Annotated in this window: 101 protein-coding genes and 1 pseudogene; 51 read left to right on the top strand and 51 right to left on the bottom strand. The window is 64.4% G+C overall.

Annotated elements, in window-relative coordinates:
• Nucleotides 1-144 precede the first annotated feature (144 nt).
• Complete coding sequence (locus B2P87_RS01460; RefSeq protein ID WP_141891418.1) at nt 145-744, bottom strand: hypothetical protein; 600 nt, start codon at nt 742-744, stop codon at nt 145-147.
• 127 nt (nt 745-871) lie between these two features.
• On the bottom strand, nt 872-3220 hold the full coding sequence (gene parC, locus B2P87_RS01455) for a DNA topoisomerase IV subunit A (protein WP_141891419.1): 2349 nt from the start codon (nt 3218-3220) through the stop codon (nt 872-874).
• Nucleotides 3221-3650: 430 nt separating this feature from the next.
• Between parC and B2P87_RS01450 the strand changes: the two genes are divergently transcribed.
• The 6 genes from B2P87_RS01450 (at nt 3651) to B2P87_RS01425 (ending at nt 7879) form a co-directional block, all read left to right on the top strand.
• Nucleotides 3651-4115: an SH3 domain-containing protein gene (locus tag B2P87_RS01450; protein WP_244940740.1), complete on the top strand. Its 465-nt coding sequence runs from the start codon at nt 3651-3653 to the stop codon at nt 4113-4115.
• A gap of 36 nt (nt 4116-4151) precedes the next feature.
• Entirely contained in the window at nt 4152-4982 is an 831-nt protein-coding gene (locus B2P87_RS01445) for an SDR family NAD(P)-dependent oxidoreductase (RefSeq protein WP_141891421.1), read from the top strand.
• Between the two features lie 73 nt (nt 4983-5055).
• Nucleotides 5056-5259, top strand: coding sequence for a twin transmembrane helix small protein (locus tag B2P87_RS01440; RefSeq protein WP_008553684.1), 204 nt, complete (start codon nt 5056-5058; stop codon nt 5257-5259).
• A gap of 6 nt (nt 5260-5265) precedes the next feature.
• The gene (locus B2P87_RS01435; protein WP_141891422.1) at nt 5266-5838 is read left to right on the top strand and encodes a cob(I)yrinic acid a,c-diamide adenosyltransferase; all 573 of its coding nucleotides are present in this window, start codon (nt 5266-5268) and stop codon (nt 5836-5838) included.
• A gap of 353 nt (nt 5839-6191) precedes the next feature.
• The gene (locus tag B2P87_RS01430; RefSeq protein ID WP_141891423.1) at nt 6192-6950 is read left to right on the top strand and encodes an electron transfer flavoprotein subunit beta/FixA family protein; all 759 of its coding nucleotides are present in this window, start codon (nt 6192-6194) and stop codon (nt 6948-6950) included.
• Nucleotides 6950-7879, top strand: a complete 930-nt coding sequence (locus B2P87_RS01425) for an electron transfer flavoprotein subunit alpha/FixB family protein (protein ID WP_058286522.1) — start codon at nt 6950-6952, stop codon at nt 7877-7879. Before B2P87_RS01430 ends, B2P87_RS01425 begins: the two co-directional genes overlap by 1 nt.
• 72 nt (nt 7880-7951) lie before the next feature.
• On the opposite strand, the gene B2P87_RS01420 is transcribed toward B2P87_RS01425, so the two are convergent.
• Nucleotides 7952-8776, bottom strand: coding sequence for a DUF6473 family protein (locus B2P87_RS01420; RefSeq protein ID WP_141891424.1), 825 nt, complete (start codon nt 8774-8776; stop codon nt 7952-7954).
• 153 nt (nt 8777-8929) lie between these two features.
• On the opposite strand from B2P87_RS01420, the gene B2P87_RS01415 reads away from it, so the two are divergent.
• Nucleotides 8930-9805 carry a 3-hydroxybutyryl-CoA dehydrogenase gene (locus tag B2P87_RS01415; protein ID WP_141891425.1) on the top strand — a complete coding sequence of 292 codons (876 nt, stop codon included), beginning with the start codon at nt 8930-8932 and terminating at the stop codon, nt 9803-9805.
• A 93-nt stretch (nt 9806-9898) separates the two neighbouring features.
• On the opposite strand, the gene B2P87_RS01410 is transcribed toward B2P87_RS01415, so the two are convergent.
• Genes B2P87_RS01410 through B2P87_RS01380 form a run of 7 tightly spaced genes read right to left on the bottom strand, consistent with a single transcriptional unit; the run spans nt 9899 to nt 15290 of the window.
• Entirely contained in the window at nt 9899-10792 is an 894-nt protein-coding gene (locus B2P87_RS01410) for a lysophospholipid acyltransferase family protein (protein WP_141891426.1), read from the bottom strand.
• Between the two features lie 32 nt (nt 10793-10824).
• On the bottom strand, nt 10825-11094 hold the full coding sequence (locus B2P87_RS01405; protein ID WP_027235562.1) for an HPr family phosphocarrier protein: 270 nt from the start codon (nt 11092-11094) through the stop codon (nt 10825-10827).
• Nucleotides 11095-11502, bottom strand: coding sequence for a PTS sugar transporter subunit IIA (locus B2P87_RS01400; RefSeq protein WP_058286518.1), 408 nt, complete (start codon nt 11500-11502; stop codon nt 11095-11097).
• On the bottom strand, nt 11499-12389 hold the full coding sequence (gene rapZ / locus B2P87_RS01395; RefSeq protein WP_141891427.1) for an RNase adapter RapZ: 891 nt from the start codon (nt 12387-12389) through the stop codon (nt 11499-11501). The genes B2P87_RS01400 and rapZ overlap by 4 nt, the downstream gene beginning before the upstream one ends.
• Complete coding sequence (locus tag B2P87_RS01390) at nt 12382-12819, bottom strand: HPr kinase/phosphorylase (RefSeq protein WP_141891428.1); 438 nt, start codon at nt 12817-12819, stop codon at nt 12382-12384. Before B2P87_RS01390 ends, rapZ begins: the two co-directional genes overlap by 8 nt.
• 3 nt (nt 12820-12822) lie before the next feature.
• Entirely contained in the window at nt 12823-14535 is a 1713-nt protein-coding gene (locus B2P87_RS01385) for a sensor histidine kinase (RefSeq protein WP_141891429.1), read from the bottom strand.
• A 50-nt stretch (nt 14536-14585) separates the two neighbouring features.
• Nucleotides 14586-15290 carry a response regulator transcription factor gene (locus B2P87_RS01380; RefSeq protein WP_008555485.1) on the bottom strand — a complete coding sequence of 235 codons (705 nt, stop codon included), beginning with the start codon at nt 15288-15290 and terminating at the stop codon, nt 14586-14588.
• A 344-nt stretch (nt 15291-15634) separates the two neighbouring features.
• On the opposite strand from B2P87_RS01380, the gene B2P87_RS01375 reads away from it, so the two are divergent.
• Both B2P87_RS01375 and B2P87_RS01370 read left to right on the top strand, forming a co-directional pair.
• Nucleotides 15635-17233: a phosphoenolpyruvate carboxykinase gene (locus B2P87_RS01375; protein WP_141891430.1), complete on the top strand. Its 1599-nt coding sequence runs from the start codon at nt 15635-15637 to the stop codon at nt 17231-17233.
• A gap of 229 nt (nt 17234-17462) precedes the next feature.
• Complete coding sequence (locus tag B2P87_RS01370) at nt 17463-18083, top strand: methyl-accepting chemotaxis protein (RefSeq protein ID WP_286851502.1); 621 nt, start codon at nt 17463-17465, stop codon at nt 18081-18083.
• Here the strand turns inward: B2P87_RS01370 and dgt are convergent.
• The 3 genes from dgt to B2P87_RS01355 all read right to left on the bottom strand — a co-directional run bounded on the left by dgt (nt 18080) and on the right by B2P87_RS01355 (nt 21187).
• On the bottom strand, nt 18080-19435 hold the full coding sequence (dgt, locus tag B2P87_RS01365) for a dGTP triphosphohydrolase (RefSeq protein WP_208764496.1): 1356 nt from the start codon (nt 19433-19435) through the stop codon (nt 18080-18082). The genes B2P87_RS01370 and dgt overlap by 4 nt on opposite strands.
• Nucleotides 19436-19499: 64 nt before the next feature.
• A complete protein-coding gene (locus B2P87_RS01360; protein ID WP_141891432.1) occupies nt 19500-20396 on the bottom strand; it encodes a cation diffusion facilitator family transporter in 897 nt (298 codons plus the stop codon).
• Nucleotides 20397-20419: 23 nt separating this feature from the next.
• Nucleotides 20420-21187 (bottom strand): sulfite exporter TauE/SafE family protein, encoded by a 768-nt coding sequence (locus B2P87_RS01355; RefSeq protein ID WP_141891433.1) that lies wholly within the window; start codon nt 21185-21187, stop codon nt 20420-20422.
• A gap of 145 nt (nt 21188-21332) precedes the next feature.
• Between B2P87_RS01355 and B2P87_RS01350 the strand changes: the two genes are divergently transcribed.
• The 3 genes from B2P87_RS01350 (at nt 21333) to B2P87_RS01340 (ending at nt 24531) form a co-directional block, all read left to right on the top strand.
• Nucleotides 21333-23018: an acyl-CoA dehydrogenase family protein gene (locus B2P87_RS01350; protein ID WP_141891434.1), complete on the top strand. Its 1686-nt coding sequence runs from the start codon at nt 21333-21335 to the stop codon at nt 23016-23018.
• Between the two features lie 178 nt (nt 23019-23196).
• A complete protein-coding gene (locus B2P87_RS01345; RefSeq protein ID WP_333869431.1) occupies nt 23197-23811 on the top strand; it encodes an SGNH/GDSL hydrolase family protein in 615 nt (204 codons plus the stop codon).
• Nucleotides 23812-24138: 327 nt separating this feature from the next.
• Nucleotides 24139-24531 (top strand): META domain-containing protein, encoded by a 393-nt coding sequence (locus tag B2P87_RS01340; protein WP_141891435.1) that lies wholly within the window; start codon nt 24139-24141, stop codon nt 24529-24531.
• Here the strand turns inward: B2P87_RS01340 and recO are convergent.
• From recO to era, 3 genes are all read right to left on the bottom strand, one after another.
• Nucleotides 24515-25240 carry a DNA repair protein RecO gene (gene recO / locus B2P87_RS01335; RefSeq protein WP_141891436.1) on the bottom strand — a complete coding sequence of 242 codons (726 nt, stop codon included), beginning with the start codon at nt 25238-25240 and terminating at the stop codon, nt 24515-24517. The two genes, B2P87_RS01340 and recO, sit on opposite strands and share 17 nt — an antisense overlap.
• Nucleotides 25241-25309: 69 nt before the next feature.
• Nucleotides 25310-25639 (bottom strand): DUF1491 family protein, encoded by a 330-nt coding sequence (locus B2P87_RS01330; RefSeq protein ID WP_008557039.1) that lies wholly within the window; start codon nt 25637-25639, stop codon nt 25310-25312.
• A gap of 88 nt (nt 25640-25727) precedes the next feature.
• Nucleotides 25728-26633 (bottom strand): GTPase Era, encoded by a 906-nt coding sequence (gene era, locus B2P87_RS01325; RefSeq protein ID WP_058286506.1) that lies wholly within the window; start codon nt 26631-26633, stop codon nt 25728-25730.
• Between the two features lie 201 nt (nt 26634-26834).
• Here era and B2P87_RS01320 point away from each other — a divergent pair, with 201 nt between their 5' ends.
• Nucleotides 26835-28217 carry a multicopper oxidase family protein gene (locus B2P87_RS01320; RefSeq protein WP_141891437.1) on the top strand — a complete coding sequence of 461 codons (1383 nt, stop codon included), beginning with the start codon at nt 26835-26837 and terminating at the stop codon, nt 28215-28217.
• A 2-nt stretch (nt 28218-28219) separates the two neighbouring features.
• Here the strand turns inward: B2P87_RS01320 and rnc are convergent, their stop codons facing one another.
• The 9 genes from rnc to folK form a co-directional block, all read right to left on the bottom strand.
• A complete protein-coding gene (gene rnc, locus B2P87_RS01315; protein ID WP_141891438.1) occupies nt 28220-28897 on the bottom strand; it encodes a ribonuclease III in 678 nt (225 codons plus the stop codon).
• Nucleotides 28894-29730: a signal peptidase I gene (lepB, locus tag B2P87_RS01310; protein ID WP_058286503.1), complete on the bottom strand. Its 837-nt coding sequence runs from the start codon at nt 29728-29730 to the stop codon at nt 28894-28896. The genes rnc and lepB overlap by 4 nt, the downstream gene beginning before the upstream one ends.
• 58 nt (nt 29731-29788) lie before the next feature.
• On the bottom strand, nt 29789-30220 hold the full coding sequence (acpS, locus tag B2P87_RS01305) for a holo-ACP synthase (RefSeq protein ID WP_141891439.1): 432 nt from the start codon (nt 30218-30220) through the stop codon (nt 29789-29791).
• A complete protein-coding gene (locus B2P87_RS01300; protein WP_141891440.1) occupies nt 30217-30636 on the bottom strand; it encodes an ABZJ_00895 family protein in 420 nt (139 codons plus the stop codon). The genes acpS and B2P87_RS01300 overlap by 4 nt, the downstream gene beginning before the upstream one ends.
• Nucleotides 30637-30643: 7 nt before the next feature.
• Nucleotides 30644-31390, bottom strand: coding sequence for a pyridoxine 5'-phosphate synthase (locus B2P87_RS01295; RefSeq protein WP_141891441.1), 747 nt, complete (start codon nt 31388-31390; stop codon nt 30644-30646).
• Between the two features lie 106 nt (nt 31391-31496).
• The gene (locus tag B2P87_RS01290; protein ID WP_058286499.1) at nt 31497-32138 is read right to left on the bottom strand and encodes a DUF2062 domain-containing protein; all 642 of its coding nucleotides are present in this window, start codon (nt 32136-32138) and stop codon (nt 31497-31499) included.
• A gap of 42 nt (nt 32139-32180) precedes the next feature.
• The gene (locus B2P87_RS01285) at nt 32181-34316 is read right to left on the bottom strand and encodes a RelA/SpoT family protein (protein WP_058286498.1); all 2136 of its coding nucleotides are present in this window, start codon (nt 34314-34316) and stop codon (nt 32181-32183) included.
• Between the two features lie 38 nt (nt 34317-34354).
• Nucleotides 34355-34708 carry a DNA-directed RNA polymerase subunit omega gene (gene rpoZ / locus B2P87_RS01280; protein WP_058286497.1) on the bottom strand — a complete coding sequence of 118 codons (354 nt, stop codon included), beginning with the start codon at nt 34706-34708 and terminating at the stop codon, nt 34355-34357.
• A 94-nt stretch (nt 34709-34802) separates the two neighbouring features.
• The gene (gene folK / locus B2P87_RS01275; RefSeq protein WP_141891442.1) at nt 34803-35372 is read right to left on the bottom strand and encodes a 2-amino-4-hydroxy-6-hydroxymethyldihydropteridine diphosphokinase; all 570 of its coding nucleotides are present in this window, start codon (nt 35370-35372) and stop codon (nt 34803-34805) included.
• Between the two features lie 137 nt (nt 35373-35509).
• Here folK and B2P87_RS01270 point away from each other — a divergent pair, with 137 nt between their 5' ends.
• On the top strand, nt 35510-36079 hold the full coding sequence (locus tag B2P87_RS01270; protein ID WP_008555764.1) for an NYN domain-containing protein: 570 nt from the start codon (nt 35510-35512) through the stop codon (nt 36077-36079).
• 65 nt (nt 36080-36144) lie between these two features.
• Here the strand turns inward: B2P87_RS01270 and B2P87_RS01265 are convergent, their stop codons facing one another.
• Entirely contained in the window at nt 36145-36606 is a 462-nt protein-coding gene (locus B2P87_RS01265) for a c-type cytochrome (RefSeq protein ID WP_141891443.1), read from the bottom strand.
• Between the two features lie 142 nt (nt 36607-36748).
• Between B2P87_RS01265 and ispH the strand changes: the two genes are divergently transcribed.
• From ispH to B2P87_RS01245, 4 genes are all read left to right on the top strand, one after another.
• A complete protein-coding gene (gene ispH / locus B2P87_RS01260) occupies nt 36749-37699 on the top strand; it encodes a 4-hydroxy-3-methylbut-2-enyl diphosphate reductase (RefSeq protein WP_141891444.1) in 951 nt (316 codons plus the stop codon).
• Nucleotides 37700-37919: 220 nt separating this feature from the next.
• Nucleotides 37920-38519 (top strand): class I SAM-dependent DNA methyltransferase, encoded by a 600-nt coding sequence (locus B2P87_RS01255; RefSeq protein ID WP_141891445.1) that lies wholly within the window; start codon nt 37920-37922, stop codon nt 38517-38519.
• On the top strand, nt 38512-38976 hold the full coding sequence (rnhA, locus tag B2P87_RS01250) for a ribonuclease HI (protein WP_141891446.1): 465 nt from the start codon (nt 38512-38514) through the stop codon (nt 38974-38976). Before B2P87_RS01255 ends, rnhA begins: the two co-directional genes overlap by 8 nt.
• Nucleotides 38977-38992: 16 nt before the next feature.
• Entirely contained in the window at nt 38993-39616 is a 624-nt protein-coding gene (locus B2P87_RS01245) for a trimeric intracellular cation channel family protein (RefSeq protein ID WP_141891447.1), read from the top strand.
• A 6-nt stretch (nt 39617-39622) separates the two neighbouring features.
• Here the strand turns inward: B2P87_RS01245 and B2P87_RS01240 are convergent, their stop codons facing one another.
• The 5 genes from B2P87_RS01240 to def (B2P87_RS01220) form a co-directional block, all read right to left on the bottom strand.
• Nucleotides 39623-40615: a glycosyltransferase family 2 protein gene (locus tag B2P87_RS01240; protein ID WP_141891448.1), complete on the bottom strand. Its 993-nt coding sequence runs from the start codon at nt 40613-40615 to the stop codon at nt 39623-39625.
• Nucleotides 40616-40745: 130 nt separating this feature from the next.
• The gene (locus tag B2P87_RS01235) at nt 40746-40982 is read right to left on the bottom strand and encodes a GlsB/YeaQ/YmgE family stress response membrane protein (RefSeq protein ID WP_058286488.1); all 237 of its coding nucleotides are present in this window, start codon (nt 40980-40982) and stop codon (nt 40746-40748) included.
• 12 nt (nt 40983-40994) lie between these two features.
• On the bottom strand, nt 40995-41900 hold the full coding sequence (gene fmt / locus B2P87_RS01230) for a methionyl-tRNA formyltransferase (protein WP_141891449.1): 906 nt from the start codon (nt 41898-41900) through the stop codon (nt 40995-40997).
• 166 nt (nt 41901-42066) lie between these two features.
• Nucleotides 42067-42564: a peptide deformylase gene (gene def, locus B2P87_RS01225; protein ID WP_141891450.1), complete on the bottom strand. Its 498-nt coding sequence runs from the start codon at nt 42562-42564 to the stop codon at nt 42067-42069.
• 14 nt (nt 42565-42578) lie between these two features.
• Nucleotides 42579-43097, bottom strand: a complete 519-nt coding sequence (gene def, locus B2P87_RS01220; RefSeq protein ID WP_208764497.1) for a peptide deformylase — start codon at nt 43095-43097, stop codon at nt 42579-42581.
• A 98-nt stretch (nt 43098-43195) separates the two neighbouring features.
• Between def (B2P87_RS01220) and B2P87_RS01215 the strand changes: the two genes are divergently transcribed.
• Nucleotides 43196-44368 (top strand): MalY/PatB family protein, encoded by a 1173-nt coding sequence (locus B2P87_RS01215; protein WP_141891451.1) that lies wholly within the window; start codon nt 43196-43198, stop codon nt 44366-44368.
• 2 nt (nt 44369-44370) lie between these two features.
• The gene (locus B2P87_RS01210) at nt 44371-44898 is read left to right on the top strand and encodes a L,D-transpeptidase family protein (RefSeq protein ID WP_058286484.1); all 528 of its coding nucleotides are present in this window, start codon (nt 44371-44373) and stop codon (nt 44896-44898) included.
• Nucleotides 44899-44907: 9 nt separating this feature from the next.
• On the opposite strand, the gene B2P87_RS01205 is transcribed toward B2P87_RS01210, so the two are convergent.
• The gene (locus B2P87_RS01205) at nt 44908-45276 is read right to left on the bottom strand and encodes a hypothetical protein (protein WP_058286483.1); all 369 of its coding nucleotides are present in this window, start codon (nt 45274-45276) and stop codon (nt 44908-44910) included.
• Nucleotides 45277-45491: 215 nt separating this feature from the next.
• On the opposite strand from B2P87_RS01205, the gene B2P87_RS01200 reads away from it, so the two are divergent.
• The 4 genes from B2P87_RS01200 (at nt 45492) to B2P87_RS01185 (ending at nt 49701) form a co-directional block, all read left to right on the top strand.
• Nucleotides 45492-46466 carry a glutathione S-transferase family protein gene (locus B2P87_RS01200; RefSeq protein WP_141891452.1) on the top strand — a complete coding sequence of 325 codons (975 nt, stop codon included), beginning with the start codon at nt 45492-45494 and terminating at the stop codon, nt 46464-46466.
• A 149-nt stretch (nt 46467-46615) separates the two neighbouring features.
• On the top strand, nt 46616-47578 hold the full coding sequence (locus B2P87_RS01195) for a threonine-phosphate decarboxylase (protein ID WP_167510267.1): 963 nt from the start codon (nt 46616-46618) through the stop codon (nt 47576-47578).
• Nucleotides 47575-48486 carry an adenosylcobinamide-phosphate synthase CbiB gene (gene cbiB, locus B2P87_RS01190; RefSeq protein WP_141891454.1) on the top strand — a complete coding sequence of 304 codons (912 nt, stop codon included), beginning with the start codon at nt 47575-47577 and terminating at the stop codon, nt 48484-48486. The genes B2P87_RS01195 and cbiB overlap by 4 nt, the downstream gene beginning before the upstream one ends.
• A gap of 45 nt (nt 48487-48531) precedes the next feature.
• Nucleotides 48532-49701, top strand: coding sequence for a lytic murein transglycosylase (locus B2P87_RS01185; protein ID WP_141891455.1), 1170 nt, complete (start codon nt 48532-48534; stop codon nt 49699-49701).
• On the opposite strand, the gene B2P87_RS01180 is transcribed toward B2P87_RS01185, so the two are convergent.
• The 4 genes from B2P87_RS01180 to B2P87_RS01165 form a co-directional block, all read right to left on the bottom strand.
• Complete coding sequence (locus B2P87_RS01180) at nt 49698-50042, bottom strand: hypothetical protein (RefSeq protein ID WP_414671954.1); 345 nt, start codon at nt 50040-50042, stop codon at nt 49698-49700. The genes B2P87_RS01185 and B2P87_RS01180 overlap by 4 nt on opposite strands.
• Nucleotides 50043-50112: 70 nt before the next feature.
• Nucleotides 50113-50580, bottom strand: coding sequence for a YbjN domain-containing protein (locus B2P87_RS01175; protein WP_141891457.1), 468 nt, complete (start codon nt 50578-50580; stop codon nt 50113-50115).
• Nucleotides 50581-50635: 55 nt separating this feature from the next.
• Nucleotides 50636-54091 (bottom strand): chromosome segregation SMC family protein, encoded by a 3456-nt coding sequence (locus B2P87_RS01170; RefSeq protein ID WP_141891458.1) that lies wholly within the window; start codon nt 54089-54091, stop codon nt 50636-50638.
• A gap of 165 nt (nt 54092-54256) precedes the next feature.
• Nucleotides 54257-55465, bottom strand: a complete 1209-nt coding sequence (locus tag B2P87_RS01165) for a PLP-dependent aminotransferase family protein (RefSeq protein ID WP_141891459.1) — start codon at nt 55463-55465, stop codon at nt 54257-54259.
• A 158-nt stretch (nt 55466-55623) separates the two neighbouring features.
• Here B2P87_RS01165 and B2P87_RS01160 point away from each other — a divergent pair, with 158 nt between their 5' ends.
• Complete coding sequence (locus tag B2P87_RS01160; protein ID WP_141891460.1) at nt 55624-56394, top strand: FadR/GntR family transcriptional regulator; 771 nt, start codon at nt 55624-55626, stop codon at nt 56392-56394.
• A 114-nt stretch (nt 56395-56508) separates the two neighbouring features.
• Here the strand turns inward: B2P87_RS01160 and B2P87_RS01155 are convergent, their stop codons facing one another.
• The 6 genes from B2P87_RS01155 to B2P87_RS01130 form a co-directional block, all read right to left on the bottom strand.
• Nucleotides 56509-57069, bottom strand: a complete 561-nt coding sequence (locus B2P87_RS01155) for a F0F1 ATP synthase subunit B (RefSeq protein ID WP_058286474.1) — start codon at nt 57067-57069, stop codon at nt 56509-56511.
• Between the two features lie 4 nt (nt 57070-57073).
• Nucleotides 57074-57622: a F0F1 ATP synthase subunit B' gene (locus B2P87_RS01150; RefSeq protein ID WP_141891461.1), complete on the bottom strand. Its 549-nt coding sequence runs from the start codon at nt 57620-57622 to the stop codon at nt 57074-57076.
• A gap of 88 nt (nt 57623-57710) precedes the next feature.
• Nucleotides 57711-57947 carry a F0F1 ATP synthase subunit C gene (locus tag B2P87_RS01145; RefSeq protein ID WP_008553903.1) on the bottom strand — a complete coding sequence of 79 codons (237 nt, stop codon included), beginning with the start codon at nt 57945-57947 and terminating at the stop codon, nt 57711-57713.
• 87 nt (nt 57948-58034) lie between these two features.
• Nucleotides 58035-58838: a F0F1 ATP synthase subunit A gene (locus tag B2P87_RS01140; protein WP_058286472.1), complete on the bottom strand. Its 804-nt coding sequence runs from the start codon at nt 58836-58838 to the stop codon at nt 58035-58037.
• 40 nt (nt 58839-58878) lie between these two features.
• Nucleotides 58879-59214, bottom strand: a complete 336-nt coding sequence (locus B2P87_RS01135) for an AtpZ/AtpI family protein (RefSeq protein WP_027244948.1) — start codon at nt 59212-59214, stop codon at nt 58879-58881.
• 204 nt (nt 59215-59418) lie between these two features.
• Nucleotides 59419-60315, bottom strand: coding sequence for a DMT family transporter (locus tag B2P87_RS01130; protein WP_141891462.1), 897 nt, complete (start codon nt 60313-60315; stop codon nt 59419-59421).
• Nucleotides 60316-60403: 88 nt separating this feature from the next.
• On the opposite strand from B2P87_RS01130, the gene B2P87_RS01125 reads away from it, so the two are divergent.
• Nucleotides 60404-60748 carry an ArsR/SmtB family transcription factor gene (locus B2P87_RS01125; protein ID WP_141891463.1) on the top strand — a complete coding sequence of 115 codons (345 nt, stop codon included), beginning with the start codon at nt 60404-60406 and terminating at the stop codon, nt 60746-60748.
• On the opposite strand, the gene B2P87_RS01120 is transcribed toward B2P87_RS01125, so the two are convergent.
• From B2P87_RS01120 to B2P87_RS01110, 3 genes are all read right to left on the bottom strand, one after another.
• Nucleotides 60745-61170, bottom strand: coding sequence for a universal stress protein (locus tag B2P87_RS01120; protein ID WP_141891464.1), 426 nt, complete (start codon nt 61168-61170; stop codon nt 60745-60747). The genes B2P87_RS01125 and B2P87_RS01120 overlap by 4 nt on opposite strands.
• A 107-nt stretch (nt 61171-61277) precedes the next feature.
• On the bottom strand, nt 61278-62174 hold the full coding sequence (locus B2P87_RS01115; RefSeq protein WP_058286467.1) for a DMT family transporter: 897 nt from the start codon (nt 62172-62174) through the stop codon (nt 61278-61280).
• Complete coding sequence (locus B2P87_RS01110) at nt 62171-63049, bottom strand: LysR family transcriptional regulator (protein ID WP_141891465.1); 879 nt, start codon at nt 63047-63049, stop codon at nt 62171-62173. The genes B2P87_RS01115 and B2P87_RS01110 overlap by 4 nt, the downstream gene beginning before the upstream one ends.
• A gap of 119 nt (nt 63050-63168) precedes the next feature.
• Here B2P87_RS01110 and B2P87_RS01105 point away from each other — a divergent pair, with 119 nt between their 5' ends.
• Together B2P87_RS01105 and B2P87_RS01100 are read left to right on the top strand one after the other, a co-directional pair.
• Nucleotides 63169-63750, top strand: a complete 582-nt coding sequence (locus tag B2P87_RS01105; protein WP_141891466.1) for an FMN-dependent NADH-azoreductase — start codon at nt 63169-63171, stop codon at nt 63748-63750.
• 123 nt (nt 63751-63873) lie between these two features.
• Entirely contained in the window at nt 63874-64626 is a 753-nt protein-coding gene (locus B2P87_RS01100) for an aspartate/glutamate racemase family protein (RefSeq protein ID WP_141891467.1), read from the top strand.
• On the opposite strand, the gene B2P87_RS01095 is transcribed toward B2P87_RS01100, so the two are convergent.
• Entirely contained in the window at nt 64623-65150 is a 528-nt protein-coding gene (locus tag B2P87_RS01095; protein WP_141891468.1) for a prolyl-tRNA synthetase associated domain-containing protein, read from the bottom strand. The two genes, B2P87_RS01100 and B2P87_RS01095, sit on opposite strands and share 4 nt — an antisense overlap.
• A 200-nt stretch (nt 65151-65350) precedes the next feature.
• On the bottom strand, nt 65351-67258 hold the full coding sequence (locus B2P87_RS01090; protein ID WP_141891469.1) for an elongation factor G: 1908 nt from the start codon (nt 67256-67258) through the stop codon (nt 65351-65353).
• Nucleotides 67259-67533: 275 nt separating this feature from the next.
• On the opposite strand from B2P87_RS01090, the gene B2P87_RS01085 reads away from it, so the two are divergent.
• The gene (locus B2P87_RS01085) at nt 67534-68025 is read left to right on the top strand and encodes a hypothetical protein (RefSeq protein WP_141891470.1); all 492 of its coding nucleotides are present in this window, start codon (nt 67534-67536) and stop codon (nt 68023-68025) included.
• 29 nt (nt 68026-68054) lie between these two features.
• Here the strand turns inward: B2P87_RS01085 and B2P87_RS01080 are convergent, their stop codons facing one another.
• Nucleotides 68055-68606 carry a hypothetical protein gene (locus B2P87_RS01080; RefSeq protein ID WP_141891471.1) on the bottom strand — a complete coding sequence of 184 codons (552 nt, stop codon included), beginning with the start codon at nt 68604-68606 and terminating at the stop codon, nt 68055-68057.
• A 317-nt stretch (nt 68607-68923) separates the two neighbouring features.
• On the opposite strand from B2P87_RS01080, the gene ffh reads away from it, so the two are divergent.
• From ffh to rimM, 8 genes are all read left to right on the top strand, one after another.
• Nucleotides 68924-70441: a signal recognition particle protein gene (gene ffh, locus B2P87_RS01075; RefSeq protein ID WP_058286460.1), complete on the top strand. Its 1518-nt coding sequence runs from the start codon at nt 68924-68926 to the stop codon at nt 70439-70441.
• 3 nt (nt 70442-70444) lie between these two features.
• On the top strand, nt 70445-70996 hold the full coding sequence (locus tag B2P87_RS01070) for a GNAT family N-acetyltransferase (protein WP_141891472.1): 552 nt from the start codon (nt 70445-70447) through the stop codon (nt 70994-70996).
• Nucleotides 70997-71193: 197 nt separating this feature from the next.
• Nucleotides 71194-71712, top strand: coding sequence for a GNAT family N-acetyltransferase (locus tag B2P87_RS01065; protein WP_082649539.1), 519 nt, complete (start codon nt 71194-71196; stop codon nt 71710-71712).
• Nucleotides 71713-71773: 61 nt separating this feature from the next.
• Nucleotides 71774-72376, top strand: a complete 603-nt coding sequence (locus B2P87_RS01060) for a GNAT family N-acetyltransferase (protein ID WP_141891473.1) — start codon at nt 71774-71776, stop codon at nt 72374-72376.
• A gap of 114 nt (nt 72377-72490) precedes the next feature.
• Complete coding sequence (locus B2P87_RS01055) at nt 72491-72799, top strand: chorismate mutase (RefSeq protein ID WP_027235628.1); 309 nt, start codon at nt 72491-72493, stop codon at nt 72797-72799.
• A 60-nt stretch (nt 72800-72859) separates the two neighbouring features.
• Nucleotides 72860-73228 (top strand): 30S ribosomal protein S16, encoded by a 369-nt coding sequence (gene rpsP, locus B2P87_RS01050; RefSeq protein WP_027235629.1) that lies wholly within the window; start codon nt 72860-72862, stop codon nt 73226-73228.
• Nucleotides 73229-73232: 4 nt separating this feature from the next.
• On the top strand, nt 73233-73871 hold the full coding sequence (gene bluB / locus B2P87_RS01045) for a 5,6-dimethylbenzimidazole synthase (protein ID WP_141891474.1): 639 nt from the start codon (nt 73233-73235) through the stop codon (nt 73869-73871).
• A 153-nt stretch (nt 73872-74024) separates the two neighbouring features.
• Nucleotides 74025-74528, top strand: a complete 504-nt coding sequence (gene rimM, locus B2P87_RS01040) for a ribosome maturation factor RimM (RefSeq protein WP_141891475.1) — start codon at nt 74025-74027, stop codon at nt 74526-74528.
• Between the two features lie 9 nt (nt 74529-74537).
• Here the strand turns inward: rimM and B2P87_RS01035 are convergent, their stop codons facing one another.
• Nucleotides 74538-75581, bottom strand: a complete 1044-nt coding sequence (locus tag B2P87_RS01035) for an aminoglycoside phosphotransferase family protein (RefSeq protein ID WP_141891476.1) — start codon at nt 75579-75581, stop codon at nt 74538-74540.
• Between the two features lie 56 nt (nt 75582-75637).
• Between B2P87_RS01035 and trmD the strand changes: the two genes are divergently transcribed.
• The 6 genes from trmD (at nt 75638) to B2P87_RS01005 (ending at nt 80976) form a co-directional block, all read left to right on the top strand.
• Nucleotides 75638-76441 (top strand): tRNA (guanosine(37)-N1)-methyltransferase TrmD, encoded by an 804-nt coding sequence (gene trmD, locus B2P87_RS01030; protein ID WP_141891477.1) that lies wholly within the window; start codon nt 75638-75640, stop codon nt 76439-76441.
• Between the two features lie 112 nt (nt 76442-76553).
• The gene (locus B2P87_RS01025) at nt 76554-76889 is read left to right on the top strand and encodes a YegP family protein (RefSeq protein ID WP_141891478.1); all 336 of its coding nucleotides are present in this window, start codon (nt 76554-76556) and stop codon (nt 76887-76889) included.
• 348 nt (nt 76890-77237) lie between these two features.
• Complete coding sequence (rplS, locus tag B2P87_RS01020; RefSeq protein WP_027244967.1) at nt 77238-77612, top strand: 50S ribosomal protein L19; 375 nt, start codon at nt 77238-77240, stop codon at nt 77610-77612.
• 11 nt (nt 77613-77623) lie between these two features.
• On the top strand, nt 77624-77845 hold the full coding sequence (rpmE, locus tag B2P87_RS01015) for a 50S ribosomal protein L31 (RefSeq protein ID WP_058286449.1): 222 nt from the start codon (nt 77624-77626) through the stop codon (nt 77843-77845).
• 114 nt (nt 77846-77959) lie between these two features.
• Nucleotides 77960-79996, top strand: coding sequence for a DEAD/DEAH box helicase (locus B2P87_RS01010; protein ID WP_141891479.1), 2037 nt, complete (start codon nt 77960-77962; stop codon nt 79994-79996).
• A gap of 170 nt (nt 79997-80166) precedes the next feature.
• Entirely contained in the window at nt 80167-80976 is an 810-nt protein-coding gene (locus B2P87_RS01005; RefSeq protein WP_058286447.1) for a division plane positioning ATPase MipZ, read from the top strand.
• An 18-nt stretch (nt 80977-80994) separates the two neighbouring features.
• Here B2P87_RS01005 and B2P87_RS01000 read toward each other — a convergent pair whose 3' ends face one another.
• Both B2P87_RS01000 and B2P87_RS00995 read right to left on the bottom strand, forming a co-directional pair.
• The gene (locus B2P87_RS01000; RefSeq protein ID WP_141891480.1) at nt 80995-82227 is read right to left on the bottom strand and encodes an adenylate/guanylate cyclase domain-containing protein; all 1233 of its coding nucleotides are present in this window, start codon (nt 82225-82227) and stop codon (nt 80995-80997) included.
• 51 nt (nt 82228-82278) lie between these two features.
• Entirely contained in the window at nt 82279-82719 is a 441-nt protein-coding gene (locus B2P87_RS00995; protein ID WP_141891481.1) for a MarR family winged helix-turn-helix transcriptional regulator, read from the bottom strand.
• Nucleotides 82720-82790: 71 nt separating this feature from the next.
• Here B2P87_RS00995 and hmgA point away from each other — a divergent pair, with 71 nt between their 5' ends.
• From hmgA to B2P87_RS00955, 8 genes and pseudogenes are all read left to right on the top strand, one after another.
• Entirely contained in the window at nt 82791-84146 is a 1356-nt protein-coding gene (hmgA, locus tag B2P87_RS00990) for a homogentisate 1,2-dioxygenase (RefSeq protein ID WP_141891482.1), read from the top strand.
• 105 nt (nt 84147-84251) lie between these two features.
• A complete protein-coding gene (gene fahA, locus B2P87_RS00985; protein WP_141891483.1) occupies nt 84252-85508 on the top strand; it encodes a fumarylacetoacetase in 1257 nt (418 codons plus the stop codon).
• A gap of 82 nt (nt 85509-85590) precedes the next feature.
• The gene (locus tag B2P87_RS00980; RefSeq protein ID WP_058286444.1) at nt 85591-86541 is read left to right on the top strand and encodes an MBL fold metallo-hydrolase; all 951 of its coding nucleotides are present in this window, start codon (nt 85591-85593) and stop codon (nt 86539-86541) included.
• A 149-nt stretch (nt 86542-86690) separates the two neighbouring features.
• Nucleotides 86691-88301 carry an FAD-dependent oxidoreductase gene (locus tag B2P87_RS00975; protein ID WP_141891484.1) on the top strand — a complete coding sequence of 537 codons (1611 nt, stop codon included), beginning with the start codon at nt 86691-86693 and terminating at the stop codon, nt 88299-88301.
• A gap of 5 nt (nt 88302-88306) precedes the next feature.
• Complete coding sequence (locus tag B2P87_RS00970; protein WP_141891485.1) at nt 88307-88525, top strand: DUF2783 domain-containing protein; 219 nt, start codon at nt 88307-88309, stop codon at nt 88523-88525.
• Entirely contained in the window at nt 88522-89064 is a 543-nt protein-coding gene (locus B2P87_RS00965; RefSeq protein WP_058286441.1) for a VOC family protein, read from the top strand. The genes B2P87_RS00970 and B2P87_RS00965 overlap by 4 nt, the downstream gene beginning before the upstream one ends.
• A gap of 61 nt (nt 89065-89125) precedes the next feature.
• Entirely contained in the window at nt 89126-89758 is a 633-nt protein-coding gene (gene maiA, locus B2P87_RS00960) for a maleylacetoacetate isomerase (RefSeq protein ID WP_141891486.1), read from the top strand.
• A 302-nt stretch (nt 89759-90060) separates the two neighbouring features.
• Nucleotides 90061-90261, top strand: a pseudogene (locus B2P87_RS00955) (transposase); the annotation flags it as partial.
• Between the last annotated feature and the right edge of the window lie 43 nt (nt 90262-90304).

Raw genomic sequence — 90304 nt, 5'->3', positions numbered from 1 at the left:
TTCAAACTTTTCCTTAGCCATGCCTTGGGCGCCTTTTGAAATGAGGGGTCAGCGTTGACCCGGTTTCCTCTGCGCGGGCGGATTATTTGGTTTGCGCGCAAAAATCAACCCGTTCCTGCTTGACAGAAGCGGAAATCACCGGGCTCAGCCAGCCGGGACCGGCTCCGCCGCAGCCGCTGCTGCCGCGCTTGCAACGCCCGCCGCGGGGCGCGGTGCGAACCAGCCCTGCTCCTTGTGGTTTTCGGCCATCCATTCCTCGACCTTGTCGGCGATATTGACCGCCAGCCCCTGGATCTGCTGTTCCTTGGTGCGGGCATGGCCCGACCCCAGCACCGCGCTTTCGCCGGTGGTGCTTTCGAAGATTTCCATTTGGTGCTTCTTGGCGAGGAATTTCTTGTTCGCCACGTCATAGACAAACACGTTCACCACCACCGCGCTTTTGGGAGAGAACAGCACCGGCACGCCGGGCGGTGCCAGCATGAAGCCTTCGAGCGTCACCGCCACATCGTATTGCTGGGTGCCCGCGTAGCGCCGCAGCCGGGTGTTCAGCGCATTCTCGATCGGGGCGGTCCATTCGCTGTGGTCGGCGTTGCGCGACAGCGGCCATTGCAGCGCCTTTTCGGTGTAGACATGAGTGACCCGGGCCTGGAACGCCCCCAGATCCTCGGGCGCTTCGTCCAGCCGGGTTTCACCGCAGGCAGTGAGCAGCGCGAAGGCGGCAAGCAGGGCAGAAATGCGGATCATGAGGCGTCCTCTGTAGGTATTCGGCCCCGCCGTGATAGCGCCGCGCGCCGCCGCGGGTAAAGACCCCTGAACAGGAACCCCCGCGCAGGTGGCGCGGGGGGCACAGGCTGGCAGGAAAATCCGCTGCCTATTTGAACTTGTAGCTCCGCGGGAAGCCGTGCGGCGGACGCTTGCCGACGCTGGCGCGCTTGCCCAGCCATTCGCCGAGGTCGGCCGCGTGGCGGGTCTTGCCGCCGCCCATTTCCCACTTGAGCCCGTCATCCCAGTTGAAGGTGGTGATGTCGCTGAGACCGCCGTCCAGCTCCAGCGAGCCCTGTTTGCCGCGGGCCATGTTGTATTTCTGCAGGCGCACGCCCTTGCCGCGGGTCAGCTCGGGCATCTCCTCGACCGCGAAGACCAGGAACTTGCCGTTCTCGGAGACCACAGCGACGTGGTCGCCCTCCACCGGGATACAGACCTTGGCGCGCTCGTCGTCCTTGACGTTCAGCACCTGTTTGCCGCTGCGGGTCTGGGCGACGATTTCTTTCTCGGCGCAGATGAAGCCGTTGCCCGCATCCGAGGCGACCAGCAGGCGGCCTTCCGGGTTGTGGATGAGCAGGTCGACGATCTCCGCCTCGTTCGGCAGGTCGACGATCAGGCGCAGCGGTTCGCCCATGCCGCGGCCGCCCGGCAGGTTGGCCGCCGACAGGGTGTAGAAGCGGCCGTTGGAACCGAACACCAAGAGCTTGTCGGTGGTTTCCGCGTGGAAGATGAAGCGCGGGGCGTCGCCGTCCTTAAACTTCAGCTCGCGGCTGAGGTCGATATGGCCGGTCATGGCGCGGATCCAGCCCATCTGGGAGCAGACCACGGTGATCGGCTCGCGGTCGATCATCGCCTCAAGCGGCACGTCTTCGGCCTCGCCTGCTTCGGCGAACAGCGTGCGGCGGGCGCCGCCTTCGTAGTCCTTGCCGAACTGTTTCTTGGTTTCCTTCAGCTGCTCGGAGATGCGGGACCACTGGAGTTCTTCGGAGGCCAGCAGGTCCACCAGCCCGGCGCGCTCCTCGCGCAGGGCGTCGCGCTCGCGGGTCAGTTCGATCTCTTCCAGCGTGCGCAAAGACCGCAGGCGCATGTTGAGGATCGCCTCGGCCTGCACCTCTGTCAGCTCGCCGACGCCTTGCGCTGGGGTGATGTAATCGGCCTCGGTGAGGGCGCGCGGGTGGTCCTTGCTCCAGTCCTCGCGGATCAGCGCGGCCTTCGGGTCCTCGTCATAACGGATGATGTCGATCACCCGGTCGAGGTTCAGGAAGGCAATGATGAAACCTTCGAGCACCTCCAGCCGGTGGTCGATCTTTTCCATCCGGTGGCGCGAGCGGCGCTGCAGCACGTCGCGGCGGTGGTCGAGGAAGGCGCGCAGCACCTCCTTCATCGAGCAGACCTTGGGGGTCACGCCGTCGATCAGCACGTTCATGTTGAGGCTGAAGCGGATTTCCAGGTCCGAGTTGCGGAACATCATGTTCATCAGAACCTCGGGGTCCACGTTCTTGGACTTGGGTTCCAGGATGATGCGGATGTCATCCGCCGATTCGTCGCGCACATCGGCGAGGATCGGCACCTTCTTGGTCTGGATCAGCTCGGCGATCTTCTCGATCAGCTTGGACTTCTGGACCTGATAGGGGATCTCGGTGACGACGATCTGCCACTGGCCGCGGCCCAGGTCCTCGACCTCATGCTTGCAGCGCAGGCGGAAGGAGCCGCGGCCGGTGCTGTAGGCCTTGGCGATGTTTTCCTTGGGCTCGACGATGATACCGCCGGTGGGAAAGTCCGGGCCGGGCACATAGTTCAGCAGCGTGTCATCGCGGGCATCCGGTGTCTTGATCAGATGCAGGCAGGCGTCGATCAGCTCGGCAATGTTGTGGGGCGGGATGTTGGTGGCCATGCCCACCGCAATGCCGGCGGCACCATTGGCCAGAATGTTCGGGAAGGTCGCGGGCAGCACCGCCGGTTCGGTCAGGCGGCCGTCGTAGTTGTCGCGGAAATCGACCGCATCCTCGTTGAGGCCGTCCAGCATCGCCTCGGCCACGAAGGTCATCCGCGCTTCGGTGTAGCGCGACGCCGCCGGGTTGTCGCCGTCGATGTTGCCGAAGTTGCCCTGGCCGTCGACCAGCGGGTAGCGGACGTTGAAGTCCTGCGCCAGGCGCGCCATCGCGTCATAGATCGCGGCGTCGCCGTGGGGGTGGAAGTCGCCCATGGTGTCGCCGGAGATCTTGGCCGACTTCAGGAAGCCGCCAGTGGAGCTGAGCCGCAGGCGGTTCATCGCATAGAGAATGCGCCGGTGCACCGGCTTCAGCCCGTCACGCGCGTCGGGCAGCGCCCGGTGCATGATGGTGCTGAGCGCATAGGTCAGATAGCGCTCGCCAATGGCGCGGCGCAGCGGTTCCAGGATTTCACCCTGTTCAGGGGCAGACGGCATGTCGGGATCTTCTACCAGGTCGGTCATGAAATCGTGATACTGCCGCCGCCGGAATTGGTAAAGCGGGCGTGCGCGAAATTCGCACAGGTTTGCCGCCCGGCTGCAGGGCGCGGGGGAGAAGACAGAAGAGTCTCCCCTGTTTCCCGGACGGTAACTTGCCCTAGATAGAATGGAACCAGGCAGCCGCGCCGCGCGTTACTTTCCAAACTCTTGCAATCAGGGCAGCGGCCTTTTGCGGGTCATTGGATTTGCCTGTTTATTTTTGGTCTGGGGGGACCTGGTTATGTCGCGATTTGTTATGTTGTCCTTCGCTTTTCTTGGGTGGGGATTTTATGAGCTGAGCGGCGGAGCGGATTTTGAACCGCCTCAGCGGCCTGAACCGGTCGCCGCTGCCAAACCAAGCACAAGCGCGCCCGAAACTGCCAGAATCACCGCGGCCTCCCTAAAGGCCCAGCCTGTGCTGACCCGCCGGTCACAGGCGAAATCGCCGGTGCGCCCCAAGGCTGACCCGGCGCTGCGGCAGCGTGTGGCAGCCGCGCAATTGGTCAGCGCGTCCAGCGTCCTTGCCTCCACCCAGTCCGCATTCTCGGTCGGCTCCGGCGGCGGCACGCTGCAGCTCGCCTCTCTGGATGGCGGCCTGGCCGCGATCACGGCAGCCCCCGCCCCGCAGACTGCTGAGGTCCCTGCCGCGGCGGCAGAACCTGCTGCGGAACCGGTCATCGACCGCCGCCGGATCCGCGCGTCGCGGGTGAACATGCGCCAGGGACCGGGCACCAACTATCCGGTGCTCGCCCGGCTTCTGGCCGGTGAAGAGGTCATCGTGATCGAGGACACCGGCACCGGCTGGCTGCATCTGCGCGCGCCCGAAAAGGGCATTGTCGGCTGGATTGCCGCTTCCCTGGTGAGCAAGAAACGCCCATAACTGGCCCCGGGCAATCCGGGTCGAAGGGCGTTTCGCATGAAAAAAACCATCCTGATTACCGGCTGCTCCTCCGGCATCGGCCTGGATGCGGCGCGGGGAATGCGGGAGCGGGGATGGCGGGTTTTTGCCTCCTGCCGCCAGCAGCGCGATTGCGACCGGATGCGCGCCGAAGGGTTTGAAAGCCCGCGCATTGATTACACTGATCCTGGCAGCATCGAGTCCGGCCTGGCAGAGGTGCTGGCGGCCACCGGCGGCACACTGGATGCGCTGTTCAACAACGGCGCGCACGGCTTGCCAGGCGCGGTGGAGGACTTGCCCACCGACGCCCTGCGGACGATTTTCGAAGCGAATTTCTTTGGCTGGCACGAGCTGACCCGGCAGGTAATCCCGGTTATGCGGGCGCAGGGGCACGGGCGGATCGTGCAGAACTCCTCGATCCTAGGCTTTGTCTCCTTTCCGTGGCGCGGCGCCTATGTGGCGACGAAATACGCGCTGGAAGGGCTGACCGACACCCTGCGGGTCGAGCTGAAGGGGTCCGGCATCCACATGGTGCTGATTGAACCGGGGCCGGTGACGTCGAAGATCCGGGAAAAGTCGATCCCGTATTTCGAGCGGTTCATCGACTGGAAAGCCTCGCCGCTGCGCGAGCTTTACGAACAGCGGCTGCTGAAGCGGCTTTATGAGAGCCGCGGCCCGGACCGGTTCGAGCTGCCGGCCTCTGCCGTCACCGCCAAGCTGGCGCATGCCTGCGAATCCCGCCGCCCGCGGCCGCGCTATTATGTGACCGCCCCGACCCATATCGCGGGCGTCCTGCGCCGCATCCTCAGCACAAGGGCAATTGACCGCATCCTGGTGCGGCTCGGATAGCGGATTCGCGGTCGCCTTCGGCTGCCGCGCGGGGTAGACGGGGCCAACAGAATTGATACGCTTGGGGGACAGAATGAGCGATCCGCTGTATTATCTGGCACTGGCAGCCGTGGCGGCTGTGGTTGTGGCGCTGGTCATCGGCATTGGCGGCTTTGGCAAGGGCGGCGAGTTCAACCGCCGCAATGCAAACAAGATGATGCGCCTGCGCATCCTGTTTCAGTTCATTGCGGTGGTGCTGGTGCTGTCCTACGTCTATCTGCGCAACCAGGGAGGATAAGCGGCGATGGTCGTCCTGAACAAGATTTACACGCGTACCGGCGACAAGGGCGAAACCGCCCTGGGCAACGGCGAGCGGGTGGCCAAGCATTCGGCCCGCGTGAACGCCTATGGCACCTCGGATGAGCTGAACTCTTTTGTCGGCGTGGCCCGGCTGGAGGCAGACGGCGAGATGGACGCCGCCCTGGCGCGCATTCAGAACGATTTGTTCGACCTCGGCGCCGACTTGTGCCGTCCGGAAATGGCACAGGATGCGGACGCCGAATACCCGCCGCTGCGGGTTGTGGCGGCGCAGGTCGAGCGGCTGGAAGGTGAGATCGACGTCATGAACAAGGATCTGGAGGCGCTGCGCAGCTTCATCCTGCCGGGCGGCTCGAAACTGGCGGCGCATCTGCATGTCTGCCGCACCGTCGCCCGCCGGGCCGAACGTCTGGCCACCGACCTCAGCACAACAGAGGACGTGAACCCCGCGGCTGTGAAATACCTGAACCGCCTCAGCGACTGGTTCTTTGTCGCCGCCCGCACCGCCAACAACGGCGGCAAGGACGACGTCCTGTGGGTTCCCGGCGCCAACCGCTGAGGCGCCCCTGCCCCGGTCTGATCCCAGGTCTGTTCCTTCCCTGATTCGCCCTTTGGCGCCGGATTCTGGCGAATCCGGCGCCAAACGCGTCATGTGCGGCAGCGCCGCCCTGCCGCTGCGGCAGCGGCGTCCTGCCGTCGCGGCAGCAACGTTCTGCCGTTGCGGCAGGCGGATTTCCCAGCGGAAACATTCTTGCAAAAATGATGTTCCAAATGAGCATACGCGACGTCGGCGTGCGCTAACGTGACGATTTTGCCCTGTTGCAGGCGCACACCAGCCGGTATCAACGCTGCGAGAGCATAGAGGGGGAGTCGCCCTGGGCGGCTTGCCGTTTGTTAAGGAGAGAACGCAAAATGAAGGTACTTGTGCCTGTCAAACGCGTGATTGACTACAACGTGAAAGTCCGCGTCAAAGCGGACGGCAGCGGTGTCGATCTCGCCAACGTTAAAATGTCGATGAACCCCTTCGACGAAATCGCCGTTGAAGAAGCCATCCGCCTGAAGGAAGCCGGCAAGGCTGACGAGGTCGTTGCGGTTTCGATCGGCGTGAAGCAGGCCCAGGAAACCCTGCGCACCGCGCTGGCGATGGGCGCAGACCGCGCCATCCTGGTGGTTGCTGCCGACGACGTGCACACCGACATCGAGCCGCTGGCCGTTGCCAAAATCCTGGCCAAAGTGGTCGAGGAAGAGCAGCCCGGCATCGTGCTCTGCGGCAAGCAGGCGATCGACAACGACATGAACGCCACCGGCCAGATGCTGTCGGCGCTGCTGGGCTGGTCCCAGGGCACCTTCGCCTCCGAGCTGGACATCGAGGGCGAAACCGCCAAGGTTACCCGCGAGGTCGACGGCGGCCTGCAGACCATTTCCGTGAAGATGCCCGCCATCATCACCGTGGACCTGCGCCTGAACGAGCCGCGCTATGCGTCGCTGCCGAACATCATGAAGGCGAAGAAAAAGCCGCTGGACGAGAAAACCGCCGCCGATTACGGCGTCGACGTCACGCCGCGCCTGGAAATCGTCGAAACCAAAGAGCCGCCGGCACGCGCCGCAGGCATCATCGTCGGCTCCGTCGACGAGCTGGTTGAGAAACTCAAAGAAGCGGGGGCTGTGTAATGGCTGTTCTTCTCCTTGCTGAAGTGACCGACGGCGCGCTGTCGATGGACGCAACCGCCAAAGCCGTGGCTGCAGCTTCCAAGCTGGGTGACGTGACCGTTCTGGCCGCTGGCGCCTCAGCTGCTGCGGCTGGCGAAGAAGCTGCCAAGATCGCAGGCGTGTCCAAGGTGCTGGTCGCCGAGGACGCATCGCTGGGCCACCGCCTGGCGGAGCCGACCGCCGCGCTGATCGCCGGCCTGGCGTCTGACTATGAGCACATCGTTGCTCCGGCCACCACCGACGCCAAGAACGTTCTGCCGCGCGTCGCCGCGCTCTTGGACGTGATGGTGATCTCGGACGTGTCCGGTGTTGTCGACGGCGACACCTTCGAGCGCCCGATCTATGCCGGCAACGCGATCCAGACCGTGAAATCGAAAGACGCCAAGAAAGTCGTCTCCTTCCGCACCGCGTCCTTCGACGCAGCTGGCGAAGGCGGCTCGGCATCGGTTGAGACCATCTCTGCGGCGGAAAACCCGGGCCTGTCCGAATGGATCGAAGACAAGGTTGCCGCAAGCGACCGCCCCGAGCTGACTTCGGCCGGCATCGTTGTCTCCGGCGGCCGCGGCGTTGGCTCCGAGGAAAACTTCAAACTGATCGAAAACCTGGCCGACAAGCTGGGCGCAGCCGTTGGCGCATCCCGCGCGGCGGTCGACTCGGGCTATGCCCCGAACGACTGGCAGGTGGGTCAGACCGGCAAGGTCGTCGCCCCGGACCTGTATGTCGCCGTCGGCATCTCCGGTGCGATCCAGCACCTGGCGGGCATGAAGGACTCCAAGGTCATCGTGGCGATCAACAAGGACGAAGAAGCACCGATCTTCCAGGTTGCGGACTTCGGCCTGGTTGCCGACCTGTTCGACGCCGTCCCGGCGCTGACCGAGAAGCTGGGCTAAGCCCCGCTAGACCGCTGAAGAAACAGAAAGGCCCGCCAAATGGCGGGCCTTTTTGCGTTCCGCACGCAGGTTCTATTTTCGCGGAAGCATCGGTTCCAGGCAGCCGGCCAGGGCATCAGCGATGCGCAAATGCTCTTTCGGCCCGATCATGTGGCGTGCTGCCGGCAGCTCCATCTGGCCGAACACCATGCCGGCAATATCGCGCGCGGCTGCCGCGGATTCGGCCCGGAATTCCAGGATCCCCTGCACCTTGGGGCGCAAAGCATCGGCCATCGCGCGGTCCACCAGAACCGGCTCATCCGGGAAACCGGCATCCGCCTCCAGATGATAGCGCAGCCACAGCAGCAGCACGCGGCCCTCCAGCGCCTCGATCAGCCTGCTCATCCGTTCGATCCAGCTGCGCTGCAGCTGTTCGCGCACCTGTTCGAACCGCTGGCCGGAGATGTCCCGCAACGTGCAGAGCAGATGCTTGTTAAAGTGGAATTCGGTAAAGTCCACCTCCGGATACAGCGCCTTAAGCGCGGGCTGCGCCTGCAAAAAGCGGTCATTGCGGCGCGGATGCACCCGGTAATAAGGGTTCGAGATGTTCTGCGCGCCCAGCATTTGCACCACCGAGACCTGCGCGCCCCTGGCGATGCCGGTCAGGGTCTCATCCTGCGCGAAACTGTCCAGCCCGGCATTCACGCTGCCGAGGTTGATGCAATCCACGCCCAGCCGGCTTTGCAGGGAGTCGACAAAGGGAAATTCAACGAATCGCCCGTAAACTTCGGTTCCGCCTAGAAAAGCAACGTAAGGCTCGGCCAAGGACCGTTGCGGCCCCCGCACCAGCAGCCGGGATTCCCCATATCTGCATGGTTCCCCCGAAAGCGCCCCCGCGCTTTTGAGTTCATAGCTCATTTCACCACCAATTTTTCACCCGAGACTCACTCTGAAGGCGAACCATTGCAATTTCCCTAAAGTGAGAATTTGCCTCAAATCCGCCCAAGCTGCTCTTGTGCCCGCCCTTCCCCGGCCAGTAAGGTTGCGGCAGATATTTCGGGAGCCTGAGGCATGGAAATTCAGAAGGTTGGTGTGATCGGCGCCGGGCAGATGGGCAATGGCATTGCCCACGTCATGGCGCTTGCCGGGTATGATGTTGTGCTGAATGACGTCAGCCAGCAGGCGCTGGACAGCGCGCTGAGCCTGATCCACAAAAACATGGAGCGCCAGGCCGGCAAGGGTAAGATCGCTGAAGCGGACATGAAAGCGGCGCTGGCCCGCATTCAGCCGTCGCTGAAGCTGGCCGATGTCGGCGCAACCGATCTGGTGATCGAAGCCGCCACCGAGCGTGAGACCGTGAAGCAGGCCATTTTCGAAGATCTGCAGCCGCATCTGAAGCCGCATACCATCCTGACGTCCAACACGTCTTCGATCTCGATCACCCGTCTGGCCAGCCGCACCGACCGCCCCGAGCGATTCATGGGGTTCCATTTCATGAACCCGGTGCCGGTGATGCAGCTGGTCGAACTGATCCGCGGCATTGCCACCGACGAGCCGACCTTCAGCGCCTGCCAGGAAGTGGTGGCGCGGCTGGGCAAGACCTCGGCCAGCGCAGAGGATTTTCCGGCCTTCATCGTCAACCGCATTCTGATGCCGATGATCAACGAGGCGGTCTATACGCTCTACGAGGGTGTCGGCTCCGTCAAATCGATTGACGAGTCGATGAAGCTGGGCGCCAACCATCCGATGGGGCCGCTGGAGCTGGCGGATTTCATCGGCCTGGATACCTGCCTGGCGATCATGAACGTGCTGCACGACGGGCTGGCGGACACCAAATACCGCCCCTGCCCGCTGCTGACCAAATACGTGGAGGCCGGCTGGCTGGGCCGCAAGACCCAGCGCGGCTTCTACGACTACCGCGGCGAAAATCCGGTGCCGACGCGCTGATCCCAAGCAGCGGGAGGGGGCGTGGCCCCCTCTTGACCTCGCGGCCAATTCACCCCCGGGATATTTCCAGGAAGAAGAAGAACTGGAGCCTGATCAGCCGTCTTTGCCGAGGCTGAGCGTATGCTCGCGCAGCCAGGCCATGAAGCCGCGCGGGTCGCTGTGCAGCTTTTCCATCTGCGCGTCCGTCAGCGGCCTGCCGACCACCGGCGCCTGCGGCTTGTTGCAGGAGCGCACGATTTCATGCAGCAAAAGGCCCTGGCGCAGGATCGGCGAGATCTGGCAGGCGATCTGATACCAGCGCGAATTATGTCCGGGGAAGTAGATCGGCACCACCCGGGCGCCGGAGCGGCGGATCAGCTGGGCGGTGAAGACGTTCCATTCGCGCTCAATCGCGGGGCCGAACCAGCTGTCCGACGACATCACCACGCCCGAGGGGAACAGCGCCACCGCGCCGCCCTCCTTGAGGAACGCCATGGTCTTGGCCCGCATATCGACCATCTTGCGCTGCGCTTCGGGGTCATGCGGGAAGGGCACCGGGATCATGAAGGAGGTCGCAGCCTCGTCCAGGCCGGTCAGCACCGAGCGGGTCAGGATGCGGTAGTCGAGGCGGCGGCGGCCAATGAGATCGGCAAAGATCATGCCATCGACCATGCCGTGCGGGTGGTTGGCGACGATCACCACTGGCCCCTCTGCCGGGATATTGTCGATCTGCTCCTGCGGCGTCTCCAGGTCGATGCCCATGGTGTTGAGCGCCCCGCGCCAGAACTTCTGGCCGCGGTATTCGGCGTTCTGCTTCTCGAACTTGCTGACCATGCGCAGGATCGTCAGCTTGCCGGTCAGCCATTCCATGGTCTTGATCGCCAGGGAGGTCCAGCGGTCATCAAAGGAGTTGGCATAGGTCAGCGTGCGGCGGTCATAGACCTCGCCCGTCTGCTCAGCGGTCTCCGATGCGATGCCGGTGTTCCTGTCGTGTGCGGTATCCGCCAATGTGCTCTTCCCGTTCCGCTGCCGGCGCGGGCTTAGTAGCCCTCGCCGAACTTGTCGGCCACCAGGGCCTCCAGCGCATGCGCCAGCGCATCAGCATCGGGCCCCGAAGTCTCGACGTCAATAGTCGTTCCTTTCGAGGCTGCCAACATCAAAAGGCCCATAATGCTGTCACCGGAGGCGGACAGCCCGTCCTTTATCACCTCAGCCGAGGCGTCAAACCCTTCGACCACCTCTACCAGCTTGGCCGAGGCGCGGGCGTGCAGCCCTTTTTCGTTGATGATTTTCAGCGTCTTCAGAGCCATTTAGTGTGCCTGCTCCCCGTCAGGGTTTACGTTTTGCGCGTTGATATACTTGCGCCCGGCCTCCATGGCCTGCCGGACCGCATCGGCCACCGGCAAGTGGCGGGATTTCGCCAGCTTGATCAGCATCGGAAGGTTGGCCCCGTAAAGAATGCGGCGGTCGGGCGGTGCGCAGGCCTTGAGGCTGAGGTTGGAGGGCGACCCGCCGAACAGGTCTGTCACAACCACAACCCCGCCGCCGGTGTCGACCTCATTGGCGGCGGCGCAAATCTCGTCCTGCTTGGCCGCCCGGTCGTCATCGGGGCCGATGGCGATGGCCACCAGGCTGGGCTGCGGACCCACAACGTGTTCCACCGCGGCGAGGTACTCCTTCGCCAGCCCGCCATGCGCAACGATCACAATCCCGATCAACCCGGCCTCTCACTTTTTTGCTGGCCTTGCAGCTCGCGGTGTCTAATTGACACTTGCTGGCCGTCTTCCGCAAGGGCCTTGGCCAGGGTTTCCGCCATCGTCACCGATCTGTGCTGGCCGCCGGTGCAGCCGAAGGCGATGGAAAGATGCGACTTCCCTTCGTGGCGGTAGGCGGGCAGCAGCAGCCGTGTCAGGTCCAGAACCCGGGTGAAGAACGGCTCATACAAGGGGTCCGCCTTGACGTAGTCCTGAACCGCACGGTCCTCGCCGCTCAGCCGCCGCAGCGCCGGCTCCCAGTAGGGGTTCGCCAGGAACCGGCAGTCGAATACCATATCGATGCCGTGCGGCATGCCGCGCTTGTAGGAGAAGCTTTGCACAGACAGCGCCAGTGCCCTGCCCTCCGGTGCGAACCAGCGCTCAATCTCCGCCTTCAGCTGGTGGACGTTCATCTCCGATGTGTCCAGCAGGATGTCGGCCCGGTCGCGGATCGGCCCCATCAGGTCGAGTTCGCGGCGCACGCCTTCGCCTGGAGATTCGGCAGGCGCCAGCGGGTGGCGGCGGCGGGTTTCCGAATAACGGCGCAGCAGCACATCCGGCTGTGCGTCGAGATAGAGCACGGTCAGCTCCAGCTCGCCGCGGCCGCCCAGCATGTCGATCACATCCAAGAGCGCGCGCGGCGAGAAGTCCCGGTTGCGGCTGTCCAGCCCCAGCGCCATCGGGCGCGGCGCAGCGGCGGCGTCGAACAGCCCGGGCAAGAGGCGCAGGGGCAGGTTGTCGATCGCCTCGAACCCGAGATCCTCCAGCACGTTGATCGCCGTGGTCCGGCCTGCGCCGGAGGGGCCGGTGACCAGAACCGCCGGCACCGCCTGTTTCACCTGCTCAGGCATCCGGGTCCAATGCTCCGCATCTGAGGTATTGCATCAGGGCCGGGGCGAAATGGGCGCCGTCCACCCGTCTGAGCCGGGCCACCTCCTGCTCCAGAAGCCGGGTTGTGCGGCGCACCGGCAGGCGTTCGGTTTCCGTTTCGTCGAGGTCCACCAGCGCCGCCACTGGCACCGGGCTGCGGATCTGCGCGTGCAGCAGCCCCATAAAGCGTGCCTCGATCAGCCCGCGGATCGGCTCCGGCGCGCTGGCGACCAGCAGACCGTCCAGAAGCTGGACCTGCACCCGGTCATCCGCCACCAGCTGGGCGCCAAAGGCCATCAGCTGCAGCGCCAGCGCGGACTTACCCTGGCCGGAGGTGCCGGTGATCAAAAGCCCCCGCCCCTCCAGTGCGACGCAGGAGGCATGCAGGATGAGGCTTTCAGGTTCAGGCATAGATTACACCGGCAGACCAACCACGAACCGCGCGCCCAGGGGTTCGGAGGTGACATCGGCCTCAGTCGGGCGGATGTTTTCGGCCCAGATCACGCCGCCATGCGCCTCGACAATCTGCTTGGAGATCGCCAGGCCAAGGCCGGAGTTATTGCCGAAATGCTCCATCGGGCGCTGCGAGTAGAAGCGTTTGAAGATCTTGGACAGCGCCTGGTCCGGGATGCCGGGGCCGGTGTCCTCGACCACCACCAGCACCCGGTTGGCGCGGCGCCGCGCCCAGACGCGGATGGCGTCGCCCTCCTCGCAGAAGGAGATGGCGTTGGTGATCAGGTTGACAAAGACCTGTGCCAGCCGGGCCTCCAGTCCTTGCAGCATAATCGGCTGGGCCGGAAGATCGGTGATATAGTCGATCCCCTTGGCGCGGGCGTCCTCGCCCAGATACTGGTTCAGATTGCCCAGCATGGCCAGCAGGTCGAACTCCTCTTCCTCCTCCTTGACCAGTTCAGCGTCGAGCCGCGAGGCATTGGAGATGTCGCTGACCAGCCGGTCCAGGCGGCGCACGTCATGTTCGATCACATCCATCAGCTTCTCGCGCTGATCGTCGCGCTTGACCATGCGCAGGGTGCCGACGGCCGATTGCAAACTGGCCAGAGGGTTCTTGATTTCATGCGCCACATCGGCAGCAAACTGTTCGTTGCTGTCGATGCGGGAATACAACGCCTTGACCATGCCGCGCAAAGCCCGGCTGAGGCGGCCGATCTCATCGGGGCGGGCGGAGAGGTCGGGAATGCGGATCCGGCCCGGGCTGGATTTGCGGCTGCCGCGCTCGCGGCCCAGTTCAGCGGCCTCGGCGAGGTCGGCCAGCGGGTTGGCAATGGTGGAGGCCAGCACCAGGCTGAGGCCGACCGAGACCAGCAGGGCAACAACGAACATCTGCAGCACCCGCTCCTGCTCGCCGCGCACCAGCGCGTCCACTTCGCCGGTGGGCGAAGTCAGGGCAATCACGCCGACGGCCGCCCCGTTGTGGAGGATCGGTGTCGCGGCAGAAATCACCCGGCTGCCAGTGGTGTCGACCACGGTTTCAACCCCGGTGCCGCCGTTCATCGCCTGGCCGACCAGGCCGCCCAGCCGCTGCTCCAGCGACGGGCCGGGACCCTCCGTGCCGCTAGCAGGTGCGCTGCTGCCGGCAATGCCCCACAGGGCAGACAGCATATCGCTGATCAGCGTCCTGCTGGTGCCGCTGTCATTCAGCACATTCAGGGCATCGCTGCGGTCGACCCCCTTGACGCTGGAAATCAGATTGCCGGTGGTGTCGAAGACAAAAGCCTCGACGCCGCCGCGCAGGCTGAGACGCGCCAGCGTGTCTTCGGCCTGGATGCCATCGCCGGCCGCAAAGCTGACCGATCCTGCAGCCGGCATTTCCGCCTCAAACACGTCGGCTGCGAGCATCGCCTCAGAGACCAGCGCGCCGGCACGCTGCTGCACCAGGCTTTGGCGCGAGGAATTCAGATAGAGGATGCCAGAAACCAGAATGATCAGCGCGATCAGGTTGAAGGTGATGATCTTGCGGGTGAGCGGCGAACCCTTGAGCGACAGCAGCCCGCGGCGCGCGCGTTTGACCCGCATTTCCCGCGTGACGGATTGCTCGGGGGTGACCCAATCCTCCCCCAAGACCACATCGCCGCCCTGCTGGCGTTGCACTATGCTGGTATCGCGCATACGCGCCCACTCCTCCGGCCGGGGGCTTGCGCCCCGCTTAAACGTGCCGCCTATTCTTCATTATAACGGTAACCGATTCCATAAAGAGTTTCGATTGCCGCAAATTCCGGATCCGCGCTGCGCATCTTCTTCCGCAGACGCTTGATATGGCTGTCGATGGTGCGGTCGTCCACATAAACCTGGTCATCATAGGCCACATCCATCAGCTGGTCGCGGCTTTTGACAAACCCCGGCCGCTGGGCCAGCGCCTGCAGCAACAGGAATTCGGTCACCGTCAGCGACACATCCTTGCCCTTCCAGCTGACCGCGTGGCGCAGCGGGTCCATCCGCAGATTGCCCCGCTCCATCACCTTCGTCTCGGGGCTGCTGGTGCCGGCGGCATCGCTGCTGATCGCCTCCTGACGGCGCAACAGCGCCCGGATCCGCTCCACCAAGAGCCGCTGCGAGAAGGGTTTCTTGACATAGTCGTCAGCACCCATCCGCAGTCCCAGAACCTCGTCGATCTCGTCGTCCTTGGAGGTCAGGAAGATCACCGGCATCTGGGTTTTCTGGCGCAGCCGCTGCAGCAGGTCCATGCCATCCATGCGCGGCATCTTGATGTCCAGCACCGCCATATCGGGCAGCTTCTTGTTGAACGCATCCAGCGCCGCCTGGCCGTCATTATAGGTTTCGACCTCAAAGCCCTCGGCCTCAAGCGTCATGGAAACCGATGTCAGGATGTTCCTGTCATCGTCAACCAAAGCAATCTTTGACATTGGAATTGCCCCTAATCTGCTCTGTTCACTGTTTTGTTTTAGCCAACTTCATCGCCGTTCTGATGCGCCGAATCAATCCCATTTGAGGAATCGCGGCGATCTTTGGACTCTATTGGGGCAAAAATACCTTAGCGTCTGCTGAACAAGCGGGCGCTTTTCGCCATTGCAAATAATGGTTGCGCTAAACATCGCCTTGGTGGCGCTAACTAGGGTAAGCCGGCCTGTTCACCGCCTAAAACGCCATGTTAAGACCGCGCCACCGGCAGCGACGCCGTTTTCTATTGCCCCAATGGCGCAGCCGCGCAGCCTGCGTGCCGCCCGCGCCGCCACAGGAGAAAAAACGCATGACATCTGGACGGGTTAACCCGCAATTCCGCCTCGAAGATCAGGGCATCGAGGGCCTGGGCAATGTCTATTACAACTTCATGGAGCCGGCGCTGATCGAAGCCGCGCTGAAGCGCGGCGAAGGCACGCTGGGCAATGGCGGCGCCTTCCTGGTCACCACCGGCAAATTCACCGGCCGCTCGCCCAAGGATAAACACGTCGTAAAAACCGACAGCGTGCGCGACACCATCTGGTGGGACAACAATGCGGCGATGAGCCCGGAAGGCTTTGATGCGCTTTATGCCGACATGCTGGAGCACATGAAGGGCAAGGACTACTTCGTCCAGGACCTGGTGGGCGGCGCTGACCCGGCACATGCGATCAACGTCCGCATGGTGACCGAGCTGGCCTGGCACAACCTGTTCATCCGCACCATGCTGCGCCGTCCGGACCGTGAAGACCTGGATGATTTCACCGCTGATTTCACCGTCATCAACTGCCCCAGCTTCAAGGCCGATCCCAAGCGGCACGACTGCCGCAGCGAGACGATCATCGCGATGAACTTCGACCGCAAGATGATCCTGATCGGCGGCACCGAATACGCAGGCGAGAACAAGAAATCCGTGTTCACCCTGCTGAACTACCTGCTGCCGGAAAAGGGCATCATGCCGATGCACTGCTCCGCCAACCACGCCAAGGGCAACCCGGTCGACACGGCGGTGTTCTTTGGCCTTAGCGGCACCGGCAAGACCACCCTGTCCGCCGACCCCGACCGCGTTCTGATCGGCGATGACGAGCATGGCTGGGCCGACAACGGCACCTTCAACTTCGAAGGCGGCTGCTATGCCAAGACCATCAACCTGAACCCCGAGGCAGAGCCGGAAATCTATGCCACCACCTCCAAGTTCGGCACCGTGATCGAGAACATGGTGTTCGATCCGGAGACCAAAGAGCTGGATTTCAACGACGACAGCCTGACCGCCAACATGCGCTGCGCCTACCCGCTGCATTACATCTCCAATGCATCGTCCAGCGCCCGCGGCGGCCACCCGAAGAACATCATCATGCTGACCTGCGATGCCTTCGGCGTGCTGCCTCCGATCGCGCGGCTGACCCCGGCGCAGGCGATGTACCACTTCCTGTCCGGCTTCACCTCCAAGGTGGCGGGTACCGAGCGCGGCGTGACCGAGCCGGAGCCGACCTTCTCCACCTGCTTTGGCGCGCCCTTCATGCCGCGCCGCCCGGAGGTTTACGGCAACCTCTTGCGCGAGAAGATTGCCCAGCACGGCGCGACCTGCTGGCTGGTGAACACCGGCTGGACCGGCGGCGCCTATGGCACCGGCAGCCGGATGCCGATCAAGGCCACCCGCGCGCTGCTGACCGCGGCGCTGGACGGCTCGTTGGCGGATGCGAAATTCCGCAAGGACGCCAACTTCGGCTTTGACGTGCCGGTCAATGTGCCGGGCGTGCCGGAACTGCTACTGGATCCGCGCCGCACCTGGGACGACAAGTCGGCTTATGACGCGCAGGCGGCCAAGCTGGTGCAGATGTTCTCCGACAACTTCGAACAGTATCTGCCGTTCATCGACGACGACGTGAAGGCCGCGGCCATCGGCTGAGGCCGACCGCATTCCCCTGAGGAAAGAAAACCCCGGCCCTGCGCCGGGGTTTTTCATTTAAGGAAATTAATTTTACCCTAAACACTTCTTTAACCCTTCCGGCGCAAATCTTCCGCAAGCGCAGCTTTGCGCCTGATTTACCGATATTTGCGCCGCATCCGGGGAGGGCGAAGTGGATAAAGAGGCTTTGACGGTTTTCAACAGCATATTCAGCACCGGAAGCGCTTTTGTGTACCGCTGCGCCAATGACGAGAACTTCACCATGAAATTCATGGCGGGACAGGTCGAAAAACTCTGCGGCTGCCCGAAATCGGACATTCTGGGAAACGCAAAGGTATCTTATGCCGGATTGACCCATGCAGAGGATATCGACCGCGTCTTTGCCGATGTGGATGCTGCCATCGAAAGGCGGGGGAACTGGGACGTTGCCTACCGGCTCAGCCGGCCCGATGGCTCCGAAACCTGGGTGCGCGAACGCGGCAACGCAGTGTTCAGCGACAGCGGTGAAATGATCTATCTGGAAGGGCTGGTTGTGGATGCCTCGGCCGAGGTCAGCCTGCGCAGGGAACTGCAGGAGACGCTGAACCGCACCGAGGCGGCCAACGCCGAGATCATCAATCTTGCCGAGAACATCCTGCGGTCGGTGCAGAAGCTGTCCATTCTGGCCATAAACGCCGGGATCGAGGCCGCGCGGGCAGGCAAGGCGGGTCTGGGTTTTGCCTATCTTGCCCGAGAGATCAAGGCGCTGGCGGATGAGAACAACCGCTGGGCCAACCGCATCACCGACACGATGGCCCAGCGCAAGCGCGACGAGGCGCGGGAGGCCGCCAGCGGCACCAAGGCCGGTTAGCGGGACACCGATCCCGCAACCATATCCCGCACCTTGAGCGCATAGCGGTCCGTCATGCCGGAGACGAAATCAGCCAGCGCGTGCATCGCCGTATAGGCGTCCTCCACCCCGCGCAGGTCCAGATCCACGGCACGGATCAGCTTGGCCCAATAGCCGTGCCTTGCCTCCAGTTCCTCGACATCCCAGCCGCACGCGGCCAGGTCGCCGTAAAGACCGTGGAAATGGTCCAGCACTGCGTGCAGCACCTGGCGCCCTGTGATCTCCAGTTCAGTCTTGCGGCGGGCAACAAAGATCCGCTGCTCTGACAGCTCTTTCAGCCGGGCAAAGGCCTGCGCCTTGGAGGACACTTCCATCAGCCCGTCGTTGAATTCGCCCATCATGATGGCGTCATAGTTTTCCAGAAAGGCGGTCACGGCGGCGTCGATCGACTGGCCGATGGCAAAGGCGCGCAGCAGCCCGATGCGGTCTCGCATCGGCAGGCCGCGGTCCTCGTTCGGTTTTCCGACGATCGCTTCCAGTGCCCCGGCCACCTCGGCACGGTCCAAATCGCCCATGCTGGCCGCGTCCTCGATATCCAGAATGCGGTAGCAGATGTCATCCGCCGCCTCGACCAGGAAGGCCAGCGGATGCCGCCGCCGCCAGCCGCCCGGTTCGGCCGGAAGGCCCAGAGCCTCGGCGGTCTCTTCAAACAGCGCTGCGTCCGACTGGAACACACCGAATTTCTTCAGGCCGACATAGGGCGCCTTGCCGGCCCCAACAGCCTCATCCCGCACCAGACGGGTGCAGGGGTATTTCATGAACGCCCCCAGCGTCGCATAGCTGAGCCGCAGCCCGCCCTGCTGCTGCGCGTATTCCAAGCGCCCGACGATGCGGAAACCCTGCGCGTTGCCCTCGAAATGCTCAAACTCGGCGCGCAGGTGCGGCGGCACCTCTGCTGCGATGCCGCGGCCGGACCGGAACTGCGCCGCGAACCAGTCGCCGATGCTGTCCTCGCCGGAGTGGCCAAACGGCGGGTTGCCGATGTCATGCACCAGGCAGGCGGCCTCGACGTGGCCTGCCAGACGCGCCACCTGATCCGCTGCCAGGCTGCCGCGCTCCGCCAGCGCAGCCCCTACCCCTGCGCCCAGCGAACGGCCCACGCTGGCGGTTTCCATGCTGTGGATCATCCGGTGGTGCACGTGGTCATGGTTATGCAGCGGGTGCACCTGGGTTTTCTGCGCCAGGCGGCGGAATGGCTCCGAAAACAGGATCCGGTCGTAGTCCTGCAGATAGGCCGGGCGGCCCGGTTTCTCGCCATACTCCGGCCGGCACAGCCGCCCCGGGTTCAGCAGCCTGTTCCACTCCATCGCCATGCGCCTGCTCCTTTTGCCTGTTTGACAGCGCTTAAACGGGAGGCCGGGCGGAATTGCAAACGCTTCAGCGCGGCTTGATCCCGGCCGGCTCCAGCTTGTGTTCGGGCTCCACGTGAATCACCGCCTGCGCATCCGGAAGCGCCGCTTTCAGGGCCGCCTCCACCCGGTCGCAAATGTCATGCCCGGCGCGCACGGACATGGCGCCGTCCACCACCATGTGAAACTCGACAAACAGGGCGCGGCCGGCGCGGCGGGTTTTCAGCCCGTGCACCTGCAGCGCCCCGGCCGCGGAGCGGTGGATGATCTCTTCGATTCGCGCGCGCTCCGCTTCGGGCGCCGCCATGTCCATCAGCCCGTTGACGGAGGACGCGATCACCCGCCACCCCTCCCGCAGGATGTTAACCGCCACCAGCAGCGCCAGCAGCGGGTCGAGAATGGCCCAGCCGCTGGCCAGTGCCAGCCCCAGCCCCGCCAGCACCCCGGCAGAGGTCCAGACATCGCTCATCAGGTGCCGCCCGCCTGCCGACAGCGCCGGAGAGCTCAGCCTTGCGCCTGCCCGCAGCAACACCTGCGCCCACAGGAGGTTCACCGCCATCGCCAGCGCATTGATCAGCAGGCCCGCGGGGCTCCAATCCGCCATCTCCGGCCGGGCCAGGGCGTTCACGGCCTCATGCACGATCACCAGCGCGGCGATCACGATCAGGATGCCTTCGATCACTGCCGAGAAGTATTCGGCCTTGTGGTGGCCATAGGGGTGGCCTGCGTCCGGAGGCCGCTGCGCATAGCGCACTGCGAACCAGGCCATTACCGCGCCGCCGATGTTCACCAGCGATTCCAGGGCATCGGACAACAGGGCCACCGAGCCGGTCATCATCCAGGCCGCGATTTTCAGCCCCATCACCGCCAGCGCAACAAAGATAGAGCCCGTTGCCAGCTGCTGCGCATTGAACCTTTGAGACATGATCCCTCCCGCCTGCGCCTTGCCTACATCAACAGCCCGCGGCGCAGCAGGTTCAGCCCCGCAACCAGCAAAACCACCAGCGTTGCCTGCCGGAACAGCGCCTGGTCGATCCGGTCATGCAACCGCCCGCCGATCCACATCCCCGCCACCGCCGGCACGATCAGCGCCAGCGAGAATGGTGCCGTTTCGGCCCGCATCACACCTGAGCCGGTATGCGCAACCAGAAGCGCCACCGCACCCAGGCCGTAGATCACCCCTTGCACCCGGATCTGTTCTGTCTTCTCGGTGCCCAGCGCCGTCAAGTAAGCCACCGTCGGCGGCCCCCAGACGCCCGAGACGCCGCCGATCAGCCCGGCAACGCCCCCCACTACAGCCTCGCTGCGGCGGCTGGGATTGGAGAGGGTGAGCACCTTTCCCATCAGCTGAATGCAGGCAAAGACCGTCACCGGCAGGCCAATCACCAGAAGCAGCGCCTGCTGCGGCAGAACCCGCACCATCTGCGCACTGAGCAGCAGGCAGACAAGACCAGTCAGCAGGAACACCCGGAACCGGCGGATCGAGGCCAGGGCGGCCGCCGGACCTTGCCGCAGCGCCTGCATCCCGTTTGTAACCAAGGTTGGCAAAATCAGCCCTGCAAGCGCCAAATCGGGCGCCAGAAACAGACTGAGGCCGGAGATAAAGATCATCGGCATGGCAAAACCGACCAGGCCTTTGACGGTGCCGGCCAGCAGCGCAGTGCCAAATGCAGCCGACAGCTCCGCCGGGGAAAGGAGAGAAAACAGTGCCGTCATGCCACCGCTCTATCACATCCGCAGCGTGCTGCACCGGCAAAATCAACACGCAATATTTGATCCAAATGACACGCTAGTTAGTATTTTTGTTGCGCTGCACCTGCAAAATGATTTACCACCGGGCGACCGAAGAAGGATCTGATTCATGGCCCACGACGGACAGGACTTGCATATGAAACCGACTCTCATTCCCGACCTGCTGGCGCTGACCGCCGCATCGCTGGAACCGCTAAACCAGCTGTTTGAGGCCGCGCGCGCCTCGGTCAAGGACATGGTGAGCGAGGAGGGCCGGGTGTCCGGCCGCCTGATCGAGGAAAACCAGGTGGCGGCACACGGGCTTTCTTGGCTTGCCACTTACGTCTACTGCCTGCGGCAGATGCAGAAATGGGCGGAAAGCCTGCAGGCCGACGGCAAATTCGGCGAGATGGAGCAGCTGATCCACCAGATCGGCTTTGGCGAGTACCTGCTGCAGGTCAGCGGCGGCATCCAGATGAACCAGGGCGAAATCATCCGCCTGCAGGATCTGGGCCTGGGCGCGGACGCGCTGAACACGCTGCAGGTGCCCGCGGTGGAGACGCTTTGCGCGCATGGCAACAGCCAGGCCGCGCGGACCCGGCTGGTGGAGCTGATGGAGGCGCAGGCCGGTTCCACCATGTTCGGCAACTCCGGCCTGGAGGAAGAGCTGGAGATGATCCGCGACCAGTTCCGCCGCTATGCGGTGGAGAAGGTCGAGCCGAATGCCCATGACTGGCACCTGAAGGATGAGCTGATCCCGATGGAGGTGATCGAGGATTTGGCGGAGATGGGCGTCTTTGGCCTGACCATTCCGGAGGAATACGGCGGCTTCGGCCTCTCGAAGGCCTCGATGGTGGTGGTCTCCGAGGAGCTGTCGCGCGGCTATATCGGCGTGGGCAGCTTGGGCACGCGCTCGGAGATCGCGGCGGAGCTGATCCTCTGCGGCGGCACCGAGGAGCAGAAGGCGAACTGGCTGCCCAAGCTTGCCAGCGCCGAAATCCTGCCCACCGCCGTCTTCACCGAGCCCAACACCGGCTCCGACCTCGGCTCCCTGCGCACCCGCGCGGTCAAGGATGAAAACGGCGACTACAGGATCACCGGCAACAAGACCTGGATCACCCACGCCGCCCGCACCCATGTGATGACCCTGCTGGCGCGCACCGACCCGAACACCACAGATCACCGCGGGCTGTCGATGTTCCTGGCGGAGAAGACCCCGGGCACAGATGAGCACCCGTTCCCGACCGAAGGCATGACCGGCGGCGAGATCGAGGTGCTGGGCTACCGCGGCATGAAGGAATACGAGCTGGGCTTCGACAATTTCCACGTGAAGCAGGAAAACCTGCTGGGCGGCGAGGAGAACAAGGGCTTCAAGCAGCTGATGGAGACCTTTGAATCGGCCCGCATCCAGACCGCGGCCCGCGCCATCGGCGTGGCGCAATCGGCGCTGGACATCGCCATGCAGTATGCGCAGGAGCGCAAGCAGTTCGGCAAGGCGCTGATCCATTTCCCGCGCGTCTCCGGCAAGCTGGCGATGATGGCGGTGGAGATCATGATCGCCCGCCAGCTGACCTATTTCTCGGCCTGGGAAAAGGACCACGGCCACCGCTGCGACCTGGAGGCCGGCATGGCCAAGCTGCTGGGCGCACGGGTTGCCTGGGCGGCCGCGGACAATGGCTTGCAGATCCACGGCGGCAACGGCTTTGCGATGGAATACAAGATCTCCCGCGTGCTGTGCGATGCCCGCATCCTCAACATCTTTGAGGGTGCTGCCGAAATCCAGGCGCAGGTCATCGCCCGCCGCCTGCTGGGCTGACCGCCGCCAGTGACCACCGCAGGGGAGCATTCCCCTCCTCGCCCGGCGTTCGCGCCGGGCTTTTTTGTGCGTCCGGAGCCCGCCCGGTATGCGTCCGGCCTGAAACCGCTGCGCAGAAATAGCCTGTTTTCTGTATAGGGTGTTCGCTCCCGGGCAAAATCTGTTTAGCTAAGGAGCCATGACATTCCTGCGCTGCCTGCTTCTGCCATTTCTGCTTTTGCTGCCCGCCTGCGGTGAGACCGTGCCCGAGGGCCAGTCCGCACGTATTCTGGCCATGGGGGATTCGCTTCTGGCCTGGCACAGCCTGGCAGGCAGATCCATTCCGGACAGGGTGGCGCAGGAGCTGCAGGAACCGGTGGTGGACAGGTCTGTTTCTGCCGCGCGGATCCTCTACAAGCTGCCGATTTCCGGTGCTGCGGGCATGAACATCGGCAAGCAGTACACGCCCGGAAAATGGGACTGGGTGATCGTGAACGGCGGCGGCAATGACCTGTGGCTGGGCTGCGGCTGTTTTGCCTGCAACCGCAAGATGGACAAGCTGATCTCTTCAGACGGACAGAGCGGGGCGATCCCGGGCATGCTGGCCGAGCTGCGCGCGACCGGGGCCAAGGTGGTCTACGTCGGCTATCTGCGCAGCCCCGGGGTGGGGTCGCTGATCGAGCATTGCCGGGACGAGGGCAACGCGCTGGAAGCCCGCATCACCCGTCTGGCGGCACAGGATGAAGGTATCTTCTTTGTGTCGAACAAGGACATGGTGGCCCACGGCGACCGCTCCTACCACGCGCGGACATGATCCACCCCTCGATCAAGGCCAGCCGCGAGATCGGCCGCAAGGGCGCCGAGATCATCCGCACAAACTGAAGGGGTCTGCTCCCGCCCCCTTGCGGCGCATTCCTGGAATGCGCCTGAGGCGTTGGGCCGGGCGCCGTGCTGCGCACGGCGCGGCAGTGCTTCGCCGGAATGACACGGCAGGCGCCGCGCACTGCGCGGCGCCGGGCCCAACGGGCGCAAGGCATTTCCAATGCCGCGGCGGCGGGCGGGAGCACCTGCTGCAGGCTTTGCTTGTGCGGGGCGCTGCCGCGTCCCAAATTGAATTGAGACGCTATTGCTGGAGGTCTTGATGCTGCGCGCTGCCCTGATCGGTTCCCTGCTGCTTGCAAACGCCTGCGCTAGGGATGAGAGCCTGTCGGCCTATGGCGCCGCAGGCAAGATGTGGCAGCTCCAGAGCATCGATGGTGCAGCCTTTCCAGCCTCCGCGCACCTGACGTTTCCGGAACCGGGCAGGATCGCCGGCCGCGGTCCTTGCAACAGTCTCCAAGGCAGCCAGAATGCCCCCTATCCGTGGTTTGAAACCGGGCCGCTGGCGGTGACGCGCGCTGCCTGCCCGGAACTGGAGGCTGAGGCCGCGTTCCTCCATGCCCTGCAGGAGATGACGCTGGCGGAGGTGTCGGGCGATGTGCTGATCCTCAGCAACGAGGCGGGCCGCGAGATGCTGTTCAAAGACGGCGGCTGAGCTGGTCCATGAGCCGCCCGCGCGCCTCGGGCAGAGGATGGTTGCCAAGCGACGGCGCCAGGTGCGCCTCCAGGAAGTAGCCAGTGGTACGCAGGGCTTGAACGATTTCGGTATCGTCAGCGTTGCCCTGGCCCAGCATCACCGGCGGCAGCGGCAGCAGCCGGTCCGCCCAGTCGCCTGCGCCTTCACGTGAAACAGCCCGGCCGGTTTTCGGCGACACGTAAGCCAGACCGAAGCGGCTGCCGGTCACGGCGCAGGCCGACAGGTCCAAGCCAAAGCCCATCTCCTCCAGCAGCGCCAGCTCCCAGCGCAAATAGGCCAGCGGCCAGAGGTCTTCGTTCCCGAGAAGGTCGAGCAGCTGTTCGCTGCGGGAATAGAGGTCCGGATGCGGTTCCCGCTCCGGCAGGCAAAAGGACAAGAGCGCCGTCACGGTGTTGAGCCCGGCCAGCGCCAGCCGCCCGGAGAGCGCAGCGGCAGCCCGGCTGCGCAGGGGTTCGGCATGGTAGCTGCCCAGGTGATCCTCCAGCCGCGCCCGCCAAGTCACATCCAGCTGTGCGCCGGGCTGCAGGATAGGGGCCATCCGGCGGCCGGCGCCGCCGCGCACAACGCCCGCATGGCGGCCGTGGCCTTCGGTAAAGACGTCGATGATGGCGGAGCTTTCGCCGTGACGGCGCACCGAAAGCAATATGCCGTGATCACGCCACTCCAACGCCCTGCCTCCCTGTCCTGCGGCCTGCCCTACCTGAGCGCATTGCCGGATGGGCTGCAAGCGGCAGGGTCATTCGAGGCCGGGTTCGTCCAGCAGGTGGCGGCCCTGCCGGTCCTCGACCTCGACCACCCAGAGATCGGGGTCGAACTCGCGCTGGCGGCGGATGGAGGCGTCGACCTCGGTCTCGGCGCCGGCGGACAGTTCATCCCATTTGCGGTTGCCGCTCATCAGGTCGTAGGTGCGGTGAAAGGCGCGGGCCTGGCCGTCGAGCGTGTTGAGCTTGACCAGCACCGCGCCTGCGGTGTCGTCGCCATGCGCGGTGATGAAGGCCGGGATGTCCTGAAACCGCAGCCGGGCCAGGTAGGCATCCACCCAGAAGCGGGCGGTGAGGCGGGTCATGCCGCGCCCTCGCCTGCGTCAGCGCCAAAGGCGAGTGCGGGAGCCTCCGGCGGGAGTACTTTTGGAAAGTTGAAAAGCACGGGCAGCGTCAATTGCCGTCCTTGAAGTCGAGGCCCATTTCAGAATAGCGCTCCGCCTCTTCCAGCCAGTTCGGGCGCACCTTCACCTGCAGGAACAGATGCACCTTGCGGCCCAGGAATTCCTCCAGCTCGGCGCGGGCAGCCTGGGAGACGGATTTGATCGTCTCGCCGCGCTTGCCCAGAACGATCCCCTTGTGGCCGTCGCGGACCACATAGATGATCTGGTCGACCCGGGCGGAGCCGTCCTTGCGCTCTTCCCATTTCTCGGTCTCGACGGTCAGCTGGTAGGGCAGTTCCTGGTGCAGGCGCAGGGTCAGCTTTTCGCGGGTCATTTCCGCCGCGATCATCCGCATCGGCAGGTCGGCGATCTGGTCTTCGGGGTAGAGCCAGGGGCTTTCCGGCAGCTTCCCCGCCAGCCATTTGCGCAGGTCATCGACGCCATGGCCGCGCTCTGCCGAGATCATGAAGGTTTCGGCGAATGCGTAGCGGCTGTTCAGGTTTTGGGCCAAGCCCAGAAGCTTTTCCGCGGGCACCTTGTCGATCTTGTTGATCGCCAGCGCCACGGTGCGGCCTTCGCCGATCTCCGCGAGGCCTTCGAGGATGGTTTCGACGCCTTCGGTGATGCCGCGGTGGGCCTCGACCATCAGCACGACAACGTCAGCGTCCGCAGCGCCGCCCCAGGCGGCGGCCACCATCGCCCGGTCCAGGCGGCGGCGCGGCTTGAACAGGCCGGGGGTATCGACGAACACCAGCTGCGCGTCGCCCTCCATCGCCACGCCGCGGATGCGGGCGCGGGTGGTCTGCACCTTATGGGTCACGATCGAGACCTTGGCCCCGACCATGCGGTTCAGAAGGGTCGACTTGCCCGCGTTGGGCTCTCCGATCAGGGCAACGAATCCGGCGCGTGTGGTCATCTGTACTGGTCCTGTTTGCAGAGCCGATCCCCTACAGGATTTTACCCACAGGGGCCAGAGGCGTTTTCACGGGGCTTGGGACAGCGTCGCACAGGCTTGCCCTATGTCAAAGACCTGTGGCAGATCCCGTGGGAGACCCGCAGCGCCAAGCCACACCGCGAGCCAGGCCTTTCTTAGAGTACACATAAAGGGGCTTGCCTGATGAATCGCCGTGACTTTCTGCTGGGAACAGCTGCAACTGCAGGGGCGCTTGGCTCGGGCGGTTGGAGCTTGGCGGCTGCCGGTGAGGCGCAGCGGCTTATCATCCAGCCTGCCAGTTTCGCTTTCCGTGAGACGCCGACCGAGGGTCTGGTGAGCCTGTCACCGGACGCGCCGCCGCCGGTGCTGTACGGGACGCAAGGCAAACCCATGCGGCTGCGGGTGCAGAATGGCACCGAAGATTACACCGCGATGCACTGGCACGGGCTGCGGATTGCCAATGCGATGGACGGGGTGCCCTATCTGACCCAGATGCCGATCGCGGGCGGCGAGTCGTTTGACTACGAATTCACCCCGCCGGATGCCGGCACCTACTGGTATCATCCGCACTGCATGACAATGGCGCAGATGGCGCACGGGCTGACCGGGGTTATGGTGATCCGGGAGGCGGAAGACCCCGGTTTCGACGGTGATCAGGCCATCAACCTGCGGGATTTCCGGCTGGATGATCAGGGCGCGTTCCTGCCCTATTACACGGCGCGCGGGGCGGCCCGCGGCGGGACGCACGGCAATGTGCTGACGGCGAACTGGCTGCAGGCGCCGGTCTATGATCACCCGGCGGGCGGGCTGGTGCGGCTCCGGGTGGTGAACACGGACACCACGCGGATCTACAAGCTGCATCTGAGCACGGATCAGGCGCGGATCATTGCCTGGGACGGGCATCCGGTGGATTTGGGCATCCCCCTGCCCTCAGCGCAGGAGCCCTTGCTGGCCGGTCCCGGTCAGCGGGTGGATTTCGCGGTGCGGATGCCTGCGGATGAGGGGCAGACAGTGGATCTTCTGGCGGAACTGCCGGGGCAGCCCGCCCGCACCATGGCGCGGATGCGGGCCATTGGCGCGGACCTGGCGCGGGATCTGCGGGAGTTGAAGCCTCTGCCGCCGAATCCGGTTTCCCGGCCGGATCTGGCAAACGCAGAAGTGCATGATTTCGTGTTCGGCTGGACACCGGAGGGCGGGGCGCCGAACGACGGTTATTGCGGCTCGATGGGTTACAGTTTCTGGTCGATCAACCGCACGCCCTGGGCCGGCGATGCCGCCAAGGGCACCGGGCCGCTGGCGGTGCTGGAGCGCGGCAAGAGCTATGTGCTGCGGCTCAGAAATGAATCGCCCAACCTGCATCCGATCCATCTGCACGGGCTGGCGTTTGTGCCGCTCCGCTCGAACCTGCGCAGGCTGCCGGCCCTGGTGACGGACACCCTGCTGCTGCTGAAGGACGAGGTGGCCGAGATTGCGCTGGTCGCCGACAATCCAGGCGACTGGGCCTTCCACTGCCATGTGATCGAGCATCAGAAGACCGGGCTTGCGGGCTATATCCGGGTGGTCTGAACCTAGCCGAGCTGTTCCAGCAGCGCCTTGGCGGCAGCTTGTTCGGCCTGCCGCTTGGAGCCTGCGGTGGCCTGTGCCTCGGTGCCGTCCTGCAGCCGCGCCGCGATGGTGAAAACCGGGGCGTGGTCCGGGCCGCTGCGGGACACCTCGACGTAGGTCGGCACCTTCTGCCCGCGCGCTTGCGCCCATTCCTGCAACGAGGTCTTGGCATCGCGCGCATCGGTCTCGACCTGGTGAATGCGTCCGCTCCACAGGCGCAGGATCATCTCCGCAGCCGCGTCAAAGCCTGCGTCCTTGTAAACGGCGGCAATCACCGCCTCCATCGCATCGCCCAGCAAGGCCTGTTTGCGGCGGCCGCCGGACATCATTTCAGAGCGGCCCAGCTTGAGCACCGCGCCAAGGTCGATCTCCTTGGCGACATCGGCGCAAGCTTCCTTGCGCACCAGCGCGTTGAAGCGCGGCGCCAGCTGGCCTTCGGTGGCGGTCTTGTCATGCTCCAGGAGCGCGGTCGCCATCACCAGCCCCAGAACCCGGTCGCCCAGGAACTCAAGCCGCTGGTTGTCCTTGCGGTTGGACGACGACACGGACGCGTGGGTCACGGCGCGCTGCAGCAGGTCGGGGCGGGCAAATTTATGCCCGATCCGTTCCTCGAACGCACGCAATTCCTTGGACAGTTTCACTCGATCCCCTTGAAGAAACGGTCGCTCCGCCAGGTCCAGAAATACAGCATGGACCGCCCGGCAGAGGAGAACATGATCCGGTCGGCACGGCCGATCAGGTTTTCAAAAGGCACAAAGCCAACCCCGCCAGCAGACTGCGGCAGGCGGCTGTCGGAGGAGTTGTCCCGGTTGTCGCCCATGAAGAAATAGTGCCCTTCCGGAACCTGATACACACCGGTGTGGTCCATGCCCTGGTTGGTGATGTTGAGCACGATATGCTCATTGCCGCCCGGCAGGGTTTCCAGCTTGCGCGACTTTTTGCAGATGGCTCCCTGGCCCACCGGCGCGTTTTCGCAGCGCGGGAAGGAGCCCTGCGGCCCCTGGCGTTCCATCACTTCCTCGAACTGGCCTGCGTCTTCCAGCTTGACCGGGGCGCCGTTGATGAACAGCACGCCGTTCTTCATCTGGATCTTGTCACCCGGCAGGCCGACCAGCCGCTTGATAAAGTCGTTGCCGTTGACCGGATGGCGGAACACCACCACATCGCCGCGCTCCGGCTGGCCGCCCATCAGGCGGGTGTTGTCGCCGTCCAGAAAGCCGCAGATGTCCTTGGCGTCGATGTTCAGCCCGACCGCGCCGATGCGCACGCTGGGGCAAGAGGCATAGGAATAACCGTAGGCCATCTTGTTCACGAACAGGAAATCCCCGATCAGCAGGGTTTCCTTCATTGATCCGGACGGAATCCAGAAAGGCTGGAAGAACAAGGTGCGGAAGACACCGGCGATCAGCAGCGCGTAGACGATGGTCTTGATCGTCTCAAGGATCGAACTGCCGGTCTTTGCTTTGGCCGTCATCAGGCTCTCCGGTTTGGAAACAGGGTCCGGGGCTACATGCGGGCCTGCGGGGGCCAAGTCAAGTTCCCGAAGGTGATTCCGCCGGGTCGCTGGCGGACGGGCGCGCCTCGATCACCACGAAGGCCTGCGCCCAGGGGTGGTCGTCGGTCAATGTCACGTGGATCACCGCCTCATGGCCGGGCGGGGTCATCTCGCGCAGGCGGTCGGCCGCCCAGCCGGTCACATGCATCACCGGCTGGCCGGTGCGCAGGTTGGAGACCGCCATATCCTTCCAGGCGATGCCCATGCGCAGACCGGTGCCCAGCGCCTTCGAGCAGGCCTCCTTGGCGGCCCAGCGCTTGGCATAGGTGCCCGCCACATCACGGCGGCGCTCGGCCTTTCTCTGCTCCGTCTCGGTGAAAACCCGGTTCCGGAACCGGTCGCCGAACCGGTCCAGCGTCCGCTGGATCCGCTCGATATTGGCAAGATCGGTTCCGACACCCAGGATCATTCTTCCAGCCGTTTCAAACCCAGCTTGATGCCATGGCCCAGAAACAGCCGGTTGACCATCAGGATGACCGCCAGCAGCAGCAAACAAACACCTGCCAGGAACAGGACCGGAATCGTTTGCCGTGCCTCGGCCACCACCGGATTATTCCAGTAAAGCGGCAGCTGCACAGCCGTTAGCACCGCCACAACCCCGGTCATTGCTGCCGCGTTGACCCAGGCCGCCCTGCCCGCCAGAGGTGCCCGGGTGGCCTGCGCAATGCGCATCCCTTCCAGCACGGCGGCAAACATCGGCGGCAGCACGGTTGCCAGCCCGGCCGGCATCCCGGCCCCAAACTGCGCCAGCAGCAGACCCAGCAGCAGCATCCCGGCAGAGGCCGCCATCCACAAGAGCCCGTAGCGGATCAGATTGACGTGCATCGCCCCGTCACCCCCGCGCTTCATCCATCAGGCGGCGCATCTCCTGCACCGCCGGGGTCAGGCCGCGAAAGATCGCTTCGCCGATCAGGAAGTGGCCGATGTTCAGTTCCTTCACCTCCGGAAAGGCCGCAACCGGCTGCACGGTCTCATAGGTGAGGCCATGGCCCGCATGCACCTCCAGCCCCAGCGAATGGGCATAGGCAGACATCTCCCGCAGGGCCTCCAGCTCGCGGTCGCGCTCTGCAAGCTTGCCCTCGGCGTGGAAGTCGCAATAGGCGCCGGTGTGCAGTTCGATCACCTCGGCCCCGATCCGGTGCGCAGCCTCGATCTGCTTGCGGTCGGCAGCAATGAAGATCGACACCCGGCAGCCCGCCGCGCGCAGCGGCGCGATGTAATGCGCCAGGCGGTTTTCCTCGCGCGCCACTTCCAGCCCGCCCTCGGTGGTGCGCTCCTCGCGCTTTTCCGGCACGATGCAGACCGCGTGCGGCTTGTGGCGCAGGGCGATCTTCTGCATTTCCTCCGTCGCCGCCATTTCGAAGTTCAGCGGCACGCTCAGCGCGTCCATCAGCCCGTCGATGTCAGCGTCGGTGATGTGGCGGCGGTCTTCGCGCAGGTGGGCGGTGATGCCGTCTGCGCCTGCCTCCTCCGCCAGCTTTGCGGCGCGGACCGGGTCCGGATAAGCGCCGCCGCGGGCATTGCGCACGGTGGCGACATGGTCGATGTTCACGCCCAGGCGCAGTTGGTTCTGTGTCATGAGAGGTCTCTCATCCGTCTGAAGTAAAAGCCTTGAGCCAAAGACTAGACAGACGGCGGGCAAGAGCAACCCTGCAAGCGATAATGGTACAATCCGGCAGCGCGGCTCAGGAGCCGGTGCTGACTTCGGCACGCTGCTTGATCGCCTCGAACTTGGCCTTGATCTTGGCCCGGCGGCGCTGCTGATAAACGCGGATCACCGGCAGGCTGAGCATATAGCAGACCGTGGCGCTGATGATGCCCGGGATGATGCCGCCGATCATGTAGGGATAAAACACCTCGTTATAGAACAGGTGCAGCCCCTGCCAGTCGGCGGGCTTGTCCATGAACAGCGCAAACAGGTTGTCCTTCAGGTCGGCGCCCGCGGCCAGAAACTTGCCCGCCAGAGACTTGTCGACTTCCTCGTCGAACTCGGTGCCCAAGAGCCAATGACCGGTTTGCAGGCTGGCGACCCCGATCGGCACGTAGGTCAGCGGGTTGCCAAAGAAGGTGGCGCTGAGCGAGGCCAGGATATTGCCGTTCATCAGCCGCGCGATGATCGCCGCCACCAGGAAATGCATGCCGTAAAAAGGCGTGAAGGTGGTGAATACCCCGGCCCAGATCCCGCGGGCGATGCGCTCGGGCGAATCGGGCAGCCGCCGCACCCGGTGTTTCACGTACAGGAAGGCCCGGCCCCAGCCGCCGCGCGGCCAGACGAAGTCCGCCAGCGCCCGGAGGGGCGAACGTCTGTCCCGGCGCCTGAATACCAAAGCTGTCCGTCCTTCCCAGTTCCGGCTCAGAGTTTCAGCGGCTTACCCCGGAAAATGGCGTTCTTCCGGCTTGTTCCGGAACCGCGCCACCGCGGCAACATCGCTTTCCGCCTCAAGCGTCAGCATCAGCGAGTGCAGCTGCTCCACATCCCGCAGCTCCACATTGATCATAAGCCGGTAAAAGTCTGGTTTCCTGTCAACAAATTCAAGGTCCGAGATATTGGCCTTTTTCTCGCCGATCAATGTGCAAATGCGCCCCAGCACCCCGGCATCATTGCCGATGGTCAGTTCCAGCGTGGTGCCATAAGCTGCCGGATGGGTGCCGCTGTGCCAATGCACGTCCATCCAGCGCTCCGGCTGGTCCTCGAACTCGCCCAGCTTGTCGCAGTCGGCGGCATGCACCACCACGCCGCGGCCGCGGTAGGTGATGCCGATGATGCGCTCGCCCGGCAGCGGCTGGCAGCAGGGCGCGCGCTCAAAGCTCTGCCCCGGTTCCAGGCCGATCACCGCCCGGCGGGGTGAGATTTCGTCGCCATCGCCGGAGGTGGTCAGTTCAGGATAGACCGACTGCACCACATCATGCGCGGTGATCTCGGCCGCGCCCAGCCGTGCAAGCAGCTCGTTCACGCCGCTGGCGCGCAGCGCGCGGGCCGCGGTTTCCAGCGCCTTGTCCGTCGCCTTCTTGCCAACATGCTCAAACGCCGAACGCGCAAGTTCATGCCCCAGCTTCACAAACCGCGCCCGATCAGCTTCGCGCAGGGCGCGGCGGATGGATGTGCGGGCCTTGCCGGTGGTGGCGATCTCCAGCCAGCTGACCTGCGGGGTCTGGCCCTCGGCGGTGATCACATCTACCGATTGGCCGTTGCGCAGCCGGGTCCACAGCGGCACCCGGATCCCGTCCACCTTGGCCCCGACGCAGGCATGGCCGATGCGGGTGTGAATGGCATAGGCAAAGTCGATCGGCGTCGCGCCCTTGGGCAGCTTGATCACGTCGCCCTTGGGAGTGAAGCAGAACACCTGATCCGAATACATCTCAAGCTTCACGGCTTCGAGGAATTCGTCGTGATCGTCCTCGGCGTCAAACTGTTCAGTCAGCGAGGCAATCCACTTGGCCGGATCGACGGCAAAGGGGTTTTCCGAGCGCACCCCGTCGCGGTAGGACCAATGCGCCGCAACGCCGGTTTCGGCCACATCGTGCATCTGGCGGGTGCGGATCTGCACCTCAACCCGCTTGCCGTCGCGGCCCGACACCGTGGTGTGGATTGAACGGTAGCCGTTGGATTTCGGCTGGCTGATATAGTCCTTGAAGCGGCCCGGCACGGCCCGCCAGCGCTGATGAATGGCACCCAGCGCACGGTAGGCGTCTTCTTCGGATCCGGTGATCACCCGGAAACCGTAGATGTCCGACAGCCGCGAGAAGCCCTGATCCTTGGCCTGCATCTTGCGCCAGATCGAATAGGGTTTCTTGGCACGGCCAAACACCTCCGCCTCGATCCCGGCCTTCTCCAGCTCCAGCCGCATGTCGCCGGTGATCCGGTGGATCACGTCGCCGGTTTCGCGCTGCAGGGTCACAAAGCGGCGGATGATCGACTGCCGCCCTTCCGGGTTCAGCACGCGGAAGGCCAGATCCTCCAGCTCCTCGCGCATCCACTGCATCCCCATGCGGCCCGCCAGCGGCGCATAGATATCCATGGTCTCGCGCGCCTTCTGGGCCTGCTTCTCGGGGCGCATCGCCTTGATGGTGCGCATGTTGTGCAGACGGTCGGCAAGCTTCACCAGGATCACCCGCAGATCCTTGGACATCGCCATGAACAGCTTGCGGAAGTTTTCAGCCTGCTTGGTCTCGCGGCTGCTGAGCTGCAGGTTGGTCAGCTTGGTGACGCCATCGACCAGCATCGCCACCTCGCCGCCAAAACGGCGGGCGACTTCTTCGTAGTTCGCCTTGGTGTCTTCGATGGTGTCATGCAGCAGCGCGGTGATGATGGTTGCATCATCCAGCCGCTGTTCAGTCAGGATCGCGGCCACCGCCACAGGATGCGTGAAATAGGGCTCGCCCGAGTGGCGGAACTGCCCCTCATGCATCTTCTCGCCAAAGGCATAAGCCTCTGCGATCCGTGCTGCATTGGTCTTGGGGTTGTAGTTGCGGACCAGAGCAATCAGGTCGTCAGGGGATATCATGTCCGGTCCGCAGCCTCAAAATTCTCGGAACGCGCGCCTCAGCCCTGGCCCTGGGCCTCCATCAGCGCGCGCAGCAGTTTCTCTTCCGACATGTCGTCTTCAGCGGGCTTGTCGTGGTCCGCGCCCATCAGCAGAGCCATGGAATCCTCTTCCGGCTCGTCAACCTCGATCTGGGTCTGGTTGCTCTCGATCAGACGCTCGCGCAGCTCGTCCGCGCTCTGGGTCTCTTCGGCGATCTCGCGCAGGGACACAACCGGGTTCTTGTCGTTGTCACGCTCGACAGTGATCGGGGCACCAGCCGAGATTTCGCGGGCACGGTGCGCAGCCAGCATCACCAGCTCAAAGCGGTTGGGCACTTTATCGACGCAATCTTCAACCGTCACGCGGGCCATCAGCGACTCTCCAATTCAATTCCTGGTCCAGAAGGCAGACTTCTACGCCCAAATCTTTCTCTTGACAAGGGCGGAAAACACCGCATCGCGCGCGCTACAGAGGGCACACTTCAGCCGCCTCTTCCGGCGGCAGTTCCGCCAGCATTTCGGACGCGGTTTTCTGCAAGACCGGGTGGCGCCAGCGCGGCGCGATGTCTTGCAGCGGCACCAGCACAAAGACGCGGTCCTGGATGCGCGGATGCGGCAGGATGATCTGCCCCGGCGCCTCCTGCATCTGGCGTTCCAGCGGCAGCCCCTGCCAGCGGCGGTATCCTGCTGCATCCGGCAGCACCGCGCCGCCGTGGTCCAGCAGATCCAGATCCAGCGTGCGCATTCCCCAGCGCTGTTCCCGCACCCGGGCAAACTGCGCCTCGATCTCATGCAGACGTGCCAGCAGGGCATCAGCGGACAGAGAAGTTTCCACCGCGACAGCGGCGTTTACATAATCCGGGCCGGCACCGGCCGGAAAACAGGGCGTGCGAAAGAACCGCGAGACGCTGCGCAGCCTGATACCCTCAGCCTGCAAAGCGGCGATGGCCTTTGACAATGTGACTTCCGGCGCACTAGCGTCAGCAGGCAGGTTACCGCCAAGTGCGATCAGCGACAGTTTCCGGTTTCCGGCCATTTTTGACCCTATTTCAGAATGGCAGTATACTTGCGGCAGATGACAAATAACTTACATTAAGTCCACCCGTTTCGCCGTTTTCAAGCTCACACTCACGGAACTCAAGGCTGAGGCGGATATACCGGAAGGAACATTTGATGTTTTACAAAGACGAACGGCTTGCGCTGTTCATAGACGGGTCGAATCTGTACGCCGCGGCCAAGGCGCTCGGGTTTGACATCGACTATAAGCTTCTGCGGCAGGAATTCATGCGCCGCGGCAAGTTGCTGCGCGCCTTTTATTACACCGCTCTGCTGGAAAATGACGAGTATTCGCCGATCAGGCCGCTGGTGGACTGGCTGCATTACAACGGCTTCACCATGGTCACCAAACCGGCCAAGGAATACACCGACAGCCTGGGCCGCCGCAAAGTCAAAGGCAACATGGATATCGAATTGACCGTCGATGCCATGGAGCTGGCGCCGCGTGTGGACCATATCGTGCTGTTCTCGGGCGATGGGGACTTCCGCCCGCTGATTGCCAGCCTCCAGCGCCAGGGCGTGCGGGTTTCGGTGGTGTCTACCATCCGCAGCCAGCCGCCGATGATCTCTGACGACCTGCGCCGCCAGGCCGATAATTTCATCGAGCTGGAAGAGCTGCGCGACGTGATCGGCCGCCCGCCGCGCGAGCAGAGCGACCAGCGTTCGGCAACGGTCGCGCACGGTTGAGCGCAAGCAGCCGCCTGATACCCGGAGCGAGGCGCCTGATGGGGCGGCGCCTTCTCCGGACCTGATCAGTTGTCTGCTTGGCTGTTTATCTGGTTGTGGCGGGCAATCACTTCCGCTGGCCAGCGGCTCTTGATGTAGGCCAGCACTGCCAGCATTTCCTCCTCCGTCAGCACACCGGCGAAGCCGCCCATGCGGCTGCGGTAGCCGTTGCCGACCACCTCCGCAACGCCGCGCCGTGTGATGTCCAGCAGCTGCGCGTCCGGGTGATGCCAGGTGTGGCCGCTTTCGTCCTGCGGCGGCGCCGGCAGGTAGCCCTCGCTGTCCCGGTCCTGCCAATCGGGCTCGCCTTGCAGGTCCGCTCCGTGGCAGCTGGCGCATTGGTCCAGATACACCGCCTGGCCCAAGGCCACGGCTTCCGGATCCTGATAGGGCAGGATCCCGGCGGCCTGCGGGCCGCTCTCCGCCAGCCAGTAATACCCGGCCGCCGCCAACCCGGCCGCAGCGGTAACGGCAACCACCTTCTTCATGCCGGCCCCATGCCTGTTGCTGTCCACGGCGGGCTTTTGCCGCCTTCCCCCGCGGGAACCTCCAATCACAAACCTGTGAGACCGCCCGGGCACTGGACCTCGCCGCCTGAACCGCTTACCTCTGGCGCCCAAGGAGACGCCCATGACCAAGCCAGCCCTGACCCTCTACCTCGCAGCGCCGCGCGGCTTTTGCGCCGGAGTGGACCGCGCCATCAAGATCGTCGAAATGGCGATCGGCAAATGGGGGGCGCCGGTCTATGTGCGCCATGAAATCGTGCACAACAAATTCGTGGTCGATTCCTTGCGCGAAAAAGGCGCGCTGTTTGTCGAGGAGCTGGACGAATGCCCCGACGACCGGCCGGTGATCTTCTCCGCCCACGGGGTGCCGAAATCGGTGCCCGCCGCGGCTGAGGCGCGCGAGATGATCTACGTCGATGCCACCTGCCCGCTGGTCTCCAAAGTGCATATCGAGGCCCAGCGCCATGCCGAGGCCGGTTTGCAGATGATCATGATCGGCCACAAGGGCCACCCGGAAACCATCGGCACCATGGGCCAGCTGCCTGAAGGCGAGGTTCTGCTGGTCGAAACCGCAGCGGATGTGGCAACGGTTGAGGTGCGCGACCCGGACCGTCTGGCCTATGTTACCCAGACCACCCTGTCGGTCGATGACACCAAGGGCATCGTTGCGGCGCTGGAAGAGCGTTTCCCGAACATCATCGGCCCGCACAAGGAAGATATCTGCTATGCCACCACCAACCGCCAGGAGGCGGTGAAATCGGTGGCGCCCAAGTCGGACGCCCTGCTGGTGGTCGGCGCGCCGAACTCCTCGAACTCCCGCCGGCTGGTTGAGGTCGGCGCCAAAAACGGCTGTGCGTACGCCCAGCTGGTGCAGCGCGCCGAAAACATCGACTGGCGCGCGCTGGAAGGCATCCGCTCCATTGCGATCACCGCCGGCGCCTCTGCCCCGGAACTGCTGGTGAACGAGGTGATCGACGCCTTCCGGGAGCGGTACGACGTGACGGTTGAGGTGGTTGAGACCGCGGTCGAAACGGTGGAATTCAAAGTCCCCCGCGTCCTGCGGCAGCCTGCGTGACTTCTCTGCGGGCGGCCAATCCGGTTACAGAAAACGCACCCGCCGCGGGCTAATCGTGCTACGCCTTAGTCCGCGGGCATTTTTTGGAGCCGTTTTCATGATCACCCAGCACTTTCTGATCACTGCATTTTTAGTCATCCTCTCCCCCGTCACGGGCGTCATCCGAATGCTGGCGCCGGAACGCGCCTGAACCGGCCCTTTCACAGAGCGGAGGCGGGAGATGAGCGACCGGAAAACCCTGCAAGTCTACGCGGAAGCAGCGCAGGCCTATGCCGGCGGCTTTGCCCGGGCCGACGACAGTTTTCACGATCCGGATTTCGCGGCCTTCACTGCCCGGCTGCCAGCCGGCGCCCGCATTCTGGATCTGGGCTGCGGTCCGGGCCATTGGGCCGCCCGTTTCAAGGAAATGGGGTTCACGGTTTCCGCCATGGATGCCTCGCCCGAGATGGCGGACCTGGCGAAATCCGGTTTCGGGATCGAGGTTGAGGTCGCCACCTTCGAAGCAGTGAGAGGTAAAGGCCCTTTCGATGGCATCTGGGCCAACTTCAGCTTGCTGCACGCGCCGCGGGCTGGCCTGCCCGGACATCTGGCGCAGGTTCATCGCGCCTTGAACCCCGGTGGTATCTTCCATATTGGCATGAAGCTCGGAGACGGCGAAGGGCGTGACAAGCTGGGACGTTTCTATGCCTATTACAGCGAGGATGAATTGAATAATCTGCTTCAAGACGCGGGCTTCACCGTCACCCGGACCCGCCGCGGCAATGGCCAGGGCCTGGCCGGCGGCGTTGAAACCTACGTGATCCTGACCGCCCATGCCTGAACTGTTTGCTTATACCGACGGCGCCTGTTCCGGAAATCCCGGCCCCGGCGGCTGGGGCGTTCTGCTGCGCGCCATGGACGGTGACTCCATCGTCAAGGAAAAGGAACTGAGCGGCGGCGAGGGTGAGACCACCAACAACCGGATGGAACTGCTGGCCGCGATCAATGCGCTGGAAAGCCTGGCGCGGCCCTCCACGATCACCGTGGTCACCGATTCCGCCTATGTGAAGAACGGCGTCACCGGCTGGATCTTCGGCTGGAAGAAGAACGGCTGGAAAACCTCGAACAAGAAGCCGGTGAAAAACGTCGAGCTGTGGCAGCGGCTGGACGAGGCCCAGCGGCGCCATAAGGTAACCTGGGAATGGGTCAAGGGCCACGCAGGCCATCCCGAGAACGAACGCGCCGATGAACTGGCGCGCGCCGGCATGGCGCCATTCAAGAAAAAGAAAGGCGCCTGATGCACGGGGCCGCCGCATGAACTTTCTGACCCTGCTCGATTACGCCTCGGTGCTGATCTTCGCCCTGACCGGGGCGCTGGTTGCCAGCCGGGCACAGCTCGACATCGTAGGCTTTGCCTTCGTGGCCTGCCTGACGGCGGTTGGCGGCGGCACGGTGCGGGATCTGCTGCTGAACCGGGACCCGGTGTTCTGGATCGGTGACCCCAACTACATCCTGCTCGCAGCCGCCGCCGCGGTGACGGTGTTCTTTACTGCGCATCTGGTGGAAAGCCGGATGCGCTGGGTGATCTGGCTGGACAGTTTCGCCCTGGCGATTGCGGTGCCCGCGGGCACCGGTGCAGCGATTGCGCTGGGAAAGGAGCCGGTGATCGTTGTGCTGATGGGCATGGCGACCGGCTCGCTGGGCGGGCTGATGCGCGATGTGGTCTGCAACGAGGTGCCGCTGGTCCTGAAACAGGGCGAGCTGTACATCACCTGCGCGATGGCCGGTGCAATCACCGCCGTGCTGGCAATGTCCGCGGGGCTTGAGCTGCGGTTTGCCCTGCTCGCCTGCGCTGGCGTCTGCTGGACCCTGCGCGCGGGCTCCATCCTGTTCGGCTGGCACCTGCCCGTCTACAAAAGCCGCCCGCCCCGCAGCTGAGCCGGTTCAGGCGTTTTTGCGGCTCTCCTCCATGGCTTTCAGAAACGCCTGCCCCTCATCGCTGATCCGGGCCTTGCGGCCGCGGCGGCGGTGCCAGATCTGCGCCATTTCATGGTATTCCCGCAAGCTGGCATCGCGCAGCAGGTCTTCCTTGATCTCCAGCGCGGCAGCAAAATTGTCCGCCAGCCGCCGGTCCTCCTCCTCGTTCCGGTCGAACTTGTGCCAGTAGCCGGGTTCGATGGAGGCGGTGAAATGATTGGCCCGGCCGCGGGCCTTCTTGTTCAGGAACCCGTCGCGCGAGCGCAGCGCGTAATGGTTGAGCTGCGCAGCGGAGTATCCGTAGCTGCCGCGCACATACAGCACGCCCTCCAGCTCATTCTGCGGCAGGCGGGTGCCGTCGGCCAGCTGCCAGTTCACATCCTCCGGCGCAACCGCCAGGAAGGGGCGGTGAACGCCCATCCGCTCAAACTTCCCGTTGTTGCGGAAAGCCGTCTTGAAGAACCGGTGCTCATCCGCCTGGCCTTCCTCCGGTTCGGCCCGGACAAAGGCCTGCGGCACCGCAGGATGGTCCGCGGTCCCCACGCCTGCATTGCCGAAGATCCGCCAGACAAATGAAACCGCGTCCGCGTCCTGCCGCTCAGCCAGCAAGCCTGGCAGCGTGCCGTCCGCGGTATTGATCTGCAGAAATTCGTCGACATCCACCACCAGCACCCAGTCGGCCCCGGCCACCTTGGGCTCATACTCGGCCCACATCAGCGCGCTTTTGTGCGGCCCGCGCCGCATCACCCGGTTGAAGCGGTGCTCCACCACCCCCATCCGGTGCAGGCAGCGCAAGATGTGGTCGGTAGGGTCCGAGCAGTCGTTGGTGAACACCACGAAATCGCTGACACCGATGGATTTATAGTGGCAGATCCAATCGAGGATATAGGCGCCCTCGTCCTTCATGGTGGTCACGACCACCACATTCGGCGTGCCGCTGCGGCCAGTGTCCTGTGTCATTTTCTGATGCTCTCTGCCTCGGGTCCCGCCGCTTTTGGCTGCGGTTGCGTTATCTTATCCAACAAGATCCTCTGCGCAGCAGGAATTGCGCTTTCCCGCTCCGGCTGTGTCCCGCGCGCCTCAGCCCCGGTTATCTGGCGGTATAGCGCTGCCAGAGCCAGATCAGCACAAGCGCGCCCAGCACCGCGCCGATGAAACCGGCCATGAAGCCCATAACCGCAAGCAGGCCGCGCAGTACCAGCCCGCCCAGCAGCGCCCCGGCCATACCGATGCAGACCGTGGTGATAATGTCCGTTTCCAGACGCATCAGCCGGGTGGCCAGGAAGCCAGCCGCGGCACCGATAATGATCAGGGCAATGATGGGCATGCCGGCCTCCGGTTACAGGCGGCTGCCCTTCGGAACCGGGAAGCCGCGCAGGAATACATCCGGATCCTGCGCACTTTTGCCTGCCCGTTGCAAGCGCAACAGCTGCACCGCACCAGTGCCGCAGGCAATGGTCAGGGCTTCGTCCAGCACCTCGCCGGGCGCGCCCTGCCCCTCTGCCAGCTTTGATGCAAGCAGCTTGACCCGCTGGCCTTCGATCTCGCACCAGGCGCCGGGGAAGGGCGACAGGCCGCGGATCTTGCGGTCCACCTCCGCCGCCGGACGGGACCAGTCGACCTGTGCCTCCGCCTTGTCGATCTTTTCGGCGTAGGTGACGCCCTCTTCGGGCTGCACCTCGGGTGCCAGCTCCGGCAGGCGCCGCAGGGCCTCGACGATCAGACCCGCGCCCATTCCGGACAGCCGGTCGTGCAGCTGGGCGGTGGTTTCCTCGGCCCCGATCGCAGTGGCCTCGCGCAGCAGCACCGGGCCGGTGTCCAGCCCCGCCTCCATCTGCATGATGCAGATGCCGGTTTCGGCATCGCCCGCCATGATCGCCCGGTGAATGGGCGCAGCACCGCGCCAGCGCGGCAGCAGGCTCGCGTGGATGTTCAGGCAGCCGTGCTGCGGCGCATCCAGAATGGCCTGCGGCAGGATCAGCCCGTAGGCCACGACCACGGCGACATCCGCGTTCAGCGCCGCAAACGCCGCCTGTTCCTGCGCGCCTTTCAGCGAGACCGGGTGGCGCACCTCCAGCCCCAAGGCCGCGGCGCGGGCGTGGACGGGGGCCGGACGGTCCTTCTTGCCGCGGCCCGCAGGCCGGGGCGGCTGGCAATAGACGGCGGCAATGTCATGCCCGGCCTCCACCAGCGCGTCCAGCACCGGCACCGAGAAGTCAGGCGTTCCCATGAAAATAATACGCATCGGCGTTCCCGTCCCTGCCCCGCTGCCGTGCCGCACATCCGGCGGGGCCTGCCTGCGTCAACGCAGGTTCGCGCCCGGTCCCGGAATGGGCCTTTCGCGCCCGCCCTTGGGGGCGGGGCCGGGCGCGAACCGGGCCGCAAGCGGCCCGGAAGTTCAAACTCCAGCCTTAGCCGGTCAGCTTCTTCGCCTTGCGGATCAGCATGTCGCGCTTCACCTTGCTCAGATGGTCGAAATACATCCTGCCGTTCAGATGGTCGATCTGGTGCTGCACCGAGGTCGCCTCGATCCCCACGAAATCCTTGCGGTCGATCATGCCCTGTTCGTTCAAGTAACGGACAGTCACGGCGCGCGGGCGTTTGATCTTGGCCGACACACCCGGCAGGTTCGGGCTGGCCTCGTCATGCTCGCGCAGCTCGATCGAGGCATGCAGGATCTCAGGATTTGCCAGCTTCACCGCACGACCGCGCTCGGTGGAGCCGTCCACCACCGCCAGCCGCAGCATCACGCCGATCTGGTTGGCGGCCAGGCCCACGCCCGGCATCGCCTCCATGGTATCCACCATATCATTCCAGATTTCGCGGATCTCATCGGTGATCTCTGTCACCTCATCAGCCTTGGTGCGCAGGCGCTTGTCAGGCCACGGCAGGCAGGTGCGGACGGTCATGTCTGTAAGATTCCTCAGGCGCGGGCGCGTTCGCGCTTCAGCTTCTGCATCTTGCGGGTGATCATCTGGCGCTTGAGCGGCTTCAGGTAATCGATGAACAGCTTGCCGTTCAGATGGTCGATCTCATGCTGCACGCAGGTCGCCCACAGCCCGTCAAACGCCTCGCGCTGCGCATTGCCGTCGCGGTCCATCCATTCGACATCCACCACCTTGGGGCGGATCACCTCGGCATACTGATCCGGGATCGACAGGCAGCCTTCCTCGTAAACGTTGGTTTCGTCCGAGGAGGAGATGATTTCCGGGTTGAACATCACCAGCGGGCGCGGGTCGCCGTCCTCTTCCTTGACGCAGTCCAGCACGATCAGCCGCTGCAGGATACCGACCTGCGGCGCCGCCAGGCCGATGCCGGGGGCTGCATACATGGTTTCCAGCATGTCATCCGCCAGCACGCGCAACTCATCGCTGAGGTCCGGCACTGCCGCGCAGACCTTTTTCAGGCGGGGATCGGGATGGATCAGGATCTGTCGTTTCATGCGCTTCATGTATGCGATCAGCCGCGCCATCGCAACGCCCCCTTGCGCCTGCCGCTGCAGCGATTAGCCTCGCTTCCAATCAGAGGGGAGTTCACCATATGGATTTTGACACGATCATCGACCGCCGCGGCACCCACAGTTCAAAATGGGACAAGATGGAGACGCTGTTCGGCGTGTCCCCGCAGGACGGTCTGGCGATGTGGACCGCGGACTCCGACTTTCAGACCGCGCCCTGTGTCATCGAGGCCTTGAAAAGGGCCGCCGAACATGGCGTCTTCGGCTACTCCTGGCAGCATCCGGAGTATCTGCAGGCGGTGCAGTGGTGGATGAAGACCCGCCACAGCTGGGACATCGAAACCGATTGGGTGCTGACCACCCAAGGCCTGGGCAATGCCATCGCGCTGAGCCTGGATGTCTGGAGCCGGCCCGGCGACGGGGTGGTCATCTTTTCACCCGTCTACCATGAGTTTGCCCACAAGGTGAACAAGGCCGGACGCAGGGTCACCGAATGCCCGCTGGCGCGGGATGGCGATACCTACAACCTGGATCTCGACGACGCGCAATCGCGCCTGAACGGGAGCGAGAAGCTGCTGCTGTGGTGCTCGCCGCAGAACCCATCGGGCCGGGTCTGGACCCCTGAGGAGCTGCGCGCGGTGGCGGCATTTGCCAAGCGCAACGATCTGATACTGGTCTCTGACGAGATCCATCACGATCTGGTCTATCCCGGCAGCACCTTTGTCCCGATGGATGCGGCGGCGCCCGAGGCGCGTGCCTGGACCGTCACCCTCACCGCCGCCTCCAAGACCTTCAACATCGCCGGGCAGCGCACCGGCAACATGATCATCCCGGACCCGGAGCTGCGCGCCGCGATGCGCAAGCGGCTGAACACTCTGGATTACGACCCGAGCGCGCTTGGCGTCGCCATGATCACCGCGGCCTACTCCCCCGAAGGCGCCGAATGGGTCGATGCCCAGATCGCCCACTTGGAGGGCAACCGCAAACTGTTCGACGAGGCGGTCAACGCGCTGCCGGGACTGAAGTCATTGCCGCTGCAATCCACCTATCTGGCCTGGGTCGATTTCTCCGGCACCGGTATGAGCCGCGAGGAATTCATCAAGCGGCTGCGGAAAGACGCCAAAATCGCCACCTCGCCCGGCGACGGCTTCGGCACCGGCGGCGAGTTCATGGAACGCTTCAACCTGGCCACCCAGCGCGCCCGGGTCGAAGACGCCTGCCGCCGCCTGACCGCTGCCTTCTCGGACCTGCAATAACCATGAAGCGCCTGCTGCGGCTTCTGGCGCTGGTCGTCCTGACCGGCGCCGCCTGGGCCACCTGGCAGGCCTTCGCTCCGCGCCCTGTGCCGCCGCAGGCGACGGCGGTGGACCGGATCGACCGCATCCTGATCGAGAAATCCGCCCGCCGCCTGACCGCGAGCCGCGGCGGCGAGACGGTGCTGGAGTTCCCCATTGCGCTGGGTTTCGAACCGGCGGGCGACAAATTTCAGGAAGGCGACGGCAAAACCCCTGAAGGCACCTTCAGGATCGACAGGCGCAACCCCAACAGCGCCTACCACCTGTCACTGGGAATCGATTACCCTCAGCCCAAAGACCGCGTCCGCGCGCAAGCCGCCGGAGTCAGTCCCGGCGGCGATATTTTCATTCACGGGCAGCCGAATTCGGTGGGAAACCTGATCACCTTGCCCGGCGACTGGACCGCTGGCTGCATCGCCGTCAGCAATGACCAGATGGAAACGCTGTGGCGTCTGGCAGAGATCGGAACCGAGGTGGAAATCCGCCCCTGACCTGCCGCCTCAGATCTTGCCCTGCGACTGGTCGAAGGGGATCAGCCCGGCGGGAGCGTCCGGCGATTTGTAGAAATCCAGCGGCGGCGTGTCGGAGGCAAGCGTCGAACGCTTGAACTCATACCGCATTTCGCCGCCCTCTTCCTCGCTGGCGACAATCAGGCATTGCGACAGATGACGGGCGCCGTCGTAGATGTCGACCAGCCCGCGCAGCATCGGTGCGGTTTCCGCCTCGACCGAGAACCCCGTTTTCCAGATCCGCAGCACCGGATACAGCTCATTGTCCGCCATCACCCGCAGCCTGCTCTTCTTTCGCATCCCCTGCAGGCGGGCGGTATCGAGCGCTTCCTGCACGGCCTTGGGAACGTAGGTATTCATAGCGGCAGCCTTCCAGATGCTTGAGGTATCACAGGTCCATTTATTCAACGGTGCGTCACAAATAGATAAAATCAAGTGAACTTTTCTGTAAAATTTTTGGCAGCGCAATTTTGTTACCCCTGTGCAGAGGCGCAGAGGGCTTGCGCGCTGCACTGCATAGGCGCCAGGCCGCGCCGTCCTTATGCTTGAGCTGCACAACAGCAGGAGCAGACACGATGGGCTTACTGGTCGACGGAAAATGGCATGATCAGTGGTATGACACCGATTCCACCGGCGGCGCCTTCAAGCGCAGCGAATCGCAGTTCCGCAACTGGGTCACCGCCGACGGCAGCGCCGGCCCCTCGGGCGAGAGCGGCTTTCCGGCGGAAAGCGGGCGCTATCACCTGTACGTCTCGCTTGCTTGCCCCTGGGCGCACCGCACCCTGATCTTCAGCAAACTGAAGGGGCTGGAAGACCGTATCTCCGTCTCTGCCGTGCATCCCGACATGCTGGGCGAGGGCTGGACGTTTGAAACCGACAGCCACGGCGCCACTGGCGATTCCCTTTTCGGCAGCTCCCACCTGCACCAGATCTATACCCGCGCCGATTCCGGCTACACCGGCCGGGTGACGGTGCCTGTGCTGTGGGACAAGGTGCAGAACACCATCGTCTCTAACGAAAGCGCCGAGATCATCCGGATGTTCAATTCGGCTTTCGACGGGATCACCGGCAACACCGACGACTATTGGCCGGAGGAGCTGCGCGAGCCGATCGAGGCGGTCAACGCCCGCGTCTACAGCTCCGTGAACAATGGCGTCTACAAATGCGGCTTTGCCACCTCGCAAGAGGCCTATGACGACGCCATAGAGCCGCTTTTCGAAAGCCTGGACTGGCTGGAGGACCTGCTGTCGCAGCACCGCTATCTGCTGGGCAGCCGCATCACCGAGGCCGACTGGCGCCTGTTTACCACCCTCCTGCGGTTTGACCCCGTCTACCACGTGCATTTCAAATGCAACCGCAAGCGGCTGGTGGATTACCCGAACCTCTGGGCCTACACCCGCGAGCTGTACCAATGGCCCGGCGTGGCAGAGACCGTGGGGATGCACCACATCGTGCGCCACTATTATTACAGCCACGACACCATCAACCCGCACCGGATCATTCCGATCAATCCAGAGATTGACTGGATGGAACCGCACCGCCGCGGCTGACCCCTGCGGCCTGACGCCACCTGGCGTCAGATCCGCTTATCCTGCACCAAATAGGGAGTTCACGCACTGAACTGGTTGCTTTAAGAAACGGGTAATCTCATATGGCAATCGATCAGCCTGGAGAGAAATATCCACCGGTGATGCCCGCGATGCCAGAACGCCCGCTTGAAAACGCTCCTCCGCCCCGCGATCACGGCGGCAACCTCAGCGCGGCGATGGCCGAATTCGGCGGACCCCGCAGCGGCTGGATGGACCTGTCGACGGGCATCAACCCGCACCCCTACCCGCTGCCGGACTTCACCGCAGGCGACTGGGGCGCGCTGCCCGATGCAGATGCCTTGGCGGAGCTTGAGCACGCGGCCCGCGCGTTCTGGAACATCCCCGAGCAGGCAGCCGTCCTTGCCGCGCCGGGCGCGTCGGCGCTGATTGCCGTCCTGCCCGCCCTCGCCGCGCCGCGCTGGGTGCAAATCACCAAGCCGACCTACAACGAACATGCCGCCGCCTTTGAGGCTCATGGCTGGATAATCCGCGATAAAGGCCCGGCCGAAGCCCGCGTCGTCGTGCACCCGAACAATCCGGACGGCCGCCTGTGGAGCGTAGAGCATTTCACTTCACCGCTCACCATCATCGACGAAAGCTTCTGCGATGTCTGCCCGGACCAGAGCCTGATCCGCATGGCCGCCCGTCCCGGCGTCATCGTGCTGAAAAGCTTTGGCAAATTCTGGGGGCTCGCGGGGATGCGGCTGGGCTTTGCCATCGGCGATCCTGAATTGATCGCCAAGCTTGCCACCTGGCAGGGCCCCTGGGCCGTCTCAGGTCCCGCCCTGCGCACCGGGGCGCTGGCCTTGCAGGACCGCCCATGGGCCGAGGCCACCCGCACCCGCCTCAGACAGGATGCGGCCCGGCTGGATGAGCTGGTGCTGGCCAAGGGCGCCAGCCTGGCCGGCGGCACCGACCTGTTCCGGCTCTATAACGTGGAGGACGCCGCCGCCTGGCAGCATAAGCTGGCACGCGCCCATATCTGGAGCCGCATCTTCCCCTATTCGCAATCCTATCTGCGCCTGGGCCTGCCGCCTTCGGACGGCTGGGAGCGGCTGGAGGCCGCGTTATGAGCACCGCGGCGATGCTGGTTTTTGCCCTGCTGCTGGATGCCGTCTTTGGCGAGCCGAAATGGCTGTGGTCCCGCCTGCCCCACCCCGCAGTTCTGATGGGAAAGGCAGTTGGCTTCCTGGACCGCAAGCTCAACACCGGCAGCAACCGCCGTGCTCAGGGCGTGCTGGCGGCTCTCGCGCTGGTCCTGGGCGGCTATTTCTTGGGCAAACTTCTAGCGCTGCCCGGGGCGCTGGTGGAGATCCTGGTTGCCGCCGTCCTGATCGCCCAGCGGTCCTTGACCGAACATGTCGCCGCAGTCGCCAAGGGCCTGCGCAGCAGCCTGGCCGAAGGCCGGGAGGCGGTGGCGATGATCGTCAGCCGCGACACCGCCGCCATGTCCGCACCGCAAGTTGCCCGTTCCGCCATCGAAAGCGGCTCGGAAAACCTGTCGGACGGTGTTATCGCGCCCGCCTTCTGGTTCCTGGTTGCCGGCCTGCCGGGGCTGATCATCTACAAGGCGGTCAATACCGCCGACAGCATGATCGGCTACCGCAATGACCGCTACAAAGACTTCGGCTGGGCCGCTGCCCGGCTGGACGACCTGCTGAACCTGATCCCGGCGCGGCTGACCGGCCTGCTGATCGCTTTGGCCGGCGGCCAGCTGCGCCACTGGAAAGATATCGCCGCCGACGCCCGCAAGCACCGCTCGCCCAACGCCGGCTGGCCCGAGGCTGCGATGGCGCGCGCCCTGGACACCGCTCTGGCCGGTCCGCGGTCCTATGACGGCGAGATGCGCGACTTTCCCTGGGTCCACGCCGAAGGCGCCAAAAGCGCCAGCGCCGAAACCATAACCCGCTCCGTCACCCTGCTTTGGAAAACTTGGGCAATAACCCTGGCCCTGACCATTGCCATCGCCGCGTTTTTCTAGCACATAAGATCCTGTGGGAGCGGAAAGACAAGGAGCGCCGGAGTTATGCGCCTATTGCCCTTTGCCCTCGCGGTGAGCCTGCTGCCCGCAGCGGCGGCGGCCCAATGCGGCGGCGGCTTTCAGAATTTCGTCAAGCTTTTGAAAGACGAGGCGGTGCAGGCCGGCTACGGCATGACCACGGTCAACGCCTTCTTTGACGGCACCCGCCAGAACCGCAGGGTGCTTGAGGCCGACCGGGCCCAGGGTGTCTTCCAGAAACCCTTTATCGACTTTTCCCGCCGCCTGATCTCGCAGGACCGCCTGCGGCGCGGCCTGCAAATGTCGCAAAGGCACGACAGCACCTTCCAGCGCATCGAAAACACCTATGGCATCAACCGCGGCGTGCTGCTGGCCTTCTGGGCGCTGGAAACCGATTACGGCGGCTATCAGGGCGATTTCAACACCCGCGACGCGCTGGTGACGCTGGCCCACGACTGCCGCCGCCCTGAACTGTTCCGGCCGCAGGTCTTTTCCGCGCTGGAGATGTTTCGGCAGGGCAATTTCGACCCCAAGCGCACCACCGGCGCCTGGGCAGGAGAGATCGGCATGGTGCAGATGTTGCCCGGCGACATCCTGGAGCACGGCGTCGATGCCGACGGCGACGGCAAGGTCAGCCTGAAAACCTCTGCCGCCGATGCGCTGATGTCAGGCGCCCGGATGCTGTCGCACCTGGGCTGGCAGCCCGGACAGCCCTGGCTGCAGGAGGTCACCCTTCCCGGCGGCATGGACCTGTCGCTGACCGGCACCGCCCGCAAGAAGACCGTGGCAGAGTGGCGCGCGCTTGGCGTTGCGGCGCGGGACGGCAGCCTGCCGGATCCGTCCATGCGCGCCTCCCTGCTGCTGCCGCAAGGGCACAAGGGGCCGGCCTTCCTCGCCTACCCCAACTTTGACGTCTATTTCGAGTGGAACCAAAGCTTCACCTATGCGCTGACTGCCGCCTATTTCGCCAACCGGCTGGAAGGCGCGGATGTCTATAAGGCCGGCAGGCCTGAGAGCGGGCTGAGCGGCTCTCAGATGAAGCAGCTGCAAGAGAAACTGCAGGCGCGCGGCCACAATGTCGGGGATATCGACGGCATTCTCGGCGCCCGCACCCGGCTTGCCGTGCAGAAAGAGCAGGCCCGCCTCGGCCTGCCCGCCGACGCATGGCCGACCCCGGCGCTGCTGAAGAAGCTTTAGCGCACCGGGAAGCGTTCTCCCTTTTCGGTGATCAGGATCACCCGGCTGCCGTTTCGGACAAACAGGTCGCAGCGGCCAAACCCGTTTGTGAAGTCCACGCAGATGCTGCCGTCCCCGGCAATCCGGTACGTGCCCCAGGCCGTGCCGCCGCCGTTTTCTTGCGAATAGGTATAGGAATAGGCGCCGTCGCGGCCATAAAGCGACTCGCCGCCGTCATAAAAGCGGAAAGACCGTCCCGGCAGCGCCTCCAGCTCAGTCCGCACGAACGGGGCATCGCCCGGGCGCAGCTGCCAGTCCGCAGCCTGGGCCGCACCTGCCATCAGGCATAAGAAAAGGGGCATGATCCGTTTCATGCCCCCACCTTAGCGTTTGTTCTCTCAGCCCGCCGTCACGATCCGGTGACAACCGTGCTCACCAGCCGATGAACTCTTCGAAATCCTGCATCGCACGGGTCCAAAGGCTGACCGCCTGGGCAAAGTCATCCGGGCTCATCCCATCAGCGCCCATGAACACATCCATCTCGATCCGCGCTGCACCTTCCTCGGAGATGTAGCCGCGGGCAAAGCGGTTTTCGGTGTTCCACTCGTTGATCTTGGCCAGGCGCACGCTGCCATCGGTCTGATAGCCTGAAAAGAATTGGATGGCGCTGCAATCGGTGTTGTTGCCGCAGCCGTAGTAATAGACCGAAAAGTCGTTGCCGTAATACTCAACCTTGACGTTCGGATCGCCGACGCTGTCGGTGGTCAGTTCCACCTGCGCACCCTCATCCTTAAAGAAGTCAGCCACGCTGTCGCCGGTCGTGGCCACCACATTCTGGGCCGCAGCTGCCACCGGCAGAACCAGCGCCACGGAGGCGGCAATCGCCTTAACTATACTCATTTTTGTCTCCACCAATACGTCTTGCGCCCCCGCGCCGATCCCCCGGCGCAAGAACTCAGGCCACCATCGCCTCTGCTTTTTTCAGGTCAACCGAAACCAGCTGGCTGACGCCCTTTTCCTGCATCGTGACGCCGAAAAGCCGGTCCATCCGCGCCATCGTCACCGCGTGGTGGGTGATGATCAAGAAACGGGTGTCGGTCTGGCGGCACATTTCGTCCAGCAGGTCGCAAAAACGGGTGACGTTGGCGTCATCCAGCGGCGCGTCAACCTCGTCCAGCACACAAATCGGCGCCGGGTTCGACAGGAACACCGCAAAGATCAGCGCCATCGCGGTCAGCGTCTGCTCGCCGCCCGACAGCAGCGACAGGGTCGACAGCTTCTTGCCCGGCGGCTGGCACATGATCTCAAGCCCCGCATCCAGCGGGTCGTCGCTTTCGACCATCACCAGATTGGCCTCACCGCCGCCGAACAGATGGGTGAACAGCATGGCAAAGCTGCTGTTCACCTGCTCAAACGCGGTCAGCAGCCGCTCGCGGCCCTCACGGTTCAAACTGGCAATGCCGTCGCGCAGGGTCTTGACCGCGCCTTCCAGGTCCAGTTTCTCGGCGACCAGCGTGTCGTGTTCGTTCTGCACGCCTCGGGCGTCCTCCTCGGCGCGCAGGTTCACCGCGCCCAGGGCGTCGCGCTGGCGCTTGTAGCGGTCGACATCCGCCTCCAGGCCTTCCGAAGGCGGCATTTCGTCCGGCGACACGCCCAGCTTCTCCAGCAGGGCCTGCGGGGTGATCTGCTGCGCCTCGATGATGCGGCCCGCGGCCTGGGTCACCGCATCCTTGGCCGCATCGCTGCGCGCCTCGGAGCGTGCCCGCGCCTCGCGCGCCTCGGACGCCAGCCGCTCGCACTCGCGCTCCTTTTGAACCGCGTCGCGCAGCTCGGCCTCGGCGGCGATCAGCGCCTCGGTGGCGGCGGACTTGCGCGCCTCGGCGCCGGAAATCGCCTCGTTCAGCTCTTCGCGTTTCCCGGCGATTTCTGCCGGAACCGCGTTGGCCTCTTCCAGTTCCTCCTGCGAGGCTTCGCGGCGCTCCGCCAGCTCCTCGATCCGCTGCTTGGCGCTTTCCAGCCGGTGGCGCCAGCCTGACAGCTCCTTGGTCACCTCCTGCGTGCGCTTGGTACGGGCCTCGCCCTCGCGGCGCAGCTCGTCATGACTGGAGCGGTGGGTCAGCATGGTGATCCGCGCGGCCTCAACCGACTGCTTGATCTCCTCAACGGCCCCGCGCGCCTGATCCAGATCGCCAAGTTCCCCCAGCGCCTTTTCCGCCTCTTTCAGCTGCAGGCTGGCATTCAGTGCGTCTTCCTCGTGGCGGGAAACCGCAATGCCCAGAGTTTCCAGCTTGCCATCGGCCAGGTTGCGGTCCGCCTCCGCCCGGCTCAGCGCGCGGGCCGCATCCGCCACCCGCTGATCCGCCACCCGGCGCGCCTGGCGGGCGTTCTGGTCGGCCAGCGTCACCTCTTCCAGCTTGCGCAGCAGCATTTCATGCGCGCCGCGGGCGCCCTCGGCCTTGGCGCTGACGCGCTCCATGTCCTGCTTCAGCGCTTCCAGCTTGTTCAGCTGCTCCAGCCGCAGCGCAGCAGCACTCGGCGCATCCTCGGCCCAGGCGCGGTAGCCGTCCCAGCGCCACAGGTCGCCCTCAACCGTCACCAGCCGCTGCCCCGGCTTCAGCTGCGCCTGCAGCCCGGCGGCGGCATCGCCATCCACCAGCCCGATCTGCGCCACCCGGCGCGACAGCGCCTCCGGCCCAGAGACAAACAGCCCCAGCGGCTGCACGCCCTCCGGAAGCTCTGCATCGTGGTCATAGCCCGGCAGGGACACCCAGCCGGTCGGCCCGTCCGCCTCCGCCAGCGGCGCCCGCAGGTCATCGGCCAGAGCCGCCCCCAGCGCCTTTTCGTAGCCCAGCGCCACGGTCAGTTCGTCCAGGATCTGGCCGCCCTCGGCCGTGTCGCGCTCCACCAGCTTGGCCAGCGCGGTCACCTCGGCACGCAACGCGCCCAGCTCGCCTTCGGCTTCCGACCGCTGCGAGCGCGCCTCCGCCTCAAGGCTCTGGGTCTCCGTCCGCAGCTCGTCCGCAGCCGCCAGCGCCTCCTCCGCCGCTTCAGAGGCCTCGCGGGCCTCCTCTTCGGACGTCATGGCAGCCTCGAACTTCTCCGCCGCCAGACCCAGCGCCTGCCGCGCCTCGCCCTGTGCGGCACGGGCCTTTTCCGCTTCGCCTTCCGAGCGGCCAAGCGCCCGCTGGCAATCCTCAACCGCACGGCGTGCCGACTGGTGGCGCGCGGCCAGACGGGCGACATCCTCGGTCACTTGCGCCAGATGGTCCTCGCGCGCCTGCAGGATCGACCCCGCATCGCGGGCCAGCTCCGCCGCCTCGGCCAGCCTGCCGTCGTGCCCGTCGCCGGCCTTGGACAGCTCGCGCTGTTCCCATTCCAGCCGCTCGATGGTTTGGCCCGCGTCGTTGTTCAGCCCGGACTCGCGCTCAATGTCATTGCCCAGCTGGACAATCCGGCTGCTAAGCCGCTCGATCGCCTGGCGCGCCTGCGCCTCCTGATCGCTCAGCGAATCCCGCTGCACCACCAGCCGCTGCAGCACGGCGGCGGCAATGGCCTCCTCCTCGCGCAGGGGCGGCAGCTTTTCCTCAAACGTGCCGCGCTGCGCCGCGGCCGCGCGCACCAGCGCCTCGGCCTTCGACGCCTGCTCGACCCGCGCCCGCAGTTCATCCTCGGAGGCCAGCCGCGCCTCATCCGCCTCGCGCCAGCGCCGGTACAGCAGCATGCCTTCGGACAACCGCAGCTTTTCGCCGATCTCGCGATAGCGCTGTGCCTGCCGCGCCTGCTTGGCCAGCTGCGACAGCTGCGCCGCCAGCTGCTCGATCACGTCATCGACACGCAGCAGGTTGGCCTCGGTGTTCTTCAGCTTCAGCTCCGCCTCGTGACGCCGCTGATACAGGCCGGAGATCCCCGCCGCCTCTTCCAGGATCCGCCGCCGCGCCTTCGGCTTGGCATTGATCAGCTCGGCAATCTGCCCCTGCCGCACCAGCGCCGGCGAATGCGCCCCGGTGGAGGCATCGGCAAACAGCATCTGCACGTCACGCGCCCGCACGTCCTTGCCGTTGGATTTGTAGGCGCTGCCCACATCACGGGTGATCCGCCGCACGATCTCCAGAATATCGCTGTCATTGAACCCGGAGGGCGCCAGCCGTTCCGAGTTGTCTATCTGCAGGCTCACCTCGGCAAAGTTGCGCGCGGGCCGCGACGTGGTGCCGGCAAAGATCACATCCTCCATGCCGCCGCCGCGCATCGCCTTGGCGCGGGTCTCGCCCATCACCCAGCGCAACGCTTCGAGAAGATTGGATTTGCCGCAACCGTTTGGACCCACAACCCCTGTCAGCCCATCGGCTATGACCAGTTCGGTTGGATCAACAAAGCTTTTGAAGCCGTTCAGCCTGAGCTTGGAAAACCGCAAAGCTGCCCCTTCGTGATTCCGTATGGAGAAAGTTCAGCGGGTCTTATCGCGTGTGTCAACGCTCCGCACCCCCAAATCGGGGCGAATGCGGATCAATCCACACTATATCTTGTGGATAAACTGCCCGTTCCGGCGGTCTTTTGCCAAGCCGGAGCTGTTTGGCCGTCAGGCGGACCGCAACAGCCGTCCCAGCCGGGCAATCCCGTCCTCAATGGCCGTGTGGTTGGAGTTGGAAAAGCTCAGCCGGATCGTGTTCTGGCCGCTGCCATCGGCAAAAAACGCCTGTCCGGGGACAAAGGCCACCTTCTCCGTCTCCAGCGACCGGGCCAGCAGGTCCGCCCCGTTCACACCTTCCGGCAAGGTCATCCAGACGAACATGCCGCCCTCCGGCCGGGTCCACGCCACGCCCTCCGGCATGTGCTTCTCCAGGGCCGCCAGCATCACGTCCCGGCGGCGCTGATAGACCGCACGCAGCTGCTCGACATGCTCATCGAAACAGGCTGCAGCCACGCCATGCACCGCCATCTGGTTGATGCTTGACGTATGCAGATCAGCGGCCTGTTTCAGCAGCACCATCTGCGAGATCACCGGCTTGGCCGCCACCGCCCAGCCGATCCGCAGCCCCGGCGCCAGCGTCTTGCTGAAGGTGCCGCAGTAAACCGTCCGGCAATCCTCGATCGAGGCCTTTTGCTCCAGCTCCAGCGCCAGAACCGGCGGCACCGGCGCGCCGTCATAGCGCAGCGACTGATAAGCCGCGTCTTCGATGACGGCGCAGTCCAGCGTGTCCACCAGCTCCAGCAGCCGCAGCCGCCCGGCCCGGTCCAGCGTCTCACCGGTCGGATTGGCGAAATCCGGCGAGAGATAGGCGAATTTCACCGCACTTCCCGCCTCCTCCGCGCCCTCGGCATAGCTCTCCGCCGTGCGGTTGCCGGTCAGCGACAGCCGGTCATACCGAGGCTCGTAGGCGTTGAAGGCCGCGAGCGCCCCCAGGTACGTCGGCCAGCCCACCAGCGCGGTGTCGCCCGGCGACAGGAACAGCTTGCCCAGGTAATCCAGCGCCTGCTGGGAGCCGGAGGTGATCAGCACGTTGCCGGCCTCGCAGACTATCCCGATCTTCGCCATCTCAGCGGCGATCCACTGGCGCAGCGGCAGGTAGCCTTCGCTGACCGAGTATTGCAGCGCCTGCGCTTGCCGCTCCGGCTCCAGCGCAGCCTGGAAGGCCTCGGCAAATTCATCTGCCGGGAACAGCGCCGGATCCGGGATGCCGCCGGCAAAGGAGATGATGTCCGGCTGGTCCAGAAGCTTCAGAAGCTCGCGGATTTCCGACGCCTTCATCCGCGCATTGCGGGTGGCAAAGATCTGGTTCAGCTGCATGCCTCTCTCCTCGCGCACGATCTAGGCCCACGGTAGGAGAGTGCAAAACAAAGTCAATGATCCTGACCTACTGTTACAGCCATCGTGATCCCTGCCCGCCCTTGCAGCCGCTCCCCGAGCGTGGTCATATGTTTTGACCAATTTAAATGAGCGTCAGGATGCCGTTTCAGAAAGTCCAGCCCGAGAAGCTCTCCGCCTCCGTCGTCAAGCAGATCGAGCAGCTGATCCTGCGCGGCATCCTGTCCCCGGGCGAGCGCCTGCCTGCCGAACGCGAACTGGCAGAGCGGCTGGGCGTCTCCCGCCCCTCCTTGCGCGATGCCATCGGCGAACTGCAGGCGCGCGGCTTGCTGGCGTCCAAGGCTGGCTCCGGCGTGTTTGTGGCGGATGTTCTCGGCTCCGCCTTCTCCCCTGCCCTGATCCAGCTGTTCGCCAGCCATGACGAGGCGGTGTTTGACTACCTCTCCTTCCGCCGCGACATGGAGGGGCTGGCCGCCGAGCGCGCCGCCCGGTTCGGGTCAGACTATGACCTGCAGGTGATCCAGGCGATCTTCGACAAGATGGAGGCTGCGGGCAACCCGGCGATCTCCGAGGAAGCGGCCCAGCTCGACGCCCAGTTCCACTCCGCCATCATGGATGCCAGCCACAACGTCATCATGCTGCACATGATGCGGTCCATGTTCGATCTGCTGCGCGAGGGCGTCTTCTACAACCGCCGGATCATGTTCCAGCAGCACACCACCTATGAGGCGCTTCTGGAACAGCACCGCGCCATCAACGCCGCCCTGCAGGCCCGCGACCCGCAAGGAGCCCGCACCGCGGTTGAGGCGCATCTTGACTATGTCAAACAGGCCCTCACCGACCACCAGCGCGCTGAGCGCAACGCCGAGGTGGCCCGGCAGCGGCTGGAGCATGAGACCGGTAAGGGGTGAAGCCGCCAGATGGCGCGCAGGCAGGCTATTCCGCCCCCCTGCTCCTTACGACCGCAACAAAAAAACCCGGCCACTTGGACCGGGTTCTTTTAACTTGTCAGTGTCAGCCAAAACTTAGTGCAGCTTGGCGTCCACATCCGCGATGGCGGCGTCGATCAGCTTGTTGGCCTCGGCGGCGGTCATCTGCTTGGAGATCACCTCATCCGCGGCAGCAACAGCAATCGAGATCGCCTGGTCGCGCACTTCCTTCACAGCCGAAGCTTCTGCCGACGCGATCTGCTCCTCGGCGGCCGCCAGGCGGCGGGCGATGGAGGTTTCCAGATCCGCCTTGGCAACGTCCGCTGCACGGGCAGCCTCGTCACGGGCGGCAGCAACGATCTGATCGGCCTGGGCCTGAACTTCCTGCTGCTTGCGCTCATAAGACGCCAGAATGGTCTGGGCCTCTTCACGCAGCGCACGGGCTTCGTCCAGTTCCTTCTGGATGGCCGCGGCACGGTTGTCCAGCTGGTTGCCCAGCAGGCCCGGCACCTTGGCCAGCAGCAGGATGCCGACGAACAGAAGGAAAGCCAGCAGAACAACGAAATCGGTGTTGCCCAGCGACAGGAACGGGCCTTCTGCTGCCAGCGCCGGGCCGGCCGCGCCAAAGGTCAGGGCAAGAGCGAGGATATTGCGCATGTCCTTATCCTTTCGTCCGCTGTGCAACTGCCGCAGCAACTGCGTCTTTGTCTGCCGACCCGCTCAGCGCGGTCACCAGCGCCTCTGCGGTCTCGGTGGCAACAGCCTTAACACCTTCCAGCGCGCCGGCCTTGATTTCGGCGATCGCCTTTTCGGACTCGGCAGCCTTGGCAGCGATCTGCTCGTCTGCTTTGGCAATCGCCTCGTCCAGCCCGGCCTGGATTTCTGCACGGGTCTCAGCAGCGATGCGCTGAGCTTCCGCACGGGCATCCGCCAGAGCTTTGTTGTATGCGTTTTCGGCCTCGACAGCCTTGGCTTTCAGGTCTTCAGCCGCGGCGAGGTCGTTGGTGATGGTCCCCTGACGCTCGGCCAGCACCGCAGCGATGCGGGGCAGCGCGACGCGCGACAGAATGAGGTAGATCACGACCAGGGCGACCACGAGCCAGAAGATCTGGTTCCCGAAGGTCGAGAAGTCCAGCTGAGGCATGCCCGGAGCAGACCCGTGCGCTGCGTCTGCGGCGCCGTGTGCTGCGTCTTGCGTATTAGATGCCATGTCGTCCTCCTTGGGAACTTGCCGTTACACCGGGCAGTGCAGGGTTTTGCCGCACTGCCCGGCCGTAAGGAAATAGGTTCCTAAGGTCTTAGACGGCGAACATCAGCAGCAGAGCGACCAGGAACGAGAAGATGCCCAGTGCTTCTGCAAACGCGATGCCGATGAACAGGGTTGCGGTCTGGCCGGCAGCTGCCGACGGGTTGCGCAGAGCGCCTGCCAGGAAGTTGCCAGCCACGTGGCCCACACCGATTGCGGCTGCGCCGGAACCGATTGCTGCCAGGCCTGCGCCGACGAACTGACCGAGTTGTGCGATATCGCCTTCCATGATTTCTCTCCTTACGATGGAATGTGGTGATTTCTAGGGTGGGCAGGCCCGGTCAGGGCGCGCCCGCTTTGCTTTCAGATCCTGGCCTTAGTGGCTCGGGTGCAGTGCGTCCTTCAGGTACACGCAGGTCAGGATGGTGAACACGTAGGCCTGGATGAAGGCCACCAGAACTTCGAGGGCGTAAACTGCGGTGATCGCGAAGATCGGCAGGAAGCTGAACAGGCCCAGGGCGCCGGCAAAACCTGCGAACACCTTCAGAACCGCGTGGCCGGCCATCACGTTACCGGCAAGACGGATGGAGTGGCTGACAGGGCGCACGAAGTAGGAAATCAGTTCGATGATGGCCAGGATCGGGCGGAGCGCCAGCGGCGCGCTCGACACCCAGAACAGGCCCAGGAAACCGGCGCCGTTCTTGACGAAACCGACGATGGTCACGGTGAAGAATACCAGCGCAGCCAGGATCGCGGTCACCGCGATGTGCGACGTGGTGGTGAAGGACATCGGGATCAGGCCCAGGAAGTTTGCCATCACGATGAACATGAACAGGGTCATGATGTAGGGGAAGAACTTGACGCCGTCCTTACCGGCCACGTCCTCGACCATCTTGTAGATGAAGCCATAGGCCAGTTCCGCCACCGACTGGGTGCGGCCCGGCACGATGGCGCGGCGCGAGGAGCCCAGCACCAGCAGCGCGAACACGGCGGCAACCGCCAGGCCCATCCACAGGGTCACGTTGGTCGGGGTGTACCAGGAGACGTGGTCACCGCCAAACAGCGGCTGCACGATGAACTGGTCCATCGGGTGGATCGCCAGCTTTGATTCCGCCGGAGCGAAAATCAGGCCCGACACTACGACCAGTGCCAGAACTGCGAAAAAGAAAATTTTGCCCATCGGTCCGCTTCTCCTGTCGCCGGCAGCCGATCCCGTCGGATCAGTCCCGGTCTTGCGCATTTTTTTCGGCCTCATCGGCCAGTTTCTTGTCCTGGATCTCCTGCGCGCTGCGAAGCATTGTCTTCACTCCGGCCGCAAGCCCCAGCAATACAAACAGCACCATGAAGATCGGGAGCGTGCCAAACAGCAGGTCGAGCCCGTATCCGATGCCAAAGCCGATCGCGAGACCGGCCACCAATTCGATCACCATCCGCCAGGCCATGTTGGCCATCGAATAATGCTCATCCGCGCGCGGCTTGGGCTCCTGGGCCTTACGCGCCGCCGCCAGCTTCTCCTCCAGCTGCGCCATGCGCTGCTTTTGGTCGTCGTCGGTCACGGGCGCCATCCTCACGCGAAGTTCTGTGAAGGGTGCTAAGGCCAAGGGGCTGAGGAGTCAATTACAAGGATCGAAGATTCAAATTCACATCAAGCCATTGAAAATAAACGGACAAAACTGCAACAGCGCAAGCCGCGCCGCCTTGCCGCAGCCGCCGTTAGCGCCAAACCGCTCCGGATTCCATATTCAACCAAAAGGTTGATTTTAGCGAACAGGCCGCCGCGGCATCCGCAGCCGCACGATCCGCCCATCGATCAGCAGCAGCCCCATCAAGATCGCCGCCATGCCCCACAGATGCTCTGACAGCAGCTGCTCCTTCAGAACAAAGGTGCCCAGGAACAGGGCTGACACCGGCGCGATCAGCGTCGGCAGGGTGATATTGGTCGGCCCCACCTTGGGCAGCACCCAGTAAAAGGCGATGAAGGCAGCCGAGGTCAGCACAAAGCCGATCACCAGCAAGGACGCCCAGGTCTCCATCCGCGTTACGTGCGGCAGGCCTTCGCTCCATATGGCGAGCGGCGCAATCGCGGCGGTGGCGCCGGTCAGCGCAATCGCCACGAGGACCACCGGCTCCATATCCCTGAAGCTGCGCGCGATGTTGACGGAGAAGGCATAGCACAAGGGCGCGCACAACGTGATCAGCACCGCCCAGGCCTCCGACGGCTGGCCGCCCTGCAACAGCGGCAGCGACAGCAGCACGATGCCAAGGAAGCCGCACAGCACCCCCAGCGACTTCAGCACCGTTGCCCGCTCGCCGCCGGGCCAGAAATGCGAGACGGCAACCGCCATCGCCGGGGTGGTGGCATTGACGATCCCGGCCACGCCGCTGGCGATGTGCTGCTGGCCCAGCGCATAAAAGGCAAAGGGGCCGGCATAGCTGAGCACGCCAAAGCCGAACAGCCCCAGCCAGCGCCCCGGCGCTGCGGGCACAGGCTTGCGCGCCGCCAGCACATAGATCCAGCAGCCCAGCGCGCCGAAGCCCACCCGCCCCATCGAGACCGACAGCGGCCCCAGCTCGCGCAGCAGAATGGCGTTAAACATGAACGACATTCCCCAGCCGATGCCGAGGATGAAAATCACCAGCCAGTATTTCAATGCCATGCCATCAATCCCCGCGCGCCTGAAAGCCGCTACCTTGACGGCTCAGGACAGATTGTCAAACCCGCAGGCTGTGGATAGGAGTGAAGGCATGAGCGATCCCCTAGACAGTGTCTTTGCAGCCCTAGCCGACCCGACCCGCCGGGCGATCCTCACCATGCTGCTGGAGGACGACATGGCCGTCACCGATGTGGCGGAGCCCTTCGAGATGTCGCTGGCGGCGATTTCCAAGCATCTGACGATCCTGACCCGCGCGGGCCTGATTGCGCAGGAAAAGCGCGGCCGGGTCAAATGGTGCAAGCTGCAGCCCGACGCCATGCGCGCGGCGTCGGTCTGGATGCAGGGTTTCGGCCAGTTCGAGCCGGTGAACCTGGATGCGTTCGAGCGTTTCCTCGAAGCCGAACTCAACGCCGGGAACACCCGGACTGAGGGCTAGCGCACGACAAAGACCGAGGCTTTGGAATGGCGCACCAGATACCCCGCGTGGGAGGTGGTGATGTAATCCAAGAGCCGCGGCGCATGGCTGCCCGCTATCACCAGATCGGCACCGGTTTCCTTTACCGTGCGGGCCAGGATGCTATCCACTTCTGCCGCAACGTCGTTTGAGTGGACCGTGATGCCGTCCACTTTGACCCCGCCGGTTTTGCCCGCGATCCTGTCCTCGATTTTCCGGGCCAGCGAAGTCATGACCTCCTCTGCCGCAGCATCGTTGAAAGTCTCTCCCGTGGCGCCCCCGGACACGTTGACCAGGGTCATGCGCGCGCCTTCGATCCGGGCCATTTCCATCGCCACGTCCAGCGCCTTTGACACCGGGTCGGGCAGGCGCAGGTCCACCGGGACCAGGATGTGCTTGAACATGTCACGCTCCTCGTTACCTGAGCGCGTTTCCTGCGTCTGTCATGGTAGCCGGGCCAGCTGCGCACGCCTTGACCTCCATCAAGCGGCGCCAGCCGGAGCCGCAGAAGTCACGCGGGCTGCTGCTCCCGCGCGCCCTCCAGCAGCATCACCAGCGCCACCACCGACATCGCCACCCCGATCAGCACCATGCCCGGCGGCGCGCCCCGGCCCAGCGCGATCTCCCACAGGATCACCCAACTGGGCGTGAGGTAGGTATAGGCCATCACCTTGGCCGAGGGCAGCCGCAGGGTTGCGTATTGCAGCAGCACAAAGGTGGCAGAGCTGGCACAGACCGCCAGATAGAACAAACCGACCCAAACGATGCCGGGCAGCTGCATCCAATCAGTCGCCAGAATGTCCCGCCAGCCAAAGGCTGCCAGCAGCGCGCCGCCCGCCAGCAGCATCCCGAATGTGAACACCACAGCCGGTTCGCCCCGGTTCAGCTTGCGCACCATCGGCGTATAGATGGCATGCAGCACGCAGCCCCAGAAATAGATGATCTCACCCTGGCCGATCTCGAACGCCGCCAGCGCGCCCAGGTCGCCGCGCACGATCACCCAGACCGCCCCGCCCGCGCCCAGCGCCAGTGCCAGCGCCATCCAGGGGGTGGTGATCTGGCGCAGCAGCAGCCAGCCGAACAGCGCGCTCATCACCGGTACCAGCGTGAACACCGCCGCGGCGCTGACCGGCGCCGCGGTCTGCAGCCCGTAGAACATCAGCACGAAATAGCCGCCGAACAGCCCGCCCAGCACCGCAAACCGCCAGGGCGCGCGGAAATGGGCGCGCCGCAGCCCGGTGGTTGCCAGCGCCGCCGCGCCGATGACAACCGCGGCAATGCCGAAACGTGCCGCGTTCAGCGCCGCGGGCGCGATCTCATTCGCCACCATAACGCCCAGCGAAAACGACCCCGCCACCAGCGCCGAGAACATCAGCATCGCAAGATGCCCGCGCAGCGCCTCGCTCACAGCTGCCAGTCCTTCACCTGCTCCTTCAGGAACTTCAGGAACGCCTGCACCTTGGTGGTCCGGTGCAGATCGACATGGGTGACCAGCCACAGAGCGCCCTCCCAGTCTTCCTGCGGTGCCATCATCTCCACCAGATCCGGCTCCTGCCGCGCCTCCCAGGCCGCCATGAACCCGATCCCCGCGCCGCTGCGCACGGCCGCCTTCAGGGTGGCGCCGTCGGTACAGCGGAAGGCAATCGCCTCCGCCGGAGCATTGGCCCGCAGCCAGCGCGAAAACGGCGCCCGGCTGCCCTCGTCGTCCTGGCCGACAAAGCGGTGATTGGGGATATCGTCCGCCCCCTTCAGCAGGCCGTGTTTTTCAGCATAGGACTTGGCGGCATAAAGGCCGATCTGCTGCTTCATGAAAGGCTGCACCACATTGTCCGGCTGATCCGGCGCATTGCCTGCACGGACCGCCACATGCGCCTCGCCGTATTCCAGCCGGAACAGCCGGTCGCCGGTCAGATAGCGGATGATCAGCCCCGGATGCATGTCCTGGAACTGTTTCAGCGCCGGCACCATCATCGGCGCAAAGGACGCCAGCGAGGTCACCACCAGCTCGCCCGAGACATCATCGCCCTGCCCCTTCAGCCGCCCGACCAGCTGGCTGAACTGATCATCCGTGGCCTGCGCCACCCGCAACAGGTCCTGCCCGGCCTCCGTCGGCGTATAGCCGCGGGCATGGCGCTGGAACAGCTTCACCCCCAGCCGCGCCTCGATCGCGTCGATGTGGCGGATCACGGTGGCGTGATGCACCCCCAGCACCTCCGCCGCGCCGCTGACCGTGCCCATGCGGGCCACCTGATAGGCGGTGCGGACTTCATCCCAGTTTTCCATGCCAGTCTCCCTGCCAGCAGAACTGCGCGCCAGCGCACAAATGTTGTTATTTGATCGCCGTTGCGTTCAAATTTGCAATACCCCAAATTCCTGTCTGCAACAAGCACAGGACCACGAATATGACCCGCACCATTCTCCACATCGACTCCTCCGCCCGCATCGAGGGCTCTGTCACCCGCGACCTCTCGGCCCGGATCGTGAGCCGCCTCGGCGCCGGACAGGTGATCCGCCGCGACCTGGCCGCGCCGCTGCCGCTGCTGGACGGCGCCTGGGTGGGCGCCAATTTCACCCCGGCGGACCAGCGCAGCGAGGAGCAGAAACAGCTGCTCGCCCTATCGGACTCGCTGGTGGAGGAACTGAAACAGGCGGATACCATCGTGATCGGCGCGCCGGTCTACAACTTCTCGGTGCCTTCCACGCTCAAGGCCTGGATCGACCTGGTGGCCCGCGTCGGCCTCACCTTCCAGTACCATGAAACCGGCCCCATCGGCCTGCTGGAAGGCAAGCGCGCCGTCATCGTCATGGCCTCCGGCGGCACCCAGGCCGGCTCCGACATCGACTTTGCCACCACCTACCTGCGCCACGTGCTGGGCTTCATCGGCATCACCGATGTCGAGGTCGTGGCCGCCGACGCCATGTCCATCGACGCCGACGGCGCTCTGGCCAAGGCAGAAAGCCAGATCGAAGCCCTGGCAGCCTGACCCGCAGCGCCCCGGTCCCGCCGCCAGCATTCCCTGCGGAGCGCTGGCGGCTTTTTTACGTTTGGCAGCCCTGCGCTGCCGTGCCAGTCTGCCCGCAGCGGCATCTCAAGGGCAGGCAATTTGATGAAGAAGATCGGCATTCTCGGCGGCGTCGGCTGGGCCTCCACCATCGATTATTACCGCGCCATCTGCGAAGGCGCCGGGCGGTTCTTTGCAGACCGCGGCGCGGCCGCGCCGCTGCCGGTGCCGCCCATCACCATCGAATCCGTGGTACAGGCCCAAACCCGCGCCTTGCGCGGCCGCCCGGGGGATGAGGCCAGCTGGGCCGCCTTCGACGCTGTCTTCCGCGACGCCCTGCTGACGCTGGAGCGGGCCGGCTGCGACTTCGCCCTGATCGCCTCCAACACCCCGCACGCCCGGCTGCATGCGATACGGGAGGGCGTGGTGATGCCGGTCCTCAGCATCTTCGACGCAACCGCCAGGGCCACCGCAGCAAGCGGTACCACTCAGGCGCTGGTGCTGGGCACCGCCGTCACCATGCAGGCCCGCAACTACGCGAATGTGCTGGCGGAACACGGTGTCAGCGCCAACGACACCCTGCCAGACGCTGAAATTGCCGAAATGCAAGCCATGATCGACGAGGATTTTCACGGCGGCGCGGCCAGTGGCGCGCAGGTCCGCCTGCTGCGCTTCTGCGCGCGCCACGCGCAACCCGGCACCGCCATCCTGCTGGCCTGCACCGAACTGCCGCTGGCCTTCCCGGACCGAATCGACGATGTCAGCTTTGAGGCCGGGGGCTTCCTGTTCGTGAACCCCTCCGCGGCCCACGTGGCCGCCGCGCTGGATCTGGCGCTGGAGGAGGAACGGGCCGGTTAGACCCAGTTCACCGCGACGCCGGCCTTCCTAAAGAACGCCATCACAGCATCGCGCGTCATCGCAACCGTGCGGTCATTGACCAGGGGGTGCATGTAAATCAAATCCGCCTCCTGCGCCTGCGCATCCATATAGAAGGTCACACCCTTCTCCACCCCGGTGATCATCGCCAGCGGGCTGACCGCGCCGGGGCGGATGCCGAGGTTCTCCAGCAGCCTGTCCGCCGAGCCGAACGACAGATTGCCGATCCCCAGTTCAGCGCCCAGCGCCTTCAGGTCGATCTCGCGGTCCTGCTGCAGCGTCACCAGATAGCTCCGCTTCTTCTTGTCGCGCAGATACAGATTTTTCAGCCGCAGCGCGTTTTCACCCGGCACCATGAACTGATCCTCAACCGCCTTGGCCTCTTCCACCGTGCGCAGCGGAACATGGCTATGCAATTGGTAAGCGATACCCCAATCGTCCAGCTGCTTCAGCAGCGCATCCGAGGAGACAGGCAGGCTGTCCTGACAGGCCGATGAGGCATCCATGATCTTACTCCGCAAGCCGTTCCGGGTCGCTGCGCAGATCACGCAAAAAGACTCCGAATTGCAAGCTGTATCATCAATGCACAGAGGGCCGCGCCCGGGCCTCGGGGCGGATGCTGAAAGCGCCCTCCCCGTGGGGGAGGGTCGGGCGCGGCCCGGGCTTTCGGCGGGACAGACGGCGAGCAATCAGCCCGCGCCCGATCCTACGCCTCGGCGAAATCCGCCCGCCGCGCCTCCTCATAGTGGTCGAAATCGGTGCTGAACCAGCCGGTGCCGCGGGTTGCGCTGGCCAGCGTGTTGCACAGATCGTCCTGCGCCGACATCGGCAGCAGCGTTTCGAACACGTCCCAGCCGGCAACGCCATCCTCGGCCTCAAAGCCCAGGATCTGCCCCTTCATCCCGCTCACCACCGGCACCAGCCCGCCGGTAAAGACCGACGGCACATGGATCTGCACCCGCATGATCGGCTGCAGCAGCACCGCGCCAGCCTCCGCCAGTGCCTCCCTCACCGCGTTCTTGCCCGCGGTGCGGAAGGCATAGTCGGAACTGTCCACCGAGTGATGCTTGCCGTCCTTCAGGGTCACACAGACATCCACCACCGGGTGTCCATTGAGACCCTGCGCCAGCGCCTCGCGCGCGCCGGCCTCGACCGAGGGGATGTAGTTCTTGGGCACCGCACCGCCCTTCACGGTTTCCTCGAACACAAAACCGCCGCCGCGCGGCAGAGGCTTCACCTCGATCACCACATCGGCAAACTGGCCGGCGCCGCCGGACTGCTTGCGGTGGCGGTAATGCACCTGCACGGATTTCTTGATGGTCTCGCGCAGCGCCGGCGGCACCGGCCCCTCCTCCACCTCGACGCCGAACTCATCCTTCAAGGCCTGCTTGATCCGGCGCATGTGCAACGGCCCCTGCAGACTCAGCAGCACATGGCCGCTGGCCTCCTCCTGGCCCACCACCAGCGCCGGGTCGATCTCCGCCAGCCGCTCCAGCGCGCCCGACAGCCGCGCGTCGTCACGCTCATGCACCGGGGTGATTACGCGCCGGAAGGTCGAGGGCCGCGGCTGCGCCCAGTCCGGCAGCGGCGCCGCCCCGTCCGGGCCGTAGGAATAGCCCAGGTTCAAATGGTCCGACTTCACCGCCTGCCCCATATCCCCGGGTGTCAGGCGGGTGATGGCCGCGGAGCCGACACCGGTCAGCGACCCGAGCGTTGCGCCGCCTACCGGCAGCCCGTTGCCGACACTGCCGTCCAGCGCCCGCACCATCACCGTCTTGCCAAGATGCTTGACCAGATCGGCCATGCAGCCGACCGCCATCACCTTGCCGCCCCGCGACAGCCGCTCCAGCGCGACACCCACATCCGGCGCTTCATGCCGCAGCGATTTCATCAGCCGCAGAATGCCGTTCTTATGCTCGGCCGATCCCATCAGCGCCGGGATCAGGTCGTTATGCTGCAGCACCTTGGTGGCCACGTCATAAACCTCCTCCGGCATCACTTTCTGATCCTCGATCAGCTCCTCCAGCAGCGTGTCGTCAAAATCCGCCAGCGCCTCCAGCAGCTCGGTCCGCGCCTCCTGCTCGCGGGCATACATCGCCACCGGCAGCTCAATCAGCGCCGAGGGCTTGCCCTCCTGATACTGCCAGGCGCGTTCCGAGATCAGATCCACAGCACCCACAACCTGCCCGTCCTCGCGGATCGGCACTTGCCGCAGGATGATGTTGTGGCTGCAATAGGCCTGAAGCGCGGCAACAATCTCCGCCACCCGGTCCGTTGCCTGGTCCATCCGGTTGACAAAAATAAAGGCAGGGATCCCCGCCTCCTCCAGCTTGCGCAAGTACGGCGCGCTGAGGACCGCAGCGCCGGCGTCAGCCGGTACGCAGAGGACGGCAGCGTCGCTGGCGGCCAATGCCGGGCCCGCCTGCGCCAGATTGTCGGCCCCGCCCGCGATGTCGATCGCAGCCCAGTCCTCCCCCATAAATAAAAAAGGCTGCAAAGCGGCGACGCCTGCAACCTCCTGCCGTTTGCCGGCGGCGCTGTCCAGATTGGCCAGCGCCGTGGCCAGCGTTGATTTGCCGGACTGCGACGGTCCCAGAATAGTGAAAACGCGCATGTTCTCAGATCCTCCCATGGCTGATGCTGCTGCCCGCATAGGGCCGCGGACGCGAACGTTCGCGCATCATGCCTGTGCTGCAGATCTGCCTCGGCGCCCCTCCGGGCAGGCCCCGCCATTGAGTGCGGCAATGGGCCAATCTCCCGATGTTGGCCAAGCCCGCCCCTCCGAGTCAAGCGCGCAGAGGGCGTAGCTGCGCTGCTTGCCGCTCATCTCTGACGGCCAGCCGGCCGGCTCCCCGAGAACCGCAGCCTTTTGCAGGGAAAGCTGATGCCATGAAAGCCACCCACAACACACCCGAGCGGCTGATCCTGGACGACACGCCCTGGTTCATCGGGATCGCACCCGCCCGGCTCATCCTGGCTTTCGCCGGCGCCGGCCTTGACGCTGCCAGCACCGGCGGTGAAACCCTCTGGTTCGGACCGGGCTTTGCCGCCTTCTGCCTTTTCGTGCGCAGGGTGCAGGTGATCCTCGACCGCCCCGGCGGCAGCATCGTGATCCGGAGGCAGTCCGTGTTCGGCAGCAGCCAGGTGGAGCACTTCCTCGCCGATCTCTCCCGCGCCGAGGTCGAAAGCGCCACCAGCCGCAGCGAGGGCCGCACCCGCACGCTGTTCAGCCCCGTGCTGGTGCTGGACGGCGGCTTGAGCGCCGACCGCCACCCGGTGGTCGAGGCCTACACCAATGGCGGCGGCCCGCATCGGCTGGCGGAGGCAATCAATGCCTGGCTGCCTGCCTCGGCGGCGGAGGCGCAAACATACGGGCGCTAGTCTGCTATCGGGTGCGCAGCTGCTACCGCTCAGCCCGTGAAAGTGCAGTACTCTCTGACGTAGCGAATGTAGCCCTTTGTAAACATCTCGGCCTTGGCCCTCACGTTCTCACCATGATGCTCGATGAGTCCCGCTGCTGTTTCCGCAAAGTAATACGATGTACCGTCTCCGCGCGGAGAAGGCTCATATTCACCGCGAGGTTTTCGGAGAAATGGTTTCTCCATCCGGAAGCCCGCCCCATCCTTGCCTTCGAGGAAGACATAGGCCGTTGGAGGTTCGTTTTCCTCGACATAGTGGTAGTGAACCAACTGCCCTGCGTTTGGAAATTCGACCAGGTCCACTGTACACATCGGGATTGTAAATGACATCCACAAAACCCAGCCTGGCTCTTCGCGTTTAAGCCAGCGGTAGGTTGTTAGCGTGCAGCCATCGACCTCGACCTCATGCCGCTCTTCGCTGGTCTCGTTCCTGCCGCCCGCCTCGATCTGCGCAATCAGATCCTCCCGGGTCACCTCGTCCGCCAGCAGCGGCGATGCCAGCACCCCGCAGCACAGGGCAATGGCGTTCAGAAAATTCCTCATGAAAAAAGCCCGCTTCAAACAACATCACTGTTGCAGGTTGCAGCTAGCCATTGCCCCGCCAGCGATCAAGCCGCAAAGGTTGACTCCGGCGGCCAATCCGCGTAACGCCTGCCCAAACATCCGGGAGATCTGAGTCTTCCGGTCCCTGCCCGTGCCAGGGATCGCCCCCCCACCAGCGTGTTACGCCCGTGGGGGCAAACGCGTTTGGTTTGCCCCCGCGACGGACACGAGGACTTGGGCGGCATTTGCGCATGGACCGCTTGTCCCCTACATACGGGGGCGCCACACATTGAAACCGGCAACAGGAGGCCGCAGGCATGTTTGAAAATCTATCCGAACGCCTATCCGGCGTCTTCGACCGGCTCACCAAACAGGGCGCCCTGAACGAAGAAGACGTCAAATCCGCCCTGCGCGAGGTCCGCGTCGCGCTGCTGGAGGCCGACGTCTCGCTGCCGGTTGCCCGCGATTTCGTCAAACGGGTGCAGGAACAGGCCACCGGCCAGGCCGTCACCAAATCGGTGACCCCGGGCCAGCAGGTGGTCAAGATCGTGCACGACGCGCTGGTCGATGTGCTGCGCGGCGACGAGGACCCCGGCAAGCTAAAGGTCGACAACCCGCCTGCACCCGTCCTGATGGTCGGCTTGCAGGGTTCCGGTAAGACCACCACCACCGGCAAGCTCGCCAAGCGGCTGAAGGAGAAAGAGGGCAAGAAGGTCCTGATGGCCTCGCTCGACGTCTACCGCCCGGCGGCGATGGACCAGCTGGCGGTGCTGGGCATGCAGATCGGCGTTGACACCCTGCCGATCGTGCCCGGCCAGAAACCCGTCGACATCGCCAAGCGCGCCAAGCAGCAGGCGACATTGGGCGGCTATGACGTCTACATGCTCGACACCGCCGGCCGCCTGCACATCGACGAGACCCTGATGCAGGAGGTCGAGGACGTCCGCAACGTGGTCTCCCCGCGCGAGACCCTCTTGGTGGTCGATGGTCTGACCGGCCAAGTCGCGGTTGAGGTGGCCGAGGAATTCGACGCCAAGATCGGCATCTCCGGCGTGGTGCTGACCCGGATGGACGGCGACGGCCGCGGCGGCGCCGCGCTGTCGATGCGCGCCGTCACCGGCAAGCCGATCCGCTTTGTCGGCCTGGGCGAGAAGATGGATGCGCTGGAGACCTTCGAGGCAGACCGGATCGCCGGCCGCATCCTCGGCATGGGCGACATCGTGGCGCTGGTCGAAAAGGCTCAGGAAACCATCGAGGCCGAACAGGCCGAGAAGATGATGAAGCGCATGATGAAGGGTCAGTTCAACATGAACGACCTGAAAATGCAGCTTGAACAGATGCTCCAGATGGGCGGCATGGAGGGCATGATGCAAATGATGCCCGGCATGGGCAAAATGGCCAAGCAGGTGCAGGACGCCGGCATGGACGACAAGGTGCTGAAGCGCCAGATCGCCATGATCCAGTCGATGACCAAGAAGGAACGCGCCAACCCCGCCCTGCTGCAGGCCAGCCGCAAGAAACGCATCGCGGCCGGCTCCGGCATGGAGGTATCCGACCTCAACAAGCTTCTGAAAATGCACCGGCAGATGGCCGATGTGATGAAGAAGATGGGCAAAATGGGCAAAGGCAAGATGCTGAAACAGGCCATGAAGGGCATGTTCGGCAAAGGCGGTATGCCGGATATGGCCGGCATGGACCCCAGCCAGATGGATCCCAAGGCGCTGGAAGCTGCGGCCAAGGCGATGGGCGGCGGCAAGGGCCTGCCCGGCGGCCTCCCCGGCCTCGGCGGCATGGGCCTTCCCGCGGGGCTCAGCGGTTTCGGTAAGAAGAAGTAAGCCATGCATCTCCCCGCCATCCCTCACCTTGAAACCGAACGCCTGGTCCTGCGCGGACCGGAGGCGGCGGATTTCGGGCCGGTGGCAGCGTTCTTCGCCGATGAAGCGCGCTCCTGGGGATTTGGCGGGCCGCTGGACCGCAACGAGGCCTGGCGCTGGTTCGCTATGTCGGTGGGACATTGGGCGATCCGCGGCTTCGGCTTCTGGACCATCACCTGCAAGGATACAGGCGCGGCGCTGGGGATCACCGGCCTCTGGCAGCCCGAAGGCTGGCCGGAACCGGAACTGGGCTGGGTGGCCTTCCCGGCCGGCGAAGGCCGCGGCATCATGGCCGAGGCTGCCCGGGCCGCCCGCACCCATGCTTATGAGGTGATGGGCCTGCCGGCGCTCTGCTCCAACATCTTCCCCGGCAACACCCGCTCCGTAGCCCTGGCTGAGCGGCTGGGCGCGGTGTTCGAGAAAGACTTCGACAACCCCAAGCATGGGCGCGAACTGGTCTACCGCCACCCCGCGCCTGCCGCCTCCTGCGACGGCGGAATGGAGGCCTACGCATGAGCTTCCATCAAATCAGCCCCAGCCAGCCCCGCCCGGCTGCTGCAGAGACGGCCTGCTTAACCGAAAATTACGCAGTCTCCCCGATACTCCTTCACCGGATGGGTGAATTTCAGGCCGGGCGGTCCGCCGCCCGGGCGAAGGGGTATATTATGGAAGACTCGCAAAAACGGTATCCGCGCCTCGTATCAAAACGTCTGATGCTGATTTCTCCAGCCGATCCGGAGTTTGACGCGAACTCTGCTTTCCTGGACCCGGGCGCACCGCGTTTCATCGACGCGGCGGAGGACCCGGATTCGCTGTGGTGGTCGATTGCCACCATCATCGGCCACTGGCACCTGCACGGTTATGGACTGTTCGCCGTGGTCGAGCGCAGCACCGGCATGACTGTCGGCCTCGTCGGCCCCTGGTTCCCCAAAGGCTGGCCGGAGCCGGAACTGTCCTGGCACCTGATGGAGCCAGGCCGCGGCAAGGGCTATGCCAGCGAAGCCGCGCAGGCTGTGCTCGACTGGCTGTTTGCAGAGGCCGGCTGGGACACCATCGTCTCTTACGTGCCGGAGGAGAACGACGCCTCCATCGCACTGGCCCGCCGTGTCGGCGCCCGCCCGGAAAAACCGGTTTCCTTCCGACTGCAGCCCGCGCCCAACATCCGCGCCTGGCGCCACATGCCGCCGGCCGGCGCGTCCGGCCCGCAGGATGCACGGGGGCTGCTGCACTGATGCGCTTCGGCGGGATCATATCCCGGCCCGGCCGCGCCCTTCCCGTGGAAGGAGCGCGCTGATGCCGTTTGACATCCCGGTGATCGAAACCCGCCGCCTGGTGCTGCGCGGCCCCGCGCCGCAGGACTACCCGGACTTCAAGGCCACCTTCAGCTCCTACCGCTCCCGCTTCATGGGCGGGCCGCTGAACCCTTACGAGGCCTGGATGCTCTATGCCGCCGAGATCGGCCACTGGCAGGTGCGCGGCTTCGGCATGTGGATGATCCACGACAAGGCCACCGATGAAACCTACGGCATGGCCGGCGGCTGGCAGCCCGCAGGCTGGCCGGAGCGCGAGATCGCCTGGATCATCTGGCCCGGTGCGGCCGGCAAGGGCTATGCGCTGGAGGCTGCGCACGCCGCACGCCGGCATTTTTATTCAAATCTGGGCTGGGAGACCGCGGTCAGCTATATCGACCCCAAGAATCTCGACTCGATCCGGCTCGCGGAACGGCTTGGCGCCAAGAAGGACCACGAGGCCGCCACCATCGACGGCAACGATGCGGTTTACCGCCACCCCGCCCCGGACGCCCTGAAGGACAGCCAGATTGCGCATGGGATCGACATGGAAATCGCCCATTATGCCGACCCGCTCTTCAAACCGGAGGGCTGGGCCATTGACTGAACAGCGTTTCGATACCATGTCGCTGCACTGCGGCGGTGCACAGATGGTGCACGCCCGCTGCACGCGCGGCGCCCCCTTGATGCCTCCCCGGCCTGCTGCATTGCGGAGAAGCTGATGACAACAGATATCCAAGATCCCGTCGCCCGCGCAGCCCAGCTGCTGAAGGGCCACCGCGAAAGCATCGACCGCCTGGACGCGATCCTCGTCTACACCCTGGGCGAGCGCTTCAAGCACACCCAGGCGGTGGGCCGGCTCAAGGCCGAACACGACCTTCCCCCGTCCGATCCCACCCGCGAAGCGGCGCAGATCGCACGGCTCGAAGACCTGGCGCAGCAGGCCGATCTGGACCCTGAATTCGCCAAGGCATTTTTGAACTTCATCATTGGTGAAGTCATCCGCCACCACAAGAAACACCAAGAATAACAACGACAACAGGAACAACCGGGGCATACCCCGGACAACGCCATCAAAGGAGATGTACCCATGGCAATGAAAATCCGTCTGGCCCGCGGCGGCTCTAAAAAGCGTCCCTTCTACCGCATCGTGGCTGCTGACAGCCGCATGCCGCGCGACGGCCGCTTCATCGAGAAGCTGGGCACCTACAACCCGCTGCTGCCGAAAGATTCGGAAGACCGCGTGAAAATGGACATGGAGCGCGTGCAGCACTGGCTGGACCAGGGCGCCCAGCCGACCGACCGTATCGCCCGCATGCTGGAAGCAGCAGGCGTCCGCGCCAAGGCCGAGCGCAGCAACCCGAAAAAAGGCACCCCGGGCAAGAAAGCCCAGGAGCGCGCGGAAGAGAAAGCTGCAAAGGCTGCTGAAGCCGCCGAAGCAGCTGCAGACGCGGAATAATTCCGTGGAGCTGCGGGGCGCTTTTCCCGAAGAGTTCCGCAGCCAGCTTGATCTGCTGATGCGGCTCCGGCGCGACGTGCGCCGGTTCCGCAGCGATCCGGTGGAGGAGGCAGTGCTGCAGCGCTGCCTCTCTGCCATTCCGCTGGCCCCGTCGGTGGGGCTGAGCGAACCCTGGCGCATCCTGCGGGTGGAGAGCGAAACCGCCCGCGCCGCGGCGCTGAAGAATTTCGAACAAGCCAATGCCGAGGCGCTGTCGGGGTATTCCGGCGAGCGTGCCGAACGCTATGCCGGGCTCAAGCTGTCAGGCATGCGCGACGCCCCGGTGCAGCTGGCAGTCTACTGCGACGACGAAACCGTCCAGGGCCACGGCCTGGGGGCCGCCACGATGCCGGAGATGCGCCGCTATTCGGTGGTCACCGCCATCACCCTGTTCTGGCTGGCCTTGCGCGCCGAAGGTTTGGGGCTGGGCTGGGTTTCGGTCCTCGACCCGCAGCAGCTGAACCGCGACCTGAACGCCCCGGACGGCTGGCAGCTGATCGGCTATTTCTGCATCGGCTACCCGGAGCGGCTCTCGGACACGCCGGAGCTGGAGGAGCAGGGCTGGGAAAGCCGGGTAGCGGATCTGCCGCTGGAAACCCGCTGAGGCCGCCCATGGGACGGTTGATAAGGCTTGTGTTTTTTGTTGCAGTGGCTTTTACCGCGGGCATCTTTTTTGAACGCAACCACCAAAGCGAGCTCTGCGAACAATCCGGCGGCCAGTGGCTGCGCGCAGGCTTCTGTGCAAAGGAATAAGACCATGAGCGAACTGATCTGCGTGGGTGCGGTGGCCGGCGCTTTCGGCGTGCGCGGCGAGGTGCGGCTCAAGAGCTTCTGCGCCATCCCGGAAGAGATCGAGGATTATTCCCCCCTCAGCAATGAGGATGGCAGCCAGAGCTACTCCCTGATGATCACCCGGCCGATCAAGAACGGCTTTGCCGCCAGGATCAGCGGGGTGGAAACCAAGGAGGACGCCGACGCGATCAAGGGGCTGCGCCTGTTTGCCCGCCGCGATCAGCTGCCGCAACTGCCGGATGACGAGTTCTACCACGCCGACCTGATCGGGCTGGAGGTTTACGACACCGGCGGCACCCTGCTGGGCACGGTGAAATCGGTGCAAAACCACGGTGCCTCAGACCTGCTGGAGATCCACGGCCCCGGGCTGAAGGCCACGGTGCTGCTGCCCTTCACTCTGGAGGCGGTGCCGACCGTCGACCTGAGCCAGGGCCGCATCATTGCCGACCCGCCCGAAGGGCTGATCTGAGGCGGCTGTTCACCCGGCTTCCTCACCCAGCAGCGCCTCAAACACCTGCGCAATCCTGACCGCAGCCTCCGCGCTTTTCAGCTTTTGCTCCGGCGGCTTGTGGCACAATCCTGCCCAGATTCTGAAAAGGCGGTGAGCATAGAAGAAGCGGAAAACGGGATCATTCACCAGATCCGCGCCATAACCGTCCTGGAAGGCTTCCCAATCGGCCTGCGCAACCAGCCCGAACCCAGGCGTGCGGCCTTCCGCCGCCAGATGGTCAGGGCAATTTGCCAGCCAGAGATTGGCAAGGTCGCGCTGCGGGAAGATGCCGTCATGGTTTGAAAAGTCGATAAAGGAGACGGCCGCCTCCGGCATGAGGATATTGCGCAGATGCAGGTCGCCATGTTCGACAGCTCCGCGAAAGGAATGCCCCCGCGCTCGCTGTGCCGCCCGGTGCAGGTAGGCGCACAGCCCCAGAAACTTGTTGGGTTTCGGCACCGGCAGCTGCCCGTCGCGCACCGCCTGGGCCTGGTTCGAAACCCGGGTCAGAAACGGCTTCGGCCAAAATTGCCTTTCCCCCGCGCCGGAAACCTCGTGCAAGGCGGCCACCGCAGACCCAATCCGCCGCAAAACACTGCTGCGGTCCCCGAACCCGTATTCCGTAAGCGCCAATTCACGGTGCGCCGTATCCCCCCGGACAAATTCCATCAGGACGGCAGCGCTCTGCGTGTCCCGCCACAGGAGCGCTGGTGCTGACACGCCCGGCACCGCCTTCAGATTGTCGGCAGCGGCCTGATGCCGGTCCAGAAAACTGGCCTGCCGCAGCGGATCGGACGCCTCGAAATCGGCACGCAAGACAAAGCTCCGGCCATCGGCGGTCCTTACCTCCAAGACACAGCGGCGATGCTCAACACCGCTGTTGACCTGCATCCTGCGGAACACGGCCCCATCTTCGGGCAGGCAGGATGCCGTGGCCGCCGTGGGCCAAAGCGCCTGTGTTCGGGTCTGTACCGCGTCCACCGCAGCAAACGGATCGTACCGGGCTGCCGCAGACGGCTGTTCTGAATTCATCGAAACACCAAAGCTTTTTATTGCGTGGAAATCTGACTGCACTAAACAGCAACATTATGACTGCACCAAGCAAATCTCATGGCCGCAAAGCCATCCGCCCGACCCTGAAGCCGCGCGAGCTGATGACGCCGACGCCGGATCTGGCGGGGGTGTGGAAAGCCAAGATCATCACGCTGTTCCCTACAGCCTTTCCGGGCGTGCTGGGCGAAAGCCTGACCGGCAAGGCGCTGCAGGAGGGCCTGTGGCAGCTGGAGACCGTAGACCTGCGCGAGTTCGGCATCGGCAAGCACCGCAATGTCGATGACACACCAGCCGGCGGCGGCGCCGGCATGGTGCTCAGGGCCGACGTCCTGGGCGAGGCGATCGAGCACACGATGGCGGACTCCCGGGGCAACTGGCCGCTGGTCTACCTGTCCCCGCGCGGGCGGCGGATGGACCAGCAGATGATGCAGAGCTTTGCCCGGTGCGACGGCATCACCCTGCTGTGCGGCCGTTTCGAAGGCGTCGACGAGCGCGTGCTGGAGCATTACGGCATTCAGGAAGTCTCCCTGGGCGATTTTGTCATGACCGGCGGCGAGCTGGCAGCCCAGGCGCTGATTGACGCGACCGTGCGGCTGATCCCCGGGGTGCTTGGCAACCAGGCCTCCACCGAGGAGGAGAGCTTCTCCTCCGGCCTGCTGGAGCATCCGCAATACACCCGCCCCGCCGAATGGAAAGGCCTGGAGATCCCCGAAGTCCTGATGTCCGGTCACCACGGCAAGATAGCCGAATGGCGCCACGGCATGAGCGAAGAGATCACCAGAACCCGCCGCCCGGATCTGTGGGAGGCCTATTGCCGCAAGACCCAAAAAGGCGGCTGAACGGCGGTCCGGTTGCCCGGCCCGGAGAACGCCCGCAGCGCCAGACCGTTGCCGGACGCCCCAAGCCGTGCTTTAGTCCGCTCATATTCATGAAGAATTAGGAGTGAACAGGGTGGCTGCTAAATTTGAACTCTACACCGACAACGCGGGGGAATTCCGCTTCCGCCTGAAAGCAGGCAACGGCGAGAACATTCTGTCCAGCGAGGGCTACAAGCAGAAGGCCAGCGCCGAGAACGGCATCGAATCGGTCAAGAAAAACGCCGGCGACGATGCCCGGTATGAGCGCAAGGAAACCTCTGCGGGCAAGCACATGTTCAATCTGAAGGCCACCAACGGCCAGGTGATCGGAACCTCGCAGAGCTATGCCAGCGCCTCAAGCCGCGATGGCGGCATCGAGTCGGTCAAGAAAAACGCGGCGGACGCCACGGTGGACGATCAGACCGCATGACGGCCTGAAACCGCCGGGGTGCGCGCCCCAGATCAATTGCGATAAGATTTGGCAAGCGTTTTGGGAAAACTCTTGCGCGCGGCGCAGCGGGGCACTTGTTTTGTTGGGGCCGCGGACGTATACAGCGCCGGTCTGGATTCGCATTTGCGGCTCCGGGCCGCTGGCTGTTGGATCACTCACCTGGAAATCTTCTTCGGTTTTCGCTTTGGGCCCGGCCGTCGGCAGCAAGGAACAGACGGCGTGATCTCTGGCGGGCTGCCATTTGGCGGGACCCGGTGAAGACCAGGAGCTCTCATGACGGCGCAAACCTCTGCGGCATGAACCGCAGGCAGATTTAGGAGAGTTGCGATGGACCTGATCGCACAGCTGGAGGCGGAACAGATCGCCGCCCTGGGGAAAGAGATCCCCGACTTCAAAGCCGGTGACACCATCCGTGTCGGCTACAAGGTGACCGAAGGCTCGCGTTCGCGCGTGCAGATGTACGAAGGCGTTTGCATCAGCCGCAAGAACGGCGCAGGCATTGCCGGTTCGTTCACCGTCCGCAAGATTTCGTTCGGCGAAGGCGTGGAGCGTGTGTTCCCGCTGTATTCGACCAACATCGACTCGATCGAAGTGGTGCGCCGCGGCCGCGTCCGCCGCGCCAAGCTGTACTACCTGCGCGCCCGCCGCGGCAAGTCGGCCCGTATCGCAGAAGACGCGAACTATAAGCCCAAGAAAGCCTGAGGAGCGGTATCATGAAAAAAGACACTCATCCCGATTACCACTTCATCGACGTCAAAATGACCGACGGCACCATCCTCAAGATGCGCTCCACCTGGGGCTCCGAGGGTGATCAGCTGGCCCTGGACATCGACCCGACCGTGCACCCGGCCTGGACCGGCGGCACCTCGCGCCTGCTGGACGCCGGCGGCCGCGTGTCCAAGTTCAAAAAGAAATACGAAGGCCTGGGCTTCTAAGCCGCCTGCCGTATTTTGCAGAACTCCCGAAGGCTGCCCCGGACGGGCAGCCTTCTTTCTTTTTCTTCTGACGCTGGGGCCGGATGCGCGCCCCGCGGGAAAGACAGCCCCCTCGTGAAACAAGCCCTGGCCAACGCACTGCAAGAGCGCGGATATGAAACCCTGACCCAAGTGCAGGAGGCTGTGACCCAGCCCGACGTGGAAGGGCGCGACCTGCTGGTGTCTGCACAGACCGGATCGGGCAAGACTGTCGGTTTTGGCCTGGCTTTGGCTCAGGATCTGCTGGGTGAGGATGAGGCGTTCGGCGAGGCCGCGGCGCCGCTGGCGCTGGTGATTGCCCCGACCCGCGAGCTGGCGCTGCAGGTGAAGCACGAGCTGAGCTGGCTTTACCGCGAGGCGGGCGCCGTGATTGCCTCCTGCGTCGGCGGCATGGATATGCGCGATGAGCGCCGGGCGCTGGCCCGCGGTGCCCACATTGTCGCGGCAACCCCGGGGCGGCTGCGCGACCACATTGCGCGCGGCTCCATCGATCTGAGCCAGGTGCGCGGCGTGGTGCTGGACGAGGCCGACGAGATGCTGGACCTTGGGTTCCGCGAGGACCTGGAGTTCATCCTGGGCGAAGCACCCGAAGACCGCCGCACCCTGCTGTTCTCCGCCACCGTGCCGCCGGCGATTGCCAGCCTGGCCGAGACCTTTCAGCGCGACGCGATGCGGATCAAGACCGCAGGCGAGACCAAGCAGCACGCGGATATCGAATACCGTCTGATGAGCGTGGCGCAAGCGGACGCGGAAAACGCCATCATCAACGTGCTGCGCTACTATGAGGCGCCCAGCGCCATCGTCTTTGCCAACACCCGCGCGGCGGTGAACCGTCTGGCGGCGCGCCTGACCAACCGCGGTCTGCCGGTGGTGACGCTGTCGGGCGAGCTGAGCCAGACCGAGCGCAGCCACGCGCTGCAGGCGATGCGCGACGGGCGCGCGCGGGTCTGCGTGGCCACCGACGTGGCGGCACGCGGCATCGACCTGCCGGGGCTGGAGCTGGTGGTCCATGCGGAACTGCCCTCGAACCACGAAACGCTGCTGCACCGCTCCGGCCGGACCGGCCGCGCGGGCCGCAAGGGCGTCAGCGCGCTGATCGCGCCGCCCAAGGCGCGCGCCAAGGCCCTGCGCCTGCTGAAGTGGGCCAAACTGACCGCCGAACATTGCGAAGCGCCCTCTGCCGATGATGTGTTGGCGCGGGATGAAGAGCGGATGCTGGCCGATCCGGTCTGGCAGCAGCCCGTTGAGGAGAACGAGCAGGCCGGTGTCCAGACCCTGCTGGACAATTTCTCGGCCGAGCAAATCGCCGCCACCTATCTGCGCCTGTTCCGCAGCCGCCATTCGGCGCCAGAGGATCTGCGCCCGGCAGGTGAGGAAGAGCCACGCAAGGAGCGCAAGGAACGCAAAGCCTTTGGCCCCTCCGTCTGGTTCTCCCTGTCCGGCGGCCGCGAGGCCGGTGCCGACCCGCGCAAGGTGCTGCCGATGCTGTGCAAGGCCGGCAATATCGACCGCGACGCCATCGGTGCAATCCGGGTGCAGGACAATGAAACCTTTGCCGAAATCAGCGAGGGCGCTGTTAACGGCTTCCTGAAGGCGCTGGGCGGCAAGACCGAATTGGAACCGGGCGCCGTGCTGACCCGGCTGTCCGAGGCGCCTGACCTGGCCCCTGCTCCGCGCCGCGGGCCTGGCGGGCCCAAGGGCGGCTTCAAGGGCGACCGCAAGCCCATGCCCCACCGCGGCAAGGAAGACGGCCCGAAGCCCTACCGCCGCAAGGCTGAAGCCGGGGAAGACAGCCGTCCGCCGCGCAAGGAGTGGAAAGATAAACCGGCGCGGGACGAGCGGCGGGAGCCGCGCGCGGAGACCCGCCCCAGTAAACCCAAGCCGGCCGTGACAGCCAAGCCCAAGGGCGCGTCCGATCCCTCCAAGCGGATGGCAAGGCCCGGCGCGCCCGCAGGCAAGCCGTTCAAAGCCAAGGGGCCGAAACCGCCGGCGGGCAAGCCGAACAGCAAGAAGAACAAGGCGCGCGCGGCGGCACCCCAGACAGGGAAGGGCGGCAAGGGCGGCGATGCACGCCCCAAGCGCAGCCCCTCCGGGCCTGCAAAGCACCGGTGAAGCCCGGCCTTGGTGCCCGTTAAATCCGCTGGGCCAGTGTTGCGGATTTAATGGGCGCTAACCCTAAATTCACCAGCCTGCGCGCACCACTTTTCTTGGCCGAATCCAGAGCCTATACAGGGGCACAAAGCTAAAGACGTGCACCAAAGCACGAGCGAAGGGACCTGTACATGGCGCATATCATTGTCGTCGGCAACGAGAAGGGCGGCGCGGGCAAATCGACTGTCTCCATGCATGTGGCAACCACTCTGGCCCGGCTGGGCCACAAGGTGGCGGCGCTGGACCTGGACTTGCGGCAGCGCTCCTTGGGGCGCTATCTGGAAAACCGCCAGGATTTCTGCGCCAAGGCGGGGCTGGAACTGCCGATGGTCGAAATGCATGAGCTGCCGGAGATCGACCCGGCCGGCCTGCAGCCGGGTGAAAACATCTACGACCACCGGCTTTCGGCAGCGGTCTCGGCTCTGGAGCCGGGCCATGATTTCATCCTGATCGACTGCCCCGGCTCGCACACGCGCCTGAGCCAGGTGGCACATTCGCTGGCGGACACGCTGATCACGCCCTTGAACGACAGCTTCGTCGATTTCGACCTGCTGGCCCATGTGGACCAGAAGGGCGAGACGATCACCGGCCCGTCCGTGTATTCAGAAATGGTCTGGAACGCCCGCCAGCTGCGGGCGCAGGCCGGTCTCAAACCGATCGACTGGATCGTGATCCGCAACCGGGTCGGCACCCAGCGTATGGTCAACAAGGAAAAGATGGAGCGTGCCATCAAGATGCTGTCCAAGCGCATCGGCTTCCGCGTGGCGCCCGGGTTCTCGGAGCGGGTGATCTTCCGCGAACTGTTCCCGCGCGGGCTGACGCTGTTGGACCTCAAGGATGTTGGCGTCAAGCAGCTGAACATCTCCAACATCGCCGCCCGGCAGGAGCTGCGCGATATGATGAAGGAAGTGAACCTGCCGGGGGTCGAGGTCAGCATCTGACCCCGCCCCGGCGGCACCTCAGCCGGAACAGCCGCAGTTGCCGCGGTTGATCGTGTAGAGCTCCATCGGTTCGGCCACCCCGCGCAGCATGTAGCGGCCCAGCGACACCAGATCATGGTTGGTGCCCCTGGCGGCCAGCTTAACATCCTCGGACATGATGATGTTCTGGCCGACCGACCGGTGCATCCCGGCGATCCGGGCGGTCTGATTCACCGCCTGGCCGATCACCGTAAAGTCGAGCCGGCTCTCCGCCCCGATATTGCCATAGAGGATGGTGCCCGCGTGCAGTGCCAAGGTAAAGCCTGCGGTCGGCACGCCCTGCGCCTCGCGTTCGGTGTTGCAGGCGCGGATCTTGCCGCAGAGCTCATTGGCGGCGGCCAACGCCGCATGGGCGTCTTCCTCGATGCTGCCCAGATTAAACATGGTCAGCATGCCGTCTCCCATGAACTTGAGGATGTTGCCGCCATGCGCCTGGATGGTTTCCACCGCCAGCCCGAAATAGCCGTTCAGCATGTCGATCAGCTCGGTTCCGGGCAGCCGCTCGGAAAGTTCGGTAAACCCCTTGAGATCGAACAGGCAGATCACCGCGTCGATCTGTTGCGAGGAACCGCGCTGGATCTCGCCCGACAGCACCCGGCGGCCGGCATCGCGGCCCAGGTAGACCTGCAGCAGGTCGCTGGCCATCTGCCGGTTGGAGGAGGATTTCAGCGCCAGCCCCAGATGCGGCAGGGTGGTACGGATCAGGTCCAGCTCGCGGCTTGAAAAGCCGCCAGGGCGGTCTGTCGCCCAAGAGACCAGCATGCCCTCCTGCGGATGACTGGGGTCGTTCGGCCCGGCTTCGGGCGGGGAAAACCGCACACCCTTGGCGAAATAATCCGTTGCCCCGCGTTCCCGCAGCTCCGGCAGCAGCGGGAATTCCTCCGGCGCGCCGTCTTCGAGTTTCTCGCGGAACTCGTCCAGCTCCTGATCCAGAATGTGGTAGAAGGGGCTGCGCAGCCATTCCTCGCGCGGGGACTCGCGGTATTCGTAATGCTGGTGAGACAGGCCGTCGGCCCGGGTCCAGTTAAAACCGATGCCGCCGAATTTCGGGTGAAAGGCGCGCTGCGCCAGATGGAAACGCCACAACGGCACGCCCGCATCGCACAGCCGCTGGCAATAGCCCTGCAAGAGATCCTGCTGCTGCGCCCCGTGCAGTCCCTGTTCCATCAGCCAGGCAATCAGCGGTCCCGAATTGACATCAATCTGTATCATGGTTTCACCTTCAATTCCGCTGCCATATCTGGGCATTGCACCCAGCAATGTCTACGGGCCGATGCCTGCTAATTTGCGCAGCATATACCGCAAAATCGCAACCTCGCCGGTCGTGAACTGGCGGCACAGCTTGGAATCGAACTCCTGCGCCACATCCCGCAGTTCCCGGTAGGCGGACTGCCCCGCCGGGGTCAGGGTCAAATGCTCTGCCCGGCGGTCGTTTTCATCCCGGGTGCGGGTCACAAACCGTTTCTCTGCCAGCTTGGCGACCGCACGGCTGATCTTGGTCTTGTGGATCTTGGCCCGCTCGCCGATCTCCTTGGCGGTCATCTGGCCATAGTTGCCCAGATGGAACAGCACCCGCCATTCCGTGCGCAGCATACCATAGCGGTCCTTGTAGTGGCGCTGGAACCCCAGCGAGCTTTCCTCGGCCGCCCGGTTCAGCAGAAAAGGCAGGAAATCCTGCAGAGTGAAGTCATCTTTCTCGGTCATTTGCGTCCTCTCTCCCTTGTTAGTTACAAAAACAACTAATATTCCGCAAGCAGTGATAGGAGAAACGCGCGATGAATCGGCCAGCCGATCCCCATGAAATGATCCAGGCTCCCTCGCTTGCGGGGCCGAACGAGGGCTATATGCCCGGCTTTGCCAACGACTTTGAAACCGAGGCGCTGCCCGGCGCCTTGCCGCAGGGCATGAACAGCCCGCAGAAATGCAACTATGGCCTTTACGGCGAACAGCTGAGCGGCACCGCCTTTACCGCCGACCCGCCGGAGCGGACCTGGACCTACCGGATCCGCCCCTCGGTGAAGCATTCGCACCGCTATCAGAAAATCGACCTGCCGCATTGGAAGTCGGCGCCCTGTGTCGATCCGGACGTGATCTCGCTGGGCCAGTACCGCTGGGATCCGGTGCCGCATTCCGATCAGGGGCTGACCTGGCTCACCGGCATGCGCACCATGACCACCGCGGGCGACGTGAACACCCAGGTCGGCATGGCCAGCCACATCTATCTGGTCACCGAGTCGATGGTGGACAGCTATTTCTTCTCCGCCGACTCCGAACTCTTGGTGGTGCCGCAGGAGGGACGCCTGCGCTTTGCGACCGAGCTGGGCATCATCGACCTGGCACCGCAGGAAATCGCCATCATTCCCCGCGGTTTGGTGTACCGGGTCGAGGTTCTGGAAGGCCCCTGCCGCGGCTTTGTCTGCGAGAATTACGGCCAGAAGTTCGAACTGCCGGGCCGCGGCCCGATCGGTGCCAACTGCATGGCCAACCCGCGGGACTTCAAGGCGCCGGTGGCGGCGTTCGAGGACCGCGAGACGCCTTCGACCGTGACCATCAAATGGTGCGGCCAGTTCCACGAGACCAAAATCGGCCACTCGCCGCTGGATGTGGTCGCCTGGCACGGCAACTATGCGCCCTTCAAATACGACCTGACCACCTATTGCCCGGTGGGGGCGATCCTGTTCGACCATCCGGACCCGTCGATCTTTACCGTGCTGACCGCGCCGTCAGGCGTGCCGGGCACCGCGAATATTGATTTCGTGCTGTTCCGCGAACGCTGGATGGTGGCCGAAAACACCTTCCGCCCGCCATGGTACCACAAGAACATCATGTCGGAGCTGATGGGCAACATCTACGGCCAGTACGACGCCAAGCCGCAAGGTTTCGTGCCGGGCGGCATGTCTCTCCACAACATGATGCTGCCGCACGGGCCGGACAAGAACGCCTTTGAAGGCGCGTCAAACTCCAATCTCGGCCCTGAAAAGCTGGACAACACCATGTCCTTCATGTTCGAGACCCGCTTCCCGCAGCATCTGACCGCATTTGCAGCCAAGGACGCGCCGCTGCAGGATGACTACATCGACTGCTGGAGCGACATCGAGAAAAAGTTCGACGGCACGCCCGGCCTGAAATGAAACGGTGAGGGGGCGCTGCCCCCTCTGGGCCTGACCGGCCCATTCACCCCCGGAGTATTTCCGGAAAGATGAAAAGGATCTTCGGATCCGGAAACTGGAGACGCTATGCCTCTGCTGAAATCCTGGGTGGCCTCGGCCAATGATGCGGACCACCCGTTCCCGCTGAACAACCTGCCCTATGGTGTGTTTTCCGTTGATGGCGATGATCCGCGCTGCGGCGTGGCTATCGGCGATATGATCCTGGACATGCAAGCCGCCGAGGAAGCCGGGCTGATCCAGCTGGGCGATGCGCCGCTGTTCGACGTCCCCTATTGGAACGACCTGATGGAGGAAGGCCCGGCTGTCTGGGCGGCGCTGCGCGACCGTCTGACCGCGCTGCTGTCCGAGGGTGCCGCCGAGCAGGACAAGGTGGAACCCCTGCTGGTTGCCGCCGCGGACGCCGAGCTGCACATGCCCTTTGCGGTCAGCGAATACACCGACTTCTACGCGGGCAAAAACCACGCGTTTAACGTCGGCACCATGTTCCGCGGCCCGGAGAACGCGCTGCCGCCGAACTGGCTGCACATCCCGATCGGCTATAACGGGCGGGCGTCGTCCGTGGTGGTGTCCGGCACAGATGTGCGCCGTCCCTGGGGCCAGCTGAAAGGCCCGAATGATGACAAGCCGCGGTGGGCGCCCTGCGCGCGGTTCGATATCGAGCTGGAGATGGGTGCGATTGTCGGCACGCCGTCCGATGGCCCGATCACCGTGCAGGAAGCGGATGACAACATCTTTGGCTACGTGCTGCTGAACGACTGGTCGGCGCGCGATATCCAGGCCTGGGAGTATCAGCCGCTGGGGCCGTTCCAGGCCAAGGCCACTGCCAACACGATCTCTCCCTGGATCGTGACCAAGCCGGCGCTGGAGCCGTTCCGCTGCGGCACGCCGGAGCGTGAGGTGGAACTGCTGGACCACCTGAAGGACTGCGGCCCGATGCTCTATGACATCGATCTGGAAGTCACCATGGCGCCGGAAGGCAAGGAAGCGACCACCATCGCGCGGACCAACTACAAAGAAATGTACTACTCCGCCGCGCAGCAGCTGGCGCATCACACCACCTCTGGCTGCCCGATGAACGCAGGCGACCTGTTGGGCTCCGGCACCATTTCCGGCGCCACCAAGGACAGCCGCGGCTCTCTGCTGGAGCTCAGCTGGGGCGGCAAGGAGCCGCTGACGCTGGAAACCGGCGAGGAGCGCTCCTTCATCGCTGATGGCGACACGCTGACCCTGAAAGGCGCGGCCAAAGGCGATGGCTACACCATCGGGTTCGGTGACTGCACGGGCAGGGTTCTGCCCGCGCTGGACGATCCGTTCAAGAGGTAAGCACCGCTCTTCCTCTTGCCCCAAATATCTCCGCCGGAGGCTCCCGCACTTGCCTCTGGCGCACCGCTGAAAGGACTGACACATGGCCAAGGCATTCGCGTCCCAAGGGGACATGAGCGAAAAGAAAATCTCCTTCACTGAGGTGGGCGAGGGCCTTTATGCCTTCACCGCAGAGGGCGATCCCAACTCCGGCGTGATCATCGGCGATGACAGCGTAATGATCGTAGAGGCGCAGGCCACCCCGCGGCTGGCGAACAAGGTGATCGAATGCGTGCGCTCTGTCACCGACAAGCCGATCACCCATGTGGTGCTGACGCATTACCACGCCGTCCGCGTGCTGGGCGCCTCTGCCTTTGGCGCGCAGCAGGTTATCATGGGTGACGCCGCCCGCGCCATGGTGGTGGAACGCGGGCAGGAGGACTGGGACAGCGAATTCCAGCGCTTCCCGCGGCTGTTCGAAGGCCATGAGAGCATTCCCGGGCTGACATACCCGACCACCACCTTCTCGGATGACATGACTGTCTACCTCGGCAACCGCCGGGTTGACCTGATGCACCTGGGCCGCGCCCACACCGCGGGCGACATCGTGATCCATGTGCCGGATCAGAACGTGATGTTCACCGGTGACATCGTCGAATACCACTCTGCCTGCTATTGCGGCGATGGCCATTTCGGCGACTGGGGCAGCACGCTCGACAACATCAAGGCCTTTGACGTTGATGCCATTGCCCCGGGCCGCGGCGACGCGCTGGTCGGCAAGGAGATGGTCAACGCCGCCATCGAAAACACCCGCGATTTCGTCGAAAGCACCTACCGCCCGGCGGCTAAGGTGGCGGCGCGCAACGGCACCCTGAAGGAAGCCTGGGACGCGGTTCGCGCCGAGTGCGATCCGAAGTTTGCAGACTATGCGATCTATGAGCACTGCCTGCCCTTCAACGTCGCCCGCGCCTTTGACGAGGCCCGCGGCATCGACACCCCGCGGATCTGGACCGCTCAGCGCGATCTGGAGATGTGGGAGGCCCTGCAGGGCTGAGCCCCGGCAATTTAGCACCCGGGGCGGTTTGATCCAGATCGTGTCGCCCCGGCAGAACCTGTGAGACGCTAGACCATGCTCCCGGCCGGCTCCTGCCGGGAAAGGGTAGAGCTGTGCCTGACGGCACCCGGAATTTGGGAGGAGACCAGATGAAGAAGATCTTTGAAGTCCCTTTGTACCCCTACAAGCGCCATGCGGATGAAGACGCCTCTTCGCCCGTGCGCCGCAAGGTGGTGGTCATCGGGGCGGGCCCGGTTGGCTTGGCTGCCGCCATCGACCTGGCGCAGCAGGGCACCGAAGTTGTGGTGCTGGACGACAACGACAAGGTGAGCTTCGGCTCCCGCGCGATCTGCTTTGCCAAGCGGCCCTTGGAGATCCTTGACCGGCTGGGCTGCGGCCAGCCGATGGTCGACAAGGGCGTGCAGTGGAACACCGGCAAGGTGTTCTTCGACGACCGCCAGGTCTATGAGTTCAACCTGCTGCCGGAAGAGGGCCACAAACGCCCTGCCTTTATCAATCTGCAGCAGTATTACTTCGAGGAATACCTGGTGAACCGGGTGCGCGAGCTGCAAGAGCAGGGCGCGCCGATCGAAATCCGGGGCCGCAACAAGGTCTCTGCCATCGGCACCCACCCCACCCACGCGGTGCTGGAAATCGACACGCCCGAAGGCTCCTATACGCTGGAGGCCGAATGGCTGATTGCCTGCGATGGCGCGGGCTCGCCCACCCGGCAGATGCTGGGCCTGGATTTCGTCGGCCGGGTGTTCGAGGACAACTTCCTGATTGCCGATGTGATCATGGAAGCGGATTTCCCGTCCGAACGCTGGTTCTGGTTCGATCCGCCCTTCAACAAGGGCCAGTCGGCGCTGCTGCACAAGCAGCCTGACGGGGTCTGGCGCATCGACCTGCAACTGGGCTGGGACATCGACAAGGAGCGCGAGAAACGCCCGGAAAACGTGATCCCGCGCCTCAAGGCGATGCTAGGCGAGGATGTAAAATTCGAGCTGGAGTGGGTCTCGATCTATACCTTCCAATGCCGCCGGATGGAGAAATTCCGCCACGGCCGGGTGATCTTTGCTGGCGATGCTGCGCACCAGGTCTCCCCCTTCGGCGCCCGCGGCGCCAACTCCGGCCTGCAGGACACCGACAACCTGTGCTGGAAGCTGAAGCTGGTGATGGACGGCAAGGCGCCGGAGAGCCTGCTGGACACCTATGACGCCGAGCGCATTCACGGGGCGGATGAGAACATTCTCAACTCCTCGCGCTCCACCGATTTCATCACTCCGAAATCAGAGATCAGCCGGGTGCTGCGCGACGCAGTCCTGGACCTGTCGGAACAGTATGAATTCGCACGTCCCCTGGTGAACTCCGGCCGCCTGTCGGTGCCTTGCACCTATGACGGCTCACCGCTGAACTCGGCGGATGCGCTCGACGGGCCGGACCGCACCCGCCCCGGCTCCCCCTGCCCCGACGCACCGCTTGGCGACGGGTTCCTGCTGGATAAGCTGGGCGACAAGTTCGTGCTGCTGACCATAGACGCCGACGCGCCGGACGTGATCGTGGAGGAAGGCATCGAGGTCACCCGCCTGGCGTTGTCGATCAAGGATGACAAGACGCTGGCGCTGCAGCAGCGCTACCTGGGCAAGCATGAAAGCGGCATCTACCTGATCCGCCCGGACCAGCACGTGGCCGCCCGCCGGCCTGCCTTTGATGAAAACCAGTTCCGGCACGCAATCCGCCGGGCCATCGGCAAGGAATGATCACCATGACACAAACCGATCAGCTGATCCTGACCGCCAACACCGAGCGCGCCGACGATTTCTATGCAGATCTGCTGGCAGCGCACGAGGGCCTCAGCAGGTCCGAAAGCGATGCCCTGAACGCACGCCTGGTGCTGGTGCTCGCCAACCACATTGGAAAACGCGCAATCCTGAAACAGGCGCTGGCCGCGGCCGCGCTGAACCCCGGGGAGGACACCGCTTGAAAATCGAACAGATTCACCACGTCGCCTACCGCTGCAAAGACGCCAAAGAGACAGTCGAGTGGTACAACAAGATGCTGAACATGGACTTCGTCCTGGCCATTGCCGAGGACCACGTGCCATCGACGCATGAACCCGATCCTTACATGCATATCTTCATGGATGCTGGCAACGGCAACGTCCTGGCCTTCTTTGAGCTGCCGACCAAGCCGGAGATGGACCGCGACCGCAACACGCCGGTCTGGGTGCAGCACATCGCCTTCAAGGTCAAGGACCGCGACACCCTGATCCAGTTCAAGGAGCATCTGGAGGCCAATGGCGTCGAGGTGCTGGGCGTCACCGACCATTCCATCTTCCACTCGATCTATTTCTTTGACCCGAACGGCCACCGGGTGGAGCTCGCCTGCCCCGATCCCGCGGAAGACGCACTGCTTGAAAAGCTGGACGCGGTGAAGTGGGAGATGCTGGAGGAGTGGTCGAAGACCAAGAAGGCACCGAAACACGCCGACTGGCTGCACGCCAAGGAACTGAACAAGGGCTGAGCCCGCACAAACGGTGGAAGGCAGCCCCAAGGGCTGCCTTTTCACAACAGGGAGGACGCGGATGACCCGCACGGTTCTTTATGATTATTGGCGCTCGTCAGCCAGCTACCGGCTGCGCATCGCGTTGAATTTGGCGGAGATCGGCTACACCACTGTCCCGGTCGATCTGGTCAAGGGCGAACACAGAAGCCCGGACCACCTGGCCCGGAACCCGCAGGGATTTGTCCCGGTGCTGGAGATCGACGGCCTGCGGCTTACCCAGTCGCTGGCGATCCTCGACTATCTGGACGAAACACGGGCGCTTGGCCTGCTGCCGCAGGACCCGGGCCAGCGCGCTCTGGCGCGGGCGCTGGCACACTCTGTAGCGGTAGATGTGCACCCGGTCTGCAACTTGCAGGTGGCCAAACACGCAACCGCCCTCAGCGGCGGCGCGCCGGATATGCCCAAGGCTTGGATGCAGCATTTCATCCGCCCCGGCCTGCAAGCGTTTGAGGTTCTGCTGGCCGGATTCGAGCAGACCCCCTTTTGCACCGGCAGCGCGCCGGGGCTGGCGGACATCTGCCTGATGCCTCAATTGTATAACGCCCGCCGCTGGGAGGCGGATTTCTCGGACCTGCCGCGGATCTGCGCAGTGGAGGCCGTCTGCGCGGACCATCCCGCGTTTGCAGCCGCGCATCCGGACCAGAATTCCTGACGCCCCGGTTCTGCCGCCTCGGCGCTCCAGTTCTGTTCTGTCCGGGGCTTCGTTCGGGCTGCAACCGTCCGGTCTGCCCGCACTGACGGCGGTCGTTAGTGATGGATAATGTCCATTAGCGAACAAGTGGACACTATCGGGGTTGAATATGGCGAAGCGGCGCAGGCGCAATTGGTCTGAAGACGAGAAACGGGTGATCGGCGCACAGACGCGTGTGCCGGGTGTATCAGTGTCCCGTGACGTGCTCCCCTGAGAAGTCCGCGGTTTGAAGTTAGCCTGCTCTCCACACGAGGAGACAGACGATGCGGAAAAGCCGATTCAGCGAAGAGCAGATTATTGGCATCCTGAAGGAGCACCAAGCCGGGATAGGCGCCAAGGAGCTCTGCCGGAAGCACGGCATCAGCGATGGCACGTTCTACAAGTGGCGTTCGAAGTACGGAGGCATGGAGGTGTCCGAGGCCAAGCGGCTGAAAGCGCTTGAGGTTGAGAACGCGAAGCTGAAGAGTTGGAGGGATCAGCAAAGGCCCTGACCTGCCCCCCGCGAAA

Origin of the sequence: Leisingera sp. UBA4491 (assembly GCF_002388965.1) — a bacterium.
In the GTDB taxonomy this organism is placed as follows: Bacteria; Pseudomonadota; Alphaproteobacteria; order Rhodobacterales; family Rhodobacteraceae; genus Leisingera; species Leisingera aquaemixtae.
This window is presented reverse-complemented; position numbering and strand designations above follow the sequence as displayed.

Bases quoted from the DNA above. Each gene is read 5' to 3' on its own strand.
- B2P87_RS01460 (WP_141891418.1), bottom strand. From the start codon at position 744: ATGATCCGCATTTCTGCCCTGCTTGCCGCCTTCGCGCTGCTCACTGCC.
- parC (WP_141891419.1), bottom strand. From the start codon at position 3,220: ATGACCGACCTGGTAGAAGATCCCGACATGCCGTCTGCCCCTGAACAG.
- B2P87_RS01445 (WP_141891421.1), top strand. From the start codon at position 4,152: ATGAAAAAAACCATCCTGATTACCGGCTGCTCCTCCGGCATCGGCCTG.
- B2P87_RS01440 (WP_008553684.1), top strand. From the start codon at position 5,056: ATGAGCGATCCGCTGTATTATCTGGCACTGGCAGCCGTGGCGGCTGTG.
- B2P87_RS01435 (WP_141891422.1), top strand. From the start codon at position 5,266: ATGGTCGTCCTGAACAAGATTTACACGCGTACCGGCGACAAGGGCGAA.
- B2P87_RS01430 (WP_141891423.1), top strand. From the start codon at position 6,192: ATGAAGGTACTTGTGCCTGTCAAACGCGTGATTGACTACAACGTGAAA.
- B2P87_RS01425 (WP_058286522.1), top strand. From the start codon at position 6,950: ATGGCTGTTCTTCTCCTTGCTGAAGTGACCGACGGCGCGCTGTCGATG.
- B2P87_RS01420 (WP_141891424.1), bottom strand. From the start codon at position 8,776: ATGAGCTATGAACTCAAAAGCGCGGGGGCGCTTTCGGGGGAACCATGC.
- B2P87_RS01415 (WP_141891425.1), top strand. From the start codon at position 8,930: ATGGAAATTCAGAAGGTTGGTGTGATCGGCGCCGGGCAGATGGGCAAT.
- B2P87_RS01405 (WP_027235562.1), bottom strand. From the start codon at position 11,094: ATGGCTCTGAAGACGCTGAAAATCATCAACGAAAAAGGGCTGCACGCC.
- rapZ (WP_141891427.1), bottom strand. From the start codon at position 12,389: ATGCCTGAGCAGGTGAAACAGGCGGTGCCGGCGGTTCTGGTCACCGGC.
- B2P87_RS01390 (WP_141891428.1), bottom strand. From the start codon at position 12,819: ATGCCTGAACCTGAAAGCCTCATCCTGCATGCCTCCTGCGTCGCACTG.
- B2P87_RS01385 (WP_141891429.1), bottom strand. From the start codon at position 14,535: ATGCGCGATACCAGCATAGTGCAACGCCAGCAGGGCGGCGATGTGGTC.
- B2P87_RS01380 (WP_008555485.1), bottom strand. From the start codon at position 15,290: ATGTCAAAGATTGCTTTGGTTGACGATGACAGGAACATCCTGACATCG.
- B2P87_RS01375 (WP_141891430.1), top strand. From the start codon at position 15,635: ATGACATCTGGACGGGTTAACCCGCAATTCCGCCTCGAAGATCAGGGC.
- dgt (WP_208764496.1), bottom strand. From the start codon at position 19,435: ATGGCGATGGAGTGGAACAGGCTGCTGAACCCGGGGCGGCTGTGCCGG.
- B2P87_RS01360 (WP_141891432.1), bottom strand. From the start codon at position 20,396: ATGTCTCAAAGGTTCAATGCGCAGCAGCTGGCAACGGGCTCTATCTTT.
- B2P87_RS01355 (WP_141891433.1), bottom strand. From the start codon at position 21,187: ATGACGGCACTGTTTTCTCTCCTTTCCCCGGCGGAGCTGTCGGCTGCA.
- B2P87_RS01350 (WP_141891434.1), top strand. From the start codon at position 21,333: ATGGCCCACGACGGACAGGACTTGCATATGAAACCGACTCTCATTCCC.
- B2P87_RS01345 (WP_333869431.1), top strand. From the start codon at position 23,197: ATGACATTCCTGCGCTGCCTGCTTCTGCCATTTCTGCTTTTGCTGCCC.
- B2P87_RS01340 (WP_141891435.1), top strand. From the start codon at position 24,139: ATGCTGCGCGCTGCCCTGATCGGTTCCCTGCTGCTTGCAAACGCCTGC.
- B2P87_RS01330 (WP_008557039.1), bottom strand. From the start codon at position 25,639: ATGACCCGCCTCACCGCCCGCTTCTGGGTGGATGCCTACCTGGCCCGG.
- era (WP_058286506.1), bottom strand. From the start codon at position 26,633: ATGACCACACGCGCCGGATTCGTTGCCCTGATCGGAGAGCCCAACGCG.
- B2P87_RS01320 (WP_141891437.1), top strand. From the start codon at position 26,835: ATGAATCGCCGTGACTTTCTGCTGGGAACAGCTGCAACTGCAGGGGCG.
- lepB (WP_058286503.1), bottom strand. From the start codon at position 29,730: ATGACGGCCAAAGCAAAGACCGGCAGTTCGATCCTTGAGACGATCAAG.
- acpS (WP_141891439.1), bottom strand. From the start codon at position 30,220: ATGATCCTGGGTGTCGGAACCGATCTTGCCAATATCGAGCGGATCCAG.
- B2P87_RS01300 (WP_141891440.1), bottom strand. From the start codon at position 30,636: ATGCACGTCAATCTGATCCGCTACGGGCTCTTGTGGATGGCGGCCTCT.
- B2P87_RS01295 (WP_141891441.1), bottom strand. From the start codon at position 31,390: ATGACACAGAACCAACTGCGCCTGGGCGTGAACATCGACCATGTCGCC.
- B2P87_RS01285 (WP_058286498.1), bottom strand. From the start codon at position 34,316: ATGATATCCCCTGACGACCTGATTGCTCTGGTCCGCAACTACAACCCC.
- rpoZ (WP_058286497.1), bottom strand. From the start codon at position 34,708: ATGGCCCGCGTGACGGTTGAAGATTGCGTCGATAAAGTGCCCAACCGC.
- folK (WP_141891442.1), bottom strand. From the start codon at position 35,372: ATGGCCGGAAACCGGAAACTGTCGCTGATCGCACTTGGCGGTAACCTG.
- B2P87_RS01270 (WP_008555764.1), top strand. From the start codon at position 35,510: ATGTTTTACAAAGACGAACGGCTTGCGCTGTTCATAGACGGGTCGAAT.
- B2P87_RS01265 (WP_141891443.1), bottom strand. From the start codon at position 36,606: ATGAAGAAGGTGGTTGCCGTTACCGCTGCGGCCGGGTTGGCGGCGGCC.
- ispH (WP_141891444.1), top strand. From the start codon at position 36,749: ATGACCAAGCCAGCCCTGACCCTCTACCTCGCAGCGCCGCGCGGCTTT.
- B2P87_RS01255 (WP_141891445.1), top strand. From the start codon at position 37,920: ATGAGCGACCGGAAAACCCTGCAAGTCTACGCGGAAGCAGCGCAGGCC.
- rnhA (WP_141891446.1), top strand. From the start codon at position 38,512: ATGCCTGAACTGTTTGCTTATACCGACGGCGCCTGTTCCGGAAATCCC.
- B2P87_RS01245 (WP_141891447.1), top strand. From the start codon at position 38,993: ATGAACTTTCTGACCCTGCTCGATTACGCCTCGGTGCTGATCTTCGCC.
- B2P87_RS01240 (WP_141891448.1), bottom strand. From the start codon at position 40,615: ATGACACAGGACACTGGCCGCAGCGGCACGCCGAATGTGGTGGTCGTG.
- B2P87_RS01235 (WP_058286488.1), bottom strand. From the start codon at position 40,982: ATGCCCATCATTGCCCTGATCATTATCGGTGCCGCGGCTGGCTTCCTG.
- fmt (WP_141891449.1), bottom strand. From the start codon at position 41,900: ATGCGTATTATTTTCATGGGAACGCCTGACTTCTCGGTGCCGGTGCTG.
- def (WP_141891450.1), bottom strand. From the start codon at position 42,564: ATGACCGTCCGCACCTGCCTGCCGTGGCCTGACAAGCGCCTGCGCACC.
- def (WP_208764497.1), bottom strand. From the start codon at position 43,097: ATGAAACGACAGATCCTGATCCATCCCGATCCCCGCCTGAAAAAGGTC.
- B2P87_RS01215 (WP_141891451.1), top strand. From the start codon at position 43,196: ATGGATTTTGACACGATCATCGACCGCCGCGGCACCCACAGTTCAAAA.
- B2P87_RS01210 (WP_058286484.1), top strand. From the start codon at position 44,371: ATGAAGCGCCTGCTGCGGCTTCTGGCGCTGGTCGTCCTGACCGGCGCC.
- B2P87_RS01205 (WP_058286483.1), bottom strand. From the start codon at position 45,276: ATGAATACCTACGTTCCCAAGGCCGTGCAGGAAGCGCTCGATACCGCC.
- B2P87_RS01200 (WP_141891452.1), top strand. From the start codon at position 45,492: ATGGGCTTACTGGTCGACGGAAAATGGCATGATCAGTGGTATGACACC.
- B2P87_RS01195 (WP_167510267.1), top strand. From the start codon at position 46,616: ATGCCAGAACGCCCGCTTGAAAACGCTCCTCCGCCCCGCGATCACGGC.
- cbiB (WP_141891454.1), top strand. From the start codon at position 47,575: ATGAGCACCGCGGCGATGCTGGTTTTTGCCCTGCTGCTGGATGCCGTC.
- B2P87_RS01185 (WP_141891455.1), top strand. From the start codon at position 48,532: ATGCGCCTATTGCCCTTTGCCCTCGCGGTGAGCCTGCTGCCCGCAGCG.
- B2P87_RS01180 (WP_414671954.1), bottom strand. From the start codon at position 50,042: ATGCCCCTTTTCTTATGCCTGATGGCAGGTGCGGCCCAGGCTGCGGAC.
- B2P87_RS01175 (WP_141891457.1), bottom strand. From the start codon at position 50,580: ATGAGTATAGTTAAGGCGATTGCCGCCTCCGTGGCGCTGGTTCTGCCG.
- B2P87_RS01165 (WP_141891459.1), bottom strand. From the start codon at position 55,465: ATGCAGCTGAACCAGATCTTTGCCACCCGCAATGCGCGGATGAAGGCG.
- B2P87_RS01160 (WP_141891460.1), top strand. From the start codon at position 55,624: ATGCCGTTTCAGAAAGTCCAGCCCGAGAAGCTCTCCGCCTCCGTCGTC.
- B2P87_RS01155 (WP_058286474.1), bottom strand. From the start codon at position 57,069: ATGCGCAATATCCTCGCTCTTGCCCTGACCTTTGGCGCGGCCGGCCCG.
- B2P87_RS01150 (WP_141891461.1), bottom strand. From the start codon at position 57,622: ATGGCATCTAATACGCAAGACGCAGCACACGGCGCCGCAGACGCAGCG.
- B2P87_RS01145 (WP_008553903.1), bottom strand. From the start codon at position 57,947: ATGGAAGGCGATATCGCACAACTCGGTCAGTTCGTCGGCGCAGGCCTG.
- B2P87_RS01140 (WP_058286472.1), bottom strand. From the start codon at position 58,838: ATGGGCAAAATTTTCTTTTTCGCAGTTCTGGCACTGGTCGTAGTGTCG.
- B2P87_RS01130 (WP_141891462.1), bottom strand. From the start codon at position 60,315: ATGGCATTGAAATACTGGCTGGTGATTTTCATCCTCGGCATCGGCTGG.
- B2P87_RS01125 (WP_141891463.1), top strand. From the start codon at position 60,404: ATGAGCGATCCCCTAGACAGTGTCTTTGCAGCCCTAGCCGACCCGACC.
- B2P87_RS01120 (WP_141891464.1), bottom strand. From the start codon at position 61,170: ATGTTCAAGCACATCCTGGTCCCGGTGGACCTGCGCCTGCCCGACCCG.
- B2P87_RS01110 (WP_141891465.1), bottom strand. From the start codon at position 63,049: ATGGAAAACTGGGATGAAGTCCGCACCGCCTATCAGGTGGCCCGCATG.
- B2P87_RS01105 (WP_141891466.1), top strand. From the start codon at position 63,169: ATGACCCGCACCATTCTCCACATCGACTCCTCCGCCCGCATCGAGGGC.
- B2P87_RS01100 (WP_141891467.1), top strand. From the start codon at position 63,874: ATGAAGAAGATCGGCATTCTCGGCGGCGTCGGCTGGGCCTCCACCATC.
- B2P87_RS01095 (WP_141891468.1), bottom strand. From the start codon at position 65,150: ATGGATGCCTCATCGGCCTGTCAGGACAGCCTGCCTGTCTCCTCGGAT.
- B2P87_RS01090 (WP_141891469.1), bottom strand. From the start codon at position 67,258: ATGCGCGTTTTCACTATTCTGGGACCGTCGCAGTCCGGCAAATCAACG.
- B2P87_RS01085 (WP_141891470.1), top strand. From the start codon at position 67,534: ATGAAAGCCACCCACAACACACCCGAGCGGCTGATCCTGGACGACACG.
- B2P87_RS01080 (WP_141891471.1), bottom strand. From the start codon at position 68,606: ATGAGGAATTTTCTGAACGCCATTGCCCTGTGCTGCGGGGTGCTGGCA.
- ffh (WP_058286460.1), top strand. From the start codon at position 68,924: ATGTTTGAAAATCTATCCGAACGCCTATCCGGCGTCTTCGACCGGCTC.
- B2P87_RS01070 (WP_141891472.1), top strand. From the start codon at position 70,445: ATGCATCTCCCCGCCATCCCTCACCTTGAAACCGAACGCCTGGTCCTG.
- B2P87_RS01065 (WP_082649539.1), top strand. From the start codon at position 71,194: ATGCTGATTTCTCCAGCCGATCCGGAGTTTGACGCGAACTCTGCTTTC.
- B2P87_RS01060 (WP_141891473.1), top strand. From the start codon at position 71,774: ATGCCGTTTGACATCCCGGTGATCGAAACCCGCCGCCTGGTGCTGCGC.
- B2P87_RS01055 (WP_027235628.1), top strand. From the start codon at position 72,491: ATGACAACAGATATCCAAGATCCCGTCGCCCGCGCAGCCCAGCTGCTG.
- rpsP (WP_027235629.1), top strand. From the start codon at position 72,860: ATGGCAATGAAAATCCGTCTGGCCCGCGGCGGCTCTAAAAAGCGTCCC.
- rimM (WP_141891475.1), top strand. From the start codon at position 74,025: ATGAGCGAACTGATCTGCGTGGGTGCGGTGGCCGGCGCTTTCGGCGTG.
- B2P87_RS01035 (WP_141891476.1), bottom strand. From the start codon at position 75,581: ATGAATTCAGAACAGCCGTCTGCGGCAGCCCGGTACGATCCGTTTGCT.
- trmD (WP_141891477.1), top strand. From the start codon at position 75,638: ATGACTGCACCAAGCAAATCTCATGGCCGCAAAGCCATCCGCCCGACC.
- rplS (WP_027244967.1), top strand. From the start codon at position 77,238: ATGGACCTGATCGCACAGCTGGAGGCGGAACAGATCGCCGCCCTGGGG.
- rpmE (WP_058286449.1), top strand. From the start codon at position 77,624: ATGAAAAAAGACACTCATCCCGATTACCACTTCATCGACGTCAAAATG.
- B2P87_RS01005 (WP_058286447.1), top strand. From the start codon at position 80,167: ATGGCGCATATCATTGTCGTCGGCAACGAGAAGGGCGGCGCGGGCAAA.
- B2P87_RS01000 (WP_141891480.1), bottom strand. From the start codon at position 82,227: ATGATACAGATTGATGTCAATTCGGGACCGCTGATTGCCTGGCTGATG.
- B2P87_RS00995 (WP_141891481.1), bottom strand. From the start codon at position 82,719: ATGACCGAGAAAGATGACTTCACTCTGCAGGATTTCCTGCCTTTTCTG.
- hmgA (WP_141891482.1), top strand. From the start codon at position 82,791: ATGAATCGGCCAGCCGATCCCCATGAAATGATCCAGGCTCCCTCGCTT.
- fahA (WP_141891483.1), top strand. From the start codon at position 84,252: ATGCCTCTGCTGAAATCCTGGGTGGCCTCGGCCAATGATGCGGACCAC.
- B2P87_RS00980 (WP_058286444.1), top strand. From the start codon at position 85,591: ATGGCCAAGGCATTCGCGTCCCAAGGGGACATGAGCGAAAAGAAAATC.
- B2P87_RS00975 (WP_141891484.1), top strand. From the start codon at position 86,691: ATGAAGAAGATCTTTGAAGTCCCTTTGTACCCCTACAAGCGCCATGCG.
- B2P87_RS00970 (WP_141891485.1), top strand. From the start codon at position 88,307: ATGACACAAACCGATCAGCTGATCCTGACCGCCAACACCGAGCGCGCC.
- maiA (WP_141891486.1), top strand. From the start codon at position 89,126: ATGACCCGCACGGTTCTTTATGATTATTGGCGCTCGTCAGCCAGCTAC.